Here is a 113,765-nt window from a genome sequence, read left to right as displayed (position 1 = left end):
GGCGATGACGCCGGTCGAAAAGCGCACCGTGTGGCGCCGCATCACGCTGGAAAGCTCGGCGTGGCGCTTCAACCGCTACGCCGAGCGCGCGGCGGAAGGCAGCACCCCGGCCGAGGCCAAGGCGCCTGCCTGAACGGCGTCATGGGGCGTTGCGGCCCCCGGTGCGGGGGGATGGGCGGCTCCATGGCTTTCCCGCCCTTTACGGGCCGCGGGACAGCGGCTATGGTGGGTTCATGCTCCGTCTGACCCAGGCCCCCAACATCGTGATCGCCACCCTGTGGGCCGACCTGCTGCGCGAGGGCGTCATGCCGGCGTCGGTGCAGCGGCAATACCTGGGGGCCGCCGCCGGGCACCTGCCGCCCGACCAGTGCCTGCCCGAGATCTGGCTGGAGCACGACGAGCACGCCGCCCGCGCGCGGCAACTGCTGCAGGCGTTGCAGAACCTGCCCCAGCGCCGCTGGCTGTGCCGGTGCGGCGAAATGGTGGAGGGCGGGTTCGAGCAGTGCTGGCAGTGCGGCGCGCTGATGCCGCAGCCGGCTTGAGTTCAGATAGCGCTGCATGCCATCGGGCGGGCGGGCGGGCCGGCGCGGCGTGTGGCCGGTCGCACGCTGTGATGCTCATTTATTGATAGCAATATGCCCTGGTCGATCATGCGCTGGAGGCCCATCAGGCTTCAAACCCTGCGCACCCCGGCACAACCCGTGGCCGCGTCACTTCCAGCGCTGGGGTTCCACGTGCACGCTGCCCAGGTTGCTGCTCAGGGTGAGCGCGCCCTCCTGCACCGTGGCCTGCAGCTGCATGCTGCGCTCCGCGAGCGCGGCCAGGGCCTGCGAGGCCTCGGCGGGCAGGCGCCACACCTGCAGCTTGTCCAGGCGCGACAGCTTGGTCTGGATGCCTTTCCACCACACCTCGGCGGCATGGTGGAAGCAATACACGATCACGGCGTCCGACTTGCTGCAGGCCTTGGTGAGCGGCTTGTCCTCGGGCTGGCCGACCTCGATCCACAGGCGCTTGCGGCCGGTGAAGTCGGTCAGGGAGACGTCCGGGTCGTCCGGGTCGGACAGCCCCGCGCCGAAGGCCAGGGTGCCGTCGCCCTGGCACACGGCCTGCAGCTGGTGGGCGTTGAGGGCCAGCGCCGCCAGCCGCACCATCATGCGTTCGTCGGTTTCGCTCGGGTGGCGGGCCAGCGTGAGCGAATGGTCGGCGTAGTAACTGTTGTCGATGTCGGCGATCTGCAGGTTCGCCTTGAAGATGGTGGACTTGATGGCCATGGGCTGGTGCTCACAAAAATATAGCAGTCCGCGCCCGATGGTGGGGCGCGGACCGGCAAAAGGGCTTCAACCCGGGCGGTGGGCGGTCAGACGCGGCGCGCCAGCTCGGCGGCCTTGCCGATGTAGCTGCCGGGCGTCATGGCGAGCAGGCGCTCTTTCTCGGCCTCGGGAATCTCCAGGCTGCGGATCAGCCCGTGCAGGGCCTCGGCCGTCACGGTCTTGCCGCGGGTGACTTCCTTGAGCTTTTCGTAGGCCCCCGGCACGCCGAAGCGGCGCATCACCGTCTGGATCGGCTCGGCCAGCACTTCCCAGGAGGCGTTCAGGTCGTCCGACAGCGCCTCTTCGTTCAGTTCCAGCTTGTTCAGGCCGGTCATGAGCGAGGTGTACGCCAGGGCCGCGTAGCCCAGGGCCACGCCGATGTTGCGCAGCACGGTGCTGTCGGTCAGGTCGCGCTGCCAGCGGCTCACGGGCAGCTTCTCGGACAGGTGCTTGAGCAGCGCGTTGGCCAGGCCCAGGTTGCCTTCGGCGTTCTCGAAGTCGATCGGGTTGACCTTGTGCGGCATGGTCGATGAGCCGATCTCGCCGGCCTTGAGCTTTTGCTTGAAGTAGCCCAGGCTCACATAGCCCCAGATGTCACGCGACAGGTCGATGAGGATGGTGTTGGCGCGCGCCACGGCGTCGAACAGTTCGGCCATGTAGTCGTGCGGCTCGATCTGGATGCTGTAGGGCTGGAAGGTCAGGCCCAGGCCCAGGGGCTCGGGCGTTTCCACCACGCGCTTGCTGAAGGCTTCCCAGTCGAAGTCGGGCCAGGCGGACAGGTGGGCGTTGTAGTTGCCCACGGCGCCGTTCATCTTGCCCAGCATCTTGACCGAGGCCACGCGCTCGCAGGCGGTCTGCAGCCGCACGACCACGTTGGCCAGTTCCTTGCCCACCGTGGTGGGGCTGGCGGTCTGGCCGTGCGTGCGGCTCAGCATGGGCACGGCGGCGTACATGTGGGCCATCTCGCGCAGCTTGAGCACGATGCGGTCCAGGCCCGGCAGCACGACCTGGTCGCGGCCGGAGCGCAGCTGAAGGGCGTGGCTGGTGTTGTTGATGTCTTCGCTGGTGCAGGCGAAGTGCACGAACTCGGCCGCCTTCTCCAGCTCGGGGCGGGCTTCGAACTTGCCCTTGAGCCAATATTCCACGGCCTTCACGTCGTGGTTGGTGGTCTTCTCGATGTCCTTGATGGCGGCCGAATCGGTTTCGGAAAAATTCTTCACCAGCCCCAGCAGGTAGGCGCGCGCGCCGGTGGTCAGGGGCTTGAACTCGGCGAAGCCTGCATCCGACAGCGCGATGAACCAGGCCACTTCCACCTGCACCCGGCGGTGCATGTAGCCGTGCTCGCTCATGATCGGGCGCAGGGCGGAGAGTTTGGCGGCGTAGCGGCCGTCGAGGGGCGAGAGGGCGGTGATGGTGGACAGGCTCATGGGCGGGGATTGTAGGTGGCGCTGCCTGTAAGCTATCGAAGGCAAGACTGCCCATAAAATCAGCGGCCTTGTCCCCGTCCCCTGCCGTGCCCGGAAGAACACCATGAAATTGATCGGATCCTCAGCCAGCCCCTATGTGCGCAAGGTGCGCATCGTGATGGCCGAGAAGAAGCTGGACTACCGCTTCATCGAGGAAGACGTCTGGGCCGAGGACACCACCATCGCCACCTCCAACCCGCTGGGCAAGGTGCCGTGCCTGGTGATGGAAGGCGGAGAGGCCGTGTTCGATTCGCGCGTGATCGTCGAGTACCTGGACACCCTCTCGCCCGTGGGCCGGCTGATTCCCACGCAAGGGCGGGAGCGCGCCGAGGTCAAGACCTGGGAGGCCCTGGCCGACGGCGTGATGGACGCGGGCGTGCTCGCCCGGCTCGAGTCGCGCTGGGCCGGCCGCCAGGAGGGCGAACGCAGCCAGGCGTGGATCGACCGGCAGCTCGGCAAGGTCGAGGCGGGCATCAAGGCCATGGCCCAGGGCCTGGGCGAGAAGCCCTACTGCAGCGGCATCCACATGAGCCTGTCCGACATCGCCGTGGGTTGCGCGCTGGGCTGGATCGGTTTTCGCTTTCCCGAAATCGAATGGCGTGCCGAGCATGCCAACCTCGCCCGCCTGCTGGACAAGCTGGAGCAGCGCGTGAGCTTCGCCGACACACGGCCTGCCTGATCGATCGCCCCGGCGCGCTGACTGACAAAAAGCGGCGCCCACAAAGCCAAAAGCGCGCAACCTGCGAAGGTTGCGCGCTTTGTTTTTTGGCGGAATAAAAAAGTTGCGAAGCGTCCCGAAACGAATTTAGAGAGGGAGGGAGGAGAAGTGCTTCAGGGTTTCAGTCGAACCACCAGGGTTCAAAAGGCTTCGCAACAGTAAAGGGGTTGATCGGGGGGGCGGGCGTCACCGCCTGCACTGGTTACTAGAGTAGTGACGATCCCGTGAAGTTCCAGGGGTCTGGTGGTTAAAATCATCAGAAAATGTAACCATTTCCATATCACGGAACCGTTTCAGAACGGTGACGGTTTCGGTCGCCCGGCGTCCAGTTGCTGCTCGATCGCGCGCACCAGCCGGGGGTCGCCCGGCTCCACCACGCTGGCGAAACTGCCGGCCACCTTGCCGTCCCTGCCCACCAGGTACTTGTGGAAGTTCCAGCGGGGCGCCTCGCCGGCCTGGGCTTTCAGTTCCCGGTACAGCGGCGAGGCATCGGCCCCGACGACCCGGCTCTTGGCGAACATCGGAAACTTGACGCCGAAGGTGCTCTCGCAGAAGTCGGCGATCTGCGCATTGCTGCCGCCCTCCTGGGAGAAATCGTTGGAAGGAAACCCCAGCACCACCAGCCCCCGGTCCTTGTAGCGCGCGTGCAGGGCCTCCAGCCCCTGGTACTGCCCCGTGAAGCCGCAGTAGCTGGCCGTATTGACGATCAGCAGCACCTTGTTGCGGTACTGGCACAGCGGCTGGGGCAGTTCGTCCTGCAGGCGCAGGGGGGTGTGGCGCAGCAGGGGCGGGCAGGTGCCGTCTTCCGTCGTGGCCGCCGGGCCCGCGGCCCGCGCGGGAAGGCCGGACAGGGCGAGCGGCGCAGCCGCCAGGGCAAGGCAAAGGACTCGGCGCAGCATGGAGGTCTCCTGATGAAGGGGCGCCACGGACTGTGGCTGGATCACGAGTGGCAGCGGCTCACGAACGAGTTTGGCGCAAATCGGCGGAAAAGTCCCACCTCCGCGCGCTCCAGGAGGCCGTCGCTGACAGGAGCGGCCCTGAAAAACGGTCTCAGACCAGGCTCAGCAAGCGGTTCAACTGCAACTGCACGCGCACATCGCGCTGGGCGATGGCGCCGGTCACCTTCCAGGCCGGCTGGGCGGTGTCGCGCGGAATGAGCTCTCCGGTAGGCATGCCGTTGCGGTTGAGCACCACGGCCACGCGCGGCGTGGTGGCGCTGCCGCCGCGGCGCAGGGTGACGGCGATCTCCTGGCTCACCAGCCGCACGAACGCGCCCGGCGGGTACACGCCCAGGGTTTTCACCAAGGCCGAACCGGCTTCGTCCACCTGGTGCGATTCGTCGTAGTAGCTCGCCTGCATCGCCGCGGTGACGGGCATCGGCGCGCGCGAGGCGCGCGGGGCCAGGCGGGCGCCGAACACGTCCGCGCGCTGGATCAGCCGGGCGATCTGCTCGCCTTCGCTCTTGTCGGCCAGCGGGCCCGGCGAGCGGTGGTGGTGGCAGCGCACGGCTTCCAGCCACACCGGGTCGTGCACGCCCAGCTGGCGCAGCAGGGTCTCGGATCGGGCGGCATGGCTTTCCACCGCGGCGATCTGGTCCGAGGTGAGCGGCTGGGCCTGCACGGCCAGCTGGTCCTGCAGCGCGGTCATGGCGATGTTCATGGACAGCGCCGCACGCCCGGTCTGCATCACGCGCTCCACCGGCCAGCGCAATTGCTCGACGGCGACCAGCATGCACACGCAGGCCACGAGCATGGCGTGGGTGCCGCTGTACTGCCGGGTTTCGTGGCCGGACAGGTAGATGAGGGCGAGCAGGACCGCGTCGGGGCTCTGGCGGCAGTGCAGGGCGAGTTCGCGGTGCAGCGCATCGAAGCGGTCGGGAAAGTCATGCGCCTGCGGCGCGCGCAGCAACTGCGTGGCCCGCAGCTGCAGCCCCGGCCAATCGGGCGGGCCGCCTTCGGCGCGGTCGCGCGAGGACTGGGCCCCGGCGCTGATCTTCATGGAGGCGATCTGGCCGAGCGAGGTGTCGGACATCAGCATCTGCTGCAGCTGCGCCAGATAGGCGCGGTGGCTGTCGCCCGATTCGTCGGTGTCCACGCACAGCTGCAGGCCGCGCGACAGCAGGACGTCCAGCTCGTTGCGCGTGCGGATCACGTAGCCTTTTTGCGCCAGCAGCACGCCATCGGCCCCGCGCAGGATGAAGGGAAGCGGGGAGCCGAGCTGGATCGATTCGATGTTCAGCGCAACGAGGTTCATGGTGAGTCGCCGCATTATGGGCGCACGGGTGCGCCTTGAAAGCCGGCGCAATGGCGGGAACCCACCGTTGTTCGCCGCTTCCTGGTGGTGGCCCGGGGCGGTGGCGTGTGGCCGCCCCCGTTCATTCAGCAGCGCCCGCGCGGGTCCGCCAGCGTCGCGCACGGCCCGCCGTCAGGGCGTGGGTCGGGACGCGTCCACGCCGGATCCGGCGCTGCGGCCGGCCGGCGGCGTGGGCAGCGGAAGGGGCTGCGGGGTCACGGGGGGCCGCCGTGGGTCGAAGTTGGGGGGCACGGGCCGCGGTACCGCGCGGCCCGTAGCCCCGACGGACTCCGGCGTGGGCAGGGGCATGGGCTGCGGGGTCGTGGGGGCCCAACGTGCGCCCGCAGGCGTGGCCCGGCGTCCCGCTGCGCTCGCGGGCTGGGTGGTCCCCTCGGGTGGCAGCGGAAGGGGATAGCTCTCGGACGGCTCGCTGTCCACACGATCGTCTTCAGGCACCCAGTCCTGCAAGGAGGGGCTGGCGATGACCGGCGGCCTGGGGAGCGGGTGAAGGGGGTGCTGGTCGCTGAACGGCTCCTTGAACAACTGGCCCAGCGTCGGGCGCCGTTGCCGCGTTGGTGGGGGTTCCACGGCCGGGGCTTGGGGCGTCTGCAGGTCCGCTCCTCGGGCTCCTGCGCCTTGTTCACGCCGTCGTTAGCCCGGGTGAAGAGGCCTTGCGCTTGCTGTTGTGCCTGGACCGTGAGCTTGGTGGCCTGGGCCTCGGCGCGGGCCCGCCAGACCGCCTGGGGATCGGCGGCCGCCGCCGGCTCCCTTTCGATTTCGACTTCCGCTTCGGGATCGGGCCTGGGCTCGGGGTTCTGCGCCACCGGGGCGAATTTCGGCGCCCATCGTGCCGAGTGGTCTTCGGGGGCCGCGGCGTGCTGCTGCGGGGTGCGGCCCACCTGCTGGGAGCCAGCTGGCAGGAATTCGTGCAGCCGGGTGGACTCCGACGCCGCCTTGCCCTGCAGCATGCCGAGGGCGGCGCTCTGCGATGCCTCGTCCTTGGCCTTCGTCTTGAATTGCAGGTTGTTGGCGGTCCAGGCGTCGTGGCTGTCCAGCAGGGTGCGCACCTTGGCCCGGTAGCCGTCGGCCTTGGCCTGCTGTGCCTGTGCGATGGCCTGCTGGCGCCCTGCCTCGGCCTGCTGGGTGGCAGCCTCGTCCCGCAATCGTGCCGCGGCTTCTTGCTGGGCCAGTGCCTCGGCGGGCTGGCCCGCGGCAGCGGCCCGCCGGACGGCGGTCTGGGCCTGCTGGCTTTCCATGGTGGCTCGCCGGGCGGCCTGGGTCGCCTGCTGCGCTGCGGCGGCGGCTTTCTGGCCCGTTCCGGTGGCCTGCTGTGCCAGGCCCTGCAGCTTGTCGTAGGCCTCGGCCGCCTGGGGGCGCAGCTTGGTCACCACGGAAAACGTCATGCCGGGCGCGCTGGCCTGCGCAGCCTGGACCAGGGTGTCCTGCAGGCGCAGCCAGGCGCGGCCGGTCTTTTCTTCCGCCGAGGCATGCGGCACGCCGTCGCGGGCGGCCATGACCGAAACGAACTCGTGCATCCGGGGTTCGAGTTCGGCCAGAAAATCATCCAGGTCTTCGAACTCCCGGATCATCTGGGTCTGGTCGGCCCAGGTTTCGCCATGGCGGGTCGTCATGCGCAGCGTGGTATCGACCCCGCTGTTGGCCAGTTGCTTGCGAAAGTCCAGCCCGGCCCCGCGCGCCTGGGCCGCCTTTTCCGGATCGTGTTTGGACGCCGGCACCAGCCCCAGGCTGGCGTTGGCGCTCGCGCGGACATCGGCCCGGTGCTGCGCCGACAGTTTGTACTCTTCCACGTTCAGCCCCGAACGGCTTTCCGTCTGCACCGAGCGCGACCGCTGGTTGCTGCTGGCGACCCCCGCCTGCACGCCCACGCCGATGGCGCGCCGCGTGGCCTTGCGGTCGTCCTCGTCGCGGTCCCGGGGCCCGCGCGCGCACCATGGCGTTGGCGCCGATGGCCATCTCGGACGTGCGGCTGCGTTTGGTGTTGGACAGTTCGGCCACGGCCAGGGCGGGAAAGTGCTCCAGCAGGTGGGCCAGCGGGTCCATCTCCAGGGCCCCTTCCGTCGATGCGCCGCCGCCGTGGGCCATGGCAATGAGCGCATCGGCGAAGTGCCGCCGCAAGGTGTCTTCATGGGAGGCGGTGCGCTGCATGCGCAGGCTCACGCCCTCGGTGCGCGAGGTCTCGCCGCCGGCCTCCAGGCGCATGTCGAAGCGCAGCGCGATGCCCGCTTCGTCATCGCCCAGGTTGAACTCGTGGTCCTGGTTCCCCAGCTCGCGCCGCAGGCCCACGCTGAGCCCCACGTTGGCGTTCTTGGAGTCCGCCGTGGCGATCTGCATCTGCATGGCCGCGCCGACCATGTTCAGGTCCATCGAGCGCTCGTGCCCCAGGCCGATGCCCGCGATCGGCGTGACGAGTTCCGGCGTGGCGGTGGTCACCGACACGGCCTTGCCCAGCTCCAGCCGGGCCAGCCGCGCATCGCTGCTTTTGATCTTCTCGCCCAGGCTGATGCGCTGCGACAGCGACTTCATCACTTCGGCCGCGTCGGCCGGGCCGCGCAGGTCGTTGAACAGCGTGATGGTGTCCGACACGCACAGCTCGAAGCGGTTCACGTGCACGTCCCGCTGCAGGGCCTGCAGCGCGGGCGCCGCCGTTTTCACGGTATCGGCCACCGTGCGGGGCGCGGTGCTGCTGGACGCCGCGCCGGTGCTGGCCGCGGGCGGGCTCCATGGCACGGCCAGGGCCGCATCGACCAGGGTGCGCATCAGCCGGCCCGCATCGTCGCCCGATTCCTTCATCTGGGACCAGGCGCTACGTACCGAAGCGGGCCAGGCGTTCTGCACCTGGTCGAGGGCCTCTTCCCGGGACGGGCGCTCGCCCTCGGGCAGGGTCTTGAGCCAGTCCTGGGTGAGCTTGCTCTCGATGGCCTCGAAGGTGTCGATGCGCAGGGACCGCAAGGCGGCCGCGGGCTTCACCTTGGCCAGCAGGTCGGCCGACACCACCATCAGGTCGGCCAGTGCCCGGGTCTGCGGCGCCTCCGCGCCGGCCGCGGCCCTGGCCGCTTCGGCGATCTCATGGAAGCCGCCGATGGCTTCGTGGGCGATGGCATCGGTGCGCAGGCCCCGGGCGACCTGGGTGGGGCCCACCGTGGGCGACAGCGTGCCATCGGCCAGGGCCCGCAGATCGGTGTGCTCGCTCAGCACCCGCAGGATGTGCCCGACATTGGGGCGGCTGCCGCGCAGCGCTTGCCAGTCCGCGGCCAGGTCGGGGGGCAGCCCGGCCATGCCCTCGGCCCCCAGGTGGGCCTCCACTTTCTGGAACAGGTCCTTGCCCAGGTGCTTGAGCGTGCTCTGCGAGGGGGCCGGCGTGTCTCCGCCCAGCCCCAGCTCCGTCAGCACCCCGAGCATCAGGGTTTCGGCCGGCGACGCGCCGGCCCCTGCGCGCGACTGCAGATCGATGCGCAGGTCGGTGGCCGTGCGGTGCAGCGATGCCACCGCCTCGTCGCGGCGCGGCAGCATGCCGTTCTCGCCGGCGGCGGCGGTCATCTTGCGCATGACCGACTTGCGCCACATCGTCGGCTGCGCGCCGGGCAGCCAGGACGCGATGGCGGGCAGCGCAGGCGCCAGCAGCCCTTCCATGCCCGCCGAGTTCTTGACGATGGCCTTGGGCAGCCCGCCTGTCAGCCAGTTACGCAAGCGCCCCAGCCGCCCCGACGCCGCCCGCGCATTGCGCTGGCTGGTCTGGTCGAGCGCCCCGTCGCTGAACTGCAGCAGCCGCTGGCGCACGCGGTCGTAGCTGGAGCCCTGCGCCTTGGTTGCGAACCCGTTCTGCAGGCAATGGAACGCGGTGCGCTGCGCCACCGTCCGCTCGGATTCGGGCACCGGGTGGTGCCGTGGCTGGGCCAGCTCGACCGCATGCTCCACCGCAGCGCGCATCAAGTCCAAGTCCGCCGGGGCCTCGGCCGCCCCGGGGCCGTCCTGCTGCAGGGTCGACTGCAGATGCAGCATCGCCGACATGGCCACCTGCAGGGCATCCTGCCGGGTCCCGGCGGCGGGAGGGTCCGTCATCCTGGCCAGCATGCGCATGCCGCCCGACGGCCCGGCGATCGCGCACGCCAGGCGCGACAGCGGCGCCTGCTCGGCGCGGGTTTCGTTGTCCTGGCCGGAGGACTGCAAGGCGTCGTGCACCAGTCCGACCAGGCGGGCTGTGCGACAGGTCTTCCATGGCCGTCGCCAGCCCTTCGGGGTCGCCGGCAAAGGTGTCGCGGGCGGTGTTGATCAGCAGCTCGACGGCCAGCACGTCGGGCACCTTGGTGCCGTGGTTCAGTGCCGCGACCAGCGTGTCGGTGGCCGCCTGCAGCCGGGGCTGCACGGGTTCGGGCACGCCCGAGAGCAGTTCGGCGACCATCCTGGCGTTGGCGGCGGTCGCCGCATCCTTGGAGCGCTGCTCGGCGGCCTTGGCGGCGTCGGTCAGCTGTTGCAGTGCGCCTTCCGTGTTCACGCGCGCGCCATCGGGCAATGCGGCCTGGGTGGCCAGGTGGATGGTCGCCTTGGCCTTCTCGGCATGGACCAAGCCTTCCAGATGGCCCAGCACGATGGACTTCGTTTCCGCCGTGGCGCTGCCCTGGCTGCTCTGGCCTCCGGCCTTGAGGCCCCCGGCTTCATAGAACATCTCCAGCGCATCGCTGGGCACGCTGGCAGGGCCCTTGCCCAGCGACAGCACGGACAGAGCCTGCTGCGCCCAGTACGCCGCCGTGCCCGCCACGCCGCCGGTTCGGCCTGATCCCTCGGCGCCCGGGCCCTGGCCGGTCTCCAGCTGGTGCAGCGCCTCCTTCACGGCCTGCGCCAGCTCGGTCTTGGTGGTGTTGGGCAGGGGCACCCGTCCGTCCGCCTCGAACCGCGGTGCCTGCACCTGGTTGTGCCGCACCACCGGGTGCTGGGTCTGCGTGCCCACCGCCAGCGGGCCCAGGCTGGCGTTGGCCGTGGTCTTGCCGCCCTTCCAGAGGCTTTTGAGCTTGGACAGGACGGTCCGGTCCGAGCGCTGCGCCATGTTGGCCGTGGTGTAGACCGCCGCCGATCCGCTCTTGCCGCGCGAAGCGAGCCCGTCCGGCCCCTTCAGGCTGGCGCTGCGCTCCGGGGCATCCGGCACCGGGGGGGGCCGACTGTGCAGGCGTGGACGGGGGCAGGCCGACCGGCTGGATTTCCCCTGAATGGTTGGCACGCATGGTCCTGTCTCCCTGGAATTCTTCTGGAATCCCATGGTTGTATACAAGTCCTTGCGGCCGTCCCGGCGATGCGAATCCGTGCGCCGATAGGCGAACCGGCCGCCGCGCGCTGGGCGCGGCGGTTCAAACCCTGTGCTAGAGGGGCGGGCGGCTCCGTCGGCGGCAGGGCGCCGGCGCGCAGCCACTCACAGCGGGTGCGGCGCTTCGGGCGCGCCGGGTGCCTGTGGGGGGCGCGGCGGCGGCACGGGCCGCCGCATCACCCGGCGCTGGAACCATTGCGCGAAGTCGTCCACGTAGGTGAACACCGCCGGCACCACCAGCAGGCTGAGCACGGTCGAGGTGATGAGCCCGCCGATCACCGCCACCGCCATGGGCGAGCGAAAGCTCATGTCGGCGCTGCCCAGCGCCAGGGCGATGGGCATCATGCCGGCGCCCATGGCGAGCGTGGTCATGATGATGGGTCGCGCGCGCTTGTGGCAGGCGTCCAGCAGCGCGTCCCAGCGGCTCATGCCCTGGTCGCGGCGCGCCACGATGGCGTACTCCACCAGCAGGATGGAGTTCTTGGTGGCGATGCCCATCAGCATGATGAGCCCGATGAGCGAGGGCATCGAAAAGCTCTTGCCCGCCACCAGCAGCGCCACGAACGCCCCGCCCAGCGACAGCGGCAGCGCCGCCAGGATGGTCACCGGCTGCAGGAAGTCCTTGAACAGCAGCACCAGCACGAGGTAGATGCAGATCACGCCCGTGAGCATCGCCAGGCCGAAGCTGGCGAACAGCTCGCCCATCATCTCGGCATCGCCCACGTCGATCAGGCGCACGCTCGCGGGCAACTGGGCGACGGCGGGCAGCTGCTTGACGGCCTCGGTCACCTCGCCCAGGCCACGCGCGCCCAGCTCGATCTCGAAGTTGACGTTGCGCGAGCGGTCGTAGCGGCTGATGACGGCCGGCCCGCCCGCCACCTCCAGCGTGGCGACCTCGCCCAGCCGCACCGGCCCGCGGGCGCCGGGCACCGTGAGGCGCTCCAGCACCGACAGGTCCTCGCGCGCCGCGTTGTCCAGGCGCACTACGATGGGCACCTGGCGCTGCGCCAGGTTCAGCTTCGGCAGGTACTGGTCGTAGTCGCCCACCGTGGCCACGCGCAGGGTCTCGGCGATGGCGCTGCTGGTCACGCCCAGGTCGGCGGCGCGCGCGAAGTCCGGGCGCACGGCGATCTCGGGGCGCACCAGGCTGGCGGTGGAGCTCACGCCGCCGATGCCCGGGATGGTGCGGATGCCGCGCTCGACCGCCTGCGCGGCCGTGGCCAGGGCCTGCGGGTCTTCGCTGGCCAGGGCCAGCACGTACTTGTCGTTGGAGCCGCCCAGCCCGATCTTCACGCGCACGCCGGGCAGGTCTTCCAGCGCGGCGCGCAGCTGCTGCTCGATGACCTGCTTGCGCGGGCGCTCGCCGCGCGGGTCCATGCGCAGGGTGAGCGTGGCCTTGCGCGGGTCGCCCACGCCCGCCCCGGCGAACGGGTCGGAGCCGGCCGAGCCGCCGCCGATGGTGGTGTAGATGCTCGCCACGTGGCCCACGCGCTGCACGCGCTCGGTGGCCTGCGCCACCGCCACGCGGGCGTCGGCCAGCAGGCTGCCGGGCGGCAGCTCCAGGTTGACCTGGGTCTGCGCGTTGTCGTCGGCCGGGATGAAACCCGAGGGCAGCAGCGGGATCAGCGCGATCGAGCCGGCGAAGAACAGCAGCGCGCCCAGCAGCGTGATCACGCGGTGGCGCAGGCACCAGGCCGAAGCGCGCATGTAGGTGCCCAGCCAGCGCGGCTCCTTCTCCTGCGCCACCATGGGTTTCATGATGTAGGCGGCCATCATGGGCGTGAGCAGCCGCGCCACCACCAGCGAGGCGAACACCGCCAGCGCCGCCGTCCAGCCGAACTGCTTGAAAAAGCGCCCGGCGATGCCGCTCATGAACGCGGTGGGCAGGAACACGGCGATCAGCGTGAAGGTGGTGGCGATCACTGCCAGGCCGATCTCGTCGGCCGCCTCCATCGCCGCCTGGTAGGGCGACTTGCCCATGCGCAGGTGGCGCACGATGTTCTCCACCTCCACGATGGCGTCGTCCACCAGGATGCCCACCACCAGCGACAGCGCCAGCAGCGTGATGATGTTGATGGAAAAGCCCAGCAGGTGCATGCCGATGAAGGCCGGGATGACCGACAGCGGCAGCGCCACGGCCGAGACGATGGTCGCGCGCCAGTCGCGCAGGAAGAGCCACACCACGACCACGGCCAGGATGGCGCCCTCGTACAGCAGGCGCATGGAGCTGTCGTACTCGTCGCTGGCGATGTCCACGAAATCGACCGTGCGCGTGAGGTGCAGGTCGGGCCGCTCGGCCTGGAGCTTGTCCAGCGCCCGCTGCACGCCCGCGCCCACCTCGACCTCGCTGGCGCCGCGGCTGCGCGAGACCTCGAAGCCGATCACCGGCTTGCCGTCCAGCAGCGCGGCGGTGCGCTGCTCGGCCACCGTGTCGCTGATGGTGGCCACTTGGTCGAGCCGGATGTGGCGGCCGTCGGTGAGCGGGATGTCCATGGCGCCGATCTCCTGCGCCGTCTGCACGGTGGCGATGGTGCGCACGGGCTGCTCCGCGCCGCCGAGGTCGGCGCGGCCGCCCGCGCTCTCGATCTGCACCTGGCGCAGCTGGCGCGACACGTCGGCCGCCGTGGCCCGCAGGGCCTGCAGGCGCAGCGGGTCGAGCGACACGCGCACCTCGCGCGACACGCCGCCCACGCGGTTCACCGCACCCACGCCCGGCACGGCCAGCAGGCGGCGGGTGAGGGTGTCGTCCACGAACCACGACAGCGCCTCGTCGTCCAGGCGGTCGGACGCGATGGCGAACGCCAGGATGGGCTGGGACGACAGTTCGAGCTTGGCAACGATGGGGTCGCGCAGGTCGGCCGGCAGGTCGGCGCGCACGCGGCTCACGGCCGAGCGCACGTCGTCCACTGCTTCCTGCACCGGCTTTTCGAGCTGGAACTCGGCCGCGATGGTGGCCGTGCCGTCCACCAGGGTCGAGGTGATGTGCTTGAGGCCCTGCGTGGTGGCGATGGCGTTCTCGATCTTGCGCGCCACGTCGGTTTCCAGCTGCCCCGGCGCCGCGCCCGGCAGCGACGCGGTGACCATGACCACGGGCAGGTCCATGTCGGGAAATTTCTGCACCTTCATCGCGTGGAACGACAGCATCCCCGCGAAGGAGAGCAGCACGAACAGCATCGCGGCCGGAATCGGGTTTCGGATGGACCAGGCGGAGAGGTTCATGGCAGGTCCTTGCGGGCGGCAGCAGGGCCGCGGTGGCAACCGGGCAAAAGCATGTTTTGCTCCTTATTTAATAGCATGATGCCCTGGTATTCATTGTGCTGCAGGCACTTTTGGTGCAGATGCCGCGGGCCGGGGCGCCGGCGCGGACGCCGCTGCTGCGGGCGCTGCGGCCTGCACGCGCACCAGGTCGCCGTCGTTCAGGAACGCGCCGCCACGCTCGACCACCGTCACGCCCGGCTGCAGGCCCGAGACGATCTCCACCCGGTCGCCCGTGCGCTGGCCGGTCTGCACGCGGCGCATCACCACGCGGCTGCCCTCGCCGATCTCGAACACGCTGCTGAAGCCGTCGCGCACCACCACCGACGACTGCGGCACGCTGAGCGCATCGCGCTGGCCGAGCAGAAAATCGCCGCGCGCGAACATGCCCGCGCGCACATCGGGGTGGATGGGCAGGTCCACATAGACCAGGCCGTTGCGCGTCTGCGGATCGACGGTGGGGGCGATCATGCGCACGGTGCCCGGCACCTGCGCGCCGCTGGCGGCCGTGACGATCACCTGGCTGCCGGGGCGGATGCGCGGCAGGTCGTTGGAGGTGACCTCGGCGCGCCATTCCAGGCGGCCCTTGCGCACCATGCGAAAGAGTTCGGTGCCCGCGCCCAGCACCGCGCCCACGGTGGCCGTGCGCGACGAGATGACGCCGCTGTCCGGCGCCAGCACCTGGGCGTGCTTGAGCCGCAGCTGCTGCGCGTTGAGGGCCGCCTGCGCCGCCTCCACGCGGGCCTGGGCGGTCTCGCCGGCGGTCGAGTACTGCTGGATCTGCTGCTGGCTCAGGGCGCCGCTGGCCTGCAGCGTGCGGGCGCGCTCGGCGTTGGCGGCGGCCTCGGCGGCGCTCGCGCGGGCCTCCAGCAGGCTCGCGCGGGCCTGGGCCACGTCGGCCTGCAGCGTCTCGGGCGCGAAGGTGGCCAGCACCTGGCCGGCGCGCACCGTGTCGCCCACGTTCACGCGCACGTCGGTCAGGCGCAGGCCGCTGCTTTCGGTGCCGATGCTGGCCTCCTGCCACGCGGCGACGTTCCCGTTGGCGGGCAGGCGCTGCGCCAGCGAGGTGCGCGTGGGCTGCGTGGTGGTGACGGTAAGCGCGGGCCTTGGCTCGCCGGCCTTGGCGCTCTTGGCGTCGTCCGCCGCGCGCGAGGGGCCGGCGGCCATCAGCGCGCCGGCGGCGGCGAGCACGCACACGGCCAGCACGGCCAGCGCCGCAGGGAGGGAAGAGGGGGTGAATTTCATGCGCTGCATGGGGGTTCCATTCATGCGGTCAACGATGACGACTGAAGACAAAGCGGGAGACGATTGCGAGCGGTGCGGCGGTGCATGGCGGCTCACCGGGCGGGCATGGCGGAAGGCGCCAGGGTCGAGGCGGGCATCGGCGCCGCCGCGGCGGCCTGCGGCGTGGCCTCGGCCTCCCAGCCGCCGCCTGCGGCGCGGTACAGGCCGATCCAGGCCGCCATGCGCTCCTGCCGCAGGGTGATGAGCGCGGTCTCGGAGGCCAGCGCCGTGCGGCGCGAATCCTCCAGCTCGACCAGGCTGGCCAGCCCGCCGCGCCAGCGCGCCTCGGTGGCGGTGAACGAGGCGCGGTAGCCGTCCGCGGCGCGCTGCGCATCGGTGCTGCGCGCGGCCGTGCTGGCCAGGCGCACCAGCGCCTGCTCGACCTCGCTCACGGCCTGGCGCACCGTGCCGCGGTACTGCTGCACGGCCGCGTCGTACTGCGCCTCGGCGGAATCCACCTGCGCCGCGCGCCGGCCCGCATCGAAGATCGGCAGCGACAGCCCCACCGGCCCGATGGACCAGGTGTTGGAGGTGATGCTGGCCCCACCCGTGCGCACCCAGCCGCGGCCCACCGAGCCGCTGAGCGTGAGGCGCGGCAACTGCTGGGCGCGGGCGCTGCCCACGTCGGCGCTGGTGGCCGCCACCTCGCGCTCGGCCGCGTACACGTCGGGCCGCTGGGCCAGCACGCGTGCCGGCAGGGCCTCGATGGCGAAGAGCGCGTCGGGCGCCGGCGCCAGCGGCGTGGCGGCGGCGCGGGCGCGCAGCGCGGATTCGTCCCGGCCGGTGAGGGCCACCAGGGTCTTGAGATCGATCTCGCAGGCCATGCGCTGCTGCTCGGCGCGCACGCGGCCCTCGGCCTCGCTGGCCTGCGCCAGGGCGAGCGTGGCCGGGGCGGTGAAGCCGGCCCGCTCGCTCAGGCGCGACAGTTGCGCGGTCTGCCCGCGCGAGGCGGCATCGGAGGCGGCCACCTCCGCCAGCGCCAGGCACTGGCGCCAGCTGCTGTACTGCGTGGCGACTTCGGCCGCGACGGAAACGCGCGCCTCGTGCCACTGCGCCTGGGCGCCGGCCAGCCGCTGCAGCGCGGCCTGGTTGGCGGCGGCGTTGCCGCCGAACAGGTCCACCTCCCAGCTGGCCTGCAGCGCGGCCTGGGCCGTGCTGGCCAGGCCGCCCACCTGCTCGTTCACGCCGCGGCTCGCGCTGGCCTGCCCGTCCAGCGAGGGCAGCAGCGCGGCGCGCGCGCTCACCCGGGCCGCGCGGGCCTGCGCCAGGCGCGCCCGGGCCTGCGCCACGCTCGGGCTGATGTCCTGCGCCGAGGCGATCAGCTCGGCCAGCAGCGGGTCGCCGGCGCGCTCCCACCAGCGGGACAGGTCGGCCACGCTGCCCTGGTGGGGCAGCGGCGCCTGCCAGCCGGCGGGCGTGGGCGCCTCCACGCGCGGGGCGGGGCTGGGGACGGCGCAGGCGGCCAGCCACAGGGGCAGGGCGAGGGCCAGCAGGGCGCGGGGGCGGCGGTGCGTTGGGGGTGTTTTCATGGGCAACCAGAAAAAGGCATGGCGCTAGCGGGGGGCCGCGGCCGGCGCGCGCAGCGCCTGCTCGGCCGCCACCATGGCGAGCGCGTATTCGGTGAGTCGGCCGGTCCAGGCGTCCACGGCTTCGGGGGTGGCCAGCAGTTGCGGCTCCATCGCGGCCAGCACTTCCTGCTGGCACCAGATCTGGAAGGCCAGGCCGGTGATGGCCAGCACCAGCCGGTGCAGGTCGTCGTCGGGGCGGGCCACGCCCAGGTGCCGGCCCAGCAGCCGCACCATGGCGTCGTGGGGCTGGCGCACGTCCTGCTCCAGTTCCTTTTCCCACTGGCCGGTGGGCTCCAGCATCTCGCGGATGTGCAGCCGCATGAACTGGCGCGCCATCTCGCCGTGCTGCAGCGGGGCCAGCACGCCGCGAAAGTAGCGCTGCATCGCCTCGCGCAGGTCGAGCCCGTCGCGGGTGAAGTCCGCCACCAGCGAAGGCATGTCGCCGAACGGCTCGGAAAACAGCGCGGCATACAGGGCCGCCTTGTCGCCGAAGTAGTAGCTCACGGCCGCCACGTTGGCCTGGGCGGCCTGCGCGATGGCGCGGATCGACGTCTTGGCGTAGCCGTGCTCGGCGAACAGCCGCAGCGCCGCATGCAGCAGCCGCAGTCGGGCCGTGGGGGTGCCGGCGGCGGCGTCGGCCGGGGCGGCGGGAGGGCTGGTGGGAGACATCGCGGCGGATTAGACCACGATAAATCAAACGTTTGTTTTAAACCCCGGGGCCACCGTGGGCGGCGGGCGTGGCTGAGCCGACACACTGGTCGAAATCAACCGGGTAGCCGACATGTTTTGTCGGCTTTTTCTGGCAAACTTTTTGTTGCAAATGGTGTGGGTTGTGGTCCGCCGTGGACCGGTTCGATCAAGGGGTTGGCATGTTCAGGAATCTTTCCATCCGGGTGGCGCTGCTGCTGGTGCTGCTGTTTTTCACCGGCGCACTGCTGGTCTCGGTGGGGGTGGGTTGGGTGGGCACCCGCGCCGGCGTGATGGCCGGCGAGGTGCAGGACCGCACGACCCGCGACATGCTTGCGCTCAAGCAGGCCGAGATCCGCATGTGGGACAACCGCGTCGCCCTGGCCGTGGGCCACCGCAACGTGCTGCGCGGCGACCCGCCCGACAGCGTGCGGTCGCAGACCACGCGCGCCGAGAAATCCATGCAGGAGGCGCGCCCCATCCTGCAGTCCGTGGCGCAGGGCCTGCCCGCCGACTGGGCGCAGGAGCGCCAGCTCGCCACGTCGATGATCACCGCCTTCGACGCCTACGCCGCCCTGGTGCAGCGCGGCGCCGTGGGCCTGGCCGGCGGCAACGAGACCGAATACAGCGGCAAGGAGATCGTCGCCCAGCGCAACAAGCTGCTGGCGGACATGGAGGGGCTGATGAAGCAGCTCTTCGATGCCGAAGGCGAGCGCGGCAATGCCCTGCAGGCGCAGTCGGTGCGGCTGCTGTACATCGCCGAGATCGCGGCCGGCGTGCTGGTGGTGGTGGGCGTGGTGCTGGCGGTCCTGTGCTGGGTGTTCATCCGCCGCAACGTGCTGGCGCCGCTGGACGACGCCGGCGCGCTGCTGGAAAAGGTCGCCCAGGGCGACCTCACCACGCGCATCGAGGTGCGCTCGTCCAACGAGATCGGCCGCCTGATGGGCGCAGCGCGCACCATGCAGGAGGGCCTGGCGCGCATGGTCACGCAGGTGCGCCAGGGCGTGGAAGAGATCCACACCGGCTCGCGCGAGATCGCACTGGGTAACGGCGACCTGAGCGGACGCACCGAGCAGCAGGCCGCGTCGCTGGAGGAAACCGCCGCCAGCATGGAGCAGCTGTCGTCCACCGTGAAGCAGAACGCCGACAGCGCGCGCCAGGCCAACCAGCTGGCCGCCAGCAGCATGGCGGTGGCCCAGCGCGGCGGCGCGGCGGTCGGCGAGGTGGTGGCGACGATGCAGGAGATCGCGGGCAGCTCGCGCCGCATCGCGGACATCGTCGCGGTGATCGACGGCATCGCCTTCCAGACCAATATCCTCGCGCTGAATGCGGCCGTGGAAGCGGCGCGTGCCGGCGAGCAGGGCCGGGGCTTCGCCGTCGTGGCCAGCGAGGTGCGGGCCCTGGCCCAGCGCAGCGCCACCGCCGCCAAGGAGATCAAGGGCCTGATCGACGAGTCGGTGGGCAAGGTGGGCGCGGGCTCGGCCCAGGTGGAGCGCGCGGGCGCGACCATGCAGGAGATCGTGGCCTCGGTGCAGCGCGTGACGGACATCATGGGCGAGATCTCGGCCGCCTCCACCGAGCAGTCCTCGGGCATCGACCAGGTGAACCAGGCCGTGGTGCAGATGGACCAAGCCACGCAGCAGAACGCGGCGCTGGTGGAAGAGTCGGCGGCGGCGGCCTCGTCGCTGGAAGAGCAGGCCAAGCGCCTGCGCGAGGCTGTCTCGCAGTTCCGCGTGGACGCGAGCGCGGTGCCGCTGGCGGCGCCAGCACCCGCTGCCGCGCCACGCAGTGCGGCCCCGGTCGCGGCACCCGCCCGCGTGGCGGCCCGGCCGGTGCCGGCGCGCCCGGCCGTCTCGGCCACGCCTTCGCCCGCCGCGGCGGCATCGCCGGCACCGAAGCCGGCTGCGAAATCCGCGGCTCCCTCCACCGCCAAACCCGCCGCGAACGCGCCCGCGCTGTCCGCCCCGGCCGCCAAGCCCAAGGCACCTGCCACACCGGCACCGGCCGCTCCCCGGGCCGCTGCGCCGCGCCCGGCGCCCGCGCCGTCATCGCGGTCGGACGACGACTGGGAAACCTTCTAGGACGATCTAGCACCCTCCGTGCATGCTTTGGGTGCCGAAGCGGGGGCTGTCAGCGCAAGCGGGCCGTGGGTGCAATGCCAGGAAACGGATGAAATCCTCCAAGTACGAACGACTGGGCTACTGGACATGCGTGCTGATCCTCGCGGGTTTTGCTTTGGCATGTTCGATGGGCATTGCCAACCGCTTGAGTTCGGGAAAAGTGCAGGCGCTTTCAAAAGCGGGTGCTGGGCGCATCATTTTTCAGTCTTCAGATCCCGTCGGTTTTTACGCCGCGCTGGTGCCATACATGCTCATCTGCGCGGCTTTCGCATGGGGGGCGCATTGGATTTGGTCAACGTACCTTCGCCGACAGTAATGGTCGCCGACACGCGTTGGACTCGCTTGTGAAAGAGGCGTGGCCGTGCCGTGAATCGTCATCGGATCTTGGTGTTTGCTATTAACTAAATGGCTGAAATGGCTTTTGCCAGCGGTTTATAGAGCGGTCTCCGGCACAGGCGCTGCCGCTGATTCCGCCGCCGGCCGGCTCGCCCGGATGTCGAACGCACCGCCGGTCAGCGATTGGTCGCGCAGCGTCACCGCCTGCTTGCCGGGCAGCAGCGGAAACACCAGTTCGGCGAAGCGGATGGCTTCTTCCAGGTGCGGGTAGCCCGACAGCACGAAGCGGTCCACGCCCACGTCCACGTATTCCTGCAGCCGCTCGGCCACCTCCTGCGCATTGCCCACCAGCGAGGTGCCCGCGCCGCCGCGCACCAGGCCCACGCCAGCCCACAGGTTGGGGCCCACCACCAGCCGGTCGCGCCGGCCACCGTGCAGCGCGGCCATGCGGCGCTGGCCCTCGGAATCCATCCGCGCGTAGTTCTGCTGCGCCCGGGCGATGTCGTCGTCGGTCAGCCGGCTGATGAGGCGGTCGGCATCGGCCCAGGCCTCTTCGCTGGTCTCGCGCACGATGACGTGCAGGCGCACGCCGAAGCGCAGCGGGTGCCGGTCGAGATCGCGGCCTGCGGCGGCGGCGTGCGCGCGCACGTCGGCGATCTTCTCGGCCACGGCGGCGGGCGGCTCGCCCCAGGTCAGGTAGGCATCGACATGGCGCGCGGCCAGCGCGTGCGCGGCAGGCGACGAGCCGCCGAAGTACAGCGGCGGGTAGGGCTGCGTGGCGGGCGTGAAGAAATTCTGCGCGCCCTGCACCTTCAGGTACCGGCCTTCGAAGTCGACCTTCTCGCCCTGCAGCAGCCGGCGCCAGAGGGTCAGGAACTCGTCGCTGGCGGCGTAGCGCTCGTCGTGGCTGTAGAACACGCCGTCGGCCGCCAGCTCGGTCGCATCGCCGCCGGGCACCACGTTCAGCAGCAGGCGGCCGGGGCCCAGGGCCTGATCGAGCGAGGCGGCCTGCCGCGCCGACGCGGTGGGGTTGCCCAGCGAGGTGCGCAGGGCCACCAGCAGCTTGATGCGCTGGGTGACGGGCACCAGGCTGGCGGCGGTCACCCACGGGTCCAGGCACGAACTGCCGGTGGGAATCAGCAGGCCGTCGTAGCCCAGCTGCTCGGAGGTCACCGCGATCTGGCGCAGGTAGGCATTGGTGGGCGCGCGGCCGAAGTCGGAGGTGCCCAGGTAGCGCGTGTCGCCCGAGGTGGGCAGGAACCAGAAGAGGTCGGGGGTCGGACTCATGGGGAAGGGCTTTCGGAATCGGTGTCGGGTGGGAGTTCGGCGGGTGGCGCGCCCGCATCGGCGCCAGCGCGGCGCGGCGCGCCGACCTCGCCCAGGCGGATCAGCCGTGCGCGCACCACGTTGCGGCTCAGGCCCAGCACGCGCGCAGCCTCGCTCTGGCTGTAGTGGCACCAGCGGAAGACTTCCAGCAGCACGGCGTCTTCCACCGTCTGGTAGAGCGCAGGCACATGCGCTTCGCACAGCTGGCGCACGGCCTGGCGCAGCAGCGGCAGGCCCGGTGTCGAGGGGCTCGGTGCCTGCGGCGGCGCCGCTGCCGCCGGGGCTTCGGGCTCGGTGCCCGGCCGCGCGGTGCCGGACAGCCGCAGATCGGTGGCGTCCAGCGTGCGGCCTTCGCCCAGCAGCAGCGTGCGGTGGATGGTGTTTTCCAGCTCGCGCACGTTGCCGGGCCAGGGCGCCTGCTGCAGCGCGCGTTCGGCGGCGGGCGTGAGCTGCGGGCGCGGGTAGCCCAGGCGCCGGCTGTAGGCGTCGATGAAATGGCGCGCCAGCGGCACGATGTCGCCCGGGCGCTCGCGCAGCGTGTGAACCTCCAGGCTCACCACGTTCAGGCGGTAGTACAGGTCCTTGCGAAAGCGCTGCTGGCGCACCAGCTCCTGCAGGTCCACCGACGCGGCGGCCACGATGCGCACGTCGATGGGAATGGGCTGGCGCCCGCCCACGCGCACCACCTCGCGCTGCTGCAGCACGCGCAGCAGCTTGTTCTGCACGGCCAGCGGCAGGTCGTTCACCTCGTCCAGGAAGATGGTGCCGCCGTGGGCTTCCTCGAACCAGCCGGGCTGCGCGCCGAAGGCGCCGGGAAAGGCGCCGCTTTCATGGCCGAACAGTTCCGAATCGACCAGCGCTTCGGAGAACGCGCCGCAGCCCACGGCCACGAAGGGCGCGGCGCTGCGCGGGCTGCGGCTGTGCAGGTAGCGCGCGATCAGTTCCTTGCCGGTGCCGCTCTCGCCGGTGATGAGCACGCCGGCGTCGCTGGGCGCCACCTGCTCCACCTCGGCCAGCAGCGCCTTGGAGCGCGGGTCTTCGAAGATCCACGCCAGGCCGGCCTCGGGGGCGGCGGGCGTGGCGGTGGCAGCGCGGGCCGGTGCGGCGGGCCATGCGGGGAGGGTCGCCATGGTCTTCAGCCTGGAGTTTGAAAGCGATCGTGCCGGGCGATCACGAATAGAACGACGGCGCCGGCACCCTGGCGTGCAGCGCCCAGTCGCCCAGCTCCTGCAGCTTGTAGTCCACCGGGTCGTGCAGCGTCTGCGTGCGCAGGTTGCGCCAGAAGCGGTCCAGCCGCAGCGCGCCGTGGGTGGCGCGCGCGCCGGTGGTCTCGAAAAGCCGGCTGGTCACGTCCAGCCCCACGCGGGTGGAGGCCACCTTGGCCGTTGCCACGGCCACGGCCACGCGGCCCCGGCCTTCGGCGTCCAGCGCGTCGCCTTGCGCCCAGGCCGCATCGAACGTGGCGGCGGCCTGGGCGGCCAGCAGGCGCACGCCCTCCAGCCCGACGAAGAACTCGCCGTAGTGCGACTGGATGTACGGGTCTTCGCTGGCGCGTTCGGCGGGCGAGCGGAACCAGGGGCGCGACTCGTTCAGCGTGTAGTGCCGCGCCTGCGCGAACGCGCCCTCGGCCAAGCCCATGAACAGGTGCACGAACACCAGCTGCGCCAGCAGCGGCCGCAGCGACGAGCGCGGCGTGGTCAGCGGGCCGGGGTCGCGCAGCAGCTCGCTGCCCTCCACGCGCACGTTCTCGAACAGGGCGCTGCCGCTGTCGGTCTGGCGCTGGCCGAAGCTGTTCCAGTCGCCGTTCAGGGTGATGCCTGCGCGGGCCGTGGGAATGGCGGCGATCAGCAACTGGCCGGTGTGTTCGTCGATGCCCGAGGCGACCAGCATCTCGGAATCCAGCGCGCCCGAGCAAAAGCTCTTCTTGCCCGAGAAGTCGTACCAGTCGCCGATGCGGCGCACGGCGGTGCGCGTGTCCAGCGGGTTGAGCGCGTTGCCCCAGAACCATTGCTTGCGCGCCGTCTGCTCCAGCCACGGCACCCACTGTTCGGGCCGCGCGAACAGGCGCACGGTGGCCAGCAGCAGGTGGTGAAAGCCGTAGACGTGGGCCAGCGAGCTGTCGGCCTGCGCGAGGGTGCGCACGGTCTGCAGCGTGGTCGCCCAGTCGGCGCCCTGGCCGCCCTGCGCGGTGGGGATGGAAAGCGACAGCAGGCCGCTGGCGCGCAGCGCATCGCGCTCGGCCTTCGGCGTGCCGCCGCGGGCATCGCGCTCGGCGGCGGTGGCGGCGAACCGGTCGGCCAGCGCCTGGGCGGTGGGCAGGGGCGAGGCGCGCGCCGTGGGCGGGGCTTCGGGCGGGTGCAGTTGGGGGTCGCGTGAGGACATGGGTGGAGCGCCGGCAAAGGGGTGGGGGCGGTCGGGGGCCAGGGGCGCCCGCCGCCGCGAGTGGGCCCAGTGTGCGCAGGCGCGCGGGCTCGCCACATGCGGAATTCGCGCGTGCTTATGCGGTTTTTGGCCGATGCGCGCGCCGCGGCCTGCCGGGCGGGCATGGGGCGCGGTGCAACCCGCGTCGCCGTGGGTTGCACCGGCCCGCCGCGCCGTGCGCGCAGCGGCCTGCTGCGTGATTCGTGCGCAATTTGCTGCTTCCGTGCAGCGGCTGGTGCAGGCCAGCCGGCCGGCTTTTCAGGGGCTTGTCAGCGGCACGCCAGGGGCGGCAGGTTTCTCATAAAAATAGACGAATAACGTTCTTGGCCGTGCGGCAAGCCGCGCCCGATACTGCGCCGCACCATCACCGCATTCACCGGGAACCCACCACCATGCAACGACGCACCCTGCTGTCGGCCGGCGCCGCAGCGCTGGCCGGGCCCCTGGCCTCGCACACCGCGCACGCCGCGCAGCCGCTGAAGGAACTGCGCCTGGACTACGCCACCTATTCGCCCTCCAGCCTGGTGCTGCGCCGCTTCGGCTGGCTGGAAGAGTCGTTCAAGCAGGACGGCACCGCGGTGAAGTGGGTGTTCAGCGCGGGCAGCAACCGCGCGCTGGAGTACCTCAATGCGGGCAGTATCGACATCGGCTCCTCGGCCGGGCTGGCCGCGCTGCTGTCCAAGGCCAACGGCAACCCGATCCGCGCGCCGTACATCTTCTCGCGCCCCGAATGGACGGCGCTGGTGGTGCGCAAGGATTCGCCCATCCAGTCCGTGAAGGAACTCAAGGGCAAGAAGGTCGCCGCCACCAAGGGCACCGACCCGTACCTCTTCTTGCTGCGCTCGCTGCAGGTGGCGGGCTTGAAGCGCAACGACGTGGAGATCGTTGCGCTGCAGCACGCCGACGGCCGCACCGCGCTGGAACAGGGCCGCGTGGACGCCTGGGCGGGGCTGGATCCGCTGATGGCCGCCAGCGAGCTGGATGCGGGCTCGCGCCTCATCTACCGCAACGTGGCGTTCAACACCTACGGTTTTTTGAACGTGCGCGAAGAGTTCCTGGCCCAGCGCGCCGCCGAGACGCGCCGCGTGCTGGCCGGCTACGAGCGCGCCCGCCAATGGATCCTGGCCCACACCACCGAGGCGGCCAGGATCCTGTCGGAGGAGGCCAAGGTCAGCCTGGAGGTGGCGCTGCTGCAGCTCAAGCTGCGCACCGACCTGTCCAACCCGCAGCCTTCGCAGGAACACATCGCCGCGCTGCAGGGCGCCGCCCCGCTGCTCCTGTCCGAAGCCCTGGTGCGGCCCGGCACGGCGTTGAACAAGGTGGTCACCGACCTGGTGGACACGCAGTTCGCGCGCGGCGTGACGAACGCGCCGGCGGCCTCGCTGGCCTGACCGCGCCATGTCCGCCCACCCGCAGGAATGGTCCGGCATCGGCCCGGCCGTGGAGACCGCCCGCACTGCACCGCGCCGCCGGGGCTGGAGCGCGCTGGGCACGGGCTGGATCCTGCCGGCCGGGGTGGTGGCCGTGTGGGAAGGCGCCGTGCGCGCCGGCTGGGTCAGCCCGCACCTGCTGCCCGCGCCCACCGAGATCGTGCAAACGTTGATCGCCTTCGGCGGGCAGGGCCTGGCCGGCCATGTGCTGGCCAGCAGCGCGCGCGTGGCGGCGGGCTTTGCCATCGGCACCGTGCTGGCGATCGCCATCGGCGCGCTGGTCGGGCTCTCGCGCCGGGCCGAAGGGCTGCTGGACCCGACCTTCCAGGCGCTGCGCGCCATCCCGTCGCTGGCCTGGGTGCCGCTGCTGCTGCTGTGGCTGGGCATCGACGAGGCGTCCAAGATCGCCTTGATTGCCATCGGCGCGTTCTTCCCGGTCTACATGGGCGTGGCCTCGGGCTTTCGCGACGTGGACCGCAAGCTGGTCGAGGCCGCCCGCATGTACCGGCTGGGCGCCGTCGCCATGGTGCGCCGCGTGCTGCTGCCGGCCGCCCTGCCAGCGGTGCTGACCGGGCTGCGCAACGGCCTGAGCCTGGCGTGGATGTTCATGGTGGCGGCCGAACTCATCGCCGCCACGCGCGGCCTGGGCTATTTGCTGACCGACGGCCGCGAGATGGGCCGCGCCGACATCGTGCTGGCGGCCATCGTGCTGCTGGCGCTGCTGGGCAAGGTCACCGACACGGGCATGGCCTGGCTGGAAAAGCGCTTGCTGGCCTGGCGCGACACCTACGACAACACCGCGCGCGATTGAGACGACGATGACGGCATTGCAAGACGCCAGGGCCCCTGCGGCCACCACCGCGATGGACGGCCCGCTGCTGCAGGCCAAGGACGCGAACAGCGGGCCGCTGCTGCAGGCCCGCGTGCGCCGCAAGGCCTACGGCGACAAGCCCGTGCTGCAGAACGTGCCGCTGGACATCGCCGCCGGCGAGGTGGTCAGCCTCGTGGGCGCCAGCGGCTGCGGCAAGAGCACGCTGCTGCGCATCGTCGCGGGGCTGGACACGCAGTACGACGGCCACGTGCGCCTGGCCGGCGAGCCGCAGCAGGGCATCACGCAGGACATTGGCTTCATCTTCCAGGAGCCGCGCCTGTTCCCCTGGCTCACCGTGGCCGAGAACGTGGCGTTCGATCTGGGCCGCGCCGGGCGGAGTCACCCGCAGGTGCGCGAGCTGCTGGCCGAAGTGGGACTGGCGGGCTTCGAAGGCCGCTTGCCGAAGCAGCTGTCCGGCGGCCAGGCGCAGCGCGTGGCCATCGCCCGGGGCCTGTTCACGCGGACGCGCCTGCTGCTGCTGGACGAGCCCTTTTCGGCCGTCGATGCCTTCACCCGCGCGCGGCTGCAGCAGCTGCTGGCCGAGGTGGCGCACCGCCACGGCCTGGCGCTGCTGCTGGTCACGCACGACGTGGACGAGGCGCTCATCCTGAGCGACCGCGTGGTGGTGCTGGAGGCGCGCGCCGGCGCCGAGCTGCAGGTGATCGACAACCCGCTGCCCCGCCCGCGCCGGCGCGAAGACGAATCGCTGGGTGCCCTGCGCGTGCGGGTGCTGGACGCGCTGCGCCACGCCCACGCGTTCTGACGGGCGTGGCCGGGGCGCGGCGGCGCATTTGATTGCTATATATTCGATAGCAATACGCCCTAGTTAATCATGCGCTGGAGGCCGATTTGGCTTGAACCCCCTGGAAGACGGGCTGCTGACGCGCATCCCGTTTCCCAGGGGCGCGGCCAGCCCCACGGTGGCACCACCGGTCGCCCGCCACGGGCTACCGGCTGCGCAGCCAGCGCACCCACCGGTCGCCGCTGAACTGCACCAGCGACACCAGCGCGATCAGCACGGCGATGACGATCAGCATCACCTGCGTGTCGAAGCGCTGGTAGCCATAGCGGATCGCCAGGTCGCCCAGGCCGCCCGCGCCCACCGCGCCCGCCATGGCGGACGAGCTGATGAGCGCCACCAGCGTGATGGTGAAGCCGCCGACGATGCCGGGCAGCGCCTCGGGCAGGTACACGTGCCAGACGATGTGCCACTTGCGGCAGCCCATGGCCTGCGCGGCCTCGATCAGGCCCGGGTCCACCTCGCGCAGGCTCACCTCGGCGATGCGCGCGAAGAACGGCGTGGCGCTGATGGCCAGCGGCACGATGGCCGCCCACACGCCGATGGTGGTGCCGGTGACCAGCCGCGTGAACGGGATCAGCGCCACCAGCAGCACGATGAAGGGCGTGGCCCGAAAGCCGTTGACCACGCTGCCCACCCCGCGGTGGATGCGCGGCGAGGCGAGGAAGCCCCCGGGCGCGGTCACGATCAGCAGCACCGCCAGCGGAATGCCCGCCACGAAGGCGATGGCGGCCGACGTGCCCACCATGGTCAGCGTGTCGAGGAACGCCTGGGTGTAGCGCTCAAAGGGAATGCTCAACGTCAGCGACATGGCCGATCACCTCGATGGAATGAGCAATGGCGCCAGGGCCTTGCACCAGATGGACGAAATCAGGCAGCGTCACCGTGCCGGGCAGCGACACGATGAGCCGGCCCTGCGCATGGCCGCGAATGCGGTCCACGCCGCCGTGCACCAGCCTGACGGGGCTGTGCAGGGCCTGGGCGATGCGCGCGAAGTCGGGCTCCAGCCCGCCCTCGCCGGTGTAGCCCAGGCGCAGGATGCGCTGGTAGGCGCCCTGCGCCGGCGGCTCGGCCTGCAGCCGCCCCTGCAGGTCGTCGGGCAGGCCGTGCTGCAGCGGCGCCAGCAGCGCGCGCGTGGCATCGTGCTGCGGCGCGCCGAACACCTTCCACACCTCGCCCTGCTCGGCGATGCGGCCCTGCTCCAGCACCAGCACCTGGTCGGCGATCTCGCGGATCACGCTCATCTCGTGCGTGATGAGGATGACGGTGATCCCTAAGCGCCGGTTGATGTCGCGCAGCAGCTGCAGGATGGCATGCGTGGTCTCCGGGTCCAGCGCCGAGGTGGCCTCGTCGCACAGCAGGATCTCCGGCGCCGTGGCCAGCGCCCGGGCGATGCCCACGCGCTGCTTTTGCCCACCCGACAGGCGCGCGGGGTAGGTGCGGTGCTTGTCCGAGAGGCCCACCAGGGCCAGCAGCTCCTCGACCCGCTGGTGGATGGCGGCGGGCCGCCAGCCGGCCACGCGCAGCGGCAGGGCCACGTTGTCGTACACCGTCTTGGCGGCCAGCAGGTTGAAGTGCTGGAAGATCATGCCGATGCGCCGGCGCAAGGCCACCAGGCCGTCGTCGTCCAGCGTGGCGATGTCGGTGCCATCCACCCGCACGCGGCCCGAGGTGGGCGACTCCAGCCGGTTGATGGTGCGCAGCAGGCTCGACTTGCCCGCGCCGCTGCGCCCGATGATGCCGAAGATGCTGCCGGCGGGGATCTGGAGGCTGATGTCCTCCAGCGCCGCCACCGGCCCGGCGGACGACGCGTACACCTTGCCGAGCTGCTCGAAGACCACGGAACCCGACGGTGCGCCAGTTTCCGCCGATGGCGCGGGCGGCGGTGCCGCCCCGGCGCGAGGCTGCGGTGCCCCGGCAGGCGCCGTGGCGGGGGAGGGGGCCGTGCCGGCAGCGCTGCGCCAGACGGGTGAAGGGGAGGCGGCGGTCAGGCTCATGGCGTCTTCCAGGGCAGCGTGTACAGCTTGGGGTCGTTGTTGAAGCGCGCGGACACCACCTCGCGCACCTTGGGCGACTGCTGGAACAGCTGCACGAAGCGGGCGATCTTCGGGTCCTGCACCTTGTCCTTGCGCGCGACGAAGCCCATGGCGTAGAACGAGTCGTCGATGCCCGAATACAGCAGCGCGCGGCTGGCCTGTTCCTTCTTGCCGGCGTTGACGAAGTAGCTGGGCCACACCACGGCCAGGTCCACGTCCTGCAGCGAGTGGATGAGCTGCGGGCCTTCGATCTCATAAAAGCGCAGCTTCTTCGGGTTCTCGACCACGTCGTTCACGCTGGCGCCCACGGCGTTGCCCTGGCGCAGCTTGATGAGGCCGGCCTTCTGCAGCAGGAGCAGCCCGCGCCCCTGGTTCACCGGGTCGTTCGCCACCGACACCTTGGCGCCCTCGGGCACGTCCTGCAGCCGCTGGATGCGGTTGGAGTAGATGCCGATGTTCTGCAGCAGGCCCAGGCCCACCAACTGCAGCTGGTAGCCACGTTCCTGGATGGCGTTGTTCAAAAACGCCTGGTGCTGGAAGAAGTTCAGGTCGATGTCGCCGTTGTTCACGGCCTCGTTGGGCAGCGTCCAGTCGGTGAACTCGACCAGCTTCACCTCCAGGCCCTGGGCCTTGGCCTCGACCACCACGGCCTCGACCGCGTCGGAGGTGACGCCGGGCGTGGAGCCGATGCGGATCACGTCGGCCGCGTGCGCGGTGAGGGCGCATGCGGCCAGCAGCCAGCCCAGGGCGGCGGCCTTGAAGTGGGAGAAGCGGGGCGCGCGCATCATTGCTGGGTCCAGGTCAGCACGTACAGGCGCTTGTCGCCCGCGAAGGCGCGGTCGATGGCGGCCTTCACCGCGTCGGAGTTCTGGAACACCTTCACGAACTTCTGGATCACCGGGTCCTGCGTGCGGTTGGCCTTGACCACGAACTGGATCGCGAAGCGCGCGTCTTCCACGCCCGAGTACGCGAGGCCGCTGGAGGGGTCGAACGCCTTCGACGCCACGATGAAGTGCGGGTAGCCCTGGGCGATGTCCACATCGCCGGTGATGCGCACCAGCTGCGGGCCTTCCACCTCGACGAACTTCAGCTTCCTGGGGTTCTGCACGATGTCGTCCACCGTGCCGACGAAGCCCACGCCGGGCTTGAGCTGGATGAGCCCCGCCTTTTGCAGCAGCAGCAGGCCGCGGCCCTGGTTCACCGGGTCGTTGGCCAGGCCGACCTTGCCGCCCACCGGCACCTCGTTGATGGTCTTGTGCTTGAGCGAATACAGGCCGATGTTGGCCAGGAAGCTCGTGCCGGCGCTGGCCAGTTTGAAACCGTTCTTCTGGATCGCGTTATCGAGGAACGGCTGGTGCTGGAAGAAGTTGATGTCCAGGTCGCCCGAGTCCACCGCCACGTTGGGCGTGGTCCAGTCGGTGAACTCGGTCACCGTGACGTCGATGCCCTGCGCCTTGGCGTCCTTGGCAGCGGCCGCGATGGCGTCGGCATAGACGCCCGGCAGCACGCCGATGCGCAGCTTGTCGGCCGCATGGGCGGGCAGGGCGCCCAGCACGGAGAGGGCGAGGAGGGGGGCGAGAAAGAGGCGATGGAGTGGCATGTCAGGGGCCGCGAAAGGCGGTCGTTGGGGTGGGAGGAATCGAAGGTGAGGAAGGCGTCGGGGGCGTGGGGGGCGTGGGGGGCGAGTTCAGGGATGCGTCAATGCGCGGCCTTGGCGAGCCACGGCAGGCTGTAGAGCCGCTCATTGCCGGCGAAGGATTTGCCGATCTGCGCGCGCACGGCGGGCGAGTCTTGATAGACCTTCACGAAGCGCTGGATGCGCGGGTCCTGCGCGTTGTCCTGGCGCGCGACGAAGCGAATCGCATAGGCCAGGTCGTCGATGCCCGAATACAGCAACGCGCTGCCCGCCACCTGGGGCTTGCCGGCATTGACGTAGTGCGCCGGGTAGCCCTGGGCCAGGTCCAGGTCGTCGAGGGCGCGCACCAGTTGCGGGCCTTCGATCTCGGCAAAGCGCAGCTTCTTCGGGTTGGCCACGATGTCGTTCACGCTGCCGCGCGCGCCCACGCCGGGCTTGAGCTGGATGAGGCCGGCCTTTTCCAGCAGCAGCAGGCCGCGGCCCTGGTTCACCGGGTCGTTGGCCACGCCCACGCGGGCACCGTCCTTCAGGTCGGCAAAGCGCTGCACCTTGAGCGAATACAGGCCGATGTTGGGCAGCAGCCCGGTGGCCACGCTGACGAACGCATAGCCGCGCTCGCGGATGGCGTTGTCCAGAAAGGCCTGGTGCTGGAAGTAATTGAGGTCGATGTCGCCCGCGGCCAGCGCGGTGTTGGGCGCGGTCCAGTCGGTGAACTCGATGACCTTCACGTCCAGCCCCTGCTGGCGCGCCTCCTGCGCGGCGACCTGCACGGAATCGGCGAGCGAGCCCGGCGTGACGCCAATGCGCAGCGGTGGCGCGGGTGTTTGCGCGGTTGCCGTCGCGGCAGCGAAGGCCGCGAGCAAGGAAAAAAGGCGTCGGGCCAGGCGTTTCATGGCTGTGCTTCCAGGGCGGGATGGGGTTGGGGCGGCCGGTGGGCGGCGGCGCTGGGGGCCTGGCGCCGAAACGCATCCGCCGCATGCCGGGCCGGCAGCCGGTCGCCCTCGCCGAACAGGCGGCTGCGCAGCGTGCCTTCGGCGTAGGCGGTCTTGTAGACGCCGCGGCTCTGCAGCTCCGGAATGACGAGGTCGATGAAGTCCTCGTAGCTCTCCGGCACCACGGTGCGGCTCAGGTTGAAGCCGTCCACGCCGGTCTCGGCCACCCACGATTGCAGTTCGTCGGCCACCTGCTGCGCATCGCCCACGATGGCCGGGTAGCGGCCGCCCAGCGAGAAGAGTTCGAGCAGCTTGCGGCGCGTCCAGCCATGCTGCTGGGCCGTGCGGCTGGCCGATTCGATGGCGTTGCCGGGCGAATAGTCCACCGGCGCATCCAGGTCGTACTGCGCGAAGTCGATGCCGGTGCTGGCCGCGAAATGCGCCAGGCCCGCCTCGCGGCTGGCGTAGCGCAGGTAGTCCGCGTGCTTCTCGCGCGCCTCGGCCTCGGTGCGGCCCACCACCACCGCCGCGCCCACGAAGACCTTCACGTCATCGGGCCGGCGGCCGGCCCGCACCAGTTGCTCGCGCAGGGCCTGCACGGTCTTGCGCGCGGCCTCTTTGTTGGGGGGCGAGATGAACACGCACTCGGCATGGCGCGCGGCGAACTGCTGGCCCCGGCCCGAGCTGCCGGCCTGGAACAGCACCGGCGTGCGCTGCGGCGAGGGCTCGCTCAGGTGGTAGCCCTCCACATCGAAATAGCGGCCGTGGTGCTGCACTGGGTGCACGCGCGCCGGGTCGGCGAACACGCGCGCCGCCTTGTCGCGGCGCACCGCGCCGTCTTCCCAACTGCCCTCCCACAGCTGGTAGAGCACCTCCAGGTATTCGTCGGCGCGCTCGTAGCGCTCGTCGTGCGGCAATTGCTGCGGCTGGCCCATGGCCCGCGCGGCACTGTCGAGGTAGCCGGTCACCACGTTCCAGCCGATGCGCCCGTTTGTCAAATGGTCCAGCGTGGAAAAGCGCCGCGCCAGCAGGTAGGGCGCCTCGTACGACAGGTTCACCGTCACGCCGAAGCCCAGGTGCTGCGTGGCGGCGGCCATGGCCGGCACCAGCAGCAGCGGATCGTTCACCGGCAGCTGGATGGATTCGCGCAGCGGCACGTCCACGTTGCCCTGGTACACGTCGTAGGTGCCCACGATGTCGGCCAGGAACAGGCCGTCGAACAGGCCTCGCTCCAGCGTGCGGGCCAGATCGGTCCAGTAGGCCAGCGTGCGGTAGTCGGTGCTGCGGTCGCGCGGATGCGTCCACAGGCCGTGGTTGATGTGGCCCACGCAGTTCATGTTGAACGCGTTGAGCAGGATGTGGCGCTTCGCTTGTGTCACGGTCGGTCCTTGTGCCGGTCTCAGCGCTTCAGCCAGGTCAGGCGGTAGAGCTTGGAATCGTTCAGGTAGAAGGCGTGGATCGCCTTGCGCACGGCGTCGGAGTTTTGGTAAATGGTCAGGAACTGCGCGATGCGCGGGTCCGCCGCCTTGTCCTTGCGCGCCACGAACTGGATGGCCCAGGAGTCGTCCTCATAGCTGGTGTAGGCCAGCCCCCGGGTCGCATCGAACGCCTTCGACGGAATGATGAAATAAGGAAAGCCCTGCGCCAGGTCCACGTCCTGCGTGGCGCGCACCAGTTGCGGGCCTTCGATCTCGATGAACTGCAGGTTCTTCGGGTTGGAGCGGATGTCGGCCTGCGTGCCCAGCAGTCCGGTGTCGGGGCGCAGCGTGATCAGCCCCGCGTGCTGCAGCAGGCGCAGGGCACGGCCGATGTTGACGGGGTCGCTGGCGATGGCGACCTTGGCGCCGTTGGGCACGTCGGCCAACGATCTATGTTTGGTGGAATACAGACCCAGGTACGACAGGATGCCGGGCTGCACGCTGACGAAGTTGAAGCCCTTGCTGCGCACGGCGTTCGCCAGGTAGTTGCTGTTCTGGTAGTAGTTCAGGTCGATGTCGCCCGATTCCAGCGCCACGTTGGGGGTCGTCCAGTCGGTGAACTCCACCACCTGAATGTCCAGTCCCTGGGCCTTGGCCTCCTTGGCCGCCACCTCGACCGAGTCCGCGAAGATGCCCGGCACCACGCCGATCTTGAGCGGTGCGGCCAAGGCGCTGCCGGCGAACAGGGCCGCGCCGATGAACGTGGAGAACGTGAAAAGAGCGTGCAGAAAACGGCGTGGCTTCATGGTCGTCGCTGGGTCTTTGAAAAGAAAAAATCAGATCGCGCCGTGGCGCGGCGGAATGCGGCCGTTGAGGTGGAAATTCCCGATGGCGTGGTACTTCCAGCGCACCGGGTCGTGCAGCGTGTGGGTGCGCGCGTTGCGCCAGAAGCGGTCCAGGCCCTTCTGGCCCGTGGTGGCCGAGGTGCCGCCCAGCTCGAAAAGGCGCGTGCCGGCATCCAGCGACGCCGTGGTGGTGAGCGCGCGCGCTTCGGCCACGGCGATGGAGGCCTCGGCCACGCGCTGCTCGGTCGGGTCGGCCTGGGCCGCATCCACGAAGCGGCCGGCGCGGCGCACCAGGGCCTCGGCCGCACGCAGCCGCACGGCGGTCTCGCCCACCTGCTGGATCAGCAGCGGGTCGTCGGCGGCGCGCTCCACGCGCGCATCGATCCAGGGCCGGGCATGCTCGCGCACGAACGGCAGGGTGGCCGCGAGCGCGCCCCGGGCCAGCCCCAGGTCGATGGCCGCGTGCAGGATCTGCGCCAGCGGGCCGATGGTGGTGGGCCGCTCGAAAGATGCGAGGAACGGCACGACCCATTCGGCCTCGACCCGCACGTCGTCAAACTGCACCGAGCCGCTGCCCGTCACGCGCTGGCCGAAGCCGTCCCAGTCGTCGGTGACATGCACGCCCTCGGCGGTGCGTGGAACGAAGGCGAGGTAGGTCACGTCGCGCCCGTCTTCCCTGGCCACGACCAGCGTGGGAATCCAGTGCGCATAGAGCGCCCCGGTGCAGTAGAACTTGCGCCCCTGCACCCGAAAGCCTTCGCCATCGGGCACCAGGCGGGTGCGGCGCTGAAAGTCCTGGTGGCCGATCTCCGCCAGCGCATTGCCGAAGCGATCGCCCGCCAGCACGCGGCCGTAGAAGAAGCGCTTTTGCGCGTCGGTGCCGCCCACGCGCAGCACCTCCAGCGCGTAGAAATGGTTCTGCGGAATCTGGCCGATGGAGCCGTCGGCCGCACTGACCAGCGCCGTGACCTCGGCCAGCGTGCAGGCCGATACGCCCGGGCCGCCGTGCTCGCGCGGCACCGTGATCGACCACAGGCCGGTGGCGACGAAATCGTCCAGCGCCTCCCAGGGCAGCAGGCGCTCGCGGTCGCGCTGGGCCGCGCCGGGGGCGATGCGCGCGGCATAGCGCTGCGCGGCGGCAAGGGCCTCGGTGTCGGTGGCGATGCGATGCGGCGGCCGGGCCGCGGGCAAGGCCGGGGCGGGCTCGGCGGGCGTGGGCGCGGCTGCGAGCGGTTCAATGGATTGCAACAGGGCCATGGGTTCGCTTTCAGTTCCAGGAATGCCGCGCGGGCAGGGCGCCGTTCAGGCGGTGGTTGCCGATCAGGTGCAGCTTCCAGCGCACCGGGTCGTGCAGCGTGTGCACGCGGGCGTTGCGCCAGTGGCGGCCCAGGTTGGGCGCGGCGCGCGTGGCGGCCGAGCCGGCCAGTTCGAACAGCTTTTCGCTCGCCTCCAGCGCGATGCGCGTGGTCAGCACCTTGGCCTCGGCCACGGCCACCGAGGCGCGGGCGCTGTCCTCCGCGCTGAGGGTGGCCTGCGCGGCCAGGGCGTCGAACAACTCGCCGGTCTCGCGCAGCACCTCGCGTGCGGCATGCAGGTCGATCTGCAGGCGCCCCACGTCGGCGATCACGTAGGGGTCGTCGTGCGCGTGCTGCACGCCCGAATCCACCCAGGGCCGGGCGCGCTCGCGCACGAAGCGCTGCGCATCGGCCACGGCCGCTTCGGCAATGCCCTGGTCGATGGCCGCCTGCAGCAGCTGCGACGAGGGGCCGTAGAGGCCCGGCCGGTCGGCCAACTGCCACAGGGGCAGCACATCGTCGGCAGCGATCAGCACGTCGTCGAACACCACGGTGCCGCTGGCGGTGGTGCGCTGGCCGAAGGCGTCCCAGTCGTCCACCACGGCCACGCCCGGCGCATCGCGCGGCACCCAGGCCTGCACGGCGCGGCCCGCGTCGTCGAGGGCCCGCACGGGAATGCGGTGCGCGAAGAGCGCGCCGGTCGAATAAAAGCGCTTGCCCGTCAGGCGCAGGCCTTCGGGCGTGGCGCGCAGGCGCGTGCCGCTTTGCAGGATGGTGGCCGCGCCGTCCACCTTGCGCTCGGGCCCGGCATTGCCCAGCCGCCGGCCGGCCAGCACCTCGCCGTAGAAGCGCTGCTTCTGCGCCTCGGTGCCGATCTCGCGCAGCACGCCCAGCACGCCGAAATGGTTCTGCGGAATCTGCCCGATGGACGGATCGGCCGCGTTCAGGATCACGAACACCTCGGCCAGCGTGGCGTAGGACACCTGTGGGCCGCCGTAGGCGCGCGGTACGGTGATGGACCCTAAGCCGCTGGCGGACCAGCGCGTGAGTTCATCCCAGGGCAGGCGGCGATCGCGGTCGCGCTCGGAGGCGCCGGGCGCGAATTCAGCCGCCAGTTGGTGCGCAGCGGCGATGGCTTGCGCATCGGTGGCGATCCGCGCCACGTCGGTGGGAATCTCGGGCAGGTGTTGGTGCAGTGCCGGTCGTGCAGTCATGCCCCGATTGGAGGGCGAGAGGCGGCTGCGTGGTGCGAAGGAATCGGCGCATCGATATGCGGGATTCGTTGTGGGGGCCCGCTGCTGGGGTGCGCGTCGCACAGGTTGACGCTATGGGCTTCGATGCGGCCGATGAGATCGGCCACTTAGCCCTTCATCGTCATGCTGGCCCGAAGGTCAAGGACGCTGAGCGTCAGGCCAAAGAGTTCGCGTCGGCGTTTCTCATGCCTGAAGGAAGCGTTCTGGCCAAAGCGCCAGTCATGGCCACCGTGGACCAACTGGTCTCACACAATGGGTTCTGGACAGTCTCCGTTGCAGCGCTTGTCTACGGGCGGAAAGACCTGAGGCTTGTCAACGATTGGCACTACAGATCACTGTGCATCGAGATGACGCAGCGTGGCTACCAGAAGTCAGAGCCAAAAGCGCGCCCCGGGCGATGTCAAAGGTTTTCCAGAAGGTGTTTGCCGCGCTGCGGGAGGATGGCCTGACGCGCACCGATATTGCTGATCAACTTGCTGTACATGTCAACGAACTCGATGAGCTGGTCTTCGGCTTGGCACTGACTGCTTTGGCAGATGATGCGCAGGCGAAGAGACGTCCGCGACGGCCAATGCTGCAAGTGATAGAGAGTGGGCGCGAGTAGGTATGCCTCATCCGGTGGGTGTTATGGTTACGTCTTGCTTGCTCCGGCGACAGCAATAAAGTGGGAGAGGATATGAACGACGACCTCCGCGCGAAGAAGCTGATTTACCACCTGACCAGCCTGAAGAACATGGCTTCAATCCTCGACAGCGGTTTGCTGCCAAGGTCGCGCTTGGACAGCTTTGTCGACGTAGCTGATCCCGAAATCATTGAAAGCCGGAAAGGGCTTCGCCTTGAACGTCATGTCCCATTCCACTTCTTTGCGAAGAATCCCTTCGATGGGCGAGTGCAGCGAGATCATCCCAAGAAGCGCTTTGCACTGATAGCTGTGCAGCGGCATGTGGCTCGGACGCGAGGCTGGAAGATCATCCCCAGGCACCCTTTGGCTGGCGGCGAGATTGAACTGCTGGACTACAACGACGGCATGGAGGCGATTGACTGGGAGGTCATGAACAAGCGCGACTACTCGGACCAGTACTGTAAGTGCGTCTGCATGGCCGAGTGCCTGGCCCCCGGCCCCGTAACTGCGAACCTCTTTCATGCTATCTATGTCAAGGACGGCGAAGCGCAAGAGCAGGTACAGGCATTGATCAGCGGGCTATACCGAGCACTGCATGTTGATGTAATGCCAGCAATGTTTTCCAAGTGAACTATCCAAATCTCAACCCCGACAAGGCGCTGATCTGGCGCATCCTCCATCGAGCGAATCTGCCGTGGGTAATTCAGAACGGGATTCACTGCGGCAATAGCCAGATCCGTTCTACGAAATGGGTGAGCATTGGCAATGCAGAACTGATCGAAAAGCGCGCTGTTTGGCCGGTTCCAGTGCCGCCGGGGGGAGCCTTGGGAGACTACGTTCCGTTCTACTTCACGCCATTTTCAGTGATGCTGCGCAACATCCACACGGGGTGGAACGGTATCAAGCAAGTGCCCAACTCGGATATCGTTATCCTGGTATCTAGCCTGCGAAGGGTGAGCCAACTCAAGTTGCCATTCTTGTTCACGGACTGTCACGCATACAGCGGGCTAGCGAACTTCTACAATGATCTGGCCCGGCTTGATCGGATCGACTGGTCGTTGCTCCAGCGACGGGACTTCAAACGCGATCCTGAGGATCCCGGCAAGCTGGAGCGGTACCAGGCGGAGGCCATGGTCCACCAACACGTGCCCCTTGCGGCATTGTTGGGCATCGTGTGCTACACGGATGCTGTTCGCGTTGAGATCGAGAGCAAAATGCGGGGTCTGGGCATGGCGTTGCCCGTACACACACGGCCTAACTGGTACTTCTGATGATCTCCTACACGCAAGGCAACCTGCTCGACGCGCGCGTCGAGGCTTTGGTAAATACCGTCAACACCGTAGGTGTGATGGGGAAGGGCATCGCCTTGATGTTCAAGGAGCAATATAGCCGCAACTTCGACCTGTATGCCTCGGCCTGCAAGGCTAAGAAGGTGAAGGTCGGTCAGATGTTCGTTACGGAGACGGGCGAACTCGACGGACCGCGCTGGATTATCAACTTTCCGACCAAGGACCACTGGAAGGGCAATTCGCGCATTGAGTGGGTTGAATCCGGACTCGAGGATCTCAAGCGCGTCTTGCACGAAAGGAAGATCCGCTCGGTGGCGATTCCGCCATTGGGTGCCGGCAACGGAGGGCTGGACTGGCCGACTGTCAAGGCGCGTATCGATGCCGCTCTCTCTAAGTTGGAGGACGTTGATGTCATCGTCTTTGAGCCCACGGACAAGTACCAGAACGTGGCCAAGCGGGCTGGCGTGCAGAAGCTGACGCCGGCGCGAGCATTGGTGGCCGAAGCGGTGCGCCGCTACTGGGTTTTGGGCATGGAGTGCAGTCTGCTCGAAGTGCAGAAGCTTGCCTGGTTTCTGGAGCGTAGCCTCAAGCACCTGGCATTGCGGAATGACCTGAAGCTTAATTTCGTCGCCCACCGCTATGGCCCATTCGCGCCGAATCTGAACCACCTTCTGAACAGTCTGGATGGCAGCTACCTCCGGTCGGATAAGCGCATCGCCGACGCAGGACCGTTGGATGTCATCGGCTTCGATGAAGCCCGCAAGGAATTAGTCCAGGGCTATCTGAAGAGTGAGGCCAAGGACGTGGTGCCAGCACTAGAATTGGCCAGCCAAGTGATCGATGGCTTCGAATCGCCGTTCGGTATGGAACTGCTGGCCTCGGTGGATTGGCTCCTGAGTCGGGCAGGCGTTGCACCCGAAATTCCTGCGGTCTTGCAGGGCCTGGCCGAATGGCCGGCTGACAGTGCAGCCGGCGCAGGGAAGCGCAAGAGTAAAATCTTCGACGAGCGCTCAGTTCGCATCGCCCTGCAGCGTCTGATGGACAGCCCGCTCTACGAGGCAGCCTAACCCGCCATCGCAGCGCGCAGTATTCCCGGCGCTTCAGCGGAGAGTGATGGTCTGTCGCATGACACATTCTGTCCAAAGTAGAAACGGCGGATATCATCCCGCTCCCGCAGCACATCCGCCGGCCCCGACAACACCGCCCGCCCCGCATCCAGCACCGTAGCCCGGTCCGCATATTGCAGCGCCACCGCAGAGTTCTGCTCGGCCACCAGCAGCGTCAAACCTTCCTCGCGGTTCAGGCGATTGAGCTGCGCGAAGATCTCCTGCACCACGCGCGGTGCCAGGCCCATTGAGGGCTCGTCCAGCACCAGAAGGCGCGGGCGCGACATCAGCGCGCGGCCGATGGCGGTCATCTGCTGCTCGCCGCCGGATGCCAGGCCCGCGGGCGTGCGGCGCTTGTCGCGCAGGCGCGGGAAGAGGGCGTACACCCGCTCCAGGTCGTGCGCGATCTCGCCGCGCCGCGCGCTGCGGCCCAGGGCGCCGGTGACCAGGTTGTCTTCCACCGACAGGCTGGGAAAGCAGTGCCGGCCTTCCAGCACCGGCACCAGCCCGGCGCGCACCAGGGTGGCCGGGCTGGCGTGTGCCACGTCCTGCCCGTCGTAGGTGATGCGGCCGGCGGTGACCTGCCCGCGCTCGGCCGGCAGCAGGTGCGACACGGCCTTGAGCGTGGTGGATTTGCCGGCGCCGTTGGCGCCCAGCAGCGCGTGGATCTCGCCGGCACACACCTCGAAGCCTACGCCGTGCAGCGCGGCGATGGCGCCCTGGTACACGGCCTGCACCGCATCGACGGTGAGCAGCGCGGGGGGAGGGCTTGCCATGGCGTTCACTCACCCACTCAGGCCGCGCGGGCCAGGGGCCGCGCCTGCGCTGCATTGGCTGCGCCGGCATCGGTGGCCGGTGCGGGCGCCACCGCCGCGGGCCGGCCGGGGCCGGCGCCGATCTGCCACACATAGGGCGGCTCGGTGCCGTTGATGTGCCAGTCGCCCACGATGCGTGCCTTGTAGATCACCGGGTTGTGCGACGCCACGGTGCGCGCGTTGCGCCAGTGCCGGTCCAGCGACTGTGCGCTGCTGGCAGCCGATGCGCCCAGCCCGTTGAAGAACTGGCTGGCGGCGCGCAGCACCAGGTCGGTGAGTGCCACCTGGCCCTGTGCGGATTCCAGCTCGGCCTCGATGTTGGCCTGCTTCTCCTGCTCGGGCGTGCCGTGCCAGTGCGCGTCGTAGGCGCGCTGGGCGGCAAACGCGGCGCGCACGGCGGTGGCTTCGGCCGCATAGGCGATGGACGAGACCTCGCCCACCACCTGCTGCACCTGCACGTCCTGCGCCACGCTGGGCGCGTTGCCGGTGCTGAAGATGCGCTTTCGCCCGCGCACCTGGGCGGCCGCGTCCCGCGTGATGGCGCGGGCGATGCCGGCCAGCGTGGCCAGGTGGAACAGTTGATAGAACGCCGTCTGGTATTTGAAGCGGTCGGTGAACAGGAAGATGTTCTCTGGCTCCACCTCGGCGTTCTCGTACACCGAGGTGCCGCTGCCCGTGGTGCGCTGGCCGAAGCCGTCCCAGTCGTCGTGGTGCGTCACGCCGGGCTGGCGCGCGCGCACGGCGGCGATCACGTCCAGGCCCTCGCCGTCGCCCGGGCCGTCACGGCGGGCGTACAGGTCGATCCAGTCCGCGAAGATGCTGCCGGTGCTGTAGAACTTGCGGCCGTTGACCACCCAGCGCCCGTCCTCCTTTTGCGTCACGCGCGTGATGACGTCGCCGATGGCCACGTTGCCCACTTCGGTCCACGCGTTGCCGGCCAGGTCGCCGTCTGCGAAGCGCCGCAACCACACGATGTTGGCCGCGTCGCGCGGGGCGTTCAGGCGGTCTTCGACGAAGGCGAAGTGCCCGCGCAGCGCCTGCACGGTGTTGGAGTCGGCCTCGGCCAGCTCCACCAGCAGTTGGAAGAGCTGCGGCAGCGTGGCGCCGTCGCCGCCGTGCTCCACGGGCACGCGCAGGGCGCCGAAGCGTGCGTCCTTGAGCCACCGGATGGCGTCGTGGCCCAGCTGTCGCTGCTGCTCGCGCTGCAGTGCCGTGGCCTGGATGCGCGCGAAGATGGGGCGGTATTTTTCGGCGATGGCGTCGTAGTCGGGGCCGAGGATCGAAGGGGTGCGATAGAGGTCGGTCATGGCGTCGCTCCGGGTGGGATGAAGAAGGGGGCGGGTCAGTCGTCGATGCTCTGGCGCACCTTCACGTTCTTTTCCTTGGCATAGGCCAGGGACGACTTTTCGATGATCGGGCGCAGCAGCTTCCAGTCCGGCGCGATCCAGTCGGACACCACCTTCCACTGCGTGCCGTCCCACTGCTGGAAGGCCACGCGGCCGTCGCCTTCGTGGTTGTCCCAGGTCACGTGGATGGAATGGAACAGGCCCTTGGCGCCCAGGGCGGCGGCGCGGGCTTCGTCGATCTTCAGGTTCTCCAGGCCCCAGCGCACTTCGTCGCCGGTGAGGGTGCGCTTGCCGAACTTCGCCTGCGCGATGCGGATGGCCTCGACGTTCAGGATGCCGTTGAGCACGCCCAGGTTGTGGTACACGCTGCCGATGCGCTTCTTGTCCTGCAGGTTGCCCTTGCCGGCGTCGTACACCGTCTTCACGATGTCCTGCAGCACGGGGTATTGCGTGCCGGGCGCCACCGAGGTGATGGCGACATAGCCCTTGGCGGCGTCGCCCGCGGGGATCACGTCTTCCTCGGAGTTGGACCAGATGTTGCCCACGATGCGGTCGGCCGGAAAGCCGGTTTTCTGCGCGGTCTTGAGCGCCACCGGGTTCATCACGCCCCAGCCGCGCAGCACCACGAAGTCGGGCTTGGCGCGGCGGATGGTCAGCCACTGCGACTGCTGCTCGTTGCCGGGGTGCGGCACCTCGATCTGCTGCACCGTGAAGCCGTACTGCTTGGCCAGCAGCTCGTAGATCGGGATGGTCTCCTTGCCGTAGGGCGAGCCGTGGTACAGCACCACGATCTTCTTGCCCTTGAGCTTCTCCGTGCCACCGGCCTTGGTGCCCAGGTAGTTCACGATGCCCGAGGTCTCGCTGTACGGGTTGACCAGCAGCGGGAAGATGTACTTGAACACGCGCCCGTCGGTGGTGTCGGTGCGGCCGTGGTTGATGGTGAGCAGCGGCACTTTGTCGGCCGTCACCCGGTCGATCAGCGCATAGGCGATGCCCACCGACAGCGGGTTCCACGCGGCGATGCCGGGGCGCGTCTTGAGGCGCTCGTACACCTCCACGCCGCGCTCCACCTCGTACTGCGTCTCGCCTTCTTCCCACGTCAGCTTGACGCCACCCACGCCGCCGTCGCGCGTGTTGACGAGGTTCAGGTAGTCGATGAAGCCGCCGAAAAATCCCGTGCCACCGGCCGCGTAGGGGCCGACGCGGTAGCTTTGAAGCGGAAAGAACTGTTCCTGGGGTTTGGCGGCCTGGGCCTGCGCGGCCTGCAGCCCGGCGAGCGCCAGCGCGGCGGCCAGCAAGGCGGTTTTCAGATGGCGGACGAGGGACATGCGATGCGCTCCTGTGGAGAGAGAGGAAGAAAGGAATGGGGGGCGGGAAAGCAACCGGTCAGGCGCCCTGCGGGGGCGGCGGCCGCGTGCGCTGCAGCCGGGCGACCGCCCGCTCCCACAACGCCGCCAGGCCGCGCGGCTCGGCGATGAGAAAGCCCACGATGAGCGCGCCCAGGGCGATGCGCTGGCACAGCTCCAGCACGCCCGAGTCGAACCACGGGCCCAGCAGCAGGCCGCCCAGGCGCGAGAGCAGCAGCGGGAACACGACGATCAGGGCCGCGCCCAGGAAGGCGCCGCGCAGCGTGGCCAGGCCGCCGATGATGATGATGAAAAGGATCTGAAACGAGCGGTCGAGGTTGAAGCCCGCCGGCTCCACCGTGCGCAGGTAGACGAAGCCCCACAGCACGCCCGCCACGCCGATCACGAAGGACGACAGCGCAAAGGCCAGCAGCTTGGCGCGCAGCACCGGCACGCCGATCACGCGGGCCGCCAGCTCGTTGTCGCGCACGGCGATGAAGTGGTGGCCGGTGGGCGTGCGGGTCACGCGCCAGACCAGCGCCGTCAGCACGGCCACCACGGTCAGCGCGAACAGGTAGCGGCCCGTGGGCGTGTCGAAGGCCACGCCCGCCACGGCGATGGGCGGTGCGTCGATCACGCCCGAGGGGTTGTGGTTGCTGAACCAGCCGAACTTCGTCAGCGCCCACTGCACGAAGAACTGCGCCGCCAGCGTCGATACGGCCAGATAGAAGCCGCGCAGCCGCAGGCTGGGCAGGCCGAACACCACGCCCACCACCGTGGCGGCCACGCCGCCCAGCGCCATGGCCGCCAGCAGCGGCAGGCCCTCGACGCGCAGCTGGAAGTTGTAGGCCGCATAAGCGCCCACTGCCATGAAGGCGGCCGAGCCCAGCGAGAGCTGGCCCGCGTAGCCCGTCAGCAGGTTCAGCCCCACGGCGGCCAGCGACAGGGCGAGGAAGGGGATCAGCAGCGCGTCGAACACGTAGTCGGTGGCCACCAGCGGCACCACGCCGTAGGCCAGTGCCAGCGCGATGGCGGGCGTGGCCCACAGGGGCCAGGGGGTGCGACGGGTGCCGGGTTGAAGGGTGGGGGTTGCCATGGCGTCAGGCCCTTTCCACCGGCCGCTGCCCGAACAGGCCGCCAGGCCGCACCAGCAGGAACAGCAGCGCGGCGGCGTAGGCGAACCAGCTTTCGATGCCGCCGCCCACGTAGGCACCCAGGTACACCTCGGCCAGCTTTTCCAGCGCGCCGATGATGAGCCCGCCCACGATGGCGCCCAGGATGGAGTCGAAGCCGCCCAGCACCAGCACCGGCAACGCTTTCAGCACCACCAGCGACAGCGAGAACTGCACGCCCAGCCGCGCGCCCCACAGCAGCCCGGCCACCAGCGCGATCACGCCGGCGGCGGACCACACGGTGGCCCAGATCACCGGCAGGCGCAGGCCCACGGCCAGGGCGGCGAAGGTGTCGTCGGCCACCGCGCGAAACGCCAGGCCCACGCGGGTGTAGCGAAAGAACGCCGACAGCACCGCCACCATCACCGCGGCCACGCCGGCCGCGAACAGGTCGAACGTGGAGACCAGCACGCCCGCGATCTCGATGGGCGCATCGGAAACGCCCAGCTCCAGCGAATGCACCTGCGTGCCCCACACCAGCTGGGCCACGCCCTCGATCACGTACGACAGCCCCAGCGTGGCCATGAACAGCGTGATGGGCGGCTGGTTGACCAGCGGGCGCAGCACCACGCGTTCGATGGCCAGGCCCAGCGCCACCATCAGCGCGAAGGTGATCGCCAATGCGAGGGCGAACGGCAGGCCGCGCTCGACCAGGCTCACGAAGGTGAGCGCCGCGAACAGCAACTGCGCGCCCTGCGCGAAGTTGAGCACGCCCGAGGTCTTGTAGATCAGCACGAAGCCGATGGCCACCAGCGAATACATCACGCCGGACAGCAGCCCGCCGATCAGCACCTCTGCGAGGAAGGCGAAGTCGAAACCTTCCATCACGGTACCTCCGCGGGCGGTGTGGAGGCTTCCTCATCGTGCGCCACGCCCAGGTAGGCGTCGATCACGGCCGGGTCCTCGCGCACCTCGGCGGGCGTGCCGTCGGCGATCTTGCGGCCGTAGTCCAGCACCGCCACGCGGTCCGACAGGCCCAGCACGACGCCGATGTCGTGCTCGATGAGCACCACTGCCGCGCCGTGCCGGTCGCGTGCGGCGCGGATCAGCGCGGCCATCTCGCTCTTCTCGCCCGCCGTGGTGCCGGCCAGGGGTTCGTCCAGCAGCAACAGGCGTGGGCGTGCCACCAGCGCGCGCGCCAGCTCCACGCGCTTTTGCAGGCCGTAGGGCAGGCCGCCGGCCAGCCGGTCCTGCACGCTGCCCAGCCCCAGGAAGTCGATGGCCTCGCGCGCCTGTTCGCGCGCATCGCGCCACTCGCGGCGCGCCCGACCCCAGCCCAGCACCTGCTCGGCAAAGCTGGCGCGCGCCGCATGCACGCGGCCCAGGGCGATGTTGTCGCGCACGGAGAGGCCTTTGAACAGCGCCAGGTTCTGGAAGGTGCGCGCCACGCCCAGGTGCGCCGGCCGGGGCGTGGGCACCTGCGCGAAGGAATCGCCGCCGATGCGCACGCGGCCGGCGTCGGGCCGGTACAGCCCGCTGATGATGTTGACCAGCGAGCTTTTGCCCGCCCCGTTGGGCCCGATGATGGCGCGCAACTCGCCCGGGGCCACGCGCAGGTCAATGCCCCGCAGCGCGTGCACGCCGCCGAACGACAGGTCGATGCCCTGCAGTTCGAGCGCGGGCGGGGCGGCCGGTGGCGGGGTGCCGCCCGTGGCCGCGCCGGCGCGGTCGGCGCTGCGGCGCGGTGCAGCGGGTGCCGTGGCGGGCGGGGCCAGGGTGCCGTCGAACAGGGTGCTGGACATGGTGGTGCAGTGCTTTCCGGGCAGGCTGCGCCCGGCGCCGCGTCGCGCAGGCGAGCGGCGGGAGGGCGTGGGCGCCAGTGGAGGGTGGGCGGCGGCGGGTGGGGCGTTGTGCCTGCGCGGGTCAGGCGGCCACGGCCTCGGCGGGCTCGCCGATGGCGGCCCCGGCGGGTGCGCCCAGGCCCTGCGCTTCCAGTTCGCGCACCAGCGGCAGCACCTTCTCGCCGAAGTACTCGACCTCTTCGATGAAGTGCAGGAAGCCGGCCAGGATCAGGTCCACGCCCACGGCCTTGAGCGCCACGATGCGCTCGGCGACCTGGCGCGGCGTGCCGATGAGGTTGGTGCGAAAGCCGTCGTTGTATTGCACCAGGTCCTCGAAGGTGGATTTGGCCCAGTTGCCCTCGCCCTCGGGCGAGGCCTGGCCGGCCTGCTTGGCCGCGTCGCCGAAGGCGTGCACGGCCTCCACATGGGCGTGGTCGATGATGTCCTTGAGCACCGCGCGGGCCTCTTCCTCGGTGTCGCGGGCGATGACGAAGGCGTTGATGCCGATGCGCACGCGGTGGCCCGTTTCGGCGGCCTTGGCCTGGATGTCGTCGATCTGCTTTTTCACGCCCTCGGGCGTGTTGCCGTTGGTGAAGTACCAGTCCGACACGCGCGAGGCCATGTCCCGCGCGGCGCGCGAGCTGCCGCCCTGAAAGATTTCCGGGTGCGGCTTTTGCACGGGCTTGGGGCTCAGGGTGTAGTGGTTGAAGCGGTAGAAGTCGCCCTTGAAGGTGAAGTTGTCTTCTGTCCAGATGCCCTTGAGCGCACGGATGAACTCTTCGGAGCGGCGGTAACGCTCGTCATGCTCCAGCCACGGCTCGCCAATCGCCTGGAACTCGCCCTTGAACCAGCCGCTCACCACGTTGATGGCGATGCGCCCCTGCGAGATGTGGTCGATGGTGGCGATCTGCTTGGCCACCACGGCCGGGCTCCACGGCCCGGGCAGGATGGCGGCCAGCACCTTGAGCTTGGTGGTGGCGTGCAGCAGCGCCTGGCTGAACGACACCGACTCGTGCTGGTACTCGGCGCCGTAGCCCGCGGTGAAGCGGATCTGGCTCAACGCGTAGTCGAAACCCGCCTTCTCGGCCGCCTGCGCCAGGCGCTGGTTGTATTCCAGGCTCCAGTCGGTGCGCTGGGCGATGGTGCTGACCACCAGCCCGCCGCTGACGTTGGGCACCCAGTAGGCGAAGCGGATGCCGGCGGCGGAGGAAGAAGAAGCGGAAGTCGTGTCGTGGCTCATGGCGATGCTCCTGGACAGAGGGAGGGGGAAAGGGGTGGCCGGCGGGGCTCAAGCCGCCTGCGCCAGGCGCAGCACGGGCGCGGCCTGCGGCGCGATGCCGACCAGGGGCGCCGCGCGCTGCACCGCCAGCACGATGCGCTCGCGCAGGGCGGCGCTGGCGATCTCGTAGCCCTGGAAGTCCTGCTCCGAGGCATACACGCCCAGCGGCAGCGTGCGCGCCTGGAAGAAGCTGAACAGCGGGCGCAACTGGTGGTCGATCACCAGTGCATGGCGGTCGCTGCCGCCGGTGGCGGCCAGCAGCACGGGCACGTCAACCAGCGCCTCGTGGTGCACGAAGTCGAACAGGTGCTTGAACAGGCCCGTGTACGAGCCGCGGTAGACCGGGCTGGCCACGATCAGCAGGTCGGCCGATTCGATGGCGGCCAGCTCCGCTTCGACGGCGGCCGGCAACTGGCTGCGGTAGAGCGCGCCGCCGATCTGCGGGGCCAGCGGCCCCAGCTCGATGGTGTGCGCCTCGATGGGCAATGCCTCGCTGAGCGCGGCGATCAACTCTTCCACCAGCACCAGCGTGCGCGAGGGGCGCTGCACATTGCCGGAAACCGCCACTACCTTGAATTTGCGCGTCATGGGATCGAACCTTCCTGGTTTGCCCGGCGCGACCATCGCGGCGGGGGATGGAATGGATTGAAGACCCAGCGGCGCGCCAGCGCTGCAAAGGAATCGGCGCATGCTTATGCGGAATCCGTGCGTGCCGGCAAGTGGTTGATTGGCAAGGGAAAACCCGGAAATCCGGGCCGATGCGCGGGGTGGCGGCGCCACGTGGCGGCCGCACCGCGTGCCGGGCCCGCCTGCCCGCCCAGCGGCAAATTGCGCAGTTTGCTGCTGCGGTGCTGGCCCGGGCGCAGGCCGGCGGGACAGAGGGGGCGGGCCGGCCGGGCGGCGCGTGCCTGCCGCGCCGCCGGGGCTGATTGCTATAATTTATATAGCAATCAGGGCATGTTCCACTAGGGCATCGGGGCGAAAAGGCCCCGAATGCCGGTGGGGGATCAGCCGGTGAACACCGCCCGCCACAGCGCCAGCACCGCGTCGCGCTCGGCCTGCAGCGTGGCGGGGTCCACGCGCGTGGGCTGCTCGTTCAGGCGGGCGCGGTGCTGCACCTGGCGCAGCGTGCGGTAGGCCGTGGCGGCGGCCGTGCCCACGCCGTCGGGCAGGAAGCCGGCGGCCTCGGCGCGCTGCAGCAGGGTGATGTTGCCGCGGTTCTCGCGCAGGCTGGGGTGGGTGGCGGACTGCGACAGCACCAGGTACTGCAGGGCGAATTCGACATCCACCATGCCGCCCACGCTGTGCTTGACGTCGAACTGCCCGGCCGGCACCGGGTGGGCGGCGCGCACGCGCTCGCGCATGGTGACGATCTCCTCGCGCAGCGCGGCGGGGTCGCGCGGGGCGGTGATGACGGCCTCGCGCACCGCATCGAAGCGCTCGCGCAGGTTGCGGCCGCTGCCCGCGGGCGCCTCGCTGCCTTCGGGCAGTGGCGCGAGCGGGCCGGCCGGGGCCAGGTCTTCGGTGCCCAGCAGGAAGCGCGCCCGCGTCATGGCCTGGTGCTCCCAGGTCCAGGCGGTGTTGCTGCCGCGCCGTTGCTGGTAGTTGGCGTACGCGGTAAAGCTGGTCACCAGCAGGCCCGAATTGCCGTTGGGCCGCAGCGCGGTGTCGATCTCGAAGAGGTCGCCCTCGGCGGTCTTCACCGTGAGCCAGTTGATGAGCTTGCGCACGAAGGCCGAATACACCTCGGGCGCGCGGTCGTCGTCGTCGTCGAACACGAAGACGATGTCCAGGTCGCTGCCGTAGCCCAGCTCCTTTCCGCCCAGCTTGCCGTAGCCGATGATGGCGAACTGCGGCACCTCGCGGTGGCGGTTCTTCAGGCGGCTCCAGCACCACTGCGCGGTCACGCGCAGCACGCTGTCGGCCAGGGCCGAGAGGTCGTCGGCCACCTGCTCCACGGTGATGCGGCGCTCCACGTCGCGCGCCAGCGTGCGGAAGGTCTCGGCATGGTGGGCGCGGCGCAGCAGGTTCAGCAGGGTCTCGTCGTCGTCCTCGCCGGTCGATTGCAGCGAGGCGATGCGCAGCCCCAGTTCGTGCTCGAAGTCCTGCGGCACGAAGCGTTCGGCCAGCAGCGCGTCGCCCGCCAGCTCGTCGATCACGCCGGGGTGCTGCAGCATGTAGCGGGCAGGCCACTGCGCGGCGCCCAGCAGGTGCAGCAGGTGCTCGTGCACCGAGGGGCGCTCCAGCAGCAGCGCCAGGTAGATGTCGCGGCGCAGCAGCGATTCGAGCCAGCCGATCAGCCGCACCACGGCGTCTTCGTTGACCTGGCCCTCGGCCAGCCAGCGCGCGGTGCGCTGCACCAGCCGCAGCAGCCGCTCGCGCGACTCGTCGCTCAGGGACTGCACGCGCGGGTGCGTGCGCCATTCGGCGACGCGCGCGCGCACGGTGGGCGGCAGTTGCTCCAGCACCGCTTCCAGCTCGGGCGCGGCGGGCGCGCCGGCACGCGGGCCGCCGCAGCCGCCCTTGGTGCACTGCTTCTTGCCGGCGCCGCCCAGCAGCGTGTCGAACTCCTGCGCCACCAGTTCGCGGTGCGCATCGAGCTGGTGCAGGAAGGCGCAGGTGCCCAGGCCCAGGGTCTGGGCGATCCAGGCGAGGTCGTCGTCGCGCGTGGGCAGCACGTGGGTCTGCTGGTCGTCCAGGTACTGGATGCGGTGCTCCACCTGGCGCAGGAAGGTGTAGGCCGCGGCCAGCGCCTCGGCCGTCTCCTGCGGCATGAGGCCGGCGCGCGCGATGCGCTGCAGCGCCTCCAGCGTGGGGCGGCAGCGCAGCTCGGGGAACTGCCCGCCGCGCACCACCTGCAGCAGCTGCACGGTGAATTCGATCTCGCGGATGCCGCCGCGCGAGAGCTTCACGTCGTTGGCGCGCTCGGGGTGGCCGGCGCTGCGCTTGGCGGCGTGGTCGCGGATCTGCCGGTGCAGCGAGCGCAGCGCGTCGAACACGCTGTAGTCCAGGTAGCGCCGGAAGACGAAGGGCAGCACCACGCCGCGCAGGGCCTGCACCGGCTCGCCGATGACGCTGCTGCGCGGCGCGACCACGCGGCTCTTGAGCCAGGCGAAACGCTCCCATTCGCGGCCCTGCACCTGCAGGTATTCCTCCAGCGCGGCCAGCGACACGGCCGCCGGGCCGGAGTTGCCGTTGGGCCGCAGCGCCAGGTCCACCCGGAAGACGAAGCCGTGCTCGGTGGTGTCGCCGATCAGGCCGTAGATGACCTTGACGGCGTGGCCGAAGTATTCGTGGTTGGAGATGCGGTTGCGGCCCTCGGCGTTGCCGGCGGTCTCGCCGTCGTGTTCGTACACGTAGATCAGGTCGATGTCGCTGGACACGTTCAGCTCGCGTGCGCCCAGCTTGCCCATGCCGACGATCCACAGCTCGACCGGCTGGCCCTCGGGGCCGCGCGGGGCGCCGTGGCGGGCGTCGAGCGCTTCGCGGGCCTGGACGCAGGCCTGGTCCAGGGCCAGTTCGGCCAGCTCGGTGGTGGCCCGCGTGATGTCGGCCAGCGGCGCGCCCTGTTCGCAATCGAGGCGCACCAGCCGCTCCATCACCACCTGCCGCAGGATGCGCAGGGCCGTGCCGGTGTCGTGCCCGCGGGCCCGCAGGGCGGCCAGCGCCTCGGCTATGGTGGCCCGCGTGGGGGCGCCGGGCGGCAGCACGGCGAACGCGTCGGCATAGCGCCGGTGCAGCCTCTGGTGGAAGCGGGAATGGCTCGCCAGCGGGCCGTCGCCGGCGGCGCTGGGGATCTCTGGAACGTCAGTGCAAGACAGCGGCATAGCAAGGGCCCGGGGCCTGAAAACCGTACATAACGACACCGTTTGATGCTGAACCCGCACAGCGGGCGCGGGTCATAATTCCCTTCGCATCCCAACCCACCAATGATTGAACAGCCACCGAACCCCTCACGCCTGCTCCGATGCCTGGCAGGTCTTGCGCGGTGGTCCCTGGGCCTGCTCATCGCCTTCTGGCTGCTGGTGGCCGCCGCCTGGGGGGTGCTTCACGGCTGGATTGTGCCGCGTATCGGCGACTTCCGTCCGCAGCTGGAAGCCCATGCCACACGGGCGCTGGGGGTACCGGTGCGCATCGGTGCGCTGTCGGCCCGCTCCGAAGGGCTGGTGCCCACCATCGAGCTGAACGACGTCGCCCTGCTGGACCCCCAGGGCCGCGAGGCCCTGAAGCTGCCGCGCGTGGTGGGGTCGCTGTCGCCGCGCTCGGTGTTGCGCATGGGGTTCGAGCAGCTGTACATCGAACGCCCCGAACTCGACGTGCGCCGCATGGCGGACGGCCGCATCTTCATTGCGGGGCTGGCGTTCCGCCAGAGCGCGGGCGGCGACAGCGCGGGCGCCGACTGGCTGTTCTCGCAAAGCGAGGTCGTGCTGCGCGGCGGCACCGTGCGGCTGACCGACGAGCAGAGCCAGGAGCCGCCCCTGGCGCTGGGACAGGTGGACCTGCTGCTGCGCAACCGGGGCTGGCGCCACGGCATGCGGATCGAGGCCACGCCGCCGCCGCAGTGGGGCGACCGGTTCAAGCTCACCGGGCAGTTCCGCCAGCCGTTCCTGACGACGCACGGCGGGTCGTGGCAGCAGTGGACGGGGCAGCTGTTCGCCGATTTCTCGCGCGTGGACGTGTCCCGGCTGCGCCACCATGTCCACATCGACGGCGTGCAGGTGGCCGAGGGCCGCGGCGCGCTGCGCGCGTGGGTCGATTTCCAGCGCGGGCAGTTCGTCGGCGGCACGGCCGACCTGGCCCTGGCCGGGGTGAACGCCCGCCTGGGCGAGGGGCTAGAGCCGCTCGCGCTGCAGTCCGTCGCCGGCCGGGTGGGCGGGCGGCGCCTGTCCGACGGGTTCGAGTTCTCCACCGAGGGCCTGCAGTTCACCACGCAGGATGCATTGCGCTGGCCGGGCGGCAACCTCACGGTGCGGCACACCGGCGTGCAAAGCGGCCGCGAGCAGGGCGAACTGCGCGCCGACCGCCTCGACCTGGCCGCGCTGGCGCAGATCGCCAGCCGGCTGCCGCTGGATGCCGCCGTGCATTCCGCCCTGGCCGACTACACGCCGCGCGGGCTGGTGGAGGAGGTCAAGGCCACCTGGCGCGGCCCCCTGCAGCAGCTGCAGCAATACCAGGCGCGCGGCAAGGTGACCGGGCTGGCGGTGGCCGACCAGCCGCGCGCCGAGGGCGCGGCCTCGCACGTGCCCGGCCTGCGCGGTGCGAGCGTGGAGTTCGACGTGTCGCAGGCGGGCGGCAAGGCCACGCTGGCCCTGGCGGACGGCGCCCTGGTGCTGCCCCACGTGTTCGAGGAAGGCACGGTGCCGGTGGACCAGCTGTCGGCGAACGTGCGCTGGCAGATCGAGGGCGAGCGCATCGCGGTGCAGGCCAGCGACCTGCAGTTTTCCAACGCCGATGCGCAGGGCGAGGCCCGGCTGAACTGGCACACCGGCGATGCCGAGCGTGGCGGTGCCCGGCCGCGGTTTCCCGGCGTGCTGGACCTGTCCGGCAGCCTGAGCCGCGCGGACGGCACCCGCGTGCACCGCTACCTGCCGCTGTCCATCCCGCAGGAGACGCGCCACTACGTGCGCGACGCGGTCACCACGGGCACGGCCAGCAACGTGCAGTTCCGCGTCAAGGGCGACCTGCACGACATTCCCTTCAACACGCCCGGGCAGGGCGACTTCCACATCGCCGCGCGCGTGAAGGACGTGACCTATGCCTATGTGCCGCCGCGCCTGCAGCATGCCAACGAGGCGCCCTGGCCCGCCCTCACCGAACTCACCGGCGACCTGATCTTCGACCGATCCACCATGGCCGTGAAGGGCGCCAGCGGCAGCTTCGCCGGCACGCCGAAGCTGCGCGTGAACAAGGTGGAGGCGCGCATTCCGGACCTGGCCCACACGGTGGTCGCGGTGAACGCCGATGCGCGCGGCCCGCTGGCGGACATGCTGTCGTTCGTCACCACCTCGCCGCTGGCGCGCCTGACCGGCAATGCGCTGGACAAGACCACCGCCAACGGCACCGCAGACCTGCAGCTGGCCCTGTCGCTGCCCGTCAGCCACATCGACCAGTCCAAGGTGCAGGGCAGCGTGACCCTGGCGGGCAACGACGTGCGCATTGCACCGGAGGCCCCGCCCATCGGCCGCGCGCGCGGCACCGTGCAGTTCACCGACACCGGCTTCACCCTGGCGGGCGTGCAGGGCCGCGCGCTGGGGGGCGACCTGCGGCTGGAGGGCGGCATGCGATCCCTGCCCGCGGGGGCGTTGCCGGTGGAGTCCTCCGTGCAGGTGCGCGGCCAGGGCGTGGCCACGGCCGAGGGGCTGCGCCAGGCGTCGCAATGGCCGGGTCTGGCGCAACTGGCCCAGCGCGCGAGCGGCAGCACGCCCTACACCCTGGCGCTGGGCGTGCGCCGGGGCACGCCGGAGGTGCAGGTGACCACCACCTTGCAGGGCATGGCGCTGGACCTGCCGGCGCCGCTGGGCAAGACCGCCGAGGCCCTGATGCCCGTGCGGTTCGAGACGCAGCTCACGCGCGAATCGCTGGCGGCGGCGGCAGGGAGCGGCAATGGCACCGGTGCGGCGCCCCTGCACGAACACATGGCGCTGGACCTGGGCGCGCTCGGCTCGGTGACCTATGTGCGCGACATTGCCAACGCCGCCCAGTCCCGGGTGCTGCGCGGCGCCATCGCACTGGGCCTGGCGCCCGGCGAGGCGGCGCCCCTGCCCGAACGCGGCGTGGTGGCCAATGTGCAGATCGGTGAGCTGGACGTCGATGCCTGGCAGGCGGCGCTGATGGGCAACGGCCCCGCGCGCTCGCCCCTGCTGGTGGCGCCACCGGCTGCCGAGTCCGCATCGGCGGCCAGCACACCGGCGAGTGCCGCGCCCGCTGCGGTGGCGGGCAACGGAACGGGCGCCGCTCCCGCGCCTTCCGTCTCGCCCATGCAGGACTACCTGCCCACGCAACTGGCCGTGCGGGCCCGTCAGGTGGACTTCCAGGGCCGCACGCTGCACGGCGTGGTCATGGGCGGCTCGCGCGAGGGCAGCACCTGGCGCACCAACGTGGACGCCCAGGAGCTGAACGGCTACGTGGAGTTTCGCCAGGGCGCCGGCAGCGGGCCCGATGCGGGCTCCGGCCGGGTGTTCGCCCGCCTGTCGCGCCTGGCCGTCCCGCAGAGCGATGCCAAGGAGGTGGATGAGCTGCTGGCCGAGGAGCCGGCCGCCGGCGCCGGCACGCTGCCGTCGCTGGACATCGTGGTGGACGATTTCGTGCTGCGCGGGCGCCGCCTGGGCCGCATCGAGATCGAGGCGCAGAACCGCGGCGGCGACGGCGCCCCGCGCGAATGGCGGCTGTCCAAGTTCAACATCGTCGCGCCCGAGGCCACGCTCACGGCCAACGGCAACTGGGCGCTGCTGGGCAGCGACGGCGCCGCCGATGCGCGCCGCCGCACGGTGATGAACTTCAAGCTCGACATCCGCGACTCGGGCGATCTGCTCGCGCGCTTCGGCATGGCCGACGTGGTGCGCCGCGGCAAGGGCCGCATGGAGGGGCAGGTCGCCTGGATGGGCGCGCCGCTCACGCCGGACTACCGCACCATGTCGGGCCAGATGAACGTCAACGTCGAATCGGGCCAGTTCCTCAAGGCCGATCCGGGGCTGGCCAAGCTGCTGGGCGTGCTCAGCCTGCAGTCGCTGCCGCGCCGGCTCACGCTCGATTTCCGCGACGTGTTCAGCGAAGGCTTCGCGTTCGACTTCGTGCGCGGCGACGTGCGCATGGAGCAGGGCGTGGCCACCACCAACAACCTGCAGATGAAGGGCGTGAACGCCGCCGTGCTGATGGAGGGCAGCGCCGACCTGGACCGCGAAACGCAGGACCTGCACGTGGTCGTGGTGCCCGAGATCAACGCCATGACGGCCTCCCTCGTGGCCACGGCCATCAACCCGGTGGTCGGCCTGGGCAGCTTCCTCGCGCAGGTCTTTCTGCGCGGGCCGCTCATCCAGGCGGCCACGCAGGAGTTCCGCATCGACGGCACCTGGACCGATCCGCGCATCGAGCGCGTGCCCCGGCGCAAGCTGGGCAGCGCCGACCCCGCCGCCCGGCCGCCCACGGCCGAGTCCCCCACCGGAGACAAATCATGATGAAAGCCGCCGCATTGCAAATGGTGTCGGGCCTGCACGTGCCCGGCAATCTCGAACAGGCCCGCCACCTGCTGGAGCAGGCCGCCGCCGAAGGCGCCGAGCTGGCCGTGCTGCCCGAGTATTTTTGCGCCATGGGCGCGCGCGACACCGACAAGCTCGCGCTGCGCGAGCCCTACGGCGAAGGCCCCATCCAGCGCTTTCTGGCCCAGGCGGCCCGGGAGCTGGGCCTGTGGGTGGTGGGCGGCACGCTGCCGCTGCAGTGCGAGAGCGCGCACCACGTGCGCAACACCTCGCTGGTGTTTTCGCCGCAGGGCGAGTGCGTGGCCCGCTACGACAAGATCCACCTGTTTCGCTTCGACAACGGCCGCGAGCGTTTCGACGAGGCCGCGGTGATCGAGGCGGGCAACACGCCCGTGCGCTTCGAGCTGACCGCGCGCGACGGCACCCTTTGGCGCGTGGGCCTGTCCGTCTGCTACGACCTGCGTTTTCCCGAGCTGTACCGCCAGCACGCGCGGGCCGGGGCCGACCTGCTGCTGGTGCCCAGCGCCTTCACCCACACCACGGGCGAGGCCCATTGGGAGTTGCTGCTGCGCGCCCGCGCGGTGGAGAACCTCGCCTATGTGCTGGCGCCGGCGCAGGGCGGCCTGCACGAGAACGGCCGCCGCACCTGGGGCCACAGCATGGTGGTCGATCCGTGGGGCGCCGTGCAGGCGCAGGTGGCCGAAGGCCCGGGCGTGGCCCTGGGCGTGCTCGATGCGGTGCTGCTGCAGCAGGTGCGCCAGCAGCTGCCGGCGCTGGACCACTGCATCCTGTGACCGAGGGCGAGCCGTTCCTGTGGCCCTGGCACCGCTGGCGCAGCGCATGGAAGCGCTGGTCGCTGTGGGCCCTGCTCGTGCTGCTGGTGGCGGGCATGCTGGTCACCCAGGTGTGGCTGGCCGGCCGCTACGAGGCGAGCGAGGTGCAGAACCGCCTGGACCGCGACGCCGCCGATGCCGTGGCCGACATCCGCCAGGGCTTCGCCCACAACCTGCAGAACCTGCAGGCGCTGCACGTGGGCACACCGGACCTGGCGAGCTGGGAGTCGCGCGCGGTCGCCTTGCTGAGCGTGCGCCGCGAACTCGTGCGGCTGGAATGGCGCAGCCCCACGCTGGAAGTGCGGGCCCATGTCGAGACCCCCTACCGCCCGGTGCAGTGGGACGCCGAGATGCGCAGTGGCATGCATTCCAACATCGCGCTGGCGTGCGCCAACGCGCGCCGCGTGTCGGGGCCGTCGTACTCCGGCAGCTACTTCCAGCCCCAGGGCGATGGCCGCGGCTCCGAAATGATGGAGCTGTGCCTGCCCCTCATGCAGGATGGCCGCAACGAAGGCTTCGTGGTGGCCACCTACTCGCTGCACAACGTGTTGATCGACCTGGTGGTGCCCAGCCTCAAGCGCGGGCAGGAGGTGTCGTTCACCGAGGCCGATGGCACCCGCCTGGCCATGGTGGGCGCCAGCCGGCGCGGCACGCGCCTGTTCAGCTCGCAGCAGCTGTTCGACCTGCCGGGTGCCACGCTGGTCCTGCGCATGGACAGCTGGCACAGCGCGCCCAGCGTGTTCCCCAATGTGCTCACCGCGCTGGTGACCGCCATGTCGATCGCCCTCGTCACCGTGCTGGTCGTGCTGGTGCGCGACAACCGGCGCCGGCTGCGCGCCGAGCGCGACCTGGGCGACGCGCTGGCGTTCCGCAAGGCCATGGAGGACTCGCTGGTGACCGGGTTGCGCGCGCGCGACCTGCAGGGGCGCATCACCTATGTGAACCCGGCCTTCTGCGAGATGGTGGGGTTCACCGCGCAGGAGCTGCTGGGCCAGAGCGCCCCGGTGCCCTACTGGCCGCCCGAGTTCGCCGACGAGTACCGCCAGCGCCAGGCGATCCGCCTGTCCAGCCTGCACCCGCCGCCGCGCGAAGGCTACGAATCCACCTTCATGCGCAAGGACGGCGTGCGGTTTCCGGTGCTCATCTTCGAGGCGCCGCTCATCAACGCGCAGGGCCTGCACACGGGCTGGATGAGCGCGTTCCTGGACGTGAGCGAGCAGCGCCGCGTCGAGGAAATGTCCCGCGCCTCGCAGGAGCGCCTGCAGGCCACCGCGCGGCTGGCCACCGTGGGCGAGATGGCATCGCTGCTGAGCCATGAGCTGAACCAGCCGCTGGCCGCCATCTCCAGCTACGCCTCGGGCTCGCTCAACCTGCTGCCGCCGGGCGGCGGGCCGCCGCAGGAGCCGCTGCACGACGTGCACGTGGCGCTGCAGCGCATCGCGCAGCAGGCCGAGCGCGCGGGCCGCGTGATCCGCAGCGTGCACGACTTCGTGCGGCGGCGCGATCAGTCGCGCGAGGTGGTCTCGGTGCACGACCTGCTGGAGGCCGTGATGCCGCTGATCCGCCTGCAGGCCCGCAAGCTCGAAGTCTTCGTGAAGATCTCGGTGGACGCCGACCTGCCCCCGGTGCTGTGCGACCGGACCATGGTCGAGCAGGTGCTGCTGAACCTGGCGCGCAATTCCATGCAGGCCATGGACGACCCCGCCACGCCCCAGCGCATCCTGGAGCTGCGCGTGCGCCGCGCCGCATCGAATGCGCACAATGCCTGGCTGGAGTTCATGGTCATCGACCGGGGCTGCGGCATCGCGCAGGACGTGGGCGAGAAACTCTTCACCCCCTTCTTCACCACGCGGCCCGAGGGGATGGGCCTCGGCCTGAGCCTGTGCCGCACCGTGGTCGAGCAGCACGGCGGCTTCCTGGGCCACGCGCCCAACGAGCCCCGTGGTACGGTATTCACTTTCACCCTGCCTGCTGCCAGCGCGGACAGCAGCCACCCCTGATGGAACCCGTCTCCAACGCCACCGTTTACATCGTCGACGACGACTCGGGCGTGCGCGAAGCGCTCGCCTGGCTGCTGCGATCGCGCCGCCTGCCCAGCGAGTCCTTCGACAGCGCCGAAGCCTTCGAAGCCATGCTCGACGAGCGTCCGCCCGCGCGCCAGCCCTGCTGCCTGCTGCTGGACGTGCGCATGCCGGGCATGAGCGGCCTGGCGCTGTTCGACCGGCTGGCCGAGCGCCGCCTGATCGATGCGATGCCGGTGATCTTCCTCACCGGCCATGCCGACGTGCCCACCGCCGTGGCCACCGTCAAGCGCGGGGCCTTCGACTTCTGCGAGAAGCCGTTTTCCGACAACCTGCTGGTGGACCGCATCGAGCAGGCCCTGGCCCAGTCCGCGCAGCACATGGAGCAGGTGCGCCAGCACAGCGACCTGCAGGTGCGGCTGTCGGAGTTGACGGAGCGCGAACGCGACGTGATGCGACTGGTGGTCGAGGGGCTGCCCAACAAGCTCATCGCCGACCAGCTGGACATCAGCGTGCGCACGGTGGAGGTGCACCGCGCGCGCGTGTTCGACAAGATGCAGGTCAAGTCGGCCGTGGAACTGGCCAACCTGCTGCGCGCCGCGCACTGAATGAACGCCACAGGGCGCCGAAGCGCCCTGTGAAAGCCACTCCCGCCGCGGTGCACGGGCGGGGCGGCAGTGGGGCCGGCCGGCGGTCAGCCCGGCTGGCGTTCGCCCACGAAGATTTCCACCCGGCGATTGCGCGCGCGGCCGTCGTTCGTGTCGTTGGTGGCGATCGGCTGGTGCGAGCCACGGCCCTCGACCTGGATGCGCCCGCCGTTCACGCCCCGCGTCGTCAGGAAGTTGCGGGTGCTGGCCGCGCGGTCCATCGACAGGGGGTTGTTGATTGCATCGGTGCCGGTGGAGTCCGTGTGGCCCACGATGCGCACTTCGGTGTTGGGGTTGTTGCGAAGCCCCTCGGCAAAGCGCTCCAGCACGGGGGCGAAGTTGGACTGGATGTCCGAGCGGTTCGTGGCGAACGAGATGTCGCTCGGAATGTCGAGCTTGAGCTGGTTGTCGGCGGTCTGCGTCACCACCACGCCCGTGCCCTGCGTGACCTGCTGCATGTCGCGCTTTTGCCGCTCCATGTGCTGCGACCAGATGTAGGTGCCCAGGGCCCCCACACCCGCCCCGACGACGGCCCCGGTGCCCGCCCGGCCGCCGGTGGCGGAGCCGATGACCGCCCCGGCCACCGCGCCGACGCCAGCACCCGTCGCGGTGCGCCGCTGGGTATCGTCCATGTTGGCACAGCCGCTCACGAGCAGAACGGCGGCGGTGGCGCCGATGAGAATCTTGTTGCGCATGGGATCTTCCTTTCCTGGTTGTTCTGCTGACGCCCGCCGTGGTATGGCCTTGCGAACCGCACGCTTCGTGCACGCGGCGTCAGGGACTTTGAGGACGCCCATTGTTCGCCGGTGCCTGGCTGATCCGGGTAGGACCAGTTCGTCAACTGAACCGGGCCTGGCGTCTGGCGCGGAGAACCTCGGCATTCATCAGGCGTCGGCCTGGGGGGATTTGCTTTTGATGGCCCATTGGGCGAAGCGGTCGGATCGAGCCACCAACACGATCCCGAGCAACAGGCCCACCCCGCTGGAGAGAAGATCTGCTTTGGCTTCCAGCGCCAGCCCATCGAAAAAAGAGCGGCTTCCTCCCATCAGCAGGGCCTGGAAGAAGAACCAGACGACATTGAGCAATCCCTGCGCAAAGAACCACAGGCCTATCAAGGCACAGCCCACACGGGCGGCCTCTGCGGGTTGGAGGCGGACGTGGTTTTCAAACCGTGTTCTTGGAAGCAGCAGATGGGCGGTCCACAGGGGAAAGATCCAAAGCAGCACGGCAGCGGCCAAGTACAGCGCAGCCACCACCCAGGTTTCCACGGAGGGGTTGTCGAGCGGCATCCCCTTCAGGACGGGCAGGAGTGCCAGGTACCGGACGGCAGTCACACCGAGCCATAGCGCGAAAATGCGCAGGCCCACGCCAAGCATTTGCTGGGGAGTCATCGATGGTCTTTCTGGGAGAGGGAGCAGAGGTGGTGCGCCGCGAATGCGTTACTTCGGCGTGCCGTCGTCCTCTTTCTTGGGTGTTGGCGTGGAGTCCTGGGGCGGCGGCTCCCCCCCCTTGCGCCCCGAGAACATCGTCCACCACACAATGGCGACGAGAACGACCAGCGCCAGCAATGCTTCAAGCAAAATCAGCCCCATGAAATTCCGTCTCCTGCGCCTTGTGACAACGGCGCTGATTGTAGGAACCCTGGTGGCCTGCTCCACCACGCCCCTGCCGCCTTCCACGCCTTTGCCTCCCGGTGCCTCGCTGCCGGGCGTGCCGGGTGCCCCGCTGCCGCCCGAACCGCCCGGGCCGCTGCCACCCCCGATGGCGCAGCCGAAAAGCCGCTGGATACCGGTGCATTGGGCGGAGTTGCCCGGTTTTGCCGAAGATTCCCTGCACGAAGCCTGGAACGCCTGGATCAAGAACTGCGAGCGTCCCGCGCCGGCCTTCGCGCCGCTGTGCGGCGAGGTGCGCCGCCTGTCCATCGCCAGCGCCGACGAGCAGCGCGCCTGGATGGTGGCGCGGCTGCAGCCCTACCGCATCGAGGCCGCCGACGGCGCGGTGGACGGCATGCTCACCGGCTACTACGAGCCCTATCTGGACGCGGCGCGCCAGCCCGGCAACGGCTTCAACGTGCCGCTGTACCGGCTGCCCGCGGGCTACGGCGCGCGCAAGCCCTGGTACACGCGCCAGCAGATCGACACGCTGCCCGAAGCGCAGGCGGCGCTGGCCGGCCGGGTCATCGCGTGGGTGCGCGATCCGGTCGAGGCGCTGGTGGTGCACATCCAGGGCTCGGGCCGGCTGCGGGTGCAGGAGGCTGATGGCTCGGTGACGCTGCTGCGCGTGGCGTTCGCCGGCACCAACGACCAGCCCTACCAGAGCGTGGGCCGGTGGCTGCTCGACCAGGGCCTGGTGCGCGATGCGACCTGGCCCGGCATCCGCGCCTGGACGCTGCAGAACCCGCAGCGCGTGCAGGAGATGCTGTGGGCCAATCCGCGCTACGTGTTCTTCCGCGAGGAGCCGCTCAACGCCATGGATGCCGGCTTCGGGCCCAAGGGCGCGCAGGGCGTGGCCCTCACGCCGGGCCGCTCGATCGCGGTGGACCGCCAGAGCATTCCCTACGGCACGCCGGTGTGGCTGGCCTCCACCGGCCCGCAGGTGCAGTTGCAGCGCCTGGTGATGGCGCAGGACACGGGCTCGGCCATCGTGGGCGCGGTGCGGGCCGATTATTTCGCGGGCTGGGGCCCGGAGGCGGGCGAACTGGCGGGGCGGCTCAAGCAGGGCCTGCGGCTCTGGGCGCTGTGGCCGCGCTGACGCCCGCGCGTTCACGACGTTTCAGCACGTTTCAGCCGGCCTCCCCGCTGCCGACTGGGAAGGCCCTCCACAATGGGGCGTGACAGGCCCTTCGTGGCCTGGCCAGGATGGTGGCCTCACCTCACCCAATTCCCAAGGAGAACCGCATGACCGCTGACCGATGGCTGCGCACTGCCGCGCATGGCACCCTTCCTTTGCTGGCCGCCCTGCTGGGCGCCTGTGCGCCCCTGGGCACGACGCACGCCCAGGCTCCTGCGGGACCGGACCTGCGCGCCGACACCGCCGCCCGCTTCCTGGCCTTCGCCCCGGCCAGGAACCCGGAACCCGCGATGACCGACGCCCCCGCGCTGGCCTTCGGCGTGCGGGTGCCCGGCACGTCCGCCGCGGCGCCGTTCACCATGACGATGGACACCGGCTCGACCGGCGTCGTCGTCTCGGCCACCGACCTGCCCGGGTTCTCCGCGCAGGAGGCCGAGTCGGGCGTGAAGGGATGGGAGTTCCTGTCCAGCAGCAAGCGGCTGTGGATCGGCCGCTGGGTGCCGCGGGAACTGGTCTTTCGCGACCCAGCCGGGGGCGAAGTGGTCGCGCGCGTGCCCGTGCTGGCGGTGCAGGAAGAGATCATCTGCCCCGGCTGGAGCGAAAAGGCCAACGTGCCCACCTGCGAAAAGCCTGAGAAGACCACCGCCCAGCCGCGCGGCATCGCCTACATGGGCGTGGGCTTCGGGCGCGAGCACGACGGCCAGCCGCAAGGCACGCCGGACAAGAACCCGCTGCTGAACATCGTCTCCATCGACGGCCAGCCCGTGGCGCCCGGCAGCATGCGCAGCGGTTTCATCGTGACGGCCAAGGGCGTGCACGTGGGCCTCACGCGCGCCAACACCGCGGGCTTTTCGTACGTGAAGCTCCAGGGCCGCAGCCTGAACGCCGCGGGCCAGCCGGCCTCCAGCGACCCGCGCGACTGGCCCCAGGCGAGCATGGCCGTGTCGGTCAACGGCGCGGCCTCGCAGACAGGCGCGGTGCTGGTCGATACCGGCATTGCCCAGATGTACCTCACGGTGGCCAACCCGTCGGCATTGCCGACCACGGCCATTCCCAACCCGAGCCGCAAGGGCGCCATGGCCACGGGGCTGGTGGCCGGCACGTCGGTGCAGGTGTCGTTCCCCGACGATGCCGCGCCCGTGGCGCAGTACACCTTCCAGGTGGGAACCCCCCAGGCCCCCACGGCGGTGATCGTCACCCGGCCCTCGGCGCAGGCGTTCGTCAACACCGGCCGGCACCTGCTGCGCCAGCATGACGTGCTGTTCGATGCCGACGGCGGCTGGTTCGGGCTGCGGGTGGTCCGGTAACGGCGTCGTCGGCGTTTCTGGCGGTGGCGGGCGAAGCCCAAGCGCGCGGGGCGCTCACGCCGGGTGCGGCCCGGCCCGGAGGATCGTGTAGCCTGCTCTTCCCATCAAACACTCGCCAGGGAAGGAGACCCCATGCCCATTCCGCTTCGCGCAGCGATCGCCTGTGCCGCCGCGCTGCTCGCCTGCGGTGCCGTACCCGCGCAGACGACGCCGTTGCCCGACGCCGCAGCGGCCACCGCCGGCCCCTCGCTGCGCCAGGGTACCGAATCGCGCTTCATTCGCCTCCATTCCCCGCCGGGAGAGGGCTGGTCCGCCCCCATGACGGACGCGCCGCGGCTGCGGTTCGAAGTCCGCATGCCGCCGGACACCGGCGTGCTCGCGCCCCCCCGGCCCTTCATCGTCACCCTGGACACGGGCTCCACCGGCGTGGTGATTTCCGCGGTCGATCTGCCCGGTTATTCGCGCAACGAGGAAGCGCGCCAGGCCAACGAAGGCTGGGAATACCGCTCCAGCAGCCGGCAACTGTTGATCGGCCACTGGGTGGTGCGCGACGTGGTGCTCAACAGCGGCTGGAACGAAGTGATTGCCCGGGTGCCCGTGCTCGCGGTCGAAAAGGAAATCATCTGCCCGCGTTGGGACGAGAAGGCCAACCGGCCCGACTGCGAAAATCCCACCTACACCACGGAAAGCCCGGGTGGCATCGCCTACATGGGCGTGGGCTTCGGGCGCGAGCACGATGGCCAGCCGCAAGGCACGCCCGACAAGAATCCGCTGATCAACATCGCCGAGATCGACGGCAGCCCCGTCGCCCGGGGCGCGGTGCACGGGGGCTACATCGTGACCAAGCATGCGATTTACGTAGGCCTCACGCCCGACCAGGCCAAGGGCTTTCGGTTCATGAAGCTGCAGCCCGGCAGCCTGCTCGCGAATGGCCAGCCGGCCTCCAGCGATCCCCGTGACTGGCAGCAGGCCACCGTGGCCGTCTCGGTGGATGGCGGCGCGCCCGAAACCGGTCCCGTGCTGGTGGACACCGGCATCGCGCAGATGTACCTCACGGCCGCCGATCCGTCGGCCCTGCCCACGGCGCAGATCGCCGATCCCACCCGCCGGGGCCGGCCGGTGACGTGCTTGAAGGACGGCACGCGGGTGCAGGTGATGTTCCCCGGCGCGCAGGCGCCGGTGGCAGAGTACGACTTCCGCGTGGGGGATGCGGACGCGCCCCAGTCCGTGCTCGTGAACGCGCCGGGCCGCTTCACCTTCGTGGGCCGCCCCGCCTTCATGAACACCGGGCGCTACCTGTTGAAGCAGTTCGACCTGCTCTACGACGCCGAGGGCGGATGGTTCGGCCTGCGGCCCTCGCGGCGGTGAGCGCCTTGCAGGGGCGCTGAGCCGGTGCGCCCTCAGCGCTCCAGCTCGACCAGGTAGCGCGACACCACCGGCGGCGCCTCGCCCGTGTGGAAGGCCAGCTTGCGGTCGCGCAGCGCCACGTCGGAGGCGGTGACGCGGTCGAAGCGGCGCAGGTGCTCGGTCCACGATTCGTCCACGATGCGCTCCACGTAGCGCGAGGGGTCGGCGATGTCGTGCTGCAGCTGCCAGTCGAGCGCGCCCTGGCGCAGGCGGCTGCGGCGGCTTTCCTGCATCAGCGCCCGGAATTCGGCCGCCCGCGCGGGGTCGATGTGGTATTCGATCGTGACCACCACATGGCCGCGTTCGGGCGTGGTGGGCGCCACCGGCAGCTTGAACGCGGTCGAGGGGCTCAGGTCTTCCTCCATGGTGCGGTCCACCACCCAGCGCTGCACCAGCGCCATGGCGGCGGTGCCGGTGAGCGCGGCCAGCGCCAGGCTCATGTGCACCGTGGTGAGCGAGGCCACCTGGCCCCACAGCGCCGCGCCCGCCGCGGTGGCGCCCATGATGGCCATCTGGTAGATCGACATGCCGCGCGCGCGCACCCAGTTGGGCAGCGCGAGCTGGGCCGACACGCTGAGCGAGTTGGCCGTGGTGATCCACGCCATGCCGCCCAGCACCATGGCGGGCACGGCCACGTACACGTTGGGCGCGATGGCGATCACGGCCGTGGAGGCGGCCTGCAATAGTGCACCGCGCGAGACCAGCGTGTCGCGCGACATGGCCTGGCGCAGGCGCGGCAGGAACAACGCGGCCGCGATGGCGCCGGCGCCCATGGAGGCCAGCAGCAGGGTGAAGGTGCCGGCGCCGCCGCCTTCCAGGTCGCGGGCCACCAGGGGCAGCAGGGCCAGCAGCGCGGTGGCGTGCAAAAAGAAAACCGAGATGCGCCACAGCACGGCGCGCATGCGGGGCGACTCGCGCACGAACTGCACGCCCACGCGCATGGCGCTCGTGAGCCGCTCGCGCCCCAGCGGGCTGGGCACGTGCGTGCGGCGCCAGCGCATGATGGTGAAGCCCGCCACCACCGACAGCAGCGCGTTCAGCACGAACACCCAGGCGCTGCCCACGCTGGCGATGATGGCGCCGGCCAGTAGCGGGCCGATGATGCGCGAGGCGTTCATGGCCACGCCGTTGAGCGCCAGGGCCGCCGGCAGCTGCTGGCGGCTGACCAGCTCCGGCACGATGGCGGCGAACACCGGCCAGCGCATGGCCAGGCCGATGCCGTTGGCGAAGGTCAGGGCGAGCAGCAGCGGCGCCGTCATGCCGCCCATCAGGATGGCCACGCACAGCACCAGCGCCACCACGGCCACCCAGAACTGCGTGGCGATGAAGTAGCGCCGCCGGTCCAGGATGTCGGCCAGCGCGCCGCTGGGCAGGCCCAGCAGGAACACGGGCAGGGTGGAGGCCGTCTGCACCAGCGCCACCAGCACGGGCGAGGTGGTGAGCGTGGTCATGAGCCACGCGGCCGCCACGTCGTTCATCCACATGCAGGTATTGGCGGCCAGCCAGGTGAGCCAGAGCATGCGGAACACGGGCACCTGCAGCGGCGCGAACGGCGAGAGGCTGGCGCGCCGGGCGGCGTCCTGGTCCAGCTGGGCGGCGGCCGCGGCCTCGGCGGTGTGCGCCTGGCCCGCGGCGGCGGTGGCCGGGGGACTGTCGTCCAGGGGCGGGAACGGGGTGGGGCGGGGCGGGCTCTCGTGGGGCGGCAAAGGGGGCATAGATGGTCTCGATTGTGCGCAGTGCGGGCGTTGGGTGCCCAGCGGGGCGCCGACGTCCCGGATGGCGGCGCGGGAAAGCGAGCCGATGGGCTTGAAGTCGAAAAGGCCTCCAGCGCAATCGGTACTAGGGCGTTGCGCTATTGTTTTTGTAGCTTGCTGCCCGCGGGCCCGAGGTGCGCCAGCGGCAGGGCGCCGCTGGCCTTGACCTCGCCCAGCGAGAAGCTGGTGTGCATGTCTTTCACGTTCGGCAGGTTCAGCAGCACATTGCGGGCGAAGTGCGAGAAGCTGTCCAGGTCGCGCGCCACCACCTGCAGCTCGAACGTTCCCGTGCCGCTGATGTAGTGGCAGGCCACCACTTCGGGGATCTGGGCGATGGCGGCCTCCATCTCGCGCGTGAGGCCCCCGGTGCTGCGGTCGGCGTCCAGCCGCACGAAGGCCAGCACGCCCAGCCCGATCTTGTGGCGGTCGATCTCGGCGTGGTAGCCCTTGATGAAGCCCGACTCCTCCAGCGCGCGCACGCGGCGCCAGCACGGCGCGGCCGACAGGCCCACCCGCTGGGCCAGTTCGGCATTGGTCAGCCGGGCATCGGCCTGCAGCTCGCCGAGGATCGCCAGGTCGAATTTGTCCAAAGTGTTCATCCCTGGATTATTTTGCGAAAGATCCTTTCTAAAACGAGGGTAAACACGGCATGAAAACGAAAGGACATATCCGGCCGTCCTGCCTACACTGCCCTGACAAGGCGGTGCGTCCGAGCCCAGGGCGCCCCGCTGAAACCGCGCTCACGAGGCGACGGCCAACGACCCCACTGGAGATTCCCCCGATGAACGCCCCCCTGCCCGAGCCCATTCGCCGCGCCATTGAAACGGTCACGCTGGAAGACAACCCGCAACGCGGGTTGCGCCACAAGTACGTGGGGGGCGGCGCAGCCGCACGCTGCGGATTTGGCTTCGAGCGTGCTGGCGAAGGGGGTGCACTGTGAACGCCCCCCTGCCCGAGCACATCCGCCGCGCGATTGAAACGGTCACGCTCGAAGACAAATACGCCCTAGATCAAGGCCGTGCCTTCATGAGCGGCGTGCAGGCCCTGGTGCGCCTGCCCATGCTGCAGCGCCAGCGCGATGCGATCGCGGGCCTGAACACCGCCGGCTTCATCAGCGGCTACCGCGGCAGCCCGCTGGGCACCTATGACCAGGCGCTGTGGTCGGCCAAGAAGCACCTGGCCAAGAACCACATCGTGTTTCAGCCCGGCGTGAACGAAGAGCTGGGCGCCACCGCCGTGTGGGGCACGCAGCAGCTCGACCTGTACCCCACGACGAAGAAATACGACGGCGTGTTCGGCATCTGGTACGGCAAGGGCCCGGGCGTGGACCGGTGCTCGGACGTGTTCAAGCACGCCAACATGGCCGGCACCTCCAGGCACGGCGGCGTGATCGCCATCGCGGGCGACGACCACATCAGCAAGAGCAGCACCGCGCCCCACCAGAGCGACCACATCTTCAAGGCCTGCGGCCTGCCGGTGTTTTTCCCCAGCAGCGTGCAGGACATCCTGGACATGGGCCTGCACGCCTTCGCCATGAGCCGCTTTTCGGGCGTGTGGTCGGGCATGAAGACCATCCAGGAGGTGGTGGAGTCCTCCAGCAGCATCTCGGTGGACCCGGACCGGGTGAAGATCGTCCTGCCCGAGGACTTCGCCATGCCGCCCGGCGGCCTGCACATCCGCTGGCCTGACGCGCCGCTGGAGCAGGAGGCGCGCCTCATGGACTACAAGTGGTATGCGGCGCTGGCGTACATCCGCGCCAACAAGCTGAACTACAACGTGATCCAGGGCCCGCAGGACCGCTTCGGCATCATCGCGAGCGGCAAGGCGTACAACGACACGCGCCAGGCGCTCATCGACCTGGGGCTGGAGGACGACGTCTGCCGCCAGCTGGGCATCCGCCTGCACAAGGTGAACGTGGTGTGGCCGCTGGAGGCCACCATCACCCGCGACTTCGCGCAAGGGCTGCAGGAGATCCTGGTGGTGGAGGAAAAGCGCCAGGTCATCGAATACCAGATCAAGGAAGAGCTCTACAACTGGCGTGCCGACGTGCGCCCCAATGTGCTGGGCAAGTTCGACGAGGTGGAGGGCGACAACTCCGGCGGCGAGTGGAGCATGCCCAACCCGAGCCAGAACTGGCTGCTGCGCCCCAAGGCGGACCTCACGCCCGCCATCATCGCGCGCGCCATCGCCAAACGCCTCAAAAAGCTGGGCGTGCCGGCCGACATCGTGGCCCGCATGGACGCCCGCCTGTCGGTGATCGATGCGCGCGAGCGCGGCCTGGCCGAATCCAAGGTGGACACGGGCGACCGCACGCCGTGGTTCTGCAGCGGCTGCCCGCACAACACCAGCACCCGCGTGCCCGAAGGCTCGCGCGCGGTGGCCGGCATCGGCTGCCACTACATGGTCAACTGGATGCCCGACCGCAACACGTCCACCTTCACGCAGATGGGCGGCGAGGGCGTGACCTGGGTGGGCCAGCAGCCCTTCACCACGGAAAAGCACGTGTTCGCCAACCTGGGCGACGGCACCTACTTCCACAGCGGGCTGCTGGCCATCCGCCAGAGCATCGCGGCGGGCACCAACATCACCTACAAGGTGCTCTACAACGACGCCGTCGCCATGACGGGCGGCCAGCAGGTGGGCGAGCGGCCCGAGGGGCACTCGGTGCTGCAGATCATGGCCAGCCTGAAGGCCGAGGGCATCGCCAGGCTGGTGATCGTGACCGACGAGCCGGCCAAGTACGACGGCGTGGCGCTGGCCGAGGGCGTGACGGTGCACCACCGCGACGAGCTGGACCGGATCCAGCGCGAGTTCCGCGAGATCCCCGGCTGCACGGCCATCATCTACGACCAGACCTGCGCGACCGAAAAGCGCCGCCGCAGGAAGCGCGGCACCCTGGCCACGCCCAACAAGACCGTGGTCATCAACGAGCTGGTGTGCGAGGGCTGCGGCGACTGCTCGGTGCAATCGAACTGCCTGTCGGTGGAGCCGCTGGAGACCGAGTTTGGCCGCAAGCGCCGCATCAACCAGAGCACCTGCAACAAGGACTACTCGTGCGTGAAGGGCTTTTGCCCGAGCTTCGTCACCGTCGAGGGCGGCACGCTGAAAAAACCCAAGAAGGAAAAGAAGGGCGACCTCTCCGCGATGCCCCCCATTCCCGAGCCGGTGCTGCCCGTGGCCGAGAGCGCCTGGGGCATCGTCGTGGCCGGCGTGGGCGGCACGGGCGTGATCACCATCGGCTCGCTGCTGGGCATGGCGGCGCACCTGGAAGGCAAGGGCGTCATCACGCAGGACGCGGCGGGCCTGGCGCAAAAGGGCGGCGCGACCTGGAGCCACATCCAGATCGCCAACCGGCCGGACGCCATCTACACCACCAAGGTGGACACGGCCAAGGCCGACCTCATCATCGGCTGCGACTCCATCGTCGCCTCGCACAAGACCACCATGGCCGCGATGCAGCCGGGCCGCACCTTCGTGGCGCTCAACACCCACGGCTCGCCCACCGCGTCGTTCGTGCACAACCCCGACTGGCAGTTTCCGGGCACTGATTGCGACACGGCCATCGCCTCCGCCGTGGGCGAGGACCTGCTGGCCAGCTTCGATGCCGAGGAGGTCGCCATGCAGATGCTGGGCGACAGCATCTACACCAACCCCCTGATGCTGGGCTACACCTGGCAAAAGGGCCGCGTGCCGCTGTCGCATGCCGCGCTCATGCGCGCCATGGAACTGAACGGCGTGCAGGTGGACAACAACAAGGCCGCCTTCGAATGGGGCCGCCGCTGCGCGCACGACCTGGCCGCGGTGCAGGCCCTGTTCAAGGCCGCGCAGGTGATCCAGTTCGTCAAGAAGCCGGGCCTGGCGGAAGTGGTGGCCAAGCGCGAGCAGTTCCTCACGGGCTACCAGAACGCGGCCTATGCGGCCGAGTACAAGGCCTTCGTGGAGAAGGTGCAGGCCGCCGAGGCGCGCACGGGCGGCAAGGGCACGCGTCTGTCCGAGGCCGTGGCCCGCTACCTGTTCAAGCTCATGGCGTACAAGGACGAGTACGAGGTCGCGCGCCTGCACACCGACGCGGCGTTCACCGCCAAGATCGAGGGCATGTTCGAAGGCGACTACAAGCTGGTGCACCATCTGGCGCCCCCGCTGACCGCGAAGAAGAACGACAAGGGCGAACTGCTCAAGCAGCCCTTCGGCCCGTGGATGCGCAAGGCCTTCGGCGTGCTCGCCAGGCTCAAGGGCCTGCGTGGCACGGCGCTCGATCCGTTCGGCCGCACCGAGGAGCGCCGCACCGAGCGCGCCCTGATCGCCGAGTACCGCGCCTGCATCGACGAGCTGCTGACCGGCCTGACCGCCGACAACCTGCCGCTGGCCGCCGACATCGCCCGCATTCCCGAGGACATCCGGGGCTACGGCCACGTGAAGGAGCGCCACCTGAAGGCCGCCCGCGCCAAGTGGGCGGTGCTGATGAACCAGTGGCGCCACCCGCAGGAGGTGCTGCGCCAGACGGCCTGAGGGGGCGAGAGCCCCTTTCCCCGGCATGTGAGGGGGAAATAAGGTGCTATTGAAAATATAGCAATATGCCCTAGTGGTTATTGTGCTGAGCGGTGTTTTCATGCCCCATCGAAGGCCGGCCCTTGGGCCGGCCTTGCCACGCCAAGACCCCCGCGGACGCGGGTTTTGGCATGGGCTTTGCCAGGGGGCGCCGCATACAATCGCCTGTTGCCCTCCCGGCTGGCGCTGCGTCGCGCCGTGGGCGGGTGTCTGAAACGACCATCCATTTGAATGGAGCCTGTTGCCGTGTTTATCTCTTCCGCTTTCGCCCAGACCGCCCCTGCCGCCGCCGCCGGTGGCAGCGACATCATGTCCTCCCTGACGGGCATGCTCCCGCTGGTGCTGATGTTCGTGGTCCTGTACTTCGTCATGATCCGCCCCCAGATGAAGCGCCAGAAAGAGCATCGCAACATGATCGAGGCCATCGCCAAGGGCGATGAGGTGGCCACCGCCGGCGGCATCGTCGGCCGGGTCACGCGCCTGTCCGAAGGCTTCCTGCACATCGAGATCGCCTCCGGCGTGGAAGTGCAGATCCAGCGCAGCGCCGTGGCGCAGGTCCTGCCCAAGGGCACGGTCAAGTAAGTCCAAGCGATGGCGCGAGCCGTTCCGATCTGGCGGCCGGCCCTGCGGGCCTGTGCCGCGACCTGAGAGTTAAGAGCGCGATCATGAACCGTTACCCGGTCTGGAAGTACGCGATCCTCGTGATCGCGCTGCTGGTGGGGGCCCTGTACACCCTGCCCAATTTCTTTGGCGAGGCCCCTGCCGTGCAGGTGTCGTCGGCCAAGGCGACGCTGAAGGTCGATGCCGCCGTGCAGCGCCGCGTCGAAGAGGCCCTGAAGGCTGCGGGCGTCGTGCCCGATGCCGTGAGCTTCGATGGCAATTCGGTGCGCGCGCGCTTCGACTCGCCTGACAGCCAGCTCAAGGCCAAGGACGCGATCCAGAAGGCCCTGGTGCCCGATCCGGCCGATCCGCCGTACATCGTCGCGCTGAACCTCGTCTCGCGCTCCCCCGACTGGCTCAGCGCGCTGCATGCGCGCCCCATGTACCTGGGGCTGGACCTGCGCGGCGGCGTGCACTTCATGCTGCAGGTGGACATGCAGGCGGCCCTCACCAAGAAGGCCGAATCGCTCGCCGGCGACCTGCGCACCACGCTGCGCGACAAGAACATCCGCCACGGCGGCATCAGCCGCGACGGCCAGGCGGTGGACATCCGCCTGCGCGACGAGGCGACCGCCACGGCCACGCGCAACGTGATCACCGACCAGTTCCCCGACCTGGTGGCCACCAGCAGCCCCGACGGCCAGGGCGTGCGCGTGCGCGCCACCATCAAGCCCGAGGCGCTGCGCAAGGTGCAGGACCAGGCGCTCAAGCAGAACATGACCACGCTGCACAACCGGATCAACGAACTCGGCGTGGCCGAGCCCGTGATCCAGCAGCAGGGCCTGGACCGCATCGTGGTGCAGCTGCCCGGCGTGCAGGACACCGCCAAGGCCAAGGACATCCTGGGCCGCACGGCCACGCTGGAAGTGCGCATGGTCGACGAAAGCGCCGAGGCGCGCTCGGCCGAGCTGGGCTCCGGCCCCGTGCCCTTCGGCGACGAAAAGTACCTGGACCGCAACGGTCAGTCCATCATCGTCAAGAAGCAGGTCATCCTCACGGGCGAGAACCTCACCGACGCGCAGCCCGGCTTCGACGGCCAGACGCAGGAGCCCACGGTCAACCTCACGCTCGACGCCAAGGGCGCCCGCATCTTCAAGGACATCACCCGCGAGAACGTGGGCAAGCGCATGGCCATCGTTCTGTTCGAAAAGGGCAAGGGCGAAGTGGTCACGGCCCCCGTGATCCGCAGCGAGATCAGTGGCGGCCGGGTGCAGATCTCCGGGCGCATGACCACGGCCGAGGCCAACGACACCTCGCTGCTGCTGCGCGCCGGCTCGCTGGCCGCGCCCATGGACATCATCGAGGAGTACACCATCGGCCCGAGCCTGGGCGCCGACAACATCGAGCGCGGCATCCACAGCGTGGTGTGGGGCTTCGTGGCGATCTCGGTCTTCATGTGCATCTACTACGCGCTGTTCGGCGTGATCTCGTCCATCGCGCTGTCGGTGAACGTGCTGATGCTGCTGGCCATCCTGTCGATGCTGCAGGCCACCCTGACCCTGCCCGGCATCGCCGCCATGGCGCTGGCGCTGGGCGTGGCCATCGACTCCAATGTGCTGATCAACGAGCGCATCCGCGAGGAACTGCGCGCCGGCGTGTCGCCGCAGGCGGCCATCCACGCGGGCTACGAGCGCGCCTGGGCGACGATTCTCGACTCGAACGTGACCACGCTGATCGCAGGTCTCGCGCTGCTGGCCTTCGGCTCCGGCCCGGTGCGCGGCTTCGCCGTGGTGCACTGCATCGGCATCCTGACCAGCATGTTCTCGGCCGTGTTCTTCTCGCGCGGCCTGGTCAACCTCTGGTATGGCCGCAAGAAGAAGCTCAAGAGCGTGTCCATCGGACAGGTGTGGAAGCCCGAACCCGACAGCACCACGTCCGCCGTGGTCAAGTCCAACTGAAGGAGAGGGACCATGGAATTCTTCCGCATCCGAAAAGATATCCCGTTCATGAAGTACGCGTTGGTTCTCAACGCGATCTCCTTCATCACCTTCGCGCTGGCCGTGTTCTTCCTGATCACGCGGGGCCTGCACCTGTCGGTGGAGTTCACCGGTGGCACGGTCATGGAAGTGGCCTATACGCAGAGCGCCGACATCGGCAAGGTCCGCAGCACTGTGTCCGGCCTGGGTTACTCCGACGTGACCGTGCAGAACTTCGGCACGGCGCGCGACGTGATGATCCGCCTGCCGGTGCAAAAGGGCGTGACCTCCGCGCAGCAAAGCGAGCAGGTCCTGGGCGCCCTCAAGGCGGCCGACCCCGACGTCACGCTGCGCCGCACCGAGTTCGTGGGCCCGCAGGTGGGCGAGGAACTGGTGCACGGCGGCCTGATGGCACTGGGCATGGTGGTGATCGGCATCGTGATCTACTTGGCGTTCCGCTTCGAGTGGAAGTTCGGCGTGGCGGCGGTGATCGCCAACCTGCACGACGTGGTGATCATCCTGGGCTTCTTCGCGTTCTTCCAGTGGGAGTTCTCGCTGGCGGTGCTGGCGGGGGTGCTGGCCGTGCTGGGCTACTCGGTGAACGAGTCGGTCGTGATCTTCGACCGGATCCGCGAGGCCTTCCGCAAGTACCGCAAGATGAGCACGCACGAGGTCATCGACCACGCGATCACCAGCACCATGAGCCGCACGATCATCACCCATGCCTCCACGGAGGCCGTGGTGCTGTCGATGTTCTTCTTCGGCGGCCCCAGCCTGCACTACTTCGCGCTGGCGCTGACCATCGGGATTCTGTTCGGCATCTATTCGTCGGTGTTCGTGGCCGCCGCCATCGCCATGTGGCTGGGCGTCAAGCGCGAAGACCTGGTGAAGGCGCCGCCCAAGAAGGACGGCGACCCGAACGATCCGAACGCCGGCGCAGCGGTCTGACCGCGACGCCCCGGGGCGCCCCATAATCGACGGCGTATGGAAGAACTCCGCCCCCCCACCGCGCCCCGGCGCCTGGCCCGCCTGGCCCGGCAGCGGTTCGTGGAGGGTCTGGTGGCGGGGCTGCCCGGCCTCGACAACGAACTGCAGGATTTCCTGACTCAGCTCATGGGCCTGACGGCCACGCAGCGCGAGATGCAGACGCGCCGCGACCTGTGGATGCGCTACCAGCAGCGCCACCAGGCCTGGATCGGCGGCTGCACCCGCGCCCTGTCCGATGCCATGCTGCCCCTGGTCAGCACCACCCGGGGGGCGCTGCCCGCCGGGGGCGGGTTCGAACTGCTCAGCGACGACGTCGTCGAGAACCAGATCATCGCCTCGCGCATAGCGCTCACGGTGATGGAGCACACGGGCAACGCCTTCGACACCCTGCGGCAGTTCATTCAGCACCTGGAAGGCCAGGAGCTGGACGGCCGCGACATCCTGCGCCCCGAAACGGTCTGCCTGCTGTTCGTCGACCAGTGGGTCGAGGCCGGCATGGAGCGGGGCGACCTGCAGACCGCCATCGACCCACTGCAGCGCCAGCTGGGCGAGCTGGTCTTGCGCGAATACCAGGCCGTCAACGCGTTCTGCACCGAGCAGGGCGTGAAGCCCGACAACGACCTGCGCTCCAAGGTGCGCCGCACGGCGGGGGGCTCGTCCTCCCCCGCGGGCCTGGCGTCGCAGGCCCTGCAGCAATCGGCCCAGGCCTTCGCCCGGGAGTCCGCCCAGGCGAGCATGCACGGCATGCCGTCCCAGGGCGGCATGCCGGCGCCCGGGCGCATGGGCGCGCAGGGAACGGCCTTCGGTGCCGGCATGCAAGCGTTCATGACGCCGCTGGCGCGCGCGCGCCAGCGGGCCCAGGGCGTGATGGGCCAGTTGCGCCGCCTGCTGGTGCAGCCCGCCACGGGCTTCGACATGGTGAACGCGCCGCCGGCCTCCGCCGCGCTGGCGCAGGCCCTGTCGGCCCACCGGGCGCAGGCGCAGACGTACTACAGCGGCGTGGCCACGCTGGTCGAGGACTACAGCCCGGCCGCCGTGGTGCAGCTGGTGGGCGCGGTGCGCGAGCGGTCCACCGAACTGAAGGCCAAGGCCTCCACCCCCGGCGAAAAAGCCATCATCGAGGTGGTGGCGCTGATGTTCCAGAGCATCCTGAGCGAAGACCGCATTCCGCCGGCCGTGCGCGTGTGGTTCGCGCGGCTGCAGGTGCCGGTGCTGCGCGTGGCGCTGGCCGAACCCGAATTCTTCAGCGACGTCGCCCACCCGGCACGCCGCCTGATCGACCGCCTGGGCGGCGTGGTGATGGGGTTCGACGCCACCGCCATCAACGGCAGCGCGCTGGAGGGTGAGATCCGCCGCGTGGTGCAGGTGATCGAGCAGTACCCCGAAACCGGGCAGCGCGTGTTCCAGCTCGTCTATGACGAGTTCGAGAAATTCCTGGCCAAGTTCCTCACGGCCAAGCAGGCCACCTCCAAGCTCGTCAGCGTGGCGCAGCAGGTGGAGCAGCGCGAGACGCTGGCCATCCAGTACACGATCGAGCTGCGCACCATGCTGCGGGACATGCCGGTGCGCGAGGAGATCCGCGATTTCCTCTTCAAGACCTGGGCCGAGGTGCTGGCCATGTCGGCGGTGCGCGACGGCGCGCAGCACCCGGACACCGTCGCGCTCAAGCGCACCGCGGCCGACTTGGTCTGGGCCGCCAGCGCCAAGCCCCACCGGGCGGATCGCGCCAAGGTCATCCAGAGCCTGCCGCCGCTGCTGCAGCACCTGCGCCAGGGCCTGGCGCTGCTCGGCGTGAACGGGCCGGAGCAGGATGCGCAGGTGAAGGTGCTGACCGACACGCTGGCCGATGCCTTCCTGTCCAAGACGGCCTCGATCCCGCAGGCGCACATCGATGCGATGGCGCGCCGCCTGGCCAATCTGGAGGACTACATCAGCGATGCGACGCTGGGCGAAATGCCGCTCAACGCCGACAACATCGAACTGATGCTGGGCATCGATGCCTCGTCCATCCACGTGATCGCCGACAACGGCGCGCCCGTGGAGCCGGGCATGGTGGCCTGGGCGCAGGAGCTGCAGCCCGGCGCCTGGTTCACGCTGGACCACAACGGCGCGTCGGCGCAGGTGCAGTACGTGTGGCAAAGCCAGCGCAAGCAGCTGCACCTGTTCGCCGCGCCCGATGGCAGCAGCTACCTGCTGCAGCTCAAGCGCCTGGGCGCCTACCTGCAGTCCGGCCTGCTGGTGGCGCAGGAAGAGGAAGCGCTCACGATGCGGGCCACGCGCGACGCGCTGGCCAAGATCGACGCCAACCCGGAACGGCTGCTGGACTGAGCCGGCCGGCCTCGCGGGCCCAGGATCGGCACGGGCCCGGAATCAGCGCCATCAATCGCCGTCGTCGTCCCCGCTGCCGTCGCCCCGCACCACGCGGCGCACGATGTCGCCGGCAAAGCCCCGCGCGGCCATGAAGCGCATCTGGCGCGCGCGCTCCTGCGGCGTCTCGCCCGGGGCGCCGAAGCGCTGGCGCCACACGGCCTGTGCGCGCTCCAGTTCGGTGGCGCGAAGGCGCTCTGCGGTGGCGCGCACCAGGGCGTCGTCCAGCCCCTTGCCGCGCAACTCCTGCACCAGGCGCTGCGTGCCCAGGCGGGCGGCGCGGCGGTTCACCACCGAATCGGCCACCCGCTGCGCGCTGATGAAATCCTTGGCCTGCAGGTCGTCGAGCACGGCGTTCAGGTCGTCGCCCTCCTGCACGTGGCGGGCGAGCTTGGTGGCCAGTTCGGCGCGGGAGTGTTCGCGCTGTGCCAGCAGGCGCAGCGCCCGGCCCTTGAGCGAAAGCGTCGCAAATCCCATGATGCTATGAAAGTGGAAGCGTCCAGCGCCTGTCAATCAAGCGCTGGAGCCGGGCATGGCCTGCAATCGGCCAGGGCTTACTTCTCGGCCGCTTCCTTGGCCGGGGCGGCGGCGGGGGCTTCCAGGTTGGCGGGCAGCAGGGCGATGCCCAGGCTCTCGCGCACCTTGTTCTCGATCTCGCGGGCGAGGTCGGCGTTCTCGCGCAGGAACTCCCGCGAGTTGTCGCGGCCCTGGCCGATCTTCTCGCCGTTGTAGGCGTACCAGGCGCCGCTCTTTTCGATGATCTTCGCGTTCACGCCCATGTCGATGATCTCGCCCTCGCGGCTGATGCCCTCGCCGAACAGGATGTCGAACTCGGCCGTCTTGAACGGCGGGCTGACCTTGTTCTTCACGACCTTGACCTTGGTTTCGTTGCCCACGGCCTCGTCGCCCTTCTTGATCGTGCCGGTGCGGCGGATGTCCAGGCGCACCGAGGCGTAGAACTTGAGCGCGTTGCCGCCCGTGGTGGTTTCGGGGCTGCCGAACATCACGCCGATCTTCATGCGGATCTGGTTGATGAAGATGACCATGCAGTTGGTCTTCTTGATGGTGGCGGTGAGCTTGCGCAGCGCCTGGCTCATCAGGCGGGCCTGCAGGCCGGGCAGGGCATCGCCCATTTCGCCCTCGATTTCGGCCTTGGGGGTGAGCGCGGCGACCGAGTCGATCACGATCAGGTCCACGGCGCCCGAGCGCACGAGGCTGTCCACGATCTCCAGGGCCTGCTCGCCGGTGTCGGGCTGGCTGATCAGCAGATCGGACAGCTGCACGCCGAGCTTCTGGGCGTATTGCACGTCGAGCGCGTGTTCGGCATCGACGAAGGCGCACTGGCCGCCCTGCTTTTGCATCTCGGCGATCACCTGCAGCGTGAGCGTGGTCTTGCCGGACGATTCCGGGCCGTAGATCTCGACCACGCGGCCGCGGGGCAGGCCGCCCACGCCCAGCGCGATATCCAGGCCCAGCGAGCCGGTGGAGACGACCTGGATGTCCTCGATCACCTCGCCTTCGCCCAGGCGCATGATCGTGCCCTTGCCGAACTGCTTCTCGATCTGGGCCAGCGCGGCCTGGAGGGCCTTGGCCTTTTCGGTGTTGACGGGCTGGGCGGGGTGGGTCCCCTTGACGGCGAAGTCCATGGAAAGTCCTTGAAAAACAATGGGTTGGGGTGTCTCTGTCCGGCTGTGGGTAGTCACAGGCTGGATGCTTGAACAGTAGTTTATGCGAGCTGTCTTGGCGCGTAAACGGTGTTTTAAGTCAGTTTCCCTGACAATATGCCATGGCCGAAACCCCACCCTTTCCCCCCCTCGACGACGGCTGGCGCCAGACCCACCTGGGCCGCCTGCTCGGGCATGCCATGCGCCGGTTCGATGCCCGGGTGCTCGAACTCATGGCCCACAACGTGGAAGTGCCGCTGGCGCTTTCCAACCTCGCCGCGCGCGATCAGGTGAGTGCGGCGCACGTCCACATCACGCGCCACCTTTCGCTGGATGGCGACCGGCTGACCGATCTGGCGCAGCGGGCCGGCATGACTAAGCAGTCGATGGCCGATCTGGTGGACCAGTGCGCCGCCTGGGGCCTGGTGGTGCGGGAACCGGACCCACGCGATGCCCGGGCGCGCCGGGTCTGCTTCACCGCTGCGGGCCTGGCGTGGCTGCAGGCGTTCCGCGATGCGGTAGCGCAGGCGGAGGCGGAATTCCGCATGGAGGTGGGCGACGAGGTCGCCACGGTGGTTGCGATCGGGCTGGAAGCGTACGCGGGGGGTGACGGGCTGTCGGCTTGAAAGCTGCAAAAATGATAAGTGCGACATCTCATTTTTGTCATTTTTTGCGTCGCGGAACTGGTTTTTAAGCCTGTTCTAAGGTGTCTAAATGTTAATCGAGATACCAAACGCAATAGATGGTCTTTATCATGAACCTGCACAACCTCCGCATCGGCGCCAAGCTGGCGCTCGCCTTCAGCATCACCACGCTGATCACCGTCGCCCTGGCCTGGATGGCCTGGGGCCAGATGCTCCGCATCAACGCCAGCGCCGAAGACCTGGCCACCAACTGGCTTCCCAGCATCGAGGCCATCGCCAACGTGCGCATCGCCGCCAACCGCCTGCGGCGCACAGAGAGCGAGGCCTTCCTGCCGACGGACCAGGGCAACCTGAACAAGCTCAAGGAAGAACTCAAGGTGCGGCGCCAGCAACTGGTGGAGGCCGAGGCCGTGTATGCGGCACTGGTCAATCCGGGCGAAGAGCGCAAGGGCTACGAGGCCTATCAGGCCCAGCGCGACCAGTACCTCGCGGTGCAGCGCCGCATGCTGGACCAGCCACTGCAGGCGCACGATGAAACGCTGCGGATCTTCTTCACCGATTCGGAAAAGGGCTTCGATGCCATGGCGTCCACGCTGGGCGAACTGGCCCGCGTGAATCGCCGCGGCGGTGACTCTGCGCACGACGATGCGGTGGCCACGTTCCACCGTGCGCAGGCCACGCTGCTGGCCCTGCTGATCGCTGCGGTGGCGATCGCCTCGGTGCTGGCCTGGTGGATCACGCGGCACATCACGCGGCCGCTGGCCTCGGCCGTCGGAGTGGCGCGGGGCGTGGCCGCCGGCGACCTGACGATGGACATCGCCGTGCACGGCAAGGACGAATCCGCGCAGCTGATGCAGGCCCTGAGCGACATGCGCGCCAGCCTGGCGAGCGTGGTCGGTGCCGTCCACGGCAGCGCCGAGGGCGTGGCCACGGCCAGCTCGCAGATCGAGCAGGGCAACCAGGACCTGTCGGCCCGCACCGAACAACAGGCCTCGGCCCTGGAAGAGACCGCCGCGTCCATGGAGGAGCTGAGCTCCACCGTGCGCCAGAACGCCGACGGCGCCCAAAAGGCCAGCCAGCTGGCGGCGGACGCGTCCACGGTGGCGCAGCGCAGCGGCGACGCGGTGGAGGTGATGGTGGAGACGATGAAGAGCATCGACGCCGCCTCCCAGCGCATCGCCGACATCATCGGCGTGGTGGACGGCATCGCGTTCCAGACCAACATCCTGGCGCTGAACGCTGCGGTGGAAGCCGCCCGCGCCGGCGAACAAGGCCGCGGCTTCGCGGTGGTGGCCTCCGAGGTGCGCACGCTGGCCCAGCGCAGCGCCGATGCGGCCAAGGAGATCAAGGGCTTGATCGCCACGAGCGTGGAGCGTGTCGGCGAGGGCTCGGCGCAGGCCAACCGCGCTGGCGACACGATGAAGGAAGTGGTGCAGTCCATCCAGCGCGTCGCCACCATCGTGGCGGAGATGAGCATCGCCACGCGCGAGCAGAGCGAAGGCATCGGCCAGGTGGGCGAGGCCGTGGCGCAGATGGACCAGGTCACGCAGCAAAACGCCGCGCTGGTCGAGGAAAGCGCGGCGGCGGCATCGAGCCTGAAGTCGCAGGCCGAGCAACTGGTCGATGCGGTGTCGGTCTTCAAGATCGCCGGGGCGCATACGGCGGCCGCCGCGTCTTCGGTAGCGGCCCGCGCGCGGTCGGTGCCGCAGCCGGCCGGGCGCCTCGCCGCCCACGGCCGCACGCTGCCCCTGCCGGCTTAGCACCACCTGCGCGGGGAGGGCGCGGCGCGGGATTTCCCCCACGCGCTCCCCCGCCGCCTGGCGGGGCGGGCCTCTAGAATCGGTCTCCAATGCAGCGGCCCCGCCACCGGCCGCGCTCCCAGGAGACAACCCCCATGCGCATCCTCATTGCCGAAGACGACCAGGTGCTGGCCGACGGGCTGCTGCGCACCCTGCGCGGCTCCGGCGCGGCGGTCGATCACGTGTCCAGCGGCAGCGAAGCCGATGCGGCCCTGATGACCAACCACGCGTTCGACCTGCTGATCCTGGACCTGGGCCTGCCGCGCGTGCACGGGCTGGAAGTGCTCAAGCGCCTGCGCGGACGGGGCTCGGCCCTGCCGGTGCTGATCCTCACCGCCGCGGACAGCGTGGAAGAGCGCGTGAAGGGCCTGGATTTCGGGGCCGACGACTACATGGCCAAGCCCTTCAGCCTGCAGGAGCTCGAGGCGCGCGTGCGCGCCCTCACGCGGCGCGGCATGGGCGGCACGACCAGCGCCATCCGCCACGGCCCGCTGGTGTACGACCAGGCCGGCCGCATGGCCACCATCGACGGCAAGCTGGTGGAGCTGTCGGCGCGCGAACTGGGTCTGCTGGAGGTGCTGCTGCAGCGCGCCGGCCGGCTGGTGTCCAAGGAGCAACTGGTCGAGCGCCTGTGCGAATGGGGCGAAGAGGTGAGCAACAACGCCATCGAGGTGTACATCCACCGCCTGCGCAAGAAGATCGAGCGCGGCCCGATCCGCATCGCCACGGTGCGCGGCCTGGGCTACTGCCTCGAGAAGATCGCCACCTGAATGCTATTGATTTAATAGCGGTATGCCTTAGTGATGATTGCGCTGACGGCCCTTTTGGCTTGAATTCCCCCACCGGCGTCCCGTCTTGAAAATCTTCCAGCGCGAGCAGCGCTCCCTCTTCGGCGAGATCCTGGACTGGATGCTCACGCCGCTCCTGCTGCTGTGGCCCGTGAGCCTGGCGCTTACCTGGCTGGTGGCGCAGGGCCTGGCCAACAAGCCCTTCGACCGCGCGCTGGAGTACAACGCCCACGCCCTGGCGCAACTGGTCACGGTGCAGGGCGACAAGGCGCAGTTCAACCTGCCGCAGCCGGCCAGCGAAATCCTGCGCGCCGACGAATCCGACATCGTTTACTACCAGGTGGTCTCGCCCACGGGCGAGTTCCTATCGGGCGAGCGCGACCTGCCGCGCCCGCCCGCACCCGAGGACGAGCGCCCGCTCTCGGGCGAGGTGCGCCTGCGCGATGCCGAGCTGCGCGGCATCGAGATCCGCGTGGCGTCCATCTGGGTCCGGGTGCCGTTGCCCGGCGCGCCGGCCGCGCTGGTGCAGGTGGCCGAAACGCGCGAAAAGCGCAGCGTGCTGGCCACGGAAATCATCAAGGGCGTGATGCTGCCGCAGTTCGTGATCCTGCCGCTGGCCGTGCTGCTGGTGTGGCTGGCCCTGGCGCGCGGCATCCAGCCCTTGAGCCTGCTGGAGGAGCGCATCCGCGCCCGCAAGCCCGACGACCTTTCGCCGCTCGACCACAAGGCGGTGCCGCTGGAGGTGGCGCCGCTGGTGGATTCGGTGAACGACCTGCTCGGCCGGCTGAGCGATTCGCTGGCCACGCAAAAGCGCTTTCTGGCCGATGCGGCCCACCAGCTCAAGACGCCGCTGGCCGGGCTGCGCATGCAAGCCGACTTGGCGCAGCGCGAAGGCACCAGCACCGAGGAATTGAAGCGATCGCTGCAGCAGATCGGCCGCTCCAGCATCCGCGCCACGCACACGGTGAACCAGCTGCTGGCCCTGGCCCGCGCGGAAGGCAGCGGAACGGCCCTGGCGCGGCAGCCGGTGGACCTGGCGCGGCTGGTGATCGAGGTGGTGCGCGACTGCGTGCCGCGCGCCCTGGACAAGCACATCGACCTGGGGTACGAGGGTGCCGAGCCCGGTGCGCCCGGCGTGTGGATGGAGGGCAATCCCACGCTGCTCAAGGAGCTGGCGCGCAACCTGCTGGACAACGCGATCAACTACACGCCCTCGCGGCCCGGGGCGCCGGGGGTCATCACTGCGCGGGTGCTGGCCGACACCTTCGGCCACGTGCTGCTGCTGCAGGTCGAAGATTCTGGCCCCGGCGTGCCGCTGGCCGAGCGCGAGCTGGTGTTCCGCCCGTTCTACCGCGTGCTGGGCAACGACGCGGACGGCTCGGGCCTGGGCCTGCCGATCGTGCTGGAGATCGCGCGCCAGCACAGCGCCACCGTGCAGCTGGAAGACGCGCACCCCGGCCAGGTGCCGCCGGGCGCCCGGTTCAGCGTGCAGTTTCCCGCCCATCCGCCGCTGCCGGCGGCCTGACCGGCCGCGCGCCGCGGCGTGCCGGGAGCGCGACGCCCGTTCAGTGGCTGGTCTCGCTGGCCGCGGCGCCGGCCACAGGCTGGGCGCCCTGGGCGCGGCGCAGTTCGGCCTGGAAGGCGCTGCCGCTGCGCAGGCGCTGGTATTCGGCCGGGCGCTGCGGGCTGGCTTCGTCCACAGCTTCGGAGCGGTCGCCCTCGTTGGCCTGGCCCAGCCCGGCGCGCTGCCACAGGCGGGTGTCGGCCTCCACCGCAGCACGGGTGAGCGTGCTGCGGGTGGCCACGGGCTCGTCGCCGAAACGGTCTTCCTGCGATGGCGCGGCGTGGGCGGCGGACACCGTGGCGCCGGCGAAGGCGATGGTGGCAATGGCGATCAGGTGCTGGGTGTTCATGGGGTGCGTTCCTTGGGCTTGAAAACAGGGGTGACAAAGGGCAGCGCGGGGTGCCTGCCTGACTGCCAGTTTCGGTGTTTCGCCGGGCCGGGTATGTGCGTAAACGCACAGCGGGAACGCGTTGGTCCAGGGCGGCGTGAAAAGCGCCGCCCATGAAAAAAGCCCCGGTGCTTCGCGCACGGGGGCTCGGGGGTGTGGCGCGCCTTGGGCGCGCCGGGATGCGCGGGGCATCAGTTCATCGTGGTGCTGGAGGCCATGCCGGCGACGTTGTGGCCGCCGCCGACGCGCTGGACTTCGGCCAGGTACTCGGGGCCGCTGCGTTCGCGCTGGTACTGGGCCAGGCGCATCTGGTAGGCGGGATCGGCATCGGGCGTGCGGTCGGCGGCTTCGAACTGGTTCAGGCCGGCGCGGTTCCACAGGTTCAGGTCGGCCACGACTTCAGCGCGGGTCAGTGGCTGGCCTTGCTCGACGGGCTGGGCGCCGAACTGGTCTTCTTGCGACACGGGGGCGGAGGAGGCGGCACCGGCAAAGGCGATGGCGGCGATGGCGATGAGGTGTTTGCGGTTCATGGTAGTGATTCCTTCCTTGGGATCGATTCAACTGGACTGCAGCGCCGGATTGCGTCTGCATGGAAGCCAGTTTGCGCCGCCGGACCCGACAGGTCTGTGCGAAAACGCACAGTTTTGTGTAGGTCTGTCGCCTACCGGTCCGTGCGCCCAGGGCCGCCGCCGCGTCCGACAGGGCCGCGCTTCCGAGGGAAAAATGTCGCACTGCAACATCGCGTTACGCGGGTGGCCGGATCGGAAGCGCTACCGACCTTCTCGCTTGAGCGCTGCGTTGCACGCCGGCCTACTCCTCGTCTCATAGCGCAGTTTGCGCCCTTTGGGCTCATTGACCGGCCCGGACTGTCAGTTCGACGGGCTGCGTTTGTGCAACAGAGCCGGTTTGCCCAACGCTCAGAGCCTCATCGGCTAGACGCAGTTAATCAAATCATGTGGCGGACACCACGGTTCCGTGGGGCCGACGATGACAACGCCCCCCGGATCACTGCCACCTGGCGGATAGGGATACCAAACTGGTGTGGGCCCTTCAGGCGGGGGAGAATATCTTCCGACCGGTACGCCCTCACCACTATATCCTCGACCGGAATCTGGCTTCTTCTCAATAGGAGTCCAAGTAGTCGCACCTGCAGTCGGTGTCAGGTACTTCACGCATTCCACGCCATTACAAATAGTCACGGTATCATTGGCCTGCCATAACGGGACGCGTGGATTTACATAAACCGAAATAAAAAGCCGGGCATCAATCGGATTCATTGGGGCTGCGCAACCCCTGCATAAATATGAACCATAGTCAGCCGCTACGCATAGCATGGCTGCAAAAAAACCAACAGCCAACCAGAATACAGACTTATTTTTTGCAATCATAATGCCCTCCATTTTTCATTTTAGATTCGACTGAATTTGAGCTGCTTTCTTCATTCCTTCGCGCTTTTGCTCTGGAGTGAATTTGCTTATAACATGGCTCATATAGTTGTTCAAACTATCCTTCAACTCCTTGGGCGTTTCACGATTGCTCTGAATCGATGAAATCCATAGCAATTCATATGCGTAAGAAGTGCTCTGATTGGAAAGGCTCCCTAAAATCGGATCATCTTTGCTCGCGCCATACATCGAAGCAAGAGTCTTGTAGGATCGCGAATCACCCTCCCTGGTTGCCTGTTCTAAAAACTGCACAGCCGTCTTATTCCAGCTGGCTATCTCATCCTGCGTTAATGGTATGTACTCATTGGGCGTCGGCCACCGACCGAGGGGGCCGGCCTCGAAGTACGACATCCTTGCGTCAGCATCACCACGCTCCGCCAACTCTGCAAGAATGCTCTTGCGAAGCGAAAAAGCCGAATCATTGAGGCCGCCGCAATACTTGAGATAGTCCTGGTGCACATCCAACAGACTATTTGCATCATCCACCGAACCGCGAGATCTTTGTGCTCCTGCAACTTGTCCAACTGTTCGGCGATTCGCGCAATAGCTGAGCCCGCTTATCATTTCACCCTTTTCTGCATTGGTGTGGGCACTCTTCGCGCTATATTTGGAAAAAATCTCATGAACAGGGCTTTTGGGCTTGTCCATTCCCGTCATCCAGTCAGCGACATTCAACTTTTCAGCTGAAATCGCTTGCGCTTCGGAATCCAATCCCTGTTCAACGCCGCTGGATTGCTCGCCGGTCTGAGCTCTTTCCCAGGGAAACGCTGAACCCCTTAATCCGCCTGAAACCGGCACGACCGCAGCTTGGCCATCCATGCCGCCTGATCTTGTCTTTTCAGTAATCACCAGGCAAGCGATGATTGCAATCAAGCACAAGACCACGAGTGCGGTAACGGCAGGGCGCTTGGCGAAGCGTTGGGTTGGCAAAAATTTATCCTCCTGAGGCATTCTAGCTATTCTCCAACAATTATCAATGCGAATGACTTTGTCGCGCAAAACAATCTTCTTTCAGATTGCCGCTTTCAGCGAAGGATTCTTGCTGCCGCGTTGACGCGATATTCTTCTGAAGTCTGGAATTCGCAGCAATGCATTTCATTGGGGCAACAAAACCGTTGAAGGCTATGGCGCGCCGCCGCCGAAGCGCGGCTCCCCCCACTGCTGCGCGGGATGGGCCACGTACAGCACTTGCAGCGGCGCCGACCGGCCGCGCACGGTGACGGGCTCGGGCGGGCCCAGCGCATCGGCCACGCCCGCCAGGCGCGCGGCCTCCAGCGACAGCACGAGCCGGGCGGCCACCACCTTCGAATGGTCCTGCAGGCGGCTGGCGGTGTTGACGACCTCGCCCACGGCGGTGAACGTGGTCGTGTCCTGAAAGCCCACCTCGCCCACCGCCACCGTGCCGGCGTGCAAACCCATGCCGAAGTCCAGCGGCTGCCCGAACTGGTCGGTGAACGAGGCGCCCCAGGCGTCCATGCGCTGCTCGATGAGGGCGGCCGCGCGCACCGCCTGGGCGCAGGCGGTGGGCAGGTCGGTGTCCAGCCCGAAGATCGCCATCACGCTGTCGCCGATGAACTGGTTGGCCAGGCCGCCGCTGTCGCGCACCGCGGCGCCCACCCGGTCGAAATACTGGTCCAGCACCCAGGCCAGGTCGAAGGGCCACTGCCGCTCGGCCAGGCCCGACCAGCGCCGCAGGTCCACGAACAGCACGGCGACCTGGCGCTCGCGTCCCAGGGGCCGGGCCGCGGCCGCCGCGCCGGGCTGGAACAGCGGCGTCACCGCGATGTCGCCGCGCGGGCGCAGCTGGCAGGCCAGCCGCACGCCGGGCGGGGCGTTCACGCGCTGCAGCGTGCGCCGCTCGTCGCGCCGGGGGGCGGGCAGGTGCTCGGCCGGGCCTTGCACGCGCACGCGGCAGGTGGAGCAGCGCGCCCGGCCGCCACACACCGAGAGGTGGCCGATGCCGTGCTCCCGGCTGGCCTCCAGCACGCTGAAGCCGCGCGGCACCTGCACCGTGCGGTCGGGGTAGCGCAGGCTGATGCGTCCCCGGCCCCCGCGCTCGCGCAGTACGCCGAAGGCCCAGCGCGCCAGCAGCAGCGCCGCCACCAGCGCGATCCAGCCGGTGCGCAGGCCCTCGGTCAGTGCGCGCGATGCCTGGGCGGCCTGCGCGGACGGCGAGGGGGCGCCCAGCGCCGCCCAGGCGATCTCGCGGCCCATGGACACCACGCCGAGCGCCGCCAGCACGGGCAGCAGCACGGCGGCGGCCAGCAGCACCGGCTGCAGGCGCTGCCACCGGGGGCGGATGCGCAGCGCCAGGTGCAGGCCCAGGCAGCCGTGCGTCCAGGCCGCCAGCAGCAGCGCCAGCTGCAGCCACAGCCCCTCCGGGCTCCAGATGGCCCGCACGATGCGCACGTAGGAGGGCTCCAGCCCGTCGATTTCGCCCAGGTAGCGCGTGCCCGAGAAATGCGCCGCCAGCAGCAGCGGCAGCAGCAGCCCGAGCAGCAGGCGCAGCGCCTCCACGGCCGGCATGCGCAGGCTGCGGCGCTGCCACACGGCGGCGCCCGCCATGGCCAGGTGGACGGCCACCGCGCCATAGAGCAGCACGGTGCCCGGCAGCGTGGCCCAGGCGCCATGCACGGCACGCCGCGTGGCTTCGGCCGCGGCCAGCGACACCAGCCCGGTGGCGTGCGTGGCCAGGTGCAGCGCCACATAGAGCCACAGGACCACGCCGCTGGCCCAGCGCAGGTTGCGCGGGGAGGGCAGGGTCAGGTGGGGCAGGGGCGCGGGCACGGAAGAAGGCGTGTGGTGGGTCGATGGAATCCGCCCCGGCCGATCAGTGGGGCGGCGCTGAGCATAATGCGGCACCCGGTCGGGCCCGCCGGCCTTCCCGCATGCCCTGGCGCCGCCCAGGCCCTCCTTGTTTCTTTCCTGGCCACGGCCTTGCCCGCATGAACGCTCCCCCCGCCCGATCCAGCCTCGCCCTGCGCCGCATTCCCTTGTTCGAGGGTTTGGGCGATGCGTGCCTGGACCGGCTGGCGCAGCAGTGCGACTGGCACCAGCTGCCGGCGCGCAAGCCGCTGCTGTCGCGCGCAGCCGAGGGCGGCGACGTGTTCTTCCTGGTGGCGGGGCGCCTGCGCATCACCACCTATTCGGCCAGCGGCCGGCAAGTCACCTTCCGCGATTGCGAACCGGGCGAGCACATCGGCGTGATCGCGGCCATCGACGGCGGCCCGCGCTCGGCCGACGTGGTGACGCTGGACGCCACCCTGGTGGCCAGTCTCTCGCGCGACGGGTTCCTGGCCCTGCTGCGCGACGAGCCCCTGGTCGCGCAGCGGGTGATGCACTACCTGGCCTCGCTGGTGCGCCAGTTGTCCGACCGCGTGATCGACCTGAGTACCCTGGGCGTGCACAACCGCCTGCATGCCGAGCTGCTGCGCCTGGCGCGCGCAGCCGGCGTGCAGGGCAACCAGGCTCGCATCGAGCCCGCGCCTGCCCACGCCGAACTGGCTAGCCAGATCAGCACCAACCGCGAGCAGGTCACGCGCGAACTGGGCGTGCTGGTCAAAGCCGGCGTGCTGCAAAAGGACGGCCGCGCGCTGGTGGTCGTCGATGCCGCGCGGCTGGAACGCATGGTGGCCGAGGTGCGCGGGGGATGAAGTGCGAAACGGGCCCGTGCGGCCCGTGCATGGTCGCCCTGGCGCCGGCGTGCCGAACGCCGTGCCGTGGCGATGGTCTGTTATTTTGCTATTTTTTATGTAGCATCAAGGGCAATGAATACTAGGGCATACCGCCGGTTTTGCTCGAATGCCAGGCGTGGGCGGCTTCAGTCCGCCCGCGCAGCGTGCGGGCCGGCCGCCGAATCCAGCAGCCATTGGCGGAACCGGTCCAGCGTGGCCAGTTGCGCGCGGGCCTCGGGGTAGCAGAACCAGTAGCCCAGCGCGCTGGCGTAGCCGCCCTGGGCCAGGGGCTCGGCCACCACGCCCGCGGCGATCTCGTCGTGCACCAGGCAGCGCGGCACCAGGGCGACGCCCATGCCCACCGAGACGGCGCGGATCATGCTTTCGAACTGGTCGAATTGCGGGCCGGCCAGCGCATCGAGCCCGGGCACGCCGTGGACCTCGCTCCAGCGCTCCCACGCGTCGGGCACCGACACGTGGCGCAGCAGGGCGCTGCGCACCACGTCGCGCGGGGCCTGCAGGGGCGCGGCGTCGCCCGCGCCGGCGGGCGGTGCGATCAGCGCGACGTCGTTGCCGGCCAGGTAGTGCGCTCGCGCCCCGGGCCAGTGGCCGTCGCCGAAGAGGATGGAGCAGTCCAGGTCGGGGTTGGCGAAGTCGTAGCCGTGCACGAAGGGCACGAAATGCAGCGTGATCTGCGGGTGCTGCTGCTGGAACTGCGGCAGCCGCGGGATCAGCCACTTGGCGGCGAAGGTGGGCAGGGCGGACAGGTGCAGCGCCCCGCCGCCGTCGCTGCTGGTGATGAGCTCCAGCGTGGCCGCCTCCAGACGGGCGAGCAGCGAGCGCACCGCCTTTTCGTAGCGTTCGCCGGCGGGGGTGAGGGTCAGGCGCTTGCGGCTGCGCTCGAACAGGGCGATGCCCACCCAACGCTCCAGTTCCTGCACCTGCTTGCTGACCGCGCTCTGCGTCAGGTGCAGGGCCTCGGCCGCGCGCGAGACGCCGCCGAAACGCGCGACCGTGCAGAAGGCCCGCAGCAGGTGCAGCGGGGGATTGAGGCGGCGCAAGGACATGGCGGTTAGATACTTAGAACAGTCTCAAATGGAATATTAACAGGCACATCAATTGCTTTTCAATGGGCACCGAGTTCGGTAATCTCTGTCCATCTTCCGAGGAAAATCTCCATGCAACGCCGTCAATGGATCGCAGCCGTGGCTGCCGCAACTGTCCTTCCTAGAATGTCTTTCGCGCAGGACAAGCCCCTGCGCATCATCGTGCCGTTCCCGCCCGGCGGCGCCACCGACATCGCTGGCCGCGCCCTGCAGGAGCCGCTGCAGCGCCTGCTGGGCCAGCCCGTGGTGATCGAGAACCGCGCCGGCGCGGGCGGCTCCATCGGCATGGCCGAGGTGGGGCGCGCCGCGGGTGACGGGCTCACGCTGGGCGTGGCCACGCTGTCCACCCACGGCGTGAACCCGGCCGTGTTCTCCAAGCTGCCCTACGACCCCGTCAAGGACTTCGCCGGCGTGACCGAGATCGTCAAGGCCCCCGGGGTGATCGTGGTCAACCCCAAGGTCCTGCCGGTCAAGGACTTCGCCGAGCTGGTGAAGTACCTCAAGGCCAACCCCGGCAAGGTGTCCTATGCCACGCCGGGCAACGGCACCATCGGCCACATGTGGGGCGAGTTGTTCAAGAGCAGCACGGGCACTTCCATGGTGCACATTCCCTACCGCGGTGCCGGTCCGGCGATCAACGACGTGGTGGGCGGGCAGGTGCCGGTGTATTTCGACCAGGTGGCCTCGTCGCTGCCGCACGTCAAGTCCGGCAAGCTCAAGGCCCTGGCCGTGTCCTGGCCCGAGCGGCTGGACGTGCTGCCCGAGGTGCCCACCTATGCGCAGCTGGGCTTTCCCCAGGCCAACGAGCCCTCGTGGTTCGGCCTGGTGGCGCCGGTGTCCACCCCCGCCGCCGCCGTGCTGCGCGTGCAGCAGGCCGTGGCCGCGGCCCTGCGGGAGCCGGCGGTGCGCGAGCGCCTGGCCGGGCAGGGACTCTATGCTTCGGGCACCTCGCCCGCGGACTTCTCGCAGCAGATCGTGCGGGAGATCGACAAGATGAAGGAAGTGGCCGCCTATGCCAAGATCCAGCTCGACTGACCTCGCAGGAGTGCGCCGATGCATGCAGCGCTGCAACTGATCCAACGCCGGCACCGGCTGCAGGCCGCCGAGCCAGGGGCGGCGGGCGCGCCCGCCGTCGCCGCGGCTGCAGCGCCAGCGGCCATGTTCTCCGCCGTGCCCGGCCGCACGGCCCTGGTGCTCGATTCGCCGCACAGCGGCACCACCTACCCTGACGACTTCCGCGCCGCCATCGACCTGCCCACGCTGCGCCGCGCCGAGGACACGCATGTCGAGAAGCTCTACGCCTTCGCCCCCGCGCTGGGCGCGGCCTGGGTGGAGGCGCACTTTCCCCGCATCTACCTGGACGCCAACCGCGACACCACCGAGGTCGATGCCAGCATGTTCGAGGCCGGGTTCGACACCGCGTGGACCGATCCCGTCACCACCGATCCCGTCGTGCTGCAGAAGGTGCGGCTGGGCAAGGGGCTGATCTGGAAGTTCACCGACGAGGGCGTGCCCATCTACGACCGGCTGCTCTCCGTGGCCGAGGCGCGCGCGCGCATCGACCGCTGCTGGCGCCCCTACCACGCGGCCGTGGCCCGGGCGATCGACGCAGCCCATGCCCGCCACGGCTACAGCATCCACATCAACTGCCACTCCATGCCCGCCGTGGCCGCCAGCCATGCCACGCTGCACCCGGGCCTGCACCATGCGGATTTCGTGATCGGCGATCGCGACGGCACCACCGCCAGCCCGGCGCTGTCGCAGGCGATCTGCGCCTTTCTGCGCGAGCGCGGCTACAGCGTGGACTACAACCACCCCTACAAGGGCGTGGAGCTGGTGCGCCGCTACGGCCACCCGGCGACCCACCGCCACAGCATCCAGGTGGAGATCAACCGCAAGCTCTACATGGACGAGCGCACGCTGGCCATCGAGCCGGCCGGTTTCGCGCGGCTGCAGGCCGATCTGCGCGCGCTGGTGGAGTGGCTGCTGGCGACCGATCCCCGGCAGTGAGGCGGCATTGACGCGGCATTGAAAGCGGCAGGGGCGCGCTGCGCTTTTTTGCAAGAGGGGAAGCGGCGCGGCTTGCGCGCGGGTCGCTTCGCATGGCGGGCATTGCATTCGCATTCCGGGCGGAGCGGAGCCGGCCGACTTCGTAGATTGCGGGTCCACTGGCCCGTCCCGCGGGCCTGCCCACCCCCTGCCCGCGACGCGCTTGCCGCGTGTCCGCCCTGCCATGACATCGCTTTCCACCCTGTTCAAACAGGAGCCGTTCACGCACCGCTCCGAAGCCCCGCCCCCCGCTGCGGTGCCGTCGCCTCCCTCGCGCTCCACGCCGGCCTCTGCCGACACCCACGCCCAGGCGCTGCGATCGCGCGCGGTGGCCGCTGCACCGGGGGCGATACCGCCCCGCGCAGCGTCCTTCGATGCGGTTCGGTGGAAGCAGGAGCTGCAACGCTGGTGCGACGCCGATCCGCACCGGGCCGTGTCGGGCCACCATGGGCTGTTCGGGCGCCTGCGGGCGCTGGGGCGCAAGGCCAGGGCGGAGAAGGCGGACGATGGCCTTCCCCTGCTCGCGGAGCGCCGGGAGGTGGCGATGCAGCGCTTGCTCGCCTGCCATGCGCAAGGCGCCGATGGCCGCACGCTCGACCTGAGCGGGCTGGGACTCTCCAGCTTGCCGCCGGGCCTGGAACGGCTGTCGCATCTGGAGGCGCTGGACCTGTCGAACAACACCGGCCTGCAATCCCTGCCCGAAGGGCTGGCCGGGTGCCGGAACCTGCGCAGCCTCACGGCCTGCAACGGCTTTGTCAGCCACGTGCCGCCCTCCCTGTTCCAGTTGCCGAACCTCGAAACGCTCGATCTGTCGGCCAACCCTTTTCTCAAGGCACTGCCGCAGGCCATGGCGCAAGCCCCCCGCCTGCGGGAGCTGCGTGTGCCGCATTGCGACGTGAGCCACCTGCCGCCCGGCATGGCGGACATGCCGGCGCTGCGGACCGTGGATGTGTCGCACAACCGCGGCCTGCACACGCTGCCGCCCGGCCTGCGCGAGAGCCACGTTGCGCTCGCACTGCAGGGCACGCCGGTGGCGCTCACGGACCGCTTGCTGCAGCCCGTGCCGTGGTCCCCCGGGCAGCGCGCCGCGCTGGAAACCCGCGTGGGACCACTGTCGAGCGCCTGGCGGGCTTGTGCGCCCTTGCTGCAGGACGCCAGCGCATCGCGTGCGGCGATGGATAAGGCGCGCAATGCGCTCTCTCAGGCGTTGCGCATCGACGGCGCGGGCACCGAGGCCGCCTGGGCCGATGCGGACGCGGCTGTGCAGCGCTGGCTGAGCCAGGGCCTGCCGATCACGACCGAGCGCATCCAGGAGATCGGCTGGCGCCTGAACGGCCGCCCCGCCGGCGGGGCGCAGCTGCGGGCGATGGAGTTCCAGCGCATCCCGGCCGATGCGCAGGGCCTCACCGGCAGCCACCTCGACTATCCCCCGGTCCGCGCACTGCCAGGCCATCTCGCCGCGTTGGACACCTGGCTGGCCCAGGGCGACGCGCCGGCTTCTCCGCTGGCGGCCACGGAGCGGGCCACGCTGCTGTACCGGGCGGTGGAGAGCCTGCGCCCCTTCGAGGAGGGCAATGGCCCGGCCGCGCTGATGGCGATGGACTGGGCCCTGCAGCAGCATGGGTTGCCGCCCGTCGCGCTGGACGCCGAAGCCATGACCGGGCAGGTGGCGAAGGACGGGACGGTGGCCGACGGCGCGTTGACCGATGCGGCGGTTTTCGCCTCGGCCCCAGCCGGCGGCGTGCCTCATGCGCTTTTCGACGCCGTGATGCAGGGCATGGAGGAAGCCCTTTGCACCCTGCTGCCGCGCTGAAATTTCGCATGCGCGGCCAAGGCATCGCATTCGCACCACGGCGCGAGGGGCCCGGTCCGTAGATTGGATACATCCCGTCGCAGTTGGACGGGTTTTGTTCCATCACCAACCTTTCACCACGCGTTTGCCCGCGTGCCCATGCCATGAACGCGACCACCGACGTCCTTGCCCGCGTACCCCACAGCCCCGGTGCCGAGGGCAGCGCCGCGACCAGCGAGGGCGCATCGGCCTTCCGCTTCCTGCGCCGCCACTACGCAGGCCAGGGGCACGGCGCTGCCCGGGCCGCCGGCCGCGCTGGCACCGACACCCCCGAAATGGAGCGCTGGATGCGCGAACTGCAGGAATGGTGCGATGCCGATCCCAACCGGCCGCCGCCCCGCCAGCAGGGCCTGTGGGCCCGCATGCTCGGCCGCCTGCGCACCCCCGAAGCGGACCTGGAAGACGACGGTGAAACCGCCGCCACGTTCGCCGAACGCCGCCAGGAGGCGGTCAGGCGCGTGCTGGCCTGCCACGCCCTGGGCGAGGAGGGCTGGCAACTGGACCTGCGCTTGCTGCGCCTGTCCTCCCTGCCGCCCGGGCTGGACCGCCTGCGCCATCTCAAGCACCTGGACGTGTCGGACAACACGGGCTTTCACCGCCTGCCCGAGACCCTGGCGCTGTGCCGGGGTCTGCGCACCCTCACGGCGCGCAACTGCGTGGTCACCGAAGTGCCGCAGGCCCTGGCCTGGCTGCAGCACCTCGAAATGCTGGACCTGTCGGCCAACTTCAGCCTGCGCGAGCTGCCCGAATCGCTGGCGCAGGCGCCGCGGCTGGCGACCGTGATCCTCACGCATTGCGGCCTGCAGAACGTGCCCGAGGCCATGGCCCGCATGCCCGTGCTGCAGCTGCTGGACCTGTCGCACAACCTGCAGCTGCACAACGTGCCGGCCGCAGTGCGGGACCATCCCGCCGTCGATCTGACGGGCACGCCCGTGGCGCTGCTGTCCAACCTGCTGCAGGCCCCCCGCTGGAACCCGCCGCAGCAGGCGCGCCTGGCCGCGCGGCTGGACGGCGTGGCGGTCGGCTGGCAGGAATGCCTGGGCGTGCTGCGCAAGAACGCGGGGCTGCGCGCCGAGGTGAACGCCTGGCGCAGCGGCCTGTCGCTGGTGCTGCGCACCGATGGCGTGGGCACGGAAGACGCCTGGGCCGACGCCGCCCAGGCCGTGGGCACCTGGCTGCATGCGGGCCAGTCCATCACGCCCGAGCGGCTGCTGGAGATCGGCTGGCGCCTGAACGGCTGCCCTGCCGGCGGGCCCCGGGCGCGCACGCGCGAATTCCAGCGGCTGGCTGCGGGCACCTCGGGCTCCACCGTCTTCGGCGACCCGGGCGTGCTCGCCCCCCGCTTCCTCACGCCGGGTGCCGGCGAGCAGCGCGCCTATCCCATGGCGGCCTCGCTCACGCGCCACCTGGAAACGCTGTCGGCCTGGATCTCGCCGGCCGATGCGGTCTATCCCGCGCTGACCCGTTTGGAGGCCGTGGAGCGGGCCGCGCGCCTGTACCAGGCCCTGGTCAGCCTGCGCCCCTTCGACGAGGGCAACGGCCCGGCCGCCCTCATGGCCATGGACTGGGCGCTGCAGCAGCACGGCCTGCCGCCCGTGGTGCTGGAGGAGTCGGTGCTGAGCCAGGCCATCGTGTTCGCCGAAGACCTGCCTGCTGAAGGCCCCAATGCCCTGGTGAGCGCCCTGGTCGAAGGCATGGAAGAGCTGGTGCAGACGCTGTGCCCCGGCAGCCTGCGGCTGCTGGCCTGAGCCTGGAAAAAGGCCGGCGTGGCCGGCCGGTCAGCCGCAGGCGCGCAACGGCCGGCTGGCCAGCAGGCCGCGCAACTGCCCCTCCGCCTGGGTGCGCAGGGCCGCGGTGGCGGCCGGCAGGCGCAGCACGTAGCCCGTGGCATCGGTGCGTTCCTGCACCACGCGGGCGGTGCGCACGCCCTGCGTGCCCAGCGTGGCCAGGGCCCGCTCGGCGGCCTCTTCCGTGGAAAAGCGGCCCAGCGACAGGCCCGGCTCCAGCGCCGCGCCCGGCCGGTCGTACGGCACCTTGCGGGCGCGCAGTTCGGCGCGTTTCTTCTCCAGCGTGTCCTCGTCGGCGAAGCGGCCCATGTAGACCATCCAGCGGCCAGTGAGCGAGATCGGCTCCAGCGTCCAGCTGCCTGGCGGGAGGCCGGCCGTGGCGGTGCGCAACGCATCGAGCTGCCCCTTCTCGAACGTGCCCGCCTGCAGGCAGGGCGCGGGCTCGGCGGCGGCCACGGTCGGGACCGATGCGGGCGCGGCCTCGCTGGTGCTGGGTGCGGGAGTGGAGGCGGGAGCGGGCGGGGTGGCGGGGGCTGCAGGCGCTTCGCCCCCGTTCGCGTTCGCGTTTGCGTTGCCGTTGGGGGTGGTGCCCGTTCCGTTGGCGCGGCCCAGGCGCAGGTTCTCGGGCTGGATCTGCTGCTCCAGGCGCTGGGGCTCGGACTGCTCGGGCGGCGCCCAGCCCCACGAGCGCAGCAGCCCCTGCGCCCATGCGTAGTAGCCGGCATTGGCCAGCAGCAGAACCAGGACGGCGGCGCGCAGCATGGGTGGGCCTTTCTCGGTCAGCGCGGCGCCGACGGGCCGGCGGGCCGCACGCTGATCTCGGAGCTGGTCAGGGCCTGCATGCCCTGCGCCGTATGCACCAGCAGCGCGCCATCCTCGCCCACGCCGTGGGCCGTGCCGGTGGTGCCATCGCTCAGCGTCACCGCGCGGCCGCTCAGCACGTCGCGCTGGTGGAACCGGGCCTGCACCGGCGCGAAGCCATAGGCCTCGAAGGATTGCAGCATGGCGACCAGCGGCGCGGCGATGCGCTGCAGCGCCGTGGGCGCATCCAGGCCGGGCTCCACGTCCTGCAGGCTGCCGGGCGGGGTGTTCATGCCGTCCGCCTGCGGCGGCTGCACGTTGATGCCGATGCCGGCCACCACGTAGCGCGTGGCGGGGGCGGCATGCGCTTCCCAGCCAGGCGCGACGAGGCTCGCCGTTTCCACCAGGATGCCGGCCAGCTTGCGATCACCGTCCAGCCACAGGTCGTTGGGCCATTTGAGGCCGATGCGCGCGGCACCCGCCAGCGGCGTGGGCTGCAGGCTCTCGGCCACGCTCACCCCCACGGCGAGCGACAGGCCCGACCAGTCGGCCGGCGCCAGCGGCATGCCCAGCGAGAACATGAGCGCATCGCCCACCGCGCCACGCCAGGGCCGGCCCAGCCGCCCGCGGCCGGCGGTCTGCAGCTCGGCCACGAGCAGGGTGGGCTCGGCCAGGCCCGCGCGGGCGCGGCGCATGAGTTCGGTGTTGGTGGAGTCGACGCTCGGCAGCACCTCCACGGTGAAGCCCGGCAGCACGGGGGCCACGGCTTCCCAGATGGCCTCGGCGGGCCAGCGGATGGGGGCGTCGGGGGAGCGGCCGGTCACCGGCGGGGGCTCCGCGCCTTGCGGCCCGGTGAGGGCGGCGTGGCGGTTTCGGTGGCGGGCGATGCCTTGTTGGCTTGGCGGACGGCCTTGCCGCGCTCGGCGTCCTTGGCAGCCTTGTTCGCCTTGGCCGGCTTTTCAGGCGCCATGCCCGGCGGCGCCCAGCCGCGCTTGGGCGCCAGCAGCGTGCCCCGGCAGTTCGCGCTGCCGCACCAGCAGGGGTATTCGGCCTTGAGCTTGGGGGTATAGCGCTCTTCGATGATGAGGCCGTAGTCGTAGTTCAGCTCGTCGCCCGCGGCGATGTTGCGCAGGGCGGTGATGAAGATCCGGCCGTCCTGTTCGTCGGCGAAGCAGTTGGGGTCGCAGCTGTGGTTGATCCAGCGCGATGAATTGCCGCCGAACTTTGCGTCGATCACGTGGTCTTCATCCACGTGGAAGTAAAAGGTATGGTTGGGCTGCGCGGGATCGTGCGGGTGCCGGTCCTGGGCCTCCTGCCAGCTGATGACCTCGCCCGTGTACTCGATGAGCACTTCGCCTTCGGCGATATCCTGCACGGCGAAGACGCCCTTGCCATGCACGCCCGAGCGCCGGGTCTGGAGGCGGCGCCCCGGTGCGGACGGGGGGGCTGCGGGCGATGCGGTGCGGGGCATGGCAAAACTCTGTTAGTTTGAATAGGCACACAGGCGCGTGCGCGTGTACGCGTGTGAGAAGCGGATTGTAGAAGCGCCTTTCAACGGCGAAACCCACAACATGACCAAGACACTGGTAATTGCAGAAAAACCCTCGGTGGCCCAGGACATCGTGCGCGCGCTCACCCCCGTGGCGGGCAAGTTCGACAAGCACGAGGACCACTTCGAGAACGACCGCTACGTGGTCACCAGCGCGGTGGGCCACCTGGTGGAGATCCAGGCGCCCGAGGAATTCGACGTCAAGCGCGGCAAGTGGAGCTTCGCCCACCTGCCCGTGATCCCGCCGTATTTCGACCTGAAGCCCGTGGACAAGACCAAGAGCCGCCTGTCGGCCGTGGTGCGCCAGGCCAAGCGCAAGGACGTCACCCAGCTCATCAACGCCTGCGACGCGGGCCGCGAGGGCGAGCTGATCTTCCGGCTGATCGAGCAGTACGCCGGCGGCTCCAAGCCCGACGGCAAGGGACTGGGCAAGCCGGTCAAGCGCCTGTGGCTGCAGTCGATGACGCCGCAGGCCATCCGCGACGGCTTCGAGGCGCTGCGCTCCGAGCAGCAGATGCAGGGCCTGGCCCACGCCGCGCGCAGCCGCTCCGAGGCCGACTGGCTGGTGGGCATCAACGGCACGCGGGCCATGACGGCCTTCAACTCGCGCGACGGCGGGTTCTTCCTCACCACCGTGGGCCGGGTGCAGACGCCCACGCTGTCGCTGGTGGTCGAGCGCGAGGAAAAGATCCGCAAGTTCGTGAGCCGCGACTATTGGGAAGTGCACGCGGGCTTCCATGCCGAGGCGGGCGAGTACCTGGGCAAGTGGTTCAACCCCCAGTGGAAGAAGAGCGAAGACCCCGAGGCGAAGGCCGACCGGATCTGGAACCATGCCGACGCTGTGGCCATCGCCGATGCGGTGCGCGGCAAGGCGGCCAGCGTCACCGAGGAATCCAAGCCCACCTCGCAGTCCTCGCCCCTGCTGTTCGACCTGACCAGCCTGCAGCGCGAGGCCAACGGCAAGTTCGGCTTCAGCGCCAAGACCACGCTGGCCCTGGCGCAAAGCCTGTACGAGCGCCACAAGGCCCTGACCTACCCGCGGACCGACTCGCGCGCCCTGCCCGAGGACTACCTGCCCGTGGCGCGCGACACCTTCGGCATGCTGGCCACGAGCGGCATGCGCCACCTGGCGCCCTTTGCACAGCAGGCGCTGGACGGCAACTATGTGAAGCCCAACAAGCGCATCTTCGACAACAGCAAGGTCAGCGATCACTTCGCCATCATCCCCACGCTGCAGGCCCCGAGCGGGCTGTCCGAGGCCGAGCAGAAGCTGTACGACCTGGTGGTGCGCCGCTTCATGGCGGTGTTCTTCCCGAGTGCTGAATACATGGTCACCACGCGGATCAGTCAAGTGGTCAACCACCATTTCAAGACCGAGGGCAAGGTGCTGGTGCGGCCCGGCTGGCTGGCCATCTACGGCAAGGAGGCCGCCGACGAGGTGGAGGGCGCCAAGGAAGGCGACAAGGGCCAGAACCTCGTGCCCGTGCAGCCCGGCGAGATGGTGCGCACCGACTTCGTGGAGCCCAAGGGCCTCAAGACCAAGCCGCCCGCGCGCTACTCCGAAGCCACGCTGCTGGGCGCCATGGAAAGCGCCGGCAAGCAGATCGACGACGAGGAACTGCGCTCGGCCATGCAGGAAAAGGGCCTGGGCACCCCGGCCACGCGCGCGGCCATCATCGAAGGGCTGCTGACCGAAAAGTACATGCTGCGCGAGGGCCGCGAGCTGATCCCCACGGCCAAGGCCTTCCAGTTGATGACCTTGCTGCGTGGGCTGGAGGTCGAGGAACTGTGCCGCGCCGACCTCACGGGCGACTGGGAGTTCAAGCTCTCGCAGATGGAAAAGGGCCTGCTCAGCCGCGAGGCCTTCATGGCCGACATCGCCCGGATGACCGAGCGCATGGTCAAGAAGGCCAAGGAATACGACCGCGACACCATTCCCGGCGACTACGCCACGCTCTCCGCGCCGTGCCCCAACTGCGGCGGCGTGGTGAAGGAGAACTACCGCCGCTACGCCTGCGTGGGCAAGGCCGGCGACGGCTCGGACGCCTGCGGCTTCTCGTTCGGCAAGTCGCCGGCCGGCCGCACCTTCGAGACCGCCGAGGCCGACCAGCTGCTGCGCGACAAGAGGATCGGCCCGTTGGAGGGCTTTCGCTCCAAGGCCGGCTGGCCCTTCACGGCCGAGGTGGGCATCGTCTACGACGACGAGGCGCACAACTACAAGCTGGAGTTCGACTTCGGCGACGACAGGAACGCCGAGGAATCGGGCGAGCTGGTCGATTTCTCGGAGCAGGAAAGCCTGGGCGCCTGCCCCGTGTGCGGCGCGCCCGTGTACGAGCACGGCAGCAACTACGTGTGCAGCAAGGCCGTGCCCACGGCGGCGCAGCCCACGCCCAGCTGTACCTTCAAGAGCGGCAAGATCATCCTGCAGCAGCCCGTGGAGCGCGCGCAGATGAGCAAGCTGCTGGCCACCGGCAAGACCGACCTGCTCGACAAGTTCGTGAGCATGCGCACGCGCCGGGCGTTCAAGGCGTTCCTCGCCTGGGACAAGGAGGCGGGCAAGGTGAACTTCGAGTTCGAGCAGCGCGAGAGCAAATTCCCGCCGCGCAAGACGTTCGCTGCAAAGGCTGGCGCAGGCGCGGCCGCCAAGACGTCGGCCGCGGCCAAGAAGGCGGCGAAGCCTGCCGCCAAGACCGCTGCCAAAGCCCCCGCCAAGAAGGCCCCGGCCGCACCCAAGGCGCCGCGCAAGCCCGCGGCCGGAAAGGCCCCGAGCGCCGCATTGGCGGCGGTGATCGGGCCGGAACCGGTTGCCCGGCCCGAGGCCGTGAAGAAGATGTGGGACTACATCAAGGCCAACGGCCTGCAGGATGCCACCAACAAGCGCGCCATCAACGCCGACGCCAAGCTGCGCCCCGTGTTCGGCAAGGACCAGGTCACCATGTTCGAGCTGGCCGGCATCCTGGGCAAGCACCTGGGGGGCGAGGCATGAACGCCCTCGCCCGATTCGCCCGTTGCCTTGCGGCCCTGGCCTTCGTGGGCCTGCTGGCCGGCTGCGCGGGCGGCGCGCCGTCCGAGGCGCCGTCTCGCGGCACGCACGGCATCGGTGGCCAGGGCTCGAACGGCATCACCGTCTTCGGCGAAATCGACGTGAGCGCCGAGCGCCGGCGCTGAGGCCTTCGCCCCCTGGCGCCCTTGCCGCTTCGCACCCTGCGCCCGCGCCGGGGCCCTGCCTGAAAAGAATCCCTTGGCGACCACCCCCCCCACCGTTCCCCTTTTCCAGGCCAGGCAGATCGACCCCACGGCCGAGCAGCTGGCGATCCAGCAGTCCGCCGAGCGCACGCTGGTCATCGAGGCCAACGCCGGCGCGGCCAAGACCACCACGCTCGCCCTGCGCATGGGGCAGGCCTGGGCGCGCGGCGTGGCGCCCGAGCGCTGCCTGGCCCTCACGCACACCGCCACCGCCTGCCAGGCGCTGCAGGCCGCGCTGCGCAAGGTCGGCGTGCCCGCGCCCGTGGCGCAGCGCTTTCGCATCGCCACGTTCGATGCCTTCTGCGCTGAAATGCTGGCCGACCAGTACGAAGCCCCCGTGCCGCACCACCGCCACCTGGAGGAACTGCGTCCCTTCGTCTGGCAGGCCGTGCAGCGCGTGGAAGACAACGAACACGAGCGCTGGCGCGAGGAGCTGCTGCTGCCCACGCTGGGCGACACCGGCTTCGTGGAGGAGTTCCTGGCGACCAGCGTGTGGCTCAAGGGCACGATGAAGGACGAGCTGGAGCGCGAGGGCGGCCCGGCCTCGCCCGAGCACGCGGCCGCCATCGGCGTGGGCTACACGCAGCTCAAGGTGTTCCTGGCCTACGAGCGCATCCGCCGGCGCGAGCTGGCCGACGAGCCGCTGTTTCGCGGCCCCTTCGATGCCACCTACGACCTGGCCCGGCGCCTGCACGGCGGCGACACCGCGGCCAGCCTGCCGCGCTGGCCGCGCGGCGTGCAGGCCGTGCTGGTCGATGAGATGCACGACATGAACGAGGCCGCGTTCCGCGTGCTGCGCGAGCTGCTGGAGACCACGCAGTGCACCTTCTGCGGCGTGGGCGACCGCGACCAGGTCATCTACGGCGCCCACGGGGCCGATGCCGCCTTCATGGGCGATGCCATCACCGCGCACACCGGCCGCCCCGTGGCGCGCCTGCGGCTCACGCCCAGCCACCGCTTCGGCAAGAAGCTCGCGGCCAAGGCCGGGCGGCTGGCGGCCAAACCCTACGACTCGCTCGCCGGGCACGACACCGCGGTGGAGCTGCGGCCCTACGACGATGCCGCCCATTGCGTGGACCTCGTCGCGCAGGCGGCCCAGCAGTGGCGCGCCCGGCCCCGCGCCCGCATGGCGGGCTTTGCCGTGCTGCTGCGCCACTCCAACCAGTCGGTGGGCATCGAGAACCGGCTGCTGGCCGACAACGTGCCCTACACCGTGAGCGGCTTCGACAGCTACCTGCTGCGGCCCGAGGTGCTGCTGGTGCGCGGCCTGCTGGCCGTGGCCACCGACAACTTCGACAGCGTGTCCGAGCCGCGCACGCGCGACAAGCTCATGCGGGCGCTGGTGTTCTTCTGCGGCGCACGCATCGTCGTGGCCGGGCGCGAGCACGAGTCGCAGCAGGCCCTGCTGGAGGACGCCATCCGCAGCGTGACCGACAACCCGCTGTTCCTGCAGAACTTCTTCACCCACCAGATCGTGGCCAACGTCGAGCCCGCCATGCAGCGGCGCCTGCGCAAGGCCCTGGAGGTGGCGCGCGAGGCGGGCGGCCAGGACACCCTGCCGCGCCTGCTGCAGGCCCTGCAGATCGACACCGTGATCCGCGAGGTGTTCGTCTCGCGCCAGCGGCGCGAGGACGCGCTCGCCAACCTGGCCGGACTGTGCGAGGCGGCGAAAGGCTTTGCCAGCGCGCGCGATTATTTCCTGCACCTGAACGCCGCCGAGCAGCGCCAGCGCGAATTGCGCAGTTCCGCCAGCCTGGTCCTGGCCAACATCGAGGACGTGAAGGGCCTGGAGTTTGACCACGTGGTGATCCCGTTCCTGGAGCAGGGCGTGTTCCCCGTGCCGCAGGCGCCCTACGCGCAGGAGAAGAACACCCTCTACGTCGGCATGACCCGGGCGCGCCAGCAGCTCACGCTGTTGTGCCACCGCGCGCAGCCGGGCGCCTTTCTGCAACCGCTGGGGTATGCGGCGTCGGCCTGACCGCGCCCGGCCCCGGTCCTTTTTTCACATCCCGCGAGCGACACCACCATGCAACTGTCCGAACAATGGGTCCTGGTCACCGGCGGTGCCCGGGGCCTGGGCGAATCGATCACCCGGGCGCTGGCGCGCGAAGGCGCCGGCGTGGTCATCAACTACCTCACCAGCGACACCGCAGCGCAGGCACTCGCCCAGGAGCTGGGCCCGCGCGCCATCGCCCTGCAGGCCGACGTGACCGATGCCGCCGCCGTGCAGCGCCTCTTCGCCCAGGCGCGAGAGCGCACCGGCCGGCCCATCAGCGCGGTGGTCAACAACGCGCTCGCGCAGTTCCGCTTCGACGGCGACGCCCGGCCGCAGATCGGCGACATCGCCTGGGAGCGCTTTCAGCAGCAGATCGACGGCGCCGTGAAGGGCGCGCTGAACACCCTGCAGGCCGCGCTGCCCACCATGCGCGCGCAGGGTTTCGGGCGCATCGTGAACGTGGGCACCAACCTGTTCCAGAACCCCGTGGTGCCCTACCACGACTACACCGCCGCCAAGGCCGCGCTGCTGTCGCTCACCCGCACGGCGGCCAACGACCTGGGGCCGCACGGCATCACCGTGAACATGGTGTCGGGCGGCCTGCTGCGCACCACCGACGCCAGCCGCGCCACGCCCGAGGCGGTGTTCGACCTCATCGCCGGCATGACCCCGCTGCGCCGCGTGACCACGCCGGCCGAGTTCGCCGACGCGGTGCTGTTCTTCCTCTCGCCCTGGTCGCGCGCCGTGACCGGGCAGAACCTCATCGTGGACAGCGGGCTGGTGAAGGGCTGAGCGGCCTTGGGGTTACTGCGCGCGGCGCCTGCGCCGCCGCGGGCCTCGGGGGTGTAATGAACGCCCCGGTTCGACGCCTGTTCGATCCCCGTCCGGCCACCCCGGCCGCTCACCCGAGGCCCGCAAAAAACCATGACGACGACGCCCTCCACATCCGCCCCCGCCACCGCCCGCCCCCTCACCCACCCCATCGCCGCCAAGTGGCCGGCGCGCCACCCCGAGCGGCTGCAGCTGTATTCGCTGCCCACGCCCAACGGTGTCAAGGTCTCCATCCTGCTGGAGGAGCTGGGCCTGCCGTACGAGCCGCACCTGGTGCGCTTCGACACCAACGACCAGTTCTCGCCCGAGTTCCTCTCGCTCAACCCCAACAACAAGATCCCCGCCATCCTCGACCCCGATGGCCCGGGCGGGCGGCCGCTGGCGCTGTTCGAATCGGGCGCCATCCTGGTCTACCTGGCCGAGAAGACCGGCCGCTTCCTGCCGCAGGACCCGGCCGCGCGCTACGAGGCCCTGCAGTGGGTCATGTGGCAGATGGGCGGCGTCGGCCCCATGTTCGGCCAGCTCGGGTTCTTCCATAAATTCGCCGGCAAGGACTACGAGGACAAGCGCCCGCGCGACCGCTACGTGGCCGAGTCCAGGCGCCTGCTGGGCGTGCTGGAGCAGCGCCTGGCCGGGCGCGCGTGGATCCTGGGCGACGACTACTCCATCGCCGACATCGCCGTCTTTCCGTGGGTGCGCAACCTGGTCGGCTTCTACGAGGCGCGCGAGCTGGTGGACTTCGATGCCTTCCCCCAGGTGCAGCGCGTGCTGGCCGCCTTCCTGGCGCGGCCGGCCGTGGTGCGCGGGCTGGAGATCCCGCAGCGCGGGTGAGGATGCAGGCGGTGTTTGTCGCTATAAAAAGAATAGCTGTATGCCCTAGTCGAATATGCGCTAGAGGCCGGTTTTCGTCAATGTTCCACCCCAGGGCCAGCGCGGCATGCGCTGGCCCTTTTTGCTTGGGGGCGGCCCGCCGGGCATGGAAGGCCTGGGGCTTTGGACACGGGCCGACCCATAGGTATTTTTTGCAAACAAACGTAACTTTTCGATGAAATAATGACTTTTCGTTCGCTGTGCCATTGGTGGTAACCCGGGAATCCCGGGGGCCCTCCGCCGATGCGCCGTCCCTCCCATTCCCACCCCTTGCCGTCCCCACCGGACCGCTGGCCCCACCGTGACCTCCATGCGACTTAAAACCAAATTGACCCTGGCCCTGATCCTGATGTGGCTGGGCCTGTTCCTGCTGGGCGCGTGGGCTGCGTTCCATGCGCGCACCGTGGTGACCGAAGAGCGCCAGGCGGCCGTGCACAACGTGGTGGACCTGGGCTACAGCCTGATCGAGAACTACGCCGCCGAGGTGGCTGCGGGCCGCATGGACGTGGCCACTGCCAAGGAGCAGGCGCTGGCGCGCCTGGCCGCGCTGCGATTCGACAACGGCAAGAACTTCCTGTTCGTGATCGATTCGGCACCGCTGATGCTCATGCACCCCACGGGCAAGAGCCTGATCGGCACCAATGTGGGCGATCGCAAGGACCCGGAGGGCAAGGCCTATTACCGCGAGCTGGCCGACATGGGCAAGAAAAACGGCCAGGGCTTCGTCTCGTACCAGGCGGGGGTGACGCTGCCCAACGGCAACGTGGAGCGGCTGGAAAAGGTCACCTTCGTGCGCTACTACGCACCGTGGGACTGGCATGTGATGGCCGGCGTGATGGTGGGCGACATCCAGACCGCCTTCTACAAGACCATCGGACGGCTGCTCGTCATCGTGCTGCTGGTGGGCGGCGCCATCCACGGCACCATGCTGCTGATCATCCGCAGCGTGACCGGCAGCCTGGGCGGCGAGCCCACGCAGGCCGCCGAGGTGGCAGCGCGCATCGCGGACGGTGACCTCACCGTGGCCGTGGCCGCCTCGGGCAAGAACCCGCACAGCCTGATGCAGGCCATGCACACCATGCAGGCCCGCCTGGCGCAACTGATCGGCAACATCCGCAGCGGGACCGAGGAAATCCGCCACGCCGCGAGCGAGATCGCCTCGGGCAACATGAACCTGTCGTCGCGCACCGAGTCGCAGGCCTCGTCGCTGCAGGAAACCGCGGCCAGCATGGAGCAGCTCACGGGCACCGTGACGCAGAACGCCGAGAACGCCCTACGCGCAGGCCAACTGGCGAACAACGCATCAAGCATCGCCGAGCGCGGCGGCGCCGTCATGGGCGACGTGGTGGACACCATGCGCGGCATCTCGGAAAGCTCCAGCCGCATCTCCGAGATCATCGCCGTCATCGACTCGATCGCGTTCCAGACCAACATCCTCGCGCTCAACGCGGCCGTCGAGGCGGCCCGCGCGGGCGAGCAGGGCCGGGGCTTCGCCGTCGTGGCCAGCGAGGTGCGCACGCTGGCGCAGCGCAGCGCCCAGGCGGCCAAGGAGATCAAGGGACTGATCGAAGTGTCCGTCGCCAAGGTGCGCGACGGCTCGGGCCTGGTGGACCGCGCCGGCCACACCATGACCGAGATCGTGGGCGCCGTGCAGCAGGTGCGCACCATCATCGAAGAGATCACCGCCGCCTCGCAGGAGCAGCGCTCGGGCATCGAGCAGGTGAACCAGGCCGTGGCCCAGATCGATCAGGTCACCCAGGAAAACGCGGCGCTCGTCGAGGAATCGGCCGCCGTGGCCAACGCCCTCAACGACCAGGCGCGCCACCTGGCCGAACTGGTGTCGGTGTTCCGCGTGCAGGCCGCGGCTGGGGCCCTGCCTGGTGGCCAGGCGCTGCCCGGCGGCCACGCGCTGCGCCTGGCGTAGCGCATTGGGTAGGGCGCTGCGCCTGGCGTAGCGCATTGGGTGGGGCGCTGCGCGGATCGGCGCAGCCCTGTTCCCGTGGCGCGTTCCCTGCGGGCGCGCTGTCATGGGGTGGTGCGATTGCGGCACCGCCGTCGCAAAAGGATGTATGTGGTGACTGCTGCTGTCGAACGCTTTTTCTTTCAACCCGTCGCGCGCGCCGTGTGGCGTGCCATGGGCGCGCTCGCGCTGGGCGGTGGCCTGCTGGCCCCCGCGGTGGCGCAGGTCACCCGGTTCGAGGTGCTGTCGAGCGAGGCCCCCGCGCTGCAGGCGCGCAGTTTCGGCGAGCGCGGCACCGCGCGCAAGACCGTGGCGCGCGCCACCTTCGCGGTGGACCCGGCCGACCCGCGCAACGCGGGCATCGCCGACATCGCGCTCGCTCCGCGCGACGCGGCGGGCCGCGTCACCGCCGTGGCCGACGTGGTGATCCTGCAGCCCGAGCGCCCCAACGGCACCTTGCTGGTCGAGGTGCCCAACCGGGGCCGCAAGCTCATCGGCCCGGCGTACGACGACGCACCCGCCACCTATGGCCGCCTGCAGCAGGCGGCCGATGCCGGCGCCGGCTTCCTGCTGGCGCAGGGCTACACGCTGGCCTGGATCGGCTGGCAGGGCGACCTGCCCGTCTCGGGCGGCAGCAAAGGCGCAGCGCTGCTGGGCCTGAACGTGCCCGTGCTGGCCGGCTTGACCGGTCCCTCGCGCGATGAATGGGTGTTCACGCCCAAGCAGGCCGAGGCTGTGCAGACCGTCAAGCTCGCCTACCCGGCGGCCACGCGCGAAGGCGCGCGCCTCACGGTGCGCCCGCGCGCGCAGGACGAGCGCACGCAGCCCGCGGGCCTGGCCTTTCGCTTCGTGGACGACCAGACGCTGGAAATCACCCGCCCCGCCCGCCAGCCGGCCGACGCCATCTACGAGTTCACCTACACCGCGCGCGACCCGCAGGTGATGGGCCTGGGCCTGGCCGCGCTGCGCGACGTGGCCCACTACCTGCGCCACGACGGCAGCGCCGCCAACCCGCTCGCCCACGGCGGCCAGTCGCAGATGCGGCACCTGCTGGGCACCGGCATCTCGCAGTCGGGCCGGGTGCTGCGCGACTTCGTCTACCTGGGCTTCAACGAATCGGCCGACCACCGGCCCGTGTACGACGGCCTGCTGCTGCAGATCCCTGGCGGTCGCCGCAGCTTCACGAGCGCGCGCTTCGGCCAGCCCGCGCGCAACCCGGGCCCCAACACCGACCACCTGTACCCGGTGGACCAGTTCCCCATGGCCTACGAAGCCAGCACCGATCCGCAGACCGGCCGCACCGACGGCCTGCTGCAGCGCTGCCGCGCCACGGCAAGCTGCCCGCGCATCATGCAGGTGGACTCCGAATACGAAATGTGGGCCTCGCACGCGAGCCAGAGCGTGACCGATGCGCGCGGCCACCACCTGGCCTTGCCGCCCGAGGTACGCGCCTATCTGGTCGCCGGCACCCAGCACTTCGCCGCGGCCGACGCCGTGGCCAAGCCCCAGCCCGGCTGCCGCCTGCCCACCTCGCCCATCTACCCCGGCCCACTGATGCGCGCGCTGCTGGCCGGCATGAACGACTGGGTGGCCAGCGGCGCCGAGCCGCCCGCCAGCCGTTACCCCAGCGTGGCCGACGGCACCCTGGTGCGCGCGGGCGACCCGGTGCAGTACCGCGGCATCGCCGCCCTGGGCTACCGGGGCCACGCCGTGCCCTCGTTCCGCACCGATGCGGCCACCGGCCTGCCGCGCGTGCTGGGCGAATACCCCGTGCTCGTGCCCCGCACCGATGCCGACGGCATCGCCGAAGGCGCCGTGCGCCTGCCCGCCGTGGCCGCGCCGCGCGCCACCTACGTGGGCTGGAACGCCAAGACGAGCGACCCCGCCGGCATCTGCACCCAGCTGGGCGCCACGCTGCCGCTGGCCGCCACGCGCGCCGAGCGCCTGACCAGCGGCGATCCGCGCCCGTCCCTGGCGGAGCGCTACCCCACGCCGGACGCCTACCTCGCCGCCGTGCGCGCCGCCGCCTGGCGGCTGGAGCGCGATCGCCTGCTGCTGCCCGCCGATGCGCAGGCGGCTGTGCGCGAAGCCGAGGCCGGCACGCTGGCGCGCCTGCGCTGAAAAAGCGGCCAGCGCGCCTGGGGGCAGGGACACCGCCTGCCTGCCGGAGGCGGCGGCCGCGGGGTGTCGCTCAACTGTCATGGCCCCGCCATGGCCGGCGCCTAAAGTCAGTGGCTTTGTTTGACCTTGATGAAAGCCCCTGGCATGCACCCCAAGAAATCCTGGATCGCCGCGATCTGCCTCGCCACGCTGGCGCTCACCGCCTGCGGCGGCAACGACGACGCGCCGCCCGCCCAGCCCCAGGTCATCGCGCACCGCGGCGCCAGCGGCTACCTGCCCGAGCACACCCTGGCCGGCTATGAACTGGCCATCCGCATGGGCGCCGACTTCATCGAGCCCGACCTGCAGATCACCAAGGACGGCGCCCTCGTCGCCATCCACGACGACACGCTCAACCGCACCACCAACATTTCCACGCTGTTCGCGCAGCGCAACGGCGGCTACAAGGTGGCCGACTTCACCCTGGCGGAAATCCGCACCTTGACCGTGGTGCCCACCGGCACCGGCAAGACCAGCTACCCCGGCTTTGCGCCCAGCGCCGCCAACCCCTTCCAGGTGCCCACCTTCCAGGAGGTGGTGGACTTCGCCAAGAAGCAATCCACCGCCGTGGGCCGCGAAGTGGGCCTGTACCCCGAGGCCAAACAGGCCGACCCGGTGATGGAAGACGGCATTCTCAAAACGCTGAAGGACAACGGCTACAACGCCGACAGCAAGGTCTACATCCAGTCGTTCAGCGACGCCACGCTGCGCAGCCTGCGCACCAAGCAGACCGCGCAGAACAGCAAGATGCCCCTCATCCTGCTGGGCGTGGCCGCCAAGGCCGCCGACGGCACGCCGCGCATGGGCGTGATCTCCGGCAGCACTGTCACGCAGCTCACCTTCAAGGAAGTGGCCGGCTTCACCGAAGGCATCGGCGTGGTCATCAACACCGCCGCGTACCCGATCACCAAGGACTACATCGACCAGGCCCACGCCGCCGGCCTCAAGGTGCACGGCTGGACCTTTGCCCAGGCCAATGCCGCCACGGCCGCCACCGAGTTCCGCAGCTACCTGGACATGGGCATGGACGGCATGTTCGCCACCTACCCGGACCTGGCGGTGGCGGCGCGCAATGCGTTCGTGAACAAGTAAGCCAGCCGGCTGGTCGCCTTCTGGCAGGCGACCGCCCGGCAGCGCGCCGGCCGGTGGCTTGCCCGACCGCATGGCACCCGCCCTGGGTGCTGAAGACCGGCTCGCCCGTGTGCGGCGGACTCCGCACGGGCAGTAGCCCTCGTGCAAGTATTTGCTGAGTGCTGCCTGCGAGATCAGCGCGACACGCCTGATCCATCGCGTTTTTGGCCCATTTCTTCCCACTTGGCGTCGTATTTGAATTGCTATTAAATCAATAGCTATACGCCCTAGAAATATATGCGCTGGAGGCCATTTTTTTCATGACTCCATCTGCGCGATGACGCTTTACCCCAATGCCATCCCGGGGTTTCCGTCAGTTAGAAATCAGCCACTCCCGCTATAAGCTGCAACAGACAGATACATAAATAGGGAGGGCTGGGGGATGGAATGGCAACCTTGATACCGGCGCTGGGCGCCTGCGCGGGCCGCATGACCTCGGGCGAGCGCCGCCTTGCCGAGCGGCTGGAGCAGAAGCTGGAGGACGACTACCTGCTCTGGTGGGACGTGCCCATCGGCCCCAAGCAGACCCGCCCCGACTTCGTCGTGCTGCATCCCCGCCGCGGCGCGCTCATCCTGGAAGTGAAGGACTGGCGCCTGGACACCATCCGCAACGCCACGCGCGAACGCTTCGAGATCGCGCCCGAGGGGCAGCTCAAGGTCGTCATGAGCCCGCTGCAGCAGGCGCGCCACTGCGCGATCCAGGTCGTCAATGCGCTGGAGCGCGACCCGCAACTGGTGCAGGGCGAAGGCCCCTACCAAGGCAAGCTCGCCTTCCCCTGGGGCCACGGCGTGGTCTTCACCCATATCACCCGCAGGCAATTCGAGGGCGCGGGCCTGGGCGAGGCGATTCCGTCCCACCTGGCCATCTGCAAGGACGAGATGTTTGAAGACGTGGACGCCGAGGCCTTCCAGCAGCGCCTGTGGGCCATGTACCCGCACACCTTCGGCCGCAAGAGCGCCATCACCCTGCCGCAGCTCGACCGCGTTCGGTGGATCCTGTTCCCCGAAGTGCGCGTGCCTCAGCAGCAAAGCCTGTTCGGGCAGGGCACTGGCGGAGAGGGGGGCGACAGCGACGACGATGAAGACGCCCGCCTGCCCGGCATCATGCGGGTGATGGACCTGCAGCAGGAGCAGCTCGCCCGCAGCCTGGGCGACGGCCACCGCGTGATCCACGGCGTGGCGGGATCGGGCAAGACCATGATCCTCGGCTACCGCGCCGAACACCTGGCGCAGACGCAAACGGCGGGCGCCAAGCCCATCCTCATCCTCTGCTACAACGAGCCGCTGGGCGTGAAGCTGGCGGCCACCTTCCAGGCCAAGGGACTGCAAGACCGCGTGCACGTGCGCCACTTTCACAAGTGGTGCCGCGACCAACTGGTGGCCTACCACCTGCTGCCCGAGGGCACGCAGCGCTGGCCCGTGGACAAGCTGATGGCCGAGTACGTGCAGCGCGTGATCCACGGCGTGGACGCGGGCCACATTCCCGCCGGCCAGTACCACGCCATCCTCATCGACGAGGGCCACGACTTCGCGCCCGAATGGCTCAAGCTCGTCACGCAGATGGTGGACCCGGCCACCAACAGCCTGCTGCTGCTGTACGACGACGCGCAGAGCATCTACGACCGCGCCGACAAGAAAAGCTTCAGCCTGAAAAGCGTCGGCATCCAGGCCCAGGGCCGCACCACCATCTTGAAGATCAACTACCGCAACACGCGGCAGATCCTGCAACTGGCCCACCGCATGGCCGGCGGCCTGCTCCAGCCCGAAGACGCCGTGGGCGGGGAGGACGGCATCCCGCTGCTGCAACCCATGAGCTGCGGTCGAGAGGGCCCGGAGCCCATCGTGATCGACCTGCCCACGCTGCCGGAGCGCGCCGCACGGGTGGCGGAATTGCTGGCGGACCAGCATGCGCAAGGGCATGCGTGGGGCGATATGGCGGTCCTGTGCCGGCATTACAGCGAGATGGAGGAATGCTCGGCGGCGTTGGTGCGAAAAGGGCTGCCGCACCGGATGCGCAAGAGGTCAGGGGATTACCGGCCGGAGGAGGACACGATCAAGGTGATGACCATGCATGCGAGTAAGGGGTTGGAGTGGGCGGTGGTGGCGGTGTTGACAAGTTCCAGCAGCACTCGAAATTTCAATGGCGAGGATGAGCTTGAAGCTAGGCTTACTTATGTGAGTACGACTAGAGCAACAGATATGATTTATTTTTTTAAAATTTAAGGAGGTTTAGCTTGAAGAAGAAAACTAGAAGTGTTCATTTTTATGAAATGGGGGTGAATACTTTGCCTGCAGACCATGTAAAAATCGAACCGACTCAGGCGGATTTCGCATCCGTTTTGGCCGTGCTGCAAAATTTTCTAAAAAAAGAGGAGTTGTTTGGTGCAAAGGCATCGGCGGTAGAATTGGTGGATTTTGGTTATGTTGATGGCAATCTTTTCATGTTGCTTAACAAGGTAAATCCTGATCTGCCGGAAATAGGTTTCTATAAAACTAGCACTGGTAAACGGAGAAGACCGGAAAAAGATGATGACGAATCAAGGGAGCAATCTGCTCATATTATGGTTGAACCGCGAGGAAGTTCCAATTTAGCCCGTGTGAAAATCACTACTGGCGCCGGAATTAGTGCGCATAAAGCAAAAAGCATTTTGCAAAATATATTTGATAAGAATAAAAATGTCCCCAAGCTAAAAAGCCACAGAAAGCGCAATTGGCCTACAAATTCAGAAGATGCAAGGGGACAAAAAAGAGAATATTATGTGGATTATAAATTCAGCATTGGCGCTGAGCCAAGTGAACTCTTGCAAGATATCTTAGATAAACAAAGCGTAGTCCAACTTGATTTAGTTGATCCAAGTGACTTTAGTTTTGATGGGACTGATATTCATATCTCTAAAAGGACTTTCACTATTGAGGGTGATATTCCTGTTACTATTGCCGGAATTCGGGAAGTCTTGGCTGCGGTCAAAAATAGCACTCATAAACTTGACGTTTCTCAATTGAGAATAACTTATGAAGAAGACGAGTCAGAAGAGACCTATGAATCCAGGAAAAAAGAAGGAAAATTAGGTGCTGATTTTCGGCGTAAAGAGAAAAAGGTGAAAACAGTTAATGCTTCGGAGCTAGAAAAAGCGTTCACTCGAAGTGATCGGATTCACTTGGCTAGCGATCATCCGGAAACACAGAGCAAACTGAGTCAGGAGATTATGGATGCTCTAGCTGCACTATGAGATAAGTCGCCATGAAAAACTATCGTGCATTTTTTAGACCCTTTTCCTTCCTTACTATTAAGCACAGCTCAGGCATTTTTAGGAATGTCATATGGGTTGCGCCAATTGGATTTTCTTTTATTGTCGCGATAGTTTTGTTTTGGCATTTAAAAATGTTAATTTCTTTGGCGAGACGGGTATGTTAAATAAATTTACCCCTTTTGTTCAAGGTTTGCCGGGGTTTTATATGGCAGCGCTCGCGGCAATTGCAACTTTTGGAGCCAGAAGCTTAAATAGAGTGATGCCGGGAGAAGCGCCCACTATGCATATATATTTTAATGGCAGCACTCTAAAAAATGAGCCAATTACTAAACGCCTTTTTCTGTGTAGCATGTTTGCCTATTTGACAGTGCTCAGTTTTTTGTTGACTGTATCTGGTATCTTTGTGC

Annotated in this window: 92 protein-coding genes (2 of these 92 cut by a window edge); 46 read left to right on the top strand and 46 right to left on the bottom strand. The window is 69.3% G+C overall.

The annotated features are described in order from the left end of the window. Positions 1-133: the 3' portion of a DUF3717 domain-containing protein gene (locus tag AVMA1855_RS02665; protein ID WP_284424493.1), read on the top strand. 305 nt of this gene lie to the left of the window's left edge; 133 of the gene's 438 nt are visible here — the last part of the coding sequence; its start codon lies beyond the left edge, outside the window; its stop codon occupies positions 131-133. A gap of 100 nt (positions 134-233) precedes the next feature. Then, positions 234-542, top strand: coding sequence for a putative signal transducing protein (locus tag AVMA1855_RS02660; protein ID WP_284424492.1), 309 nt, complete (start codon positions 234-236; stop codon positions 540-542). A 168-nt stretch (positions 543-710) separates the two neighbouring features. On the opposite strand, the gene AVMA1855_RS02655 is transcribed toward AVMA1855_RS02660, so the two are convergent. Both AVMA1855_RS02655 and purB read right to left on the bottom strand, forming a co-directional pair. Then, complete coding sequence (locus tag AVMA1855_RS02655) at positions 711-1,271, bottom strand: YaeQ family protein (protein WP_284406517.1); 561 nt, start codon at positions 1,269-1,271, stop codon at positions 711-713. Positions 1,272-1,357: 86 nt separating this feature from the next. Then, a complete protein-coding gene (gene purB / locus AVMA1855_RS02650; protein WP_272566529.1) occupies positions 1,358-2,737 on the bottom strand; it encodes an adenylosuccinate lyase in 1,380 nt (459 codons plus the stop codon). Between the two features lie 103 nt (positions 2,738-2,840). Between purB and AVMA1855_RS02645 the strand changes: the two genes are divergently transcribed. Next, positions 2,841-3,455: a glutathione S-transferase family protein gene (locus tag AVMA1855_RS02645; protein ID WP_272566531.1), complete on the top strand. Its 615-nt coding sequence runs from the start codon at positions 2,841-2,843 to the stop codon at positions 3,453-3,455. A 332-nt stretch (positions 3,456-3,787) separates the two neighbouring features. On the opposite strand, the gene AVMA1855_RS02640 is transcribed toward AVMA1855_RS02645, so the two are convergent. The 8 genes from AVMA1855_RS02640 to AVMA1855_RS02605 form a co-directional block, all read right to left on the bottom strand. Beyond that, positions 3,788-4,393: a glutathione peroxidase gene (locus AVMA1855_RS02640; protein WP_284424491.1), complete on the bottom strand. Its 606-nt coding sequence runs from the start codon at positions 4,391-4,393 to the stop codon at positions 3,788-3,790. 151 nt (positions 4,394-4,544) lie between these two features. Then, on the bottom strand, positions 4,545-5,747 hold the full coding sequence (locus AVMA1855_RS02635; RefSeq protein WP_272566534.1) for an HD-GYP domain-containing protein: 1,203 nt from the start codon (positions 5,745-5,747) through the stop codon (positions 4,545-4,547). 254 nt (positions 5,748-6,001) lie between these two features. Next, positions 6,002-7,417 (bottom strand): hypothetical protein, encoded by a 1,416-nt coding sequence (locus AVMA1855_RS02630; protein WP_284424490.1) that lies wholly within the window; start codon positions 7,415-7,417, stop codon positions 6,002-6,004. Further along, complete coding sequence (locus AVMA1855_RS02625; protein ID WP_284424489.1) at positions 7,347-9,815, bottom strand: hypothetical protein; 2,469 nt, start codon at positions 9,813-9,815, stop codon at positions 7,347-7,349. The genes AVMA1855_RS02630 and AVMA1855_RS02625 overlap by 71 nt, the downstream gene beginning before the upstream one ends. 1,393 nt (positions 9,816-11,208) lie before the next feature. Continuing rightward, entirely contained in the window at positions 11,209-14,322 is a 3,114-nt protein-coding gene (locus tag AVMA1855_RS02620; RefSeq protein ID WP_284424488.1) for an efflux RND transporter permease subunit, read from the bottom strand. A gap of 90 nt (positions 14,323-14,412) precedes the next feature. Beyond that, positions 14,413-15,612 carry an efflux RND transporter periplasmic adaptor subunit gene (locus AVMA1855_RS02615; RefSeq protein ID WP_284424487.1) on the bottom strand — a complete coding sequence of 400 codons (1,200 nt, stop codon included), beginning with the start codon at positions 15,610-15,612 and terminating at the stop codon, positions 14,413-14,415. 83 nt (positions 15,613-15,695) lie between these two features. Continuing rightward, complete coding sequence (locus tag AVMA1855_RS02610) at positions 15,696-17,171, bottom strand: efflux transporter outer membrane subunit (protein WP_284424486.1); 1,476 nt, start codon at positions 17,169-17,171, stop codon at positions 15,696-15,698. A 24-nt stretch (positions 17,172-17,195) separates the two neighbouring features. Further along, complete coding sequence (locus AVMA1855_RS02605; protein WP_284409757.1) at positions 17,196-17,879, bottom strand: CerR family C-terminal domain-containing protein; 684 nt, start codon at positions 17,877-17,879, stop codon at positions 17,196-17,198. Positions 17,880-18,079: 200 nt separating this feature from the next. On the opposite strand from AVMA1855_RS02605, the gene AVMA1855_RS02600 reads away from it, so the two are divergent. After that, positions 18,080-19,978: a methyl-accepting chemotaxis protein gene (locus tag AVMA1855_RS02600; protein WP_284424485.1), complete on the top strand. Its 1,899-nt coding sequence runs from the start codon at positions 18,080-18,082 to the stop codon at positions 19,976-19,978. A gap of 88 nt (positions 19,979-20,066) precedes the next feature. Then, positions 20,067-20,333 (top strand): hypothetical protein, encoded by a 267-nt coding sequence (locus AVMA1855_RS02595; RefSeq protein WP_284424484.1) that lies wholly within the window; start codon positions 20,067-20,069, stop codon positions 20,331-20,333. A 116-nt stretch (positions 20,334-20,449) separates the two neighbouring features. Here AVMA1855_RS02595 and ssuD read toward each other — a convergent pair whose 3' ends face one another. From ssuD to AVMA1855_RS02580, 3 genes are read right to left on the bottom strand one after another with little or no spacing between them, the layout of a single operon-like run. Then, positions 20,450-21,640 (bottom strand): FMNH2-dependent alkanesulfonate monooxygenase, encoded by a 1,191-nt coding sequence (ssuD, locus tag AVMA1855_RS02590; RefSeq protein ID WP_284424483.1) that lies wholly within the window; start codon positions 21,638-21,640, stop codon positions 20,450-20,452. Further along, the gene (locus AVMA1855_RS02585; protein ID WP_284424482.1) at positions 21,637-22,809 is read right to left on the bottom strand and encodes a sigma-54 interaction domain-containing protein; all 1,173 of its coding nucleotides are present in this window, start codon (positions 22,807-22,809) and stop codon (positions 21,637-21,639) included. The genes ssuD and AVMA1855_RS02585 overlap by 4 nt, the downstream gene beginning before the upstream one ends. Positions 22,810-22,849: 40 nt before the next feature. Next, on the bottom strand, positions 22,850-24,061 hold the full coding sequence (locus tag AVMA1855_RS02580) for an acyl-CoA dehydrogenase family protein (protein WP_284424481.1): 1,212 nt from the start codon (positions 24,059-24,061) through the stop codon (positions 22,850-22,852). A gap of 431 nt (positions 24,062-24,492) precedes the next feature. Between AVMA1855_RS02580 and AVMA1855_RS02575 the strand changes: the two genes are divergently transcribed. The 3 genes from AVMA1855_RS02575 to AVMA1855_RS02565 are packed head-to-tail and all read left to right on the top strand — an operon-like array spanning position 24,493 to position 27,164. Further along, positions 24,493-25,491 carry an aliphatic sulfonate ABC transporter substrate-binding protein gene (locus AVMA1855_RS02575; RefSeq protein WP_284424480.1) on the top strand — a complete coding sequence of 333 codons (999 nt, stop codon included), beginning with the start codon at positions 24,493-24,495 and terminating at the stop codon, positions 25,489-25,491. Positions 25,492-25,498: 7 nt separating this feature from the next. Further along, positions 25,499-26,341: an ABC transporter permease gene (locus AVMA1855_RS02570; RefSeq protein ID WP_284424479.1), complete on the top strand. Its 843-nt coding sequence runs from the start codon at positions 25,499-25,501 to the stop codon at positions 26,339-26,341. A gap of 52 nt (positions 26,342-26,393) precedes the next feature. Beyond that, positions 26,394-27,164: an ABC transporter ATP-binding protein gene (locus AVMA1855_RS02565; protein ID WP_284424571.1), complete on the top strand. Its 771-nt coding sequence runs from the start codon at positions 26,394-26,396 to the stop codon at positions 27,162-27,164. A 184-nt stretch (positions 27,165-27,348) separates the two neighbouring features. On the opposite strand, the gene AVMA1855_RS02560 is transcribed toward AVMA1855_RS02565, so the two are convergent. The 9 genes from AVMA1855_RS02560 to AVMA1855_RS02520 form a co-directional block, all read right to left on the bottom strand. Next, entirely contained in the window at positions 27,349-28,011 is a 663-nt protein-coding gene (locus AVMA1855_RS02560; RefSeq protein WP_272566552.1) for a methionine ABC transporter permease, read from the bottom strand. Further along, positions 27,983-29,197, bottom strand: coding sequence for a methionine ABC transporter ATP-binding protein (locus tag AVMA1855_RS02555; protein ID WP_284424478.1), 1,215 nt, complete (start codon positions 29,195-29,197; stop codon positions 27,983-27,985). The genes AVMA1855_RS02560 and AVMA1855_RS02555 overlap by 29 nt, the downstream gene beginning before the upstream one ends. Further along, positions 29,194-30,021: a MetQ/NlpA family ABC transporter substrate-binding protein gene (locus AVMA1855_RS02550; RefSeq protein WP_502870253.1), complete on the bottom strand. Its 828-nt coding sequence runs from the start codon at positions 30,019-30,021 to the stop codon at positions 29,194-29,196. The genes AVMA1855_RS02555 and AVMA1855_RS02550 overlap by 4 nt, the downstream gene beginning before the upstream one ends. Then, positions 30,021-30,836 (bottom strand): MetQ/NlpA family ABC transporter substrate-binding protein, encoded by an 816-nt coding sequence (locus AVMA1855_RS02545; RefSeq protein ID WP_284424476.1) that lies wholly within the window; start codon positions 30,834-30,836, stop codon positions 30,021-30,023. Before AVMA1855_RS02545 ends, AVMA1855_RS02550 begins: the two co-directional genes overlap by 1 nt. Before the next feature lie 98 nt (positions 30,837-30,934). Further along, positions 30,935-31,765 (bottom strand): MetQ/NlpA family ABC transporter substrate-binding protein, encoded by an 831-nt coding sequence (locus AVMA1855_RS02540; protein ID WP_284424475.1) that lies wholly within the window; start codon positions 31,763-31,765, stop codon positions 30,935-30,937. Beyond that, positions 31,762-33,183, bottom strand: a complete 1,422-nt coding sequence (locus tag AVMA1855_RS02535) for an LLM class flavin-dependent oxidoreductase (protein WP_284424474.1) — start codon at positions 33,181-33,183, stop codon at positions 31,762-31,764. Before AVMA1855_RS02535 ends, AVMA1855_RS02540 begins: the two co-directional genes overlap by 4 nt. A gap of 20 nt (positions 33,184-33,203) precedes the next feature. Next, a complete protein-coding gene (locus tag AVMA1855_RS02530) occupies positions 33,204-34,028 on the bottom strand; it encodes a MetQ/NlpA family ABC transporter substrate-binding protein (RefSeq protein WP_284406496.1) in 825 nt (274 codons plus the stop codon). Positions 34,029-34,058: 30 nt separating this feature from the next. After that, complete coding sequence (locus AVMA1855_RS02525) at positions 34,059-35,324, bottom strand: SfnB family sulfur acquisition oxidoreductase (protein ID WP_284424473.1); 1,266 nt, start codon at positions 35,322-35,324, stop codon at positions 34,059-34,061. 10 nt (positions 35,325-35,334) lie between these two features. Continuing rightward, entirely contained in the window at positions 35,335-36,576 is a 1,242-nt protein-coding gene (locus AVMA1855_RS02520) for an SfnB family sulfur acquisition oxidoreductase (RefSeq protein WP_284424472.1), read from the bottom strand. Positions 36,577-36,632: 56 nt separating this feature from the next. Between AVMA1855_RS02520 and AVMA1855_RS26590 the strand changes: the two genes are divergently transcribed. The 5 genes from AVMA1855_RS26590 to darG all read left to right on the top strand — a co-directional run bounded on the left by AVMA1855_RS26590 (position 36,633) and on the right by darG (position 39,593). Then, positions 36,633-37,064, top strand: a complete 432-nt coding sequence (locus tag AVMA1855_RS26590; RefSeq protein WP_349817084.1) for an ImmA/IrrE family metallo-endopeptidase — start codon at positions 36,633-36,635, stop codon at positions 37,062-37,064. Then, positions 37,013-37,219 (top strand): hypothetical protein, encoded by a 207-nt coding sequence (locus tag AVMA1855_RS02515; protein WP_284424471.1) that lies wholly within the window; start codon positions 37,013-37,015, stop codon positions 37,217-37,219. Before AVMA1855_RS26590 ends, AVMA1855_RS02515 begins: the two co-directional genes overlap by 52 nt. Before the next feature lie 72 nt (positions 37,220-37,291). Then, complete coding sequence (locus AVMA1855_RS02510) at positions 37,292-37,867, top strand: DarT ssDNA thymidine ADP-ribosyltransferase family protein (protein ID WP_284424470.1); 576 nt, start codon at positions 37,292-37,294, stop codon at positions 37,865-37,867. Then, on the top strand, positions 37,864-38,508 hold the full coding sequence (darT, locus tag AVMA1855_RS02505; protein WP_284424469.1) for a type II toxin-antitoxin system toxin DNA ADP-ribosyl transferase DarT: 645 nt from the start codon (positions 37,864-37,866) through the stop codon (positions 38,506-38,508). Before AVMA1855_RS02510 ends, darT begins: the two co-directional genes overlap by 4 nt. Then, entirely contained in the window at positions 38,508-39,593 is a 1,086-nt protein-coding gene (darG, locus tag AVMA1855_RS02500; protein WP_284424468.1) for a type II toxin-antitoxin system antitoxin DNA ADP-ribosyl glycohydrolase DarG, read from the top strand. The genes darT and darG overlap by 1 nt, the downstream gene beginning before the upstream one ends. On the opposite strand, the gene AVMA1855_RS02495 is transcribed toward darG, so the two are convergent. The 9 genes from AVMA1855_RS02495 to glnE all read right to left on the bottom strand — a co-directional run bounded on the left by AVMA1855_RS02495 (position 39,590) and on the right by glnE (position 51,198). After that, a complete protein-coding gene (locus tag AVMA1855_RS02495; protein ID WP_284424467.1) occupies positions 39,590-40,408 on the bottom strand; it encodes an ABC transporter ATP-binding protein in 819 nt (272 codons plus the stop codon). The two genes, darG and AVMA1855_RS02495, sit on opposite strands and share 4 nt — an antisense overlap. Positions 40,409-40,425: 17 nt before the next feature. Further along, positions 40,426-41,754, bottom strand: coding sequence for an acyl-CoA dehydrogenase family protein (locus AVMA1855_RS02490; RefSeq protein WP_284424466.1), 1,329 nt, complete (start codon positions 41,752-41,754; stop codon positions 40,426-40,428). 35 nt (positions 41,755-41,789) lie between these two features. Next, positions 41,790-43,121 (bottom strand): ABC transporter substrate-binding protein, encoded by a 1,332-nt coding sequence (locus tag AVMA1855_RS02485; protein WP_284424465.1) that lies wholly within the window; start codon positions 43,119-43,121, stop codon positions 41,790-41,792. 58 nt (positions 43,122-43,179) lie between these two features. Then, positions 43,180-44,235, bottom strand: coding sequence for a branched-chain amino acid ABC transporter permease (locus AVMA1855_RS02480; protein WP_284424464.1), 1,056 nt, complete (start codon positions 44,233-44,235; stop codon positions 43,180-43,182). Between the two features lie 4 nt (positions 44,236-44,239). Then, the gene (locus AVMA1855_RS02475) at positions 44,240-45,136 is read right to left on the bottom strand and encodes a branched-chain amino acid ABC transporter permease (protein ID WP_284424463.1); all 897 of its coding nucleotides are present in this window, start codon (positions 45,134-45,136) and stop codon (positions 44,240-44,242) included. After that, positions 45,136-46,053, bottom strand: a complete 918-nt coding sequence (locus AVMA1855_RS02470) for an ABC transporter ATP-binding protein (RefSeq protein ID WP_284424462.1) — start codon at positions 46,051-46,053, stop codon at positions 45,136-45,138. Before AVMA1855_RS02470 ends, AVMA1855_RS02475 begins: the two co-directional genes overlap by 1 nt. Positions 46,054-46,174: 121 nt before the next feature. Beyond that, positions 46,175-47,332 carry a dimethylsulfone monooxygenase SfnG gene (gene sfnG, locus AVMA1855_RS02465; protein ID WP_284424461.1) on the bottom strand — a complete coding sequence of 386 codons (1,158 nt, stop codon included), beginning with the start codon at positions 47,330-47,332 and terminating at the stop codon, positions 46,175-46,177. 48 nt (positions 47,333-47,380) lie between these two features. After that, positions 47,381-47,959 carry an FMN reductase gene (gene msuE / locus AVMA1855_RS02460; RefSeq protein WP_284424460.1) on the bottom strand — a complete coding sequence of 193 codons (579 nt, stop codon included), beginning with the start codon at positions 47,957-47,959 and terminating at the stop codon, positions 47,381-47,383. A gap of 419 nt (positions 47,960-48,378) precedes the next feature. Then, positions 48,379-51,198, bottom strand: a complete 2,820-nt coding sequence (gene glnE, locus AVMA1855_RS02455; protein ID WP_284424459.1) for a bifunctional [glutamate--ammonia ligase]-adenylyl-L-tyrosine phosphorylase/[glutamate--ammonia-ligase] adenylyltransferase — start codon at positions 51,196-51,198, stop codon at positions 48,379-48,381. 102 nt (positions 51,199-51,300) lie between these two features. On the opposite strand from glnE, the gene AVMA1855_RS02450 reads away from it, so the two are divergent. Genes AVMA1855_RS02450 through AVMA1855_RS02435 form a run of 4 tightly spaced genes read left to right on the top strand, consistent with a single transcriptional unit; the run spans position 51,301 to position 59,028 of the window. After that, positions 51,301-55,545: a YhdP family protein gene (locus AVMA1855_RS02450; RefSeq protein ID WP_284424458.1), complete on the top strand. Its 4,245-nt coding sequence runs from the start codon at positions 51,301-51,303 to the stop codon at positions 55,543-55,545. Then, positions 55,545-56,360, top strand: coding sequence for a carbon-nitrogen hydrolase family protein (locus AVMA1855_RS02445; RefSeq protein WP_284424570.1), 816 nt, complete (start codon positions 55,545-55,547; stop codon positions 56,358-56,360). The genes AVMA1855_RS02450 and AVMA1855_RS02445 overlap by 1 nt, the downstream gene beginning before the upstream one ends. Further along, a complete protein-coding gene (locus AVMA1855_RS02440; protein WP_284424457.1) occupies positions 56,357-58,399 on the top strand; it encodes a two-component system sensor histidine kinase NtrB in 2,043 nt (680 codons plus the stop codon). The genes AVMA1855_RS02445 and AVMA1855_RS02440 overlap by 4 nt, the downstream gene beginning before the upstream one ends. After that, the gene (locus AVMA1855_RS02435) at positions 58,399-59,028 is read left to right on the top strand and encodes a response regulator transcription factor (RefSeq protein WP_272566580.1); all 630 of its coding nucleotides are present in this window, start codon (positions 58,399-58,401) and stop codon (positions 59,026-59,028) included. Before AVMA1855_RS02440 ends, AVMA1855_RS02435 begins: the two co-directional genes overlap by 1 nt. Positions 59,029-59,114: 86 nt before the next feature. Here AVMA1855_RS02435 and AVMA1855_RS02430 read toward each other — a convergent pair whose 3' ends face one another. From AVMA1855_RS02430 to AVMA1855_RS02420, 3 genes are all read right to left on the bottom strand, one after another. Next, positions 59,115-59,762 carry a YiaD family glycine zipper/OmpA-like lipoprotein gene (locus AVMA1855_RS02430; RefSeq protein ID WP_284406480.1) on the bottom strand — a complete coding sequence of 216 codons (648 nt, stop codon included), beginning with the start codon at positions 59,760-59,762 and terminating at the stop codon, positions 59,115-59,117. A gap of 189 nt (positions 59,763-59,951) precedes the next feature. After that, complete coding sequence (locus AVMA1855_RS02425; RefSeq protein ID WP_284424456.1) at positions 59,952-60,458, bottom strand: hypothetical protein; 507 nt, start codon at positions 60,456-60,458, stop codon at positions 59,952-59,954. 48 nt (positions 60,459-60,506) lie between these two features. Further along, positions 60,507-60,659: a hypothetical protein gene (locus AVMA1855_RS02420; RefSeq protein WP_284424455.1), complete on the bottom strand. Its 153-nt coding sequence runs from the start codon at positions 60,657-60,659 to the stop codon at positions 60,507-60,509. Between AVMA1855_RS02420 and mltA the strand changes: the two genes are divergently transcribed. From mltA to AVMA1855_RS02405, 3 genes are all read left to right on the top strand, one after another. Next, positions 60,658-61,818: a murein transglycosylase A gene (gene mltA / locus AVMA1855_RS02415; protein ID WP_502870248.1), complete on the top strand. Its 1,161-nt coding sequence runs from the start codon at positions 60,658-60,660 to the stop codon at positions 61,816-61,818. The two genes, AVMA1855_RS02420 and mltA, sit on opposite strands and share 2 nt — an antisense overlap. A gap of 146 nt (positions 61,819-61,964) precedes the next feature. Next, on the top strand, positions 61,965-63,164 hold the full coding sequence (locus AVMA1855_RS02410) for a hypothetical protein (RefSeq protein ID WP_284424454.1): 1,200 nt from the start codon (positions 61,965-61,967) through the stop codon (positions 63,162-63,164). 132 nt (positions 63,165-63,296) lie between these two features. Beyond that, positions 63,297-64,532, top strand: coding sequence for a hypothetical protein (locus AVMA1855_RS02405; RefSeq protein WP_284424453.1), 1,236 nt, complete (start codon positions 63,297-63,299; stop codon positions 64,530-64,532). Positions 64,533-64,564: 32 nt separating this feature from the next. Here the strand turns inward: AVMA1855_RS02405 and AVMA1855_RS02400 are convergent, their stop codons facing one another. Then, positions 64,565-66,286, bottom strand: coding sequence for an MFS transporter (locus AVMA1855_RS02400; RefSeq protein WP_284400744.1), 1,722 nt, complete (start codon positions 66,284-66,286; stop codon positions 64,565-64,567). Between the two features lie 137 nt (positions 66,287-66,423). Further along, the gene (locus tag AVMA1855_RS02395; RefSeq protein WP_284424452.1) at positions 66,424-66,924 is read right to left on the bottom strand and encodes an Lrp/AsnC family transcriptional regulator; all 501 of its coding nucleotides are present in this window, start codon (positions 66,922-66,924) and stop codon (positions 66,424-66,426) included. Positions 66,925-67,106: 182 nt separating this feature from the next. Between AVMA1855_RS02395 and AVMA1855_RS02390 the strand changes: the two genes are divergently transcribed. From AVMA1855_RS02390 to AVMA1855_RS02365, 6 genes are all read left to right on the top strand, one after another. Further along, a complete protein-coding gene (locus tag AVMA1855_RS02390) occupies positions 67,107-67,265 on the top strand; it encodes a hypothetical protein (protein WP_284424451.1) in 159 nt (52 codons plus the stop codon). Next, positions 67,262-70,834 (top strand): indolepyruvate ferredoxin oxidoreductase family protein, encoded by a 3,573-nt coding sequence (locus AVMA1855_RS02385; protein ID WP_284424450.1) that lies wholly within the window; start codon positions 67,262-67,264, stop codon positions 70,832-70,834. The genes AVMA1855_RS02390 and AVMA1855_RS02385 overlap by 4 nt, the downstream gene beginning before the upstream one ends. Before the next feature lie 285 nt (positions 70,835-71,119). Next, positions 71,120-71,455 (top strand): preprotein translocase subunit YajC, encoded by a 336-nt coding sequence (gene yajC / locus AVMA1855_RS02380; protein ID WP_284400752.1) that lies wholly within the window; start codon positions 71,120-71,122, stop codon positions 71,453-71,455. 83 nt (positions 71,456-71,538) lie between these two features. Next, positions 71,539-73,431 (top strand): protein translocase subunit SecD, encoded by a 1,893-nt coding sequence (gene secD / locus AVMA1855_RS02375; protein WP_272566597.1) that lies wholly within the window; start codon positions 71,539-71,541, stop codon positions 73,429-73,431. 12 nt (positions 73,432-73,443) lie between these two features. Continuing rightward, positions 73,444-74,397, top strand: a complete 954-nt coding sequence (gene secF / locus AVMA1855_RS02370) for a protein translocase subunit SecF (RefSeq protein WP_272566599.1) — start codon at positions 73,444-73,446, stop codon at positions 74,395-74,397. A gap of 36 nt (positions 74,398-74,433) precedes the next feature. Next, the gene (locus AVMA1855_RS02365; protein WP_284424449.1) at positions 74,434-76,764 is read left to right on the top strand and encodes a DUF1631 family protein; all 2,331 of its coding nucleotides are present in this window, start codon (positions 74,434-74,436) and stop codon (positions 76,762-76,764) included. A gap of 51 nt (positions 76,765-76,815) precedes the next feature. On the opposite strand, the gene recX is transcribed toward AVMA1855_RS02365, so the two are convergent. Both recX and recA read right to left on the bottom strand, forming a co-directional pair. Then, entirely contained in the window at positions 76,816-77,280 is a 465-nt protein-coding gene (gene recX / locus AVMA1855_RS02360; protein WP_284424448.1) for a recombination regulator RecX, read from the bottom strand. Positions 77,281-77,357: 77 nt separating this feature from the next. Continuing rightward, on the bottom strand, positions 77,358-78,449 hold the full coding sequence (gene recA, locus AVMA1855_RS02355; RefSeq protein WP_284424447.1) for a recombinase RecA: 1,092 nt from the start codon (positions 78,447-78,449) through the stop codon (positions 77,358-77,360). A 140-nt stretch (positions 78,450-78,589) separates the two neighbouring features. Between recA and AVMA1855_RS02350 the strand changes: the two genes are divergently transcribed. The 4 genes from AVMA1855_RS02350 (at position 78,590) to AVMA1855_RS02335 (ending at position 83,223) form a co-directional block, all read left to right on the top strand. Further along, positions 78,590-79,093, top strand: a complete 504-nt coding sequence (locus AVMA1855_RS02350; RefSeq protein ID WP_284424446.1) for a MarR family winged helix-turn-helix transcriptional regulator — start codon at positions 78,590-78,592, stop codon at positions 79,091-79,093. A 128-nt stretch (positions 79,094-79,221) separates the two neighbouring features. Continuing rightward, complete coding sequence (locus AVMA1855_RS02345; protein ID WP_284424445.1) at positions 79,222-80,871, top strand: methyl-accepting chemotaxis protein; 1,650 nt, start codon at positions 79,222-79,224, stop codon at positions 80,869-80,871. A 134-nt stretch (positions 80,872-81,005) separates the two neighbouring features. Then, positions 81,006-81,680, top strand: a complete 675-nt coding sequence (locus AVMA1855_RS02340) for a response regulator (protein WP_272566607.1) — start codon at positions 81,006-81,008, stop codon at positions 81,678-81,680. An 85-nt stretch (positions 81,681-81,765) separates the two neighbouring features. Then, positions 81,766-83,223: a sensor histidine kinase gene (locus AVMA1855_RS02335; RefSeq protein WP_284400769.1), complete on the top strand. Its 1,458-nt coding sequence runs from the start codon at positions 81,766-81,768 to the stop codon at positions 83,221-83,223. Positions 83,224-83,263: 40 nt separating this feature from the next. On the opposite strand, the gene AVMA1855_RS02330 is transcribed toward AVMA1855_RS02335, so the two are convergent. From AVMA1855_RS02330 to AVMA1855_RS02315, 4 genes are all read right to left on the bottom strand, one after another. Then, complete coding sequence (locus AVMA1855_RS02330; RefSeq protein WP_284424444.1) at positions 83,264-83,611, bottom strand: DUF4148 domain-containing protein; 348 nt, start codon at positions 83,609-83,611, stop codon at positions 83,264-83,266. 230 nt (positions 83,612-83,841) lie between these two features. Further along, positions 83,842-84,180, bottom strand: a complete 339-nt coding sequence (locus AVMA1855_RS02325) for a DUF4148 domain-containing protein (RefSeq protein ID WP_284424443.1) — start codon at positions 84,178-84,180, stop codon at positions 83,842-83,844. A gap of 873 nt (positions 84,181-85,053) precedes the next feature. Then, the gene (locus AVMA1855_RS02320) at positions 85,054-86,094 is read right to left on the bottom strand and encodes a hypothetical protein (RefSeq protein ID WP_284424442.1); all 1,041 of its coding nucleotides are present in this window, start codon (positions 86,092-86,094) and stop codon (positions 85,054-85,056) included. A gap of 123 nt (positions 86,095-86,217) precedes the next feature. Further along, the gene (locus tag AVMA1855_RS02315; protein ID WP_284424441.1) at positions 86,218-87,882 is read right to left on the bottom strand and encodes an adenylate/guanylate cyclase domain-containing protein; all 1,665 of its coding nucleotides are present in this window, start codon (positions 87,880-87,882) and stop codon (positions 86,218-86,220) included. 158 nt (positions 87,883-88,040) lie between these two features. Here AVMA1855_RS02315 and AVMA1855_RS02310 point away from each other — a divergent pair, with 158 nt between their 5' ends. Further along, positions 88,041-88,748, top strand: coding sequence for a Crp/Fnr family transcriptional regulator (locus AVMA1855_RS02310; RefSeq protein ID WP_284424440.1), 708 nt, complete (start codon positions 88,041-88,043; stop codon positions 88,746-88,748). 167 nt (positions 88,749-88,915) lie between these two features. Here AVMA1855_RS02310 and AVMA1855_RS02305 read toward each other — a convergent pair whose 3' ends face one another. After that, positions 88,916-89,836 (bottom strand): LysR substrate-binding domain-containing protein, encoded by a 921-nt coding sequence (locus AVMA1855_RS02305; RefSeq protein ID WP_284424439.1) that lies wholly within the window; start codon positions 89,834-89,836, stop codon positions 88,916-88,918. 111 nt (positions 89,837-89,947) lie between these two features. On the opposite strand from AVMA1855_RS02305, the gene AVMA1855_RS02300 reads away from it, so the two are divergent. The 4 genes from AVMA1855_RS02300 (at position 89,948) to xopAC (AVMA1855_RS02285) (ending at position 95,524) form a co-directional block, all read left to right on the top strand. Further along, complete coding sequence (locus tag AVMA1855_RS02300; RefSeq protein ID WP_284424438.1) at positions 89,948-90,910, top strand: Bug family tripartite tricarboxylate transporter substrate binding protein; 963 nt, start codon at positions 89,948-89,950, stop codon at positions 90,908-90,910. Between the two features lie 18 nt (positions 90,911-90,928). Next, complete coding sequence (locus AVMA1855_RS02295) at positions 90,929-91,885, top strand: N-formylglutamate amidohydrolase (RefSeq protein WP_284424437.1); 957 nt, start codon at positions 90,929-90,931, stop codon at positions 91,883-91,885. A 223-nt stretch (positions 91,886-92,108) separates the two neighbouring features. Further along, positions 92,109-93,737: a XopAC/AvrAC family type III secretion system effector gene (gene xopAC, locus AVMA1855_RS02290; RefSeq protein ID WP_284424436.1), complete on the top strand. Its 1,629-nt coding sequence runs from the start codon at positions 92,109-92,111 to the stop codon at positions 93,735-93,737. A 143-nt stretch (positions 93,738-93,880) separates the two neighbouring features. Beyond that, a complete protein-coding gene (gene xopAC, locus AVMA1855_RS02285) occupies positions 93,881-95,524 on the top strand; it encodes a XopAC/AvrAC family type III secretion system effector (protein WP_284424435.1) in 1,644 nt (547 codons plus the stop codon). A gap of 30 nt (positions 95,525-95,554) precedes the next feature. On the opposite strand, the gene AVMA1855_RS02280 is transcribed toward xopAC (AVMA1855_RS02285), so the two are convergent. Genes AVMA1855_RS02280 through AVMA1855_RS02270 form a run of 3 tightly spaced genes read right to left on the bottom strand, consistent with a single transcriptional unit; the run spans position 95,555 to position 97,835 of the window. Then, complete coding sequence (locus tag AVMA1855_RS02280) at positions 95,555-96,325, bottom strand: SPOR domain-containing protein (protein WP_284424434.1); 771 nt, start codon at positions 96,323-96,325, stop codon at positions 95,555-95,557. 17 nt (positions 96,326-96,342) lie between these two features. After that, a complete protein-coding gene (locus tag AVMA1855_RS02275; protein ID WP_284424433.1) occupies positions 96,343-97,188 on the bottom strand; it encodes a biotin--[acetyl-CoA-carboxylase] ligase in 846 nt (281 codons plus the stop codon). Continuing rightward, positions 97,185-97,835, bottom strand: coding sequence for an SET domain-containing protein (locus AVMA1855_RS02270; protein ID WP_284424432.1), 651 nt, complete (start codon positions 97,833-97,835; stop codon positions 97,185-97,187). Before AVMA1855_RS02270 ends, AVMA1855_RS02275 begins: the two co-directional genes overlap by 4 nt. Before the next feature lie 100 nt (positions 97,836-97,935). On the opposite strand from AVMA1855_RS02270, the gene AVMA1855_RS02265 reads away from it, so the two are divergent. From AVMA1855_RS02265 to AVMA1855_RS02215, 11 genes are all read left to right on the top strand, one after another. After that, a complete protein-coding gene (locus AVMA1855_RS02265; protein WP_284424431.1) occupies positions 97,936-100,899 on the top strand; it encodes a DNA topoisomerase III in 2,964 nt (987 codons plus the stop codon). Beyond that, positions 100,896-101,081 carry a hypothetical protein gene (locus AVMA1855_RS02260; RefSeq protein WP_284424430.1) on the top strand — a complete coding sequence of 62 codons (186 nt, stop codon included), beginning with the start codon at positions 100,896-100,898 and terminating at the stop codon, positions 101,079-101,081. The genes AVMA1855_RS02265 and AVMA1855_RS02260 overlap by 4 nt, the downstream gene beginning before the upstream one ends. A gap of 73 nt (positions 101,082-101,154) precedes the next feature. Then, positions 101,155-103,137 carry a UvrD-helicase domain-containing protein gene (locus AVMA1855_RS02255; RefSeq protein WP_284424429.1) on the top strand — a complete coding sequence of 661 codons (1,983 nt, stop codon included), beginning with the start codon at positions 101,155-101,157 and terminating at the stop codon, positions 103,135-103,137. A gap of 48 nt (positions 103,138-103,185) precedes the next feature. Further along, the gene (locus AVMA1855_RS02250; protein WP_284424428.1) at positions 103,186-103,947 is read left to right on the top strand and encodes a 3-oxoacyl-ACP reductase; all 762 of its coding nucleotides are present in this window, start codon (positions 103,186-103,188) and stop codon (positions 103,945-103,947) included. Positions 103,948-104,079: 132 nt separating this feature from the next. Further along, the gene (locus AVMA1855_RS02245; RefSeq protein WP_284424427.1) at positions 104,080-104,817 is read left to right on the top strand and encodes a glutathione S-transferase N-terminal domain-containing protein; all 738 of its coding nucleotides are present in this window, start codon (positions 104,080-104,082) and stop codon (positions 104,815-104,817) included. A gap of 349 nt (positions 104,818-105,166) precedes the next feature. After that, on the top strand, positions 105,167-106,780 hold the full coding sequence (locus AVMA1855_RS02240; RefSeq protein WP_284424426.1) for a methyl-accepting chemotaxis protein: 1,614 nt from the start codon (positions 105,167-105,169) through the stop codon (positions 106,778-106,780). 150 nt (positions 106,781-106,930) lie between these two features. Beyond that, positions 106,931-108,937 (top strand): alpha/beta hydrolase domain-containing protein, encoded by a 2,007-nt coding sequence (locus AVMA1855_RS02235; RefSeq protein ID WP_284424425.1) that lies wholly within the window; start codon positions 106,931-106,933, stop codon positions 108,935-108,937. A gap of 144 nt (positions 108,938-109,081) precedes the next feature. Then, on the top strand, positions 109,082-110,068 hold the full coding sequence (locus tag AVMA1855_RS02230) for a glycerophosphodiester phosphodiesterase family protein (RefSeq protein WP_284424424.1): 987 nt from the start codon (positions 109,082-109,084) through the stop codon (positions 110,066-110,068). 426 nt (positions 110,069-110,494) lie between these two features. After that, positions 110,495-112,330 (top strand): DEAD/DEAH box helicase, encoded by a 1,836-nt coding sequence (locus AVMA1855_RS02225; protein ID WP_284424423.1) that lies wholly within the window; start codon positions 110,495-110,497, stop codon positions 112,328-112,330. A gap of 11 nt (positions 112,331-112,341) precedes the next feature. Further along, positions 112,342-113,337, top strand: a complete 996-nt coding sequence (locus AVMA1855_RS02220) for a hypothetical protein (protein WP_284424422.1) — start codon at positions 112,342-112,344, stop codon at positions 113,335-113,337. 91 nt (positions 113,338-113,428) lie between these two features. Continuing rightward, positions 113,429-113,765: the 5' portion of a hypothetical protein gene (locus tag AVMA1855_RS02215; RefSeq protein ID WP_284424421.1), read on the top strand. The gene runs 167 nt beyond the window's last position; only the first 337 of its 504 coding nucleotides appear in the window; the start codon lies at positions 113,429-113,431; its stop codon lies beyond the right edge, outside the window.

It is taken from the genome of Acidovorax sp. SUPP1855 (assembly GCF_030158955.1).
Classification (GTDB): Bacteria; Pseudomonadota; Gammaproteobacteria; order Burkholderiales; family Burkholderiaceae_C; genus Paracidovorax.
This window is presented reverse-complemented; position numbering and strand designations above follow the sequence as displayed.

What these genes read in the sequence shown, in the direction of transcription:
- AVMA1855_RS02660 (WP_284424492.1), top strand. Translation starts at nt 234, where the DNA reads ATGCTCCGTCTGACCCAGGCCCCCAACATCGTGATCGCCACCCTGTGG.
- AVMA1855_RS02655 (WP_284406517.1), bottom strand. Translation starts at nt 1,271, where the DNA reads ATGGCCATCAAGTCCACCATCTTCAAGGCGAACCTGCAGATCGCCGAC.
- purB (WP_272566529.1), bottom strand. Translation starts at nt 2,737, where the DNA reads ATGAGCCTGTCCACCATCACCGCCCTCTCGCCCCTCGACGGCCGCTAC.
- AVMA1855_RS02645 (WP_272566531.1), top strand. Translation starts at nt 2,841, where the DNA reads ATGAAATTGATCGGATCCTCAGCCAGCCCCTATGTGCGCAAGGTGCGC.
- AVMA1855_RS02640 (WP_284424491.1), bottom strand. Translation starts at nt 4,393, where the DNA reads ATGCTGCGCCGAGTCCTTTGCCTTGCCCTGGCGGCTGCGCCGCTCGCC.
- AVMA1855_RS02635 (WP_272566534.1), bottom strand. Translation starts at nt 5,747, where the DNA reads ATGAACCTCGTTGCGCTGAACATCGAATCGATCCAGCTCGGCTCCCCG.
- AVMA1855_RS02630 (WP_284424490.1), bottom strand. Translation starts at nt 7,417, where the DNA reads ATGACGACCCGCCATGGCGAAACCTGGGCCGACCAGACCCAGATGATC.
- AVMA1855_RS02625 (WP_284424489.1), bottom strand. Translation starts at nt 9,815, where the DNA reads ATGTCGGCGATGCTGCATCTGCAGTCGACCCTGCAGCAGGACGGCCCC.
- AVMA1855_RS02620 (WP_284424488.1), bottom strand. Translation starts at nt 14,322, where the DNA reads ATGAACCTCTCCGCCTGGTCCATCCGAAACCCGATTCCGGCCGCGATG.
- AVMA1855_RS02615 (WP_284424487.1), bottom strand. Translation starts at nt 15,612, where the DNA reads ATGCAGCGCATGAAATTCACCCCCTCTTCCCTCCCTGCGGCGCTGGCC.
- AVMA1855_RS02610 (WP_284424486.1), bottom strand. Translation starts at nt 17,171, where the DNA reads ATGAAAACACCCCCAACGCACCGCCGCCCCCGCGCCCTGCTGGCCCTC.
- AVMA1855_RS02605 (WP_284409757.1), bottom strand. Translation starts at nt 17,879, where the DNA reads ATGTCTCCCACCAGCCCTCCCGCCGCCCCGGCCGACGCCGCCGCCGGC.
- AVMA1855_RS02600 (WP_284424485.1), top strand. Translation starts at nt 18,080, where the DNA reads ATGTTCAGGAATCTTTCCATCCGGGTGGCGCTGCTGCTGGTGCTGCTG.
- AVMA1855_RS02595 (WP_284424484.1), top strand. Translation starts at nt 20,067, where the DNA reads ATGAAATCCTCCAAGTACGAACGACTGGGCTACTGGACATGCGTGCTG.
- ssuD (WP_284424483.1), bottom strand. Translation starts at nt 21,640, where the DNA reads ATGAGTCCGACCCCCGACCTCTTCTGGTTCCTGCCCACCTCGGGCGAC.
- AVMA1855_RS02585 (WP_284424482.1), bottom strand. Translation starts at nt 22,809, where the DNA reads ATGGCGACCCTCCCCGCATGGCCCGCCGCACCGGCCCGCGCTGCCACC.
- AVMA1855_RS02580 (WP_284424481.1), bottom strand. Translation starts at nt 24,061, where the DNA reads ATGTCCTCACGCGACCCCCAACTGCACCCGCCCGAAGCCCCGCCCACG.
- AVMA1855_RS02575 (WP_284424480.1), top strand. Translation starts at nt 24,493, where the DNA reads ATGCAACGACGCACCCTGCTGTCGGCCGGCGCCGCAGCGCTGGCCGGG.
- AVMA1855_RS02570 (WP_284424479.1), top strand. Translation starts at nt 25,499, where the DNA reads ATGTCCGCCCACCCGCAGGAATGGTCCGGCATCGGCCCGGCCGTGGAG.
- AVMA1855_RS02565 (WP_284424571.1), top strand. Translation starts at nt 26,394, where the DNA reads ATGGACGGCCCGCTGCTGCAGGCCAAGGACGCGAACAGCGGGCCGCTG.
- AVMA1855_RS02560 (WP_272566552.1), bottom strand. Translation starts at nt 28,011, where the DNA reads ATGTCGCTGACGTTGAGCATTCCCTTTGAGCGCTACACCCAGGCGTTC.
- AVMA1855_RS02555 (WP_284424478.1), bottom strand. Translation starts at nt 29,197, where the DNA reads ATGAGCCTGACCGCCGCCTCCCCTTCACCCGTCTGGCGCAGCGCTGCC.
- AVMA1855_RS02550 (WP_502870253.1), bottom strand. Translation starts at nt 30,021, where the DNA reads ATGCGCGCGCCCCGCTTCTCCCACTTCAAGGCCGCCGCCCTGGGCTGG.
- AVMA1855_RS02545 (WP_284424476.1), bottom strand. Translation starts at nt 30,836, where the DNA reads ATGCCACTCCATCGCCTCTTTCTCGCCCCCCTCCTCGCCCTCTCCGTG.
- AVMA1855_RS02540 (WP_284424475.1), bottom strand. Translation starts at nt 31,765, where the DNA reads ATGAAACGCCTGGCCCGACGCCTTTTTTCCTTGCTCGCGGCCTTCGCT.
- AVMA1855_RS02530 (WP_284406496.1), bottom strand. Translation starts at nt 34,028, where the DNA reads ATGAAGCCACGCCGTTTTCTGCACGCTCTTTTCACGTTCTCCACGTTC.
- AVMA1855_RS02525 (WP_284424473.1), bottom strand. Translation starts at nt 35,324, where the DNA reads ATGGCCCTGTTGCAATCCATTGAACCGCTCGCAGCCGCGCCCACGCCC.
- AVMA1855_RS02520 (WP_284424472.1), bottom strand. Translation starts at nt 36,576, where the DNA reads ATGACTGCACGACCGGCACTGCACCAACACCTGCCCGAGATTCCCACC.
- AVMA1855_RS26590 (WP_349817084.1), top strand. Translation starts at nt 36,633, where the DNA reads ATGCGGGATTCGTTGTGGGGGCCCGCTGCTGGGGTGCGCGTCGCACAG.
- AVMA1855_RS02515 (WP_284424471.1), top strand. Translation starts at nt 37,013, where the DNA reads ATGTCAAAGGTTTTCCAGAAGGTGTTTGCCGCGCTGCGGGAGGATGGC.
- AVMA1855_RS02510 (WP_284424470.1), top strand. Translation starts at nt 37,292, where the DNA reads ATGAACGACGACCTCCGCGCGAAGAAGCTGATTTACCACCTGACCAGC.
- darG (WP_284424468.1), top strand. Translation starts at nt 38,508, where the DNA reads ATGATCTCCTACACGCAAGGCAACCTGCTCGACGCGCGCGTCGAGGCT.
- AVMA1855_RS02495 (WP_284424467.1), bottom strand. Translation starts at nt 40,408, where the DNA reads ATGGCAAGCCCTCCCCCCGCGCTGCTCACCGTCGATGCGGTGCAGGCC.
- AVMA1855_RS02490 (WP_284424466.1), bottom strand. Translation starts at nt 41,754, where the DNA reads ATGACCGACCTCTATCGCACCCCTTCGATCCTCGGCCCCGACTACGAC.
- AVMA1855_RS02485 (WP_284424465.1), bottom strand. Translation starts at nt 43,121, where the DNA reads ATGTCCCTCGTCCGCCATCTGAAAACCGCCTTGCTGGCCGCCGCGCTG.
- AVMA1855_RS02480 (WP_284424464.1), bottom strand. Translation starts at nt 44,235, where the DNA reads ATGGCAACCCCCACCCTTCAACCCGGCACCCGTCGCACCCCCTGGCCC.
- AVMA1855_RS02475 (WP_284424463.1), bottom strand. Translation starts at nt 45,136, where the DNA reads ATGGAAGGTTTCGACTTCGCCTTCCTCGCAGAGGTGCTGATCGGCGGG.
- AVMA1855_RS02470 (WP_284424462.1), bottom strand. Translation starts at nt 46,053, where the DNA reads ATGTCCAGCACCCTGTTCGACGGCACCCTGGCCCCGCCCGCCACGGCA.
- sfnG (WP_284424461.1), bottom strand. Translation starts at nt 47,332, where the DNA reads ATGAGCCACGACACGACTTCCGCTTCTTCTTCCTCCGCCGCCGGCATC.
- msuE (WP_284424460.1), bottom strand. Translation starts at nt 47,959, where the DNA reads ATGACGCGCAAATTCAAGGTAGTGGCGGTTTCCGGCAATGTGCAGCGC.
- glnE (WP_284424459.1), bottom strand. Translation starts at nt 51,198, where the DNA reads ATGCCGCTGTCTTGCACTGACGTTCCAGAGATCCCCAGCGCCGCCGGC.
- AVMA1855_RS02450 (WP_284424458.1), top strand. Translation starts at nt 51,301, where the DNA reads ATGATTGAACAGCCACCGAACCCCTCACGCCTGCTCCGATGCCTGGCA.
- AVMA1855_RS02445 (WP_284424570.1), top strand. Translation starts at nt 55,545, where the DNA reads ATGAAAGCCGCCGCATTGCAAATGGTGTCGGGCCTGCACGTGCCCGGC.
- AVMA1855_RS02435 (WP_272566580.1), top strand. Translation starts at nt 58,399, where the DNA reads ATGGAACCCGTCTCCAACGCCACCGTTTACATCGTCGACGACGACTCG.
- AVMA1855_RS02430 (WP_284406480.1), bottom strand. Translation starts at nt 59,762, where the DNA reads ATGCGCAACAAGATTCTCATCGGCGCCACCGCCGCCGTTCTGCTCGTG.
- AVMA1855_RS02425 (WP_284424456.1), bottom strand. Translation starts at nt 60,458, where the DNA reads ATGACTCCCCAGCAAATGCTTGGCGTGGGCCTGCGCATTTTCGCGCTA.
- mltA (WP_502870248.1), top strand. Translation starts at nt 60,658, where the DNA reads ATGAAATTCCGTCTCCTGCGCCTTGTGACAACGGCGCTGATTGTAGGA.
- AVMA1855_RS02420 (WP_284424455.1), bottom strand. Translation starts at nt 60,659, where the DNA reads ATGGGGCTGATTTTGCTTGAAGCATTGCTGGCGCTGGTCGTTCTCGTC.
- AVMA1855_RS02410 (WP_284424454.1), top strand. Translation starts at nt 61,965, where the DNA reads ATGACCGCTGACCGATGGCTGCGCACTGCCGCGCATGGCACCCTTCCT.
- AVMA1855_RS02405 (WP_284424453.1), top strand. Translation starts at nt 63,297, where the DNA reads ATGCCCATTCCGCTTCGCGCAGCGATCGCCTGTGCCGCCGCGCTGCTC.
- AVMA1855_RS02400 (WP_284400744.1), bottom strand. Translation starts at nt 66,286, where the DNA reads ATGCCCCCTTTGCCGCCCCACGAGAGCCCGCCCCGCCCCACCCCGTTC.
- AVMA1855_RS02395 (WP_284424452.1), bottom strand. Translation starts at nt 66,924, where the DNA reads ATGAACACTTTGGACAAATTCGACCTGGCGATCCTCGGCGAGCTGCAG.
- AVMA1855_RS02390 (WP_284424451.1), top strand. Translation starts at nt 67,107, where the DNA reads ATGAACGCCCCCCTGCCCGAGCCCATTCGCCGCGCCATTGAAACGGTC.
- secD (WP_272566597.1), top strand. Translation starts at nt 71,539, where the DNA reads ATGAACCGTTACCCGGTCTGGAAGTACGCGATCCTCGTGATCGCGCTG.
- secF (WP_272566599.1), top strand. Translation starts at nt 73,444, where the DNA reads ATGGAATTCTTCCGCATCCGAAAAGATATCCCGTTCATGAAGTACGCG.
- AVMA1855_RS02365 (WP_284424449.1), top strand. Translation starts at nt 74,434, where the DNA reads ATGGAAGAACTCCGCCCCCCCACCGCGCCCCGGCGCCTGGCCCGCCTG.
- recX (WP_284424448.1), bottom strand. Translation starts at nt 77,280, where the DNA reads ATGGGATTTGCGACGCTTTCGCTCAAGGGCCGGGCGCTGCGCCTGCTG.
- recA (WP_284424447.1), bottom strand. Translation starts at nt 78,449, where the DNA reads ATGGACTTCGCCGTCAAGGGGACCCACCCCGCCCAGCCCGTCAACACC.
- AVMA1855_RS02350 (WP_284424446.1), top strand. Translation starts at nt 78,590, where the DNA reads ATGGCCGAAACCCCACCCTTTCCCCCCCTCGACGACGGCTGGCGCCAG.
- AVMA1855_RS02345 (WP_284424445.1), top strand. Translation starts at nt 79,222, where the DNA reads ATGAACCTGCACAACCTCCGCATCGGCGCCAAGCTGGCGCTCGCCTTC.
- AVMA1855_RS02340 (WP_272566607.1), top strand. Translation starts at nt 81,006, where the DNA reads ATGCGCATCCTCATTGCCGAAGACGACCAGGTGCTGGCCGACGGGCTG.
- AVMA1855_RS02330 (WP_284424444.1), bottom strand. Translation starts at nt 83,611, where the DNA reads ATGAACACCCAGCACCTGATCGCCATTGCCACCATCGCCTTCGCCGGC.
- AVMA1855_RS02325 (WP_284424443.1), bottom strand. Translation starts at nt 84,180, where the DNA reads ATGAACCGCAAACACCTCATCGCCATCGCCGCCATCGCCTTTGCCGGT.
- AVMA1855_RS02310 (WP_284424440.1), top strand. Translation starts at nt 88,041, where the DNA reads ATGAACGCTCCCCCCGCCCGATCCAGCCTCGCCCTGCGCCGCATTCCC.
- AVMA1855_RS02305 (WP_284424439.1), bottom strand. Translation starts at nt 89,836, where the DNA reads ATGTCCTTGCGCCGCCTCAATCCCCCGCTGCACCTGCTGCGGGCCTTC.
- AVMA1855_RS02300 (WP_284424438.1), top strand. Translation starts at nt 89,948, where the DNA reads ATGCAACGCCGTCAATGGATCGCAGCCGTGGCTGCCGCAACTGTCCTT.
- AVMA1855_RS02295 (WP_284424437.1), top strand. Translation starts at nt 90,929, where the DNA reads ATGCATGCAGCGCTGCAACTGATCCAACGCCGGCACCGGCTGCAGGCC.
- xopAC (WP_284424436.1), top strand. Translation starts at nt 92,109, where the DNA reads ATGACATCGCTTTCCACCCTGTTCAAACAGGAGCCGTTCACGCACCGC.
- xopAC (WP_284424435.1), top strand. Translation starts at nt 93,881, where the DNA reads ATGAACGCGACCACCGACGTCCTTGCCCGCGTACCCCACAGCCCCGGT.
- AVMA1855_RS02280 (WP_284424434.1), bottom strand. Translation starts at nt 96,325, where the DNA reads ATGCTGCGCGCCGCCGTCCTGGTTCTGCTGCTGGCCAATGCCGGCTAC.
- AVMA1855_RS02270 (WP_284424432.1), bottom strand. Translation starts at nt 97,835, where the DNA reads ATGCCCCGCACCGCATCGCCCGCAGCCCCCCCGTCCGCACCGGGGCGC.
- AVMA1855_RS02265 (WP_284424431.1), top strand. Translation starts at nt 97,936, where the DNA reads ATGACCAAGACACTGGTAATTGCAGAAAAACCCTCGGTGGCCCAGGAC.
- AVMA1855_RS02260 (WP_284424430.1), top strand. Translation starts at nt 100,896, where the DNA reads ATGAACGCCCTCGCCCGATTCGCCCGTTGCCTTGCGGCCCTGGCCTTC.
- AVMA1855_RS02250 (WP_284424428.1), top strand. Translation starts at nt 103,186, where the DNA reads ATGCAACTGTCCGAACAATGGGTCCTGGTCACCGGCGGTGCCCGGGGC.
- AVMA1855_RS02245 (WP_284424427.1), top strand. Translation starts at nt 104,080, where the DNA reads ATGACGACGACGCCCTCCACATCCGCCCCCGCCACCGCCCGCCCCCTC.
- AVMA1855_RS02240 (WP_284424426.1), top strand. Translation starts at nt 105,167, where the DNA reads ATGCGACTTAAAACCAAATTGACCCTGGCCCTGATCCTGATGTGGCTG.
- AVMA1855_RS02230 (WP_284424424.1), top strand. Translation starts at nt 109,082, where the DNA reads ATGCACCCCAAGAAATCCTGGATCGCCGCGATCTGCCTCGCCACGCTG.
- AVMA1855_RS02225 (WP_284424423.1), top strand. Translation starts at nt 110,495, where the DNA reads ATGGCAACCTTGATACCGGCGCTGGGCGCCTGCGCGGGCCGCATGACC.